Raw genomic sequence first — 112132 nt, 5'->3', positions numbered from 1 at the left:
GCCACCACGCCTCGAACAGCACCTCGAAGCCCGGCAGGTCGAGCGTGGCGAAGCTGTCCTTCACCGAGGCGCCCGGGCCCGCGTCGATGTGGTCGAGGACGTCGGCCGCCGTCGCCGCCGGCGAGAGCGTGACGGCGTCGGGGTAGAGGGGCGGGGTCCTGACGGGGTTGGTCCAGGCGCGGTCGGTGAACGTGCCCGGCCTGCCGTGGGCGCGGCACATCGCGTCGCACCACTGCGCGTTGTCGTGGGCGGCCACGGCCTGCCAGTCGCTCATCGTCTTCCTTTCGTACGGCGGGTGGGCGGCGCGGTGAGCGGGTCCTCCGGCCAGGGATGCCGGGGGTAGCGGCCACGCATCTCCGCGCGTACGGAACGGTAGCCGTCCCGCCAGAACGAGGCCAGGTCCGCCGTCACCGCCAGCGGCCGGCCCGCCGGGGAGAGCAGGTGCACCAGCACCGGCACGCCCGCGATGCGCGGCGTCTCCTGCCAGCCGAACAGCTCCTGCAGCTTCACCGCCAGCACCGGCTGCCCGCTCTCGTCGGAGTAGTCCAGCCGGACGCTGGAGCCGCTGGGCACCTCGATGCGCTCGGGAGCCGTCACGTCGAGGCGCTCGCTCCACGGGATCAGCCGTCGCAGCGCGGTCGCGACGTCGATGCGTTCCAGGTCGGCGCGGCGGCGGGCCCTGGACAGCTCCGGCTCCAGCCACTGGTCGGCCAGGCCGGCGAGGTCGTCCATCGGCGGCCAGGGGGCGCCGATCGCGCGGTGGCAGAAGGCCAGGCGGTCACGCAGCTCCCTGGCGGGTCTCGTCCAGGTCAGGACGTCTTCCGTGCGCAGGCCGTACAGGATGGCCGGGCGGACGTCGGCGTCCTTGAGCGGGGCGGACGACAGCTCGATCGCGCCCAGGCGCTCCACCCTGCGGGCCGACACGTCGCCGCGGCGCTCGCCCGGCGGGACCCGCCAGGTGACCTCGTCCTCGGTCGTGGTGCCCGCCGCCGCCCGCGCGGTGGCCTCGTCGATGACGACGGCCTGCCTGACGCGGGCCGAGGCCGAGCCGGTGGGACGGTCGGCGATCGCGACGGCCAGCCATTCGGCGGTACGGAGCTTGGAGTTCTCGGCGAGCTGGGCCTGGGTGCCCGAGGCCATGAGGTAGCCGCCGCCGCGCCTGCGCGCCACCCGCTCGGGGAACGCCAGCGCCACCGCCATCCCCGCCAGCGCGTCACCGGACAGACGCCGGTCACCGGGCGGGTGCCGGTCACCGGGCGGCCCGGGGTCGCCCGGTTCCGTGCCGCCGGGGCGCTGGGTGCCGGTGGCGGGCGGTTTCCGCTCGGCGGGGCCGGCCTGGGCCGCCGTACGGCGCAGGCGGGCGGCCTCCTGGCGCCAGCGGGCGGCGAAGCCGGTGCCGCCGCGGCGGGCCGCGCGCCAGACCTCCACCAGGTCGTCGGGCGACTCGCGGGGCAGCTGCTCCGACAGCAACGCCACCACGTCGGCCGCCTCGGGCCCGAGGTCCAGCAGGACCCTGGCCAGGCGCGGGTGCACCCCGGCCAGTGCCATCCGCCGCCCGCGCCCGGTCACCCTGCCGCCGTCGAGCGCGCCGAGGAGCTCCAGGGTGCGGGTGGCGGCCGACATCGCGGCCGGCGGCGGCGGGTCCAGCAGGGCCAGGCCCGCGGCGTCCGGGACGCCCCAGCAGGCGGCCTGCAGCGCGAAGCCCGTCAGGTCGGCGAGCGCGATCTCCGGGCGGGCGTGCTCGGCCAGCCGCTCGTGGTCGGCCGCCGCCCAGCAGCGGTAGACGGTGCCGGGGGCCTCGCGGCCCGCCCGGCCGGCGCGCTGGGCGGCCGACGCCTTCGAGACCCTGACCGTGGTGAGGGAGCCGAGGCCGCGGGCGTGGTCGGTACGCGGCTCGCGGGCCAGCCCGGCGTCCACCACCACGCGCACGCCGGGCACGGTCAGGCTCGACTCGGCGACCGACGTGGCCAGCACCACCCGGCGGGCCGCGCCCGGGGTCAGCACGGCGTCCTGGACGTGCGGCGGGGCCTGGCCGTGCACCTGGAGCACGTGCGCCACGTCGCCCGCCAGCATCGCGGCCACCCGGCCGATCTCGGCCACGCCGGGCAGGAAGCAGAGCACGTCGCCGTCCCGTTCGGCGAGCGCCCTGCGCACCACCGAGGCCACATGCGACAGCAGGGCGGGATCGACGCGCAGGCCGTGCGGCGGGGCGACCGGGCGCGGCGGCGGGGCCCAGATCGTCTCCACCGGGTGGGTGGCGCCGGTGGCCGCGACGACGGGGCCGCCGATCAGCGCGGACCACGGGCCCGCGTCGGCGGTGGCGGAGGTGGCCAGCAGGCGCAGGTCGGGGCGGAGCGTGTCGCGTACGTCGAGCAGGAAGGCCAGGGCCGTGTCGGCGTCGAGGTGGCGTTCGTGGCACTCGTCGAGCACGACCGCGTCGACCCCGGCCAGCTCCTGGTCGCGCTGGAGCCGCTGGAGCAGCACGCCGGTCGTGACGACCTCGACCATGGGGTTCGCGCCGGTGTGGCGTTCGCCCCTGATCGTGTAGCTGACGCCCATGCGGCGGGCCGCCGCGCGCACGGCCAGGCGGCGCGGCTCGGCCACCAGCACCCGCAGGCCCGCCTCGGCCAGGGCCAGGGGGACCACCGTGGTCTTGCCGGTGCCGGGCGGCGCGGTCAGGACCGCGCTGCCGTGGCGGTCGAGGGTGGCGAGCAGGCCGGGCAGGACGTGCCTGATGGGCAGCCCGTCGTCAGACCGGGGCATGGGCTTCGACACCGCTCGGCCGCCCGGCCGGGGCGTCCGCGGCGACTCGCTGGTCGCGGGCGGCCTGGGCCTCGTGGAGGGCCGCGGCGGACAGGACCGCGTCGAGCAGCCCCGGGAAGCGGGTCTCCAGGTCGGCGCGGCGCAGGCTCATGTACTTCAGCCTGCCCTCCTGCTTGGTGAGGACCACGCCGGCCTCGCGCAGCGTGCGGTAGTGGTGCGAGGCGGTCGACTTGTGCACGCCGAGGTCGTCGCCCGCGGTGGTGCAGTTCATCTCGCCGGCGACGGACAGGCGGAGGGCGATCTGCAGGCGCACGGGGTCGGACAGCGCGCGCAGGACCTCGGTGAGCTCGATGTCCTCCGTGGCGGGGTGCGGCAGCAGACGCATGGTCAAACCCTACCTCCGGCTAATTGTTTGACATCGGTCCAACTATACGTCAGTTTGATGGGCATCAAACATTCTGGCTGGAGGGCTGCATTGAGTTCACGGCTGTATCCGATGGCCGCCGGGAATTTCGCGATCGGCACGGGCATGTTCGTGACCGCGGGGCTGCTGCCGCCCATCTCCGCCGACCTGGGGGTCTCCCGGTCGGCGGCGGGGCAGCTCATGACGGTGTTCGCGCTGGCGTACGCGGTGTTGTCGCCGCTGCTGGCCGCGCTGACCGTGCGCATGTCGCGCAGGACGCTGTTGCTGGTGGCCATGGGCGTGTTCGTGACGGGGAACGTGCTGACCGCGCTGGCGCCGACGTACGCGCTGGTCCTCGTCACCCGGGTGGTCGCGGCGGCGGGGGCGGCCATGTTCACGCCCACCTCGTCGGCCGTGGCGAACGCGCTGACCCCGCCCGAGCGGCGCGGGCGCGCGCTGGCGCTGGTCATGGGCGGGCTGAGCGTGGCCTCGGCCGTCGGGGTGCCGCTCGGGACCTGGCTGGGCGAGGCCGCCGGGTGGCGGGCCACGTTGTGGATGGTCACCGGGCTCGGCGTGGTCGGGCTCGTCGGCGTGGCGGCCCTGGTGCCCGAGGTGCGGATCGCGGCCTCGGGACGGCTGCGGGAGAGGTTCGAGCCGTTGCGCGAGCGGCGGGTGCTGGCGGTGATGGTCACGCAACTGCTGTTCTTCGCGGCCGGGTTCAGCGCCTACACCTACATCGGGTCGCTGTTCGACCTGCCGCTGCCGGCGCTGCTGTGGGCCTGGGGGCTCGGCGGCATCGTGGGGAACGCGGTGGGCGGGCGGCTCACCGACGCGTACGGGCCGCGCCGGATGATCCTCATCGGGCTGGCCGCGGGTGTCGTCTTCCTCGCGCTGATCCCCGTGGCGAACCTGGCGCTGCCCGTCGCGCTCGTGTGGGGCTTCCTGTGGGGCGCGGTCGGTTGGCTGGTCGCGCCCGCCCAGCAGTTCAGGACCGTCACCGCCGTGCCGGGCAACGTGTCGATCGGGCTGGGGCTGCTGTCGTCGGCCCAGTACGCCGGGCTGTTCGTGGCGGGGGTGGCCGGCGGGGCGGCGCTGGAGGCGTACGGCCGGACGGGGGTGGTCGTGCTCTCCGCCGGCCTCGGCCTGATCGGCCTGCTGTTCACCCTGGCCACCTACCGCCCGGCGGCCACCGCCCCCTCCTCCGGCCCGCTCGAGAACCGCGCCCCGGCCTGACCCCTTCGAAGCCGGCTCTCGGCTGGTCGGGCTGTGGGGTGTGAATTAGTGGGAAATTTCGGGAGTCGTCGTGCGGAGTCGTTGCCAGAATGGCGGATGTGTTGAATGACCCCGACGCCCGAGACGAGCCCGCGCCCCCGGAGAGCGACCCGCGTGACGAGCCGGCGCCCTTCGGCACCGTCGTCGCGCTGACGGCCGCCTCGGCGGTGGCGGTCATGGTGCTGGCCGCCCTGCTGTCCCATCCGCCGAACCTGAAGTTCCTGCTGTTCGGCCCGATCGTCCTCGTGGTGTTCGAGGTGGCCGTCCACGAGGTGTGGTGGAAACGGTGGTGGGGCGCGATCCCGGGCGCGGTGATCGGCCTGGCCGCCTACTTCGAGGGCCGGGCCGCGCTGGCCGACATCGTGGGGGACGGATGGGCGCATCCCCTCGCGTACGTCACCGCCTGGGCCCTCTTCGCCGTCGTCTTCGCCTGGTGCAGCCGCTACCCCCGCCGCTTCTGAGGGGAGCGAGGGGGCCGTCGCCGGTCGCGTTGAGCACCGGCCGGGCGGCGGCTCCGTAAGTGGTGACGCGCCCTCAGGCATGGAGCGGGTGACTCGGTCGTCGTTTGGGCGCAAAGCCGTGAAAGGCTCATATCCATGGATCGGCGACGCGGCATCCCGCAACTACTAAGCTACTTGTCGGGAATGACGTGGCACTCGACGCAGGCCGCAAGAGAGACGATGATTGATGATAACGCATCTCAGACTCGAGAATTTCAAGGCTTGGGAAGACAGCGGTAATGTCGAGTTCGGTCCGATAACAGCCCTCTTCGGCAGCAACTCTTCGGGAAAGACCAGTTTTCTGCAGAGCCTGCTCCTGCTCAAGCAGACCGCCGAGTCGTCGGACAGAGGCCGCGTCTTCGATCTGGGTGGCGGGCCGGCTTCACTCGTGAGCCTGGGAACCTTCAACGACATCACGTTCCAGCACGATTCCGAGCGCACGGTCGGCATCGAGATCGGGTGGCGCGAGAGCCGGGTGTTCGAGATCCAGAACACCGAGACGAAAAAGAGAAGCCCGATCGCGGCGAGCCGGGACCTCAGTCTGCACGCGCGGGTCCGGGAGGTGCGATCATTTCCGGTGGTGCAGCAGATCGAGTACGGCATGGGCCGGCTGAGTTTTTCTCTGACACGCAGCAGGAGTGGCAAAGACGAATACGTGCTCAGCTCCAACGACTACCACTTCAAGCGCGTCACGGGCAGGCCGTGGCCATTGCCCGCGCCGGGGAAGTTCTACAGTTTCCCTGACCAGGTGCGGGCGTACTTCCAGAACGCGGCCTTCCTGTCCGACCTGGAGCTGCAGTTCGAGAAGCTGTGCGGCCGCATTTATTATCTGGGCCCCCTGCGGCAGGATCCGGCGCGTCAATACATCTGGTCGGGTGGGCGACCTGTCGATGTCGGGAGGAGGGGCGAACTGGCGGTGGAGGCGCTGATCGCCTCGCAGGCCGACGGAAGGACCAACGCACGCGGTTTCGCGGTCCGGAAGGACGGTCTGCGCCGTACCAGGCTGATCAGCGTGGAGGAGCACGTCGCAGCCTGGCTGCAGGAACTCGGGCTGATTCACTCCTTCGCCGTCGAGCCGGTCGACGACAGGGGGACCCTGTACCGCGTGCAGGTGAGGCGCTCGCCTGCCAGCACGCCGGTCCTGCTCACGGATGTCGGCTTCGGAGTCAGCCAGGTGCTGCCGGTGCTGGTCCTGCTGGCGTACGCGCCTGAGGGGTCGACGGTGCTCCTTGAGCAACCGGAGATTCATCTGCACCCCGCCGTGCAGAGTGGATTGGCGGACGTGGTCATCGAGGCAGCGAAAGTCCGCAACATCCAGGTCGTGGTCGAAAGCCATTCCGAGCATTTCCTCATGCGCTTGCAGCGCCGTATCGCCGAGCGGGAGATCGGCAGAGGGGTGACCTTGGAGCCGGATGACTGCCTGCTCTACTTCTGCCGGACGGAAGGCGCCGCCTCCAGGGTGGACAGGCTGGTGCTGGACCCCTTCGGAAACATCACCAACTGGCCGGATGATTTCTTCGGCAACCAGTTCGAGGAGGCTTCTGCCATGAACCGGGCGGCACGCAGGCGAGCGATTGACGAGAAGTCGGATTGAACCATCCCGCGCGTGTCGTGATCGACACCAACGTACTGATCGTGGCGAACGGGAAAGCCCATCACGTGGGTTCCGCCTGTGTGGAGTCGGCCATCGCGCTGCTGGAGCACACGGAGAGCCGCGGGATCGTCGTGCTCGACAGCTCCTGGCTCATCTTCGAGGAGTACGAGAGATACTGCTCCTTCAAAGGACAGCCGGGGGTCGGAGACCGCTTCTTCCTTCATCTGCATCATCGGCAGGCAGACCGCCGTCACGTGCACAGGGTTGACATAACTCCGGACGGTCGCGGCTCGTTCGAGGAGGTCCCGGAGGGCTTGCGGGCGTTCGACCCGTCTGATCACAAGTTCGTGGCGACGGTCGTGGCAGACGGGCGTCAGGCGGTCGTGGTGAACTGCGCGGACTCGGACTGGCGTGAAGCGGAACAGGAGCTGAAGCAGAACGGGATCACCGTGGTCGAGTTATGCGGTGACTGCCGAGCCTCCCGGGACCGGTGATGCCTCAGCGATGGCGAGGGCGGAGCCTGCGCCATCGCTGTCTGCTGAGCCTTCGGCGCAGGCGCATGGCCCGGTGATGAGGCCGGTGGCGGCCGGCCGAGCGGATGTGGCGAGGATCTCGACGAGCCGTCCGCGCCTTCCGGGGTCAGGCCGAGCCGGCTGGTGCTGCTGAAGGGATTGAGCGGCCGGCACGTCGCAGCCGGGTGGCGGTCAGGCAGAGCAGGGTGACGGCGGCGAGGGCGAAGGCGGCGTTGCCGGCCAGGTCGATCTCCGGCGCGACCGGTACGGCCGGCGGTTGCGGGAAGCCGTGCCAGGCGTACGTGAGCACCCCGCCCGCCGCCAGCGCGAAGCGTTGCCCCGGGCCCCAGCCCGGCCGGCGGGACCAGCGGGTGACGAGCACGGCGGCGACGGCGTACACGGCGAGGTAGATCGCCAGGACGAGCCAGGCGCCGAGCGCGTCGAGGGCCAGCGTGGCCGCCCAGAAGGCGCCCGCCGCCACCAGCGAGAACCCGAGCGTCACCCACGGCCCCGGCGCCCGCCCCGGGGACTCGGCGAGGCTGCCGGAGGCCGGAAGCGGCGATCCGCCAGGGGCGGAGGCCGGAAGCGGCGATCCGTCAGGGGCGGAGGCCGGAAGCGGCGACCTGCTGTCAAAGGCGGATGCCGGGAGGGACGGTCTGGTGGCCGGGGGGCGGATGCGCAGGGCGAGGAGGATCAGCAGGGCGGCCGGAAGAAGCACGGCGGCGAGCTGGATGGCGAGCTGGGTGACGGAGGGCTGGTGCGCGGCCGGGTCCACCAGGGCGCTGCCCACGGCTCCCAGCACGAACAGCACCCCGGCCACCACCAGGCCGGGCAGGCGCAGCCACGGCTCGGTGGCCCTGGCCGGCGTCGTCGCCTCCATGACGGCGATGGGCACGCAGATGCTGCCCACGGCGTGTACGCCGCCCAGCACGAAGGCCGTCCACCAGGCGCTGACGCCGATCCCGGGGAGCCAGGCGTACTGGGTCAGGTCCATCCCGGCGTACCCCGGGTTGAAGAGGGAGCGGGTCACCAGGCCCTCCTCCAGCAGGGCGTAGGCGACGGCGAGCAGCACGATGCCCGGCCAGCCCACGCCCCGGCGCCGGGCCAGCTCGCGGATGAGCAGCGCGCCGCCGCCGTACAGCGGGGCCAGGGTGATGAGCGCGAACAGCATGGTGACGGGCAGGTTGCCCAGCAGGAACTCACCGATCAGCGGTGACAGCAGGAAGAGCCCGATCGCGGGCGCGATGCGTTTTCCCATGTCCCCAGCCTCGTGGCGAGGTGACGGCGCCGGTAGTGACGTTCGTCAGAGCCAGCCCTTGCTCTCGGCGGTGCGGGCGGCCTCGGCGCGGTTGCGGGCGCCGAGCTTGCCGATGGCGGAGGAGAGATAGTTGCGTACGGTGCCGTCCGACAGGTAGAGGCGGCGGGCGATGTCGGCGATGGTGCCGCCCTCGGTGGCGGCGCGCAGCACGTCGCGTTCGCGGCTCGTGAGCGGGTTCGTCCCGGCGGAGAGGCTGGCGGCGGCCAGCTTGCGGTCGAAGACCCGCCCTCCGGCGTGCACCCGCCGCACGGCGTCGGCCAGCTCGCCGGCCCTGGCGTCCTTGACCACGTAACCGGCGACGCCGGCGTCCATGGCGCGCCGCAGGTACCCGGGGCGGCCGAACGTGGTCAGGATGATCACCCGTACGCCCGGCAGCCCGGCCGCCACCGTGAGGCCGTCGCGGCCGGGCATCTCGATGTCGAGCAGCACGACGTCCGGCCGCAGCGCGGAGACCGCGCCGGCCACCTCGTCGCCGCGGCTCACCTGGCCGACGACCTCGAGGTCCGGCTCCAGGGCGAGCAGCGCCGCCAGCGCCTCGCGCACGAGATGCTGGTCGTCGGCCAGCAGGACCCGGATCACGCCGCACCCGCCGCCAGGTGGCTCCGGATGCTCAGGGGGAGTCGGTTCATGTCTCACCTGCTGTCGGCGGGGTACGCGGGTGTTCAGGGGGGAGCCGGTTCATGGCTCGCCTGTCACGGGTACGCGGGCGCGGAGCAGGAAGCCGCCGTCGCCGGTGGGGCCGGCGTGGAGGGCGCCGCCGGCGAGGCGGACGCGTTCTTCGAGGCCGCGCAGGCCGTTCCCGCCCGTGGCGGTCGCCGCCGCGCCGCGTCCGTCGTCGCGCACCTCGGCGTACGCGTGCCCGTCCGCCACCCCCAGCCGGATGCGGCAGTGGCGGGCGCCGCTGTGCCGTACGACGTTCGTCGCCCCTTCGCGCACCACCCACGCCAGCACCGGTTCGAGGTCGGCGGGCAGCGGCGCGGCCGTCACCTCCAGCCGCACGCCCGCCGCGGACAGGGCGCGCCGCGCGCCGTCCAGCTCGCCGGGCAGCGACAGGTCGCGGTAGCCCGCGATGGCCTCCCGCACGTCGGACAGCGCCTGCCGGGACAGCTCCTCCACCTCGTCCATCTCGGCTCTGGCCCGGTCGGGGTCGGCGGTGACGAGCCGGCCGGCGAGCTGGCTCTTCACCGTCATCACGGCCAGGCTGTGGCCGAGGATGTCGTGCAGGTCGCGGGCGAAGCGCAGCCGCTCGTTGTCCACGGCCAGCCGCTCCACCTCGGCGTTGGCCCGGCTCAGGGCCGCGTTGGCGGCGTTCAGCCGGAGGAAGGCGCGGATGGCGGCGGTGAACACGGCGGTCTGCAGGGGGATCCACCACACCTCGGCGAGCGGGCTGCCGAGCAGGGGCAGCGCGAGCGCGATGCCGCCGATGGTGAGCGCGGCCGTGCCGAGCAGCGCCCGGTCGGGCAGCGCCGTGGCGGCCGCGGTGATGAGGAAGTACGACGTCGCGAACACCCACATCTCGCCCAGGAGCGGCGCCATGGCGGCCGTGACGGCGTAGAGCGCGGCCAGGGCGAAGGGGGTGGCGTTGCGGTGCGGCGGGTCCAGGGCCGTCCACACGACCCGCAGGTAGAGCAGGGCGAAACAGGCCACCCCGGCGACCACGAGCACCGCCGGGACGACGGGAGGGGACTCGGCCAGGAACTCGGCCACCGGCCACACCAGGACGACGAGATAGACGGAGGTCCGCAGCCGGCCCTTCATGTGCGTCACCTTATCCGGGCGCTCACCGGCTGAACCCTGACGAATGTCACGACTCAGGGCGGCAGCCGTGGACGAGCCGGCGTCTCGTGATCACGCGCCGCGCGAGCCGGCGTCGTGACCGCGCGCCGCACAGGACGGAGTCGTTGACGTCATCCGGGCAGGGGACGGCCGGTCGGCCCGCAGGCGGACGACGTGCGGCGGCGCGGCGGCCTACGGTCGGCCGCATGCTGAACGACCAGGTGACCTTCCGCCGCCTCACAGCGGGCACGCTGCTGATCGTGGCCCCCCTCCTCCAGGCCGTCGCCGTGGTCGTCGACCCCGGCACCTGGGGCGACGACCGGGAGGCGGTCAGCTTCGGCGCCGATCCGGCGCTCGCCCAGACCCAGTCCGTGCTCTACCACTGGAGCTGGATGCTGATGGCCGTGGCGGTCATCGGCCTGATGCACCTGACCAGGCGCCGGGCCACCGTGCTCGGCCACGTGTCGGGCGTGCTCACGGTGATCGGCTACCTCCAGCTCTCCGGGCTGCTGCTGACCGACCCGGTGGAGTGGTGGCTGGGCCAGCGCTACGCGCCGGAGGAGGCGCAGCGCATCCTCGACGAGATGATGAACCTGCCCGGGGTGGTCTTCGGGTTCCAGCTCCCGTGGATGTTCCTCGGCTTCATCGGGCTGCCGCTGCTGACGGTGGCGGTGTGGCGGGCGGGGTTCGTCGGGTGGTGGGTGCCGCTGCTGGTGGCGGCCGGCTATCTGGGCGGGTTCCTGGTGCCGTACGGGCCGGGCACGGTGCCGTTCTGGACCGCGCCCGTCGCCGCCCTGGGCTGGACCGGGCTGAAGATCCTGCGCATGGGCGACGACGCGTGGGCGTCCTGTTACCGGGCCGCCGCCGTCAGCCCTGTGCCGGAATCCAGCCCGCGGTGACCGCGAGGATGATGAAGAGGCCGAGGATGATCCGGTAGACGACGAAGATCGTGAACCGGTGGGTGCTGATGTAACGCAGGAACCAGGCCACCGCCGCGTAGCCGACGACGAACGAGATCACCGTGGCCAGGATCGTCGGGCCCCAGTCGGGCGCGCGGCCCTCGCCGATCTCGAAGATCTCCAGCAGGCCCGAGGCCAGGACGGCCGGGATGGCCAGCAGGAACGAGTATTTCGCGGCGTCCTCGCGGCGGTAGTCGAGCAGCAGGCCGGCGGTCACGGTGCCGCCCGAGCGGGACACGCCGGGGACCAGGGCCAGCGACTGGGCGAAGCCGTAGACGATGGCGTGGGTGAAGCTGAGGTGCTTCTCCAGGGTGAGCTTGTTGCGGGCGGTGTGGTCGGCGTACCAGAGGATGAGCGCGAAGACGATCAGCGTGGTGCCCACCAGGCGCAGGTCGCGGAAGGGCGACTCGATCTGCTCCTTCAGCGCCAGGCCGAGCACGCCGATGGGGAGCGTGCCGACGATGATGTACCACCCCATGCGGGCCGCCCAGTGGCCGCGCAGCTCCTTGACGAACAGGGAGCGGGTCCAGGTCGAAAGGATCTCCCAGAGCTCCTTGCGGAAGTAGATGAGCACGGCCGTCTCGGTGCCGAGCTGGATCACGGCCGTGAACGCCGCCCCCGGGTCCGGCCAGCCGACCAGGGCGGGGATCACCCGGATGTGGGCGCTGGAGGAGATCGGCAGGAACTCCGTGAGCCCCTGGATCAACCCCAGAACCACCGCTTCTAGCCAGCCGATCACGACTACACCTCTCGAGCACGCGCGGGAGTGACGAGGGTGAGGCTAGCGGAAAACGCGGGCCCGGCAGGTGTCGTCGCAATGCGGTGAGCTGGGCAAGTGCCCCGGCGGGCGGCATGTCGGGCGTTTCGGGCGCGGCTCTGAGCTGCCCGGTTGGGCCGGCCGTAACCCGTGGTACACCTCCCGGCCATCCGGCGCGAGCCGGCTTTCTACTGGCCCTTCCAGACGTGGGCGTTGGCGCGGGCGAAGCCGGCGAAGTCGCGGGCCGGGCGGCCGAGCGCCTGCCGCACGCCGTCCGCCAGGCGGGCGTTGCGGCCGTCCAGGACCTCGCCGAACAGCGCCACCAGGCCGTGCGCCTCCTCCTCGGTCACGCCCGCCGCGACCGCGCCGGCCACGTACTCCTCGGGCGTCACCCGCACGAACGAGATCGGCCGGCCGGTCGCCTCCGACAGCTCCGCCGCCACGTCGGCGAAGGTCAGCAGCCGCGGCCCGGTCAGCTCGTACACCTTGCCGGTGTGCCCCTCCTCGGTCAGGGCCGCCACGGCGATCTCGGCGATGTCCTCCACGTCCACGAACGGCTCGGGCATGTCGGCGACGGGCAGCGCGATGACGCCCTCGACCACGGGGCCGAGCAGGAAGTCCTCGCTGAAGTTCTGCATGAAGAAGGCGCAGCGCACGACGGTCCACTCGGCGCCCGACTCCTGGACGGTGCGCTCGCCGGCCTCCGCCTCCGGCTCGCCCCTGCCGGACAGCAGGACCAGCCGGCGCACGCCCTTGCGCACGGCCAGCTCGGTGAACGCCTTGACGTCGTCGTACGCGCCGGGGAAGGCGAGGTCGGGGTAGTAGGACACGTACGCGGCCGTGACGCCATCGAGGGCGGCCTCCCAGGTCGCGCGGTCCTTCCAGTCGAAGGCGGGGGAGGCGGAGCGGGACCCGACGCGCACGGGCAGGCCGAGAGTGGTGAGCCGGTCGGCGATGCGGCGGCCGGTCTTGCCCGTGCCGCCCAGGATCAGAATCGTCATGCGTCTAGTAAGCCTCCTGACCGGTAAGACTCTCCATGGTTGAGAAGCGCAATCCCATATGCGATCGTCTAGCCATGGACCAGCTCGCGGCGCTACTCGACGGCCCGAGGGCGCGTGGCGCCTTCCTGCTCCGCTCGATCCTGGATCCGCCCTGGTCGCTGCGCGTCCAGGACGAGGCGCCGCTGTCGGTGATCGCGCAGGTGCGGGGCCACTCGTGGATCGTCTACGACGGGGCCGAGCCCGTACGCCTGGAGCCCGGGCAGGTGGGCATCGCCCGGGGGCCGGAGCCGTACGTGATGGCCGACGACCCCGCCACCGAGCCGCAGATCGTCATCCACCCCGGCCAGCTCTGCACCACGCTCGACGGCGAGTCGGTCTACGAGGCGATGGACCTGGGCATCCGCACCTGGGGCAACGACCGCGACGGTGAGACCGTGCTGCTCACCGGGACGTACAACATGGAGGGCGAGGTCAGCCGGCGGCTGCTCGAAGCGCTGCCGAGGCTGATCGTGCAGCCGGGCGGGCCGATCATCACGCTGCTCGGCGCGGAGATCGTCAAGGACGAGCCCGGCCAGGAGGCGGTTCTCGACCGCCTGCTCGACCTGCTGCTCATCGCGGTGCTGCGGGCCCACTTCGCCACCGGCGAGGCGCCCGCCTGGTACCGCGCGATGAGCGACCCCGTGGTGGGCAAGGCCATGCGCATGATGCACAACAACCCCGCCCACCCGTGGACGGTCGCCGCCCTGGCCGCCGAGGTGGGCGTCTCCAGGGCCGCGCTGGCCAGGCGCTTCACCGAGCTGGTCGGCGAGCCGCCGATGGCCTTCCTCACCGACTGGCGCCTGGCCCTGGCCGCCGACCTGCTGCGCGAGCCCGACGCCACGGTCGGCTCGGTGGCCAGGAAGGTCGGCTACGGCAGCCCGTTCGCGCTCAGCGCCGCGTTCAAGCGGGTGCGCGGCATCAGCCCGCAGGAGCATCGGGCGGCCGTTCATTGAGACCCCTGCTCCTGCTCGACGTGGACGGCGTGCTCAACCCGATGGGCCGCCCCACGCCCGACTTCCGGCGCTACCGCTGCACGATCGGCGCCGAGGTCTACACCGTGCACCTCAACCCCCGGCACGGCCGCCGCCTGCTCGACCTGGCCATCACCACCGGCTCCGAGCTGGTCTGGGCCACCACCTGGGAGCACCACGCCAACGAGTGGATCGCTCCCAGGATCGGGCTGCCCGCGCTGCCCGTCATCACGATGGGTCCCGTCGTGTCGAGCGAGCACGGGGAGATGTTCAAGACGCCGCACGTGGCGGCGTACGCGGGGCGGCGGCCGTTCGTCTGGTTCGACGACCAGGTGTGGGCGGAGGACGAGGAGTATCTCAGGGTGCGTCAGGGTCTGAGCGATTTCCTGCTCGTCCACGTCGACCCGGTGCGGGGACTGACCAGCCGACATCTGGGCATGGCACATGAATGGCTGACCCTTACAGGGTTTTCTCAGGGTTCCTGACGGGAGTCTTGCGGCCACGCTGTCCGTTTCCCTCATAGGTCGCGAAAACCACACGGAGGAACAGCATGTACCGCTCTCGTGAGCACCGGATCATCGCAGGCGTCTGCGGCGGTCTCGCCGACAAGATGGGCCTGCCGCCCACCCTCGTACGGATCCTCTGGCTGCTGCTGTCGCTCATCCCGGGACCGCTCTGGATCGTCTACGTCGTGATGTGGATCATCATCCCCACCCAGCCCAAGGGCTACCCCACCGCGTAACCGCGGGTGGGCCGGAACGCCGGCCCCTGCCCGTCTCCGGGGTGGGCCGTGCACGCCCACCCTCCCGAGGGCTCCTGTCCGAAGGCCCGGACGCGGGCAGCTAACCCCTCGACGCCCCGGGCCCCCGAATGACGTCACGGCCTGACGATCCCGAGAGCCTTGAGGATGAGGTGGACATCGGTGGACGGGTCGCGCAGAAGGACGTCGCAGTTGGCCGCATGGCCGGAGACGCCCTGGTCGGCCGCCGGGGCGCAGCGGCCGCTCGGGCAGGCTGCGACGAGACGCTGAGCCAGGCTGACCGCCCGTTCCTGCCTGCCCTCCTTGATCAACTCCTCGAAATGGCGGGGCTCGACGAGCTTTCCGAAGTCCCCGAACTCCTTCACCCGTCGCAGTTTCGCCGGGATCACCGTACGGTCGCCACCGAGCGGGCCGGGCGGTCCTGACGCGAAGTGCAGCCAGAGCCACAACTCGAAATGCGGATGGGAGAAGGCGACGTTGACACCGCTCTGCCGGGCGAGGCGGAACGCCTCGTAGACGTCCTCGTTCTCGTCGCGGTCGAAGACCACCCAGAACTCGGTGTTCCTGATCCCCTTCGTGGTCTTCTTGAAGCGCAGGGCCTCGCGCACAGCCGGAACGGGCTTGTAGCCGTTGAACTGCTGCCCCTCGGTGACCTTGCGCGGAGTGAGCTGGATCTGGAAGTCGTGCTCGGCTCCGTAGCGGTGATTGAGGTGGTGAAAGTAGCTGCGTTCTGTCTGTCCTTCGCAGACGATGAACATAACCTTGTTCTTTCTGCGCTCGCCCGGCCCTGGACGCGGGGCCGAGGTTCCGCCGGGTGCACCGCGCTTGGGCATCAGGCGTGCCCCTCCGTCCCGTATTCGATGAGCGTCTCGGCGATCTCGCCGACGGTCAGGGTCGGGACGCCTCCGTAGGCGCCCGCGAGGTAGTTGCGGTCGAGGGCTTCGGTCTTGCGGGGACGGGCATCGGTCAAGGGGTAGATTCTGGAGATCCCGGCCGGACTCTTGACGGTGATGCGCACCTGATCGCGTTCGAGGGGCTGGATGATGTGCGCACGACCCAGCAGGCTCACGTCATGGAGCGTGCATACGAGTTGGGCGTTGTGCGCGTTGGCCACCGGGTCGGCGAACAACCGGAGGACATCCGCGGCGAACAGCGGGTGCAGGCTGGTGTCGAGTTCGTCGACCAGGAGGACCGCCCCCCGGTCGAGAGCGGTGAGGACGGGGCCCACGAACGCGAACCAGGAGCGTGTCCCCATGGACTCCTGCCGCTCGTAGCTCAACGGGACCGGCCCCGCAGGGCCGTTGTGGAGGAGCCGGAGCTCGCCGGACAGGCTGTCGACCTCGGTCCCGACGATGCCGAGATCGGCGACCTTGAGCAGGTCGATGATCCGGGCGCGCTGTCGCGGGTCGTCCAGCATCTTGCGCGTGAAGCTCTGACGTTCCTCGAAGTCCCGGCCGGGGCTGATCCACCAGAGGTTGTGCCTGAACCAGTCATGGATCGGCTTGAGGTGCGGATGGTTGAAAGCGGCGGCCACCGTGAGGAACAGGGCGTTGGGGCGGGTCTGGGAGACCAGGCTCTCCTTCGGCCCTTTCAGCCCTTCGCCCGGGAAGGAGAACGGATCGCCGGAATCGGCGTCGCGTTCGAACCAGACCTGCCGGCGGGCCTGGCCGCCAGGGTAGGCGTGCAACCATTCGGCCTCTACCTGCTCGTCGGACAATTCGAAGCCGTAGACATAGCGGTCACCGTCCAGAACGATGTCCACCTCGAAGAGAGAGGCGTCCGCGCGGGCCGCCGCGTCGAGCTCGTACGGCTCACGGGGGATCTTGTCGAGGGCGGACCAGCCGTGCACGCTGTGCAACACGGCCTGCCGCATCCAGCGGACGGCATGCAGGACGTTCGACTTCCCCGACGCGTTCGACCCGTAGATCGCGGTGGTCGGCAGGTAGGCCAGCTCGGGGTCCTCGGCCAGGCCGGCGGGACGACGCGTTCCCTGGTTGAACTTGCTCGCGGCCAGCCAGACCTCGAACTCGTCACGGAACGACCTGTGGTTGGATCCTCTGAACCGAAGTAGCACGACGAGCCCCCAGACTGATCGACCAATCCATCTTAAGGCCAACTGTGCAGATTTTCTACGCGTATGAGCTTCTGGCGGATGCCAGGTGATCGCCTTGGCCTTGTCGTCGGTGCGGGCGGCCGGGGTGGGGGGACGCCCCGGACGGGTGGGTGGATAAGGCGGCATATCCTCGAAGCATGAGGGCAAGGCCGCTGACGCTCATCCAGGATGAGCTCGTCGACTACGACAAGGCGATGGAGCGCATGACCGACCTGGTCGGGCAGCGCCAACGGGACGAGCGGCCGGACACGCTCTGGCTGCTCAGCCACCCGTCCGTCTACACCATCGGGCGCCGCACCCCGCTCTCCCACCTGCCCGACCCCACGCGTGGCATCCCCGTCGTCGAGACGGGCCGGGGTGGCCAGCTCACCTACCACGGTCCCGGCCAGCTCGTCGGCTACCTGATCGTCAAGCTGGACGAGGGCGAGGGGATCGTCGACTACGTGCGCGAGGTGGAGCTGCGGCTGGTGGAGGCGCTGGGCAAGCTGGGGCTGCCGGCCGAGCGGCGCGACACGCCGCCCGGGTCCGAGCTGCTCACCGGGGTCTGGACCGCCGAGACCGGGCGCAAGATCATCTCCATCGGGATGCGGCAGAGCCGGGGGGTGACCAGCCACGGGTTCGCGCTCAACGTCGACGGTGACCTGACGCCGTGGAACTGGGCCGTGGCCTGCGGGATGCCCGACGTGGACATGACCTCGCTCAAGCGCGAGCTGGGAGACGCCTCGATGGCGGAGGTGCGCGAGGTGGTCGCGGAGGCGTTCGAAGCGGCGCCCTGACGGTCGGCGTGGTGTTCGAAGCGGTGCCCTGGCGGTCGGCGTGGTGTTCGAAGCGGCGCCCTGACGGTCGGCGTGGTGTTCGACGTGGTGCCCTGGCGGTCGACGTGGTGCCCTGACGTTCGCAGTCATTGACGGGATGGAATCTTGTGGTTTCGGCCCGTTCGTTGGGTTGGATAGGCAATGATCCGATCTGGTCGCACGCCCCACGGGGGGATCGACTGAAGATTGGAGCATTGTGCGAAGGAAGTTCTCTTTGCTCGCCGCCGCCTTAGTGGCGATGGCGACACTGTCGTCCGTCTCGACGGCCAACGCGGAGACGCGGGAGGCCGTCACGGGCGGCATCGCATGGGCGCCCTGTGAAGAGGAGCCCAGCGCCGAGTGCGGCAAGCTGACCGTGCCGATCGACTGGTCCAAGCCCGACGGGCCCACCGTCGACATCGCCGTGGCCCGGCGCAAGGCCACCGACCCCGCGGCGCGGATCGGCTCCCTGGTGATCAACCCGGGCGGTCCCGGCGGGTCGGGGGTCGAGGCCGTCTACGGGGCGCCCGGCTCGTACACCGAGGAGCTGCAGCGGCGGTTCGACATCGTCGGCTTCGACCCTCGGGGTGTGGGTCGCAGCAACCCGCTGATCTGCTCGGCCTCGGTCTACAACCAGATGCCGCACACCGTGATGAGGAGCCAGGCCGACTTCGACGCCTGGAACGCCTTCACCAAGAAGCTGCACCAGGACTGCCGGGAGCGCACCGGCCCGCTGTACGACCACGTCGACTCCGTGGACGTCGCCAGGGACATGGACGCCCTGCGCGCCGCGCTCGGTGAGGAGAAGCTCACCTACTACGGCATCTCGTACGGCACCCTGATGGGCCAGATGTACGCCGAGCTGTTCCCGGACCGCGTCAGGGCCCTGGCCCTCGACAGCAACATGGACCACAGCCTCGGCGTCGCGGGCTTCCTCACCACCGAGGCGATCGCCGTCGAGGACGCGTTCGACCAGTTCGTCGGCTGGTGCGAGCAGGACCCGAGCTGCGTCCTGCACGGCAAGGACATCCGCGCGATCTGGAAGGACCTGCTGGCCAAGGCGCGGCGCGGCGAGCTCGTCTACCCGAGCACCGGCCAGAAGATGACCGAGCTGCAGGTCATCTACAACGCCGCGCTGGGCAACGAGGGGCCCGACTGGCGCACGCTCAGCCAGACGATCAACTGGCTGGCCGGCGGGGAGCCGCCGGACTGGGTGCCGCCGCTGCCCGGCCGCGGGCCCGTGGAGGGTGACGTCGCCTACCTGCCGACGGCCATCCTCTGCCAGGACTACAACCTCAAGGTGCGCAACTACGCCGAGTACGCCGCGCTGATGGCCGTCAACAGCAAGTTGGCGCCGGACACGCGGTATCACCCGTACCCGACGGACGATATGCCCATCTGCATGAACTACCCGACCACCAACCCGCCGCACCGGCTCAAGTACACCGGCGACGCCCCGCTGCTGCTCGGCAACTCGCTGCACGACCCGGCCACGCCGTGGATCTGGTCGGCGAACGCCGCCCGCCAGCTCGGGCCGAAGGCCGTGCTGCTCACGTACGAGGGCTGGGGCCACCGCATCTACGGCAAGGACAAGTGCCAGACGGACATCATCGACGAGTACCTGATCTCGGTGAAGGTTCCGCCGCACGGCACCCGCTGCGCCGTGGGCACGCCCGAGGAGAACACGCTCAAGCGTGACTCCCAGTCGCACAAGTGGCCGACGGACCGCCTCAGCTGGGGCGGCCCGGTGACCGCGCTGCGCTGAGGCCGGACCATCGGGTACGGGCCCCGCGCCGGGACCCGTACCCGTGACGGTCAGGCGGCCGGGACCTCGTCGATCGTGCGGCGGGGCCCGGTGAACCAGTGCCGGGCCGACAGGACCCACCACAGGGCGATCCCGATCAGCACCACGCCCACCGCGATGGGCGCGTAGTTGACCGACGTCCAGGTGAAGTCCTCGTTGCCCGGCACGCCGGCCGGCGAGAACGGCATCACGAAGTAGACCGAGACGATGACGATCTCGACGCAGGCGATCCAGCACAGCGCCTTGTACTTCCGGCCCAGCGTCCAGGGGCCGGGCACGAACGCGTCGCCCATCCGCAGCCGGAGCCAGATGGGGATGAGGAAGGCCAGGTAGAGGCCGATGACCGCGATCGAGACGACGGCGTAGAAGGCGACCGGCGTGGTCAGGCCGGCGGGGGCGTAGAGGGCCGGCAGGGTGATCAGCGCGGCCGCGACGCAGCCGGCGATGATCGCGTTGACCGGGGTGCGGTTGCGGTCCACCTTCGACCACAGCCGCCAGCCGGGCACCGCCCCGTCACGCGAGAACGCGTACGTCATCCGCGACATCGACGTCACGCAGCTCATGCCGCAGAAGAACTGGCCGATCGTGGAGATCGCGAAGATGGCGGTGGCGAGCGGGGAGGACAGCGCGGTCTCGAAGATCGCGCCGACGAAGCCGCCCTGCTTGTTGATCTCGTCCACGTTCGTGGCGGCGAACAGGAACGACAGCAGCAGGATCCAGCCGCCGATGGCCGAGTAGAAGATCGACTGCCACAGGCCGCGCGCCGCGCTCCTGGCCGCGCCCTGGGTCTCCTCCGAGACGTGCGCGCAGGCGTCGAAGCCGGTGATCGTGTACTGGGTGAGCAGGAAGCCGAGCGGGAGCACGTACAGCCAGAAGGGCAGCCCGTCGGAGCCGTCGCCGAAGCCCGAGTTGTTGTTCGTGCCGCCGAAGACGAAGCCGAGCGACTGGTGCTCGGACGGGGCGAAGACCAGGATGGCGACCACGATCGCGGCGCCCGCCACGTGCCACCAGACCGAGACGTTCTGCAGCAGCGAGATCAGCCGGTGGCTGTAGACGTTGATCAGGGCGTGCAGCGCCAGCACGATCACGAACAGCAGGAACGCCTGCGGGAGCGTGCCCTCCCAGGCGCCGCCGGTCAGCCGGTTGAGGGTGATGTTGAGGAACGTCGCGCAGCCGTAGTCGACGGACGCGGTGACGGCGATGAGGCCGATCAGGTTGAGCCAGCCGGTGAACCAGCCGTGGATCGGCTTGCCCAGCTTGGCGGCCCACCAGTAGATGCCGCCCGCCGTCGGGTACGCGGAGACCAGCTCCGACATGCAGAACCCGATGATCAGGATGAACACGGAGATCAGCGGCCAGCCCCAGGAGATGGCGATGGGGCCGCCGTTGTTCCAGGCCTGTCCGAAGGTGGTGAAGCAGCCGGCGAGGATGGAGATGATCGAGAAGGAGATGGCGAAGTTGGAGAAGCCGCTCCAGGTGCGGGCCAGCTCCTGCTTGTAACCGAGCTCGGCGAGTCGTTTGGAATCCTCTTCGGGTCCAGCGGTCATTGAGGTCTCCCTGGGGGGCGCGGAGGACGCTCTCTCTTTTGGTCTACGTCTAGACCATTTCTGCCCAGGGGACAAGGCGTTACCGGCGGGTTTCGATGCCGTCAGGCGGGAGGGTGGTCCCCACCGGGACGGAGGAGACCACCGTGAACGCGAGGGACCGCCGCGCCGACCGCCGACCGCCGGACCGCCGGACCGCCGCGCCGGCCGCCGGACCGCCGGACCGCCGGACCGGCGGTCGCCGCAGGCGCATGCTGCCGGGTCGGTGGGGGCCGGCGGCGCCGGTGGCCGGGTCAGTTGCCGAAGGCGTCCATGGCGGCCTGGCAGAACGCCTTGAGGTCGTCCGGCTTGCGGCTGGTGACCAGCGTGTTCGGGCCTTCGGTGTCGACCACGACCTCCTTGTCCACCCAGGTCGCGCCGGCGTTGCGCAGGTCGGTCTGGAGGCTGGGCCAGGACGTCAGCGTACGTCCGCGTACGACGTCCGCCTCGACCAGCGTCCACGGCGCGTGGCAGATGGCGGCCACCGGCTTGCCCGAGTCGAAGAAGGCGCGGGCGAAGCGCACGGCCTGCGGCACCGTACGCAGGAAGTCGGGGTTGGCCACGCCGCCGGGCAGGACGAGGCCGTCGAAGGAGGCCGGGTCGGCGTCGTCCACCGTGTCGTCGACGGCGAACCGGTCCGCCTTGTCCAGGTGGTTGAACCCCTGGACCTGGCCGGGGGCGGTCGAGACCAGCCGGGGCGTGCCGCCCGCCTGCTTGACCGCCTTCCACGGCTCCGTGAGCTCCACCTGCTCGACTCCTTCTGGAGCGACCAGGAAAGCGATGGTCTTGCCGTCCAGCATGGGAACTCTCCCCCTTGGTCCGCGTTTTCCACCCCTCTAACCGCTGGGTGCCGATGTATGCGCGTTTACCCCTGGGGGGTATATAGTGCAGATGGAAGGATCAAGAGTGAGGAGTGAGCCGATGACTGTCGCGACGTATCAGGTCGAGGGCATGACCTGCGGTCACTGCGTCAGCGCCGTGACCGCCGAGGTGGGCAAGGTCGCCGGGGTGAGCGGGGTCGAGGTCGATCTGGCGGCCGGGGCCGTGACCGTGACGAGCGCGGCGCCGATCGACGCCGCGCTGATCGACGCCGCCGTGGTCGAGGCCGGATATGAGCCGGTGGGCCGGGTCACGCCGGCCGGTGAGGCCGCCCCGGCCGGGGGGATCGGGCCGGCCGACGGGATCGAGTTGTTGCCGCAGGCGGGCGGGTCGTCCTGCTGCGGCTCGGGCGCCTGCCACTGACAGCGGCGGCGGCCGCCTTCCGCAGGCGGCGGCAGCCGCCTTCCGCGCCCGCCGCCCGGGCGCCGGGGAGGGCCGCCGCCCGGGCGCCGGGGAGGGCCGCCGCCCGGGCGCCGGGGAGGGCCGCCGCCCGGGCGCCGGGGAGGGCCGCCGGCGGAGGTGTCAGAGGGGGTTGAGGCGGGCCCTGAGCAGGCAGAACTCGTTGCCTTCCGGGTCGACGAGCACGTGCCAGGGCTCCTGCCCGGTCTGGCCGACGTCGGCGGGCCTGGCCCCGATGGACAGGAGGCGTTCGAGCTCGGCGGCCTGGTCGCGGTCGGTGGGGTTGACGTCGATGTGCAGCCGGAGGTTGCCGGTCCTCGGCTCGTCGCTGCGGCTGAGGATGATCGTCGGCTGCGGGCCGCCGAACCCCTCGCGGGGGCCGATCTCGATGCCGTCCTCTTCGCGGTCGAGCTCGACGAAGTCCAGGACCTCGCACCAGAACCGCGCCAGCGCCTCGGGGTCCCGGCACTGGAGCACCAGCTCACTGATACGGCATGCCATCGATGAAACCTACTCTCCGCGTGAGGACCTGCCGGGGGCGCACGGATCTCGCGGGCTCCCGGCAGTGAGAACACTTTCGCGACCGTACCGGGCGGGGCGAGCGGAGGGCGAATCAGTTCCCCGCCCCCCCCCCCCCGCCCCGCCGGCCCCGCCGACCCCACCGGCCGGGGTGGCCGGGGCGGAAGGCCGCTGGTCACCAGGGCAGGGGGCCGTGGGCGGCGAAGTAGCCGCCGGTGGGGCCGTCGGGGCCGACCTGTGCCATCCGTACGATGATCTCCGCGCCCTCCTCGACCGTCTGCGTGCCGGTGTGGTGGTTCAGGTCCGTCGCCGTGTAGCCGGGCTCCACCGCGTTGATCCGCATCTCGGGGAACGCCTTGGCGTACTGCACGGTGATCATGTTCACCGCCGCCTTGGAGGCCGGATAGGCCACCCCGGGGTAGGCGTACGCCGGCGTGCCCTCGGTGGTGGCGACGGTCAGGGAGGCCAGCCCGCTGCTGACGTTCACCACGACGGGCGCGGCCGAGCGCCGCAGCAGCGGCAGGAACGCGTGCGTGACGCGGACCAGGCCGAACACGTTCGTCTCGAAGATCGTGCGCAGGTCGTCGGCGGTCACGTCGGCCGCGCCGATCACGCCGCCGCCGGCCGTGCGTCCCTCGACGCCGGCGTTGTTGACCAGCACGTCCAGCCCGCCGTCCGCCTCGACGGCCTTCGCCGCGGCGGCCACGGAGGCGTCGTCGGTCACGTCGAGGAGGAGCAGCCGCGCGCCCAGCCGCTCGGCGGCGGCCCGGCCGCGGCCTTCGTCGCGGCTGCCGAGGTAGACGGTGTGGCCCGCCGCGATGAGCCGGCGGGCGGTCTCGAAGCCGAGGCCCTTGTTCGCCCCGGTGATCAGTGTCGTCGTCATGACCCCAGCCTGCGGCGACCCGGCGGGCTCAGCCATTCGTCCCGTCTTCCTGGGACCACCAGTGCCAGGTAGGTTCCGGGCGGGAGAGGCACACTGGAGGCATGCGAGAGTTCGGGCAGGCGGTGCGGCGGTTCCGCGACCGCGCGCGGCCGGAGGCGGCCGGGCTGCCCGCCGGCGGGCACCGGCGCGCGGCCGGGCTGCGCCGCGAGGAGCTGGCGATGCTGGCCGGGATCTCGGTCGACTACGTCACCAGGCTCGAACAGGGCCGGGCCACCAACCCGTCGCCCCAGATCGTCGAGGCGCTGGCGCGGGCGTTGCGGCTGGCGCCGGAGGAGCGGGCCTACCTGTTCCGGCTGGCCGGGCTGGTGCCGCCGGGGCCGGAGACGGTGCCGGCGTACATCACGCCGAGCGTGCAGCGGCTGCTCGACCGGCTGACCGGCGCGGCCGTCGGCGTCTATGACGCGGCCTGGACGCTGCTGCTGGCCAACCCGCTCTACGCGGCGCTGCAGGGCGACCCGTCGGGCTGGCGCGGCAACGAGCGCAACGGCGTGTGGCGCAACTTCGTCGGCCCCTGCGGCCGGGTCAGACAGACGCCGGAGGAGCGGCGCAGGTTCGAGGCCTCGCTGGTCTCCGACCTGCGCGCGACCGCCGGGCGCTATCCCGACGACCCGCGGCTGCGGCGGCTGATCGAGGAGCTGCGGGCCGCGAGCGAGCGGTTCGCCGAGTTGTGGGACGCCGGCGCCGTCGGGCAGCAGGAGGCCGGCCGCAAGACCATCGACCATCCGGTGGTGGGGCCTGTGACGCTCGACTGCGACGTGCTCAGCGTGGCGGGCAGCGACCTGCGCATCATGATCTACACGGCCGAGCCCGGCACGGAGGACGCCGAACGGCTAGCCCTGCTCGGCGTCCTCGGCACGCAGGCGATGGCGGGATGACAGCCACGCGGCGTGGGCGGCCAGGCAGGCGACGGCGCCCACGGCGTACCAGAGCAGGTCGGGCGGGTTGAACGTGCTGCCCAGCACCGGCCGCAGGACCTCGGGGATGGTGCCGAGCTGGGCGAACTCGATGATCCAGCTCAGCCCGCACGACACCGCCGCGGCGGCCCGGGGCCGCAGCCTCGGTAGCGCGAACACCGCCACGGCGTAGATCATGGCGGTGTAGAGCGCGTCGCCCGCGTATTTCGGCACGGGGCCGTCCCACAGGGCCCGCACCCCGAGCCCGCACACGACGATGACGACGGCGGTGAGAGCGGTGAGCGTACGGGGCACCAGGTCACCGTAGTGCCATAAGCGCTGAAAATTTACACCGCCTCAGGAAACGAAGATGAAACAATTTTCCGCCACTCGTTGACATGCGGACTCCGTATGGTGTGCCTTTCTCTACACAGGAACCCCCCGCCTGAAGGTGAGGCACTTATGAGGAGATGGTTCGCACGCCTGGCTGCGCTGGGCGTCGCGCTATTAGTGGCCGGTCAAGGCACCACGGCCGCCCTGGCGCAGGACCCCGCGGCGGGGAAGAAGATCATGCGCATCGGTGCGACGCAGGCCATGGACTCGATGAACCCCTTCCTCGCGGTCCGCGTGGTCTCCACGTCGATCCACCGCTGGATGTACGGCTTCCTCACGGTCCCCGACTCCAAGACGCTGCAGCCCAGCCCCGACCTGGCCGAGTCGTGGACCACGTCCGAGGACGGCCTCACGTGGACCTTCAAGATCCGCGCCGCCAAGTGGTCCGACGGCAAGCCGATCACGGCCGAGGACGCGGCCTGGACGTTCAACAAGATCATGACCGACGAGGCCGCCAAGACCGCCAACGGCCCCGCGGTGGAGAACTTCGAGAGCGTCACCGCCAACGGCCAGGACCTGGTGATCAAGCTCAAGTCGCCGCAGGCGTCGATGCTGGAGAACCCGATCCCGATCATGCCCAAGCACGCTTGGGAGTCGGTCACCGACATGACCAACTACGACGCCGAGAAGTACCCGACGGTCAGCAGCGGCCCGTACTTCGCCGTCGAGCACAAGAAGGACCAGTACGTCAAGCTGCAGGCCAACCCCGGCTACTGGCGGGGCAAGCCCAAGGTCGACGAGCTGCAGGTCATCTTCTACGACAACCCGCAGGCCGCGATCGCCGGACTGAAGAAGGGTGACATCGACCTGCTGGGCCGGATGACCCCGCAGGAGTTCGAGGCCATCCAGAACGACCCGAACATCGAGGCGTGGAACACCCAGGGCCGCCGGGCGGCGTACCTGCAGATCAACCACGGCGCCACCACCACCGACGACAAGCCCACCGGCGACGGCCACCCGGCGCTGAAGGACCTCAAGGTGCGCCAGGCCCTGCACCACGCCATCGACAAGCAGAAGCTCGTCGACGAGGTGCAGAACGGCCTGGCCAAGCCCGCCGACGGCTCGATCGTGCCGCCGATGTACAAGGACTTCTTCTGGGAGGCCACCGGCGAGGAGAAGGTCACCTACGACCCGGCCAAGGCCAACCAGATCCTCGACGACGCGGGCTACAAGAAGGGCTCCGACGGCGTCCGTACGATGCCCGACGGCGACCGCAAGCTGGAGTTCCGCTTCACCATCCACACCGAGACGCCGATCGAGGACAAGCTCGCCGAGTACCTGACCGCCTTCTTCAAGGAGGTCGGCATCACGCTGACCACGGTCAAGCTGGACTCCAGCAAGTTCACCGAGGAGACCGGCATCACCGGCAACTTCGACATCGCCATCAGCGGCTGGTCGGTCAACCCCGACCCTGAGGAGGTCATGGCGACCCACCTGTGCAGCCGCAGGCCGGCGCCGGGCGGCGAGGGCGGCGGCACCGAGTCGTTCTTCTGCGACGACACCTTCGAGAAGCTCTACCAGGAGCAGCTCAAGGAGCTCGACCGGCCCAAGCGCATCGACCTGCTCAAGCAGATGCAGGAGCGCCTCTACACGCAGGCCCCGATCATCGCGATCTACTACACCAACGACCTTGAGGGCTACCGCAAGGACCGGATCACCAGCATCACCCCGATCCCCGAGGACAAGGGCCTGCTCTACGGCGGCAGCAGCTACTGGCCGTTCTACACCGTGGACGTCAAGGCCACGGCGGCCAGTGGCGGCGGCGCCGGCGGCGGCTCCAACACCGGCCTCATCGCCGGCGTCGTGGGCGGCGTGGTGGTCATCGGACTGGCGGCCTTCCTCCTGACCAGGCGGCGCAAGAGCACCGCAGACGAACGCGAATGACGACTCCGCTCGAAGCAGCAGAGCCCGCCGCCGCCCAGGCGGCGGGCCCTGGTGAGGAGCGCCCCACCGGTCGCGGCGTGCTGCGGTACGCGCTGTCGAAGCTCGGTGGGGCGCTGTTCGGCATCGCCATGGTGCTCGTCGGCACGTTCTTCGTGTTCCGGCTGCTGCCCGGCGACCCGGTGCGGAACATGGCCCAGGGCCGCAACATGACCCCGGACCAGCTCGACGCCGAGCGCCGGCGGCTCGGCCTGGACAAGCCGCTGATCGACCAGTTCATCGACTTCGTCGGTGACACGCTCAGGCTCGACCTCGGCATGTCGTACGAGTACAAGCGCCCCGTCATCGACCTCATCGGCGAGCGGCTGGGGCCGACGCTGCTGCTGGCCGGCACCGGCCTGGTGATCGCGGTCAGCCTCGGCATCTGGCAGGGCACGCGGGCCGGGTGGCGGCACGGCAGCCGGTTCGACCGGTTCTCCACCGGGGCGTCCCTGCTGCTCTGGTCGGTGCCGACGTTCTGGCTCGGGCTGCTGCTCATGATGGTGTTCGGCGTCGGCATCGGGCCGATCCCGGGCATCCTGCCGTTCCGGGGCATCGAGAGCGTCGACGCGCCCGACGGCTTCGCGTACGTGCTGGACGTGGCCTCCCACATGGTGCTGCCCTGCCTGACGCTGGTGGCCGTGGTCTACGCGCAGTACCTCCTGGTCATGCGCTCGTCGCTGATCGAGGAGGTCAGCCAGGACTACGTCACGGTGGCCCGCGCCAAGGGGCTGCGCGACGACGAGGTGCGCCGCCGCCACGCCGTGCCCAACGCCCTGCTGCCCACGGTGACGCTGGTCTTCATGCGCGTCGGCTTCGTGGTCGGCGGCGCGGTCACCGTCGAGACGATCTACACCTGGCCCGGGCTGGGGCAGTTGTTCTACGCGGCGATCAGCGTGCCGGACTTCACGCTCATGCAGGGCACCTTCCTGCTGATCACGGTGGCCGTGATCGTCATGAACACGCTGGCCGACGTGGTCTACCACATACTCGACCCGAGGGTGAGGTCGGCGTGACCAGTGTCTCCACGGCCCGCAGGCGGCTGGCGCTGAGCCGCTTCTGGGCCGAGTTCCGTCACCACCGCGGCGGCGTGATCGGCCTGGTCGTGCTCGTCGCCGCGGTGCTGCTCGCGCTGGTGGCGCCGCTGTTCATCAGCGAGAACGTGACCAGCGTCATCGAGGGCGTCGGGGAGAAATGGGCGCCGCCGAGCCTGAGCGAGCCGTTCGGCACCGACGAGTCGGGCCGCTCGATCCTGCTGATGGTCTGGTGGGGCTCGCGCACGTCGCTGCTCATCGGCTTCCTCGCCGCGCTGCTCAGCATCGTCATCGGCCTGGTGGTCGGCGTGGCCGCCGGGCACTTCCGCGGCTGGCCGGGCGCCGCCCTGATGCGGGTCACCGACTGGTTCCTGGTGCTGCCCTCGCTGGTCACGGCGCTGGTGCTGGCGGCCGTGCTGGGCGGCAGCACGTTCACGATCATCATGGCCATCGGCATCACGACCTGGCCGGCCACCGCCCGCCTGATCAGGGCCCAGACACTGGCCGTCGAGGCCAGGCCCTACATCGAGCGCTCCAAGGCGCTCGGGGCCGGGCACTGGCACATCACCACCCGGCACGTGCTGCCGAACGTGGCGCCGCTGCTGCTGGCCAGCACCACGCTGGAGGTGGCCAGCGCGATCGTCACCGAGTCCACGCTGGCCTTCCTCGGGGCCAGCTCGAACAAGACCTCGTGGGGGACCATGCTGCGCGCCTCCTACGACTTCGGCGCCGCCAACGAGGGCGCCTGGTGGTACATCCTCATCCCCGGCCTGGCCATCCTCGTCGTCGTCATGGCGTTCACCCTCGTCGGACGCGCCCTGGAGGCCGTGCTCAACCCCCGGCTGAGGAGGGCCGCGTGAGCGAGACGACACAGCAGGCACGGCAGCCCGGGACTCCCGGCGCGGGGCTGCTCGAACTCGACGACGTGTCCGTGACGTACCGCATCGCGGCGGGCGAGGTGCCCGCCGTGCGCGGGGTGTCGCTGACGCTCGGCTCCGGATCGGCGCTCGGCATCGCCGGCGAGTCGGGGTCGGGCAAGTCGACGCTGGCCATGGCGCTCCTGCGGCTGCTGCCGAAGGACGCCCGCATCGGCGGCCGCATCCTGCTCGACGGCGAGGACGTGCTCGCCATGAAGTGGGGCCGCCTGCGCGCCGTGCGCTGGGCCGGGGCCTCGATCGTCTTCCAGGGCGCGCAGCACGGGCTCAACCCCGTGCGCAGGATCGGCGACCAGATCGCCGAGCCGCTGCTCGTGCACGACCTGGCCAGGCCCGAGGCCGCCCGCAAGCGCGTCGCCGAACTGCTCGACCAGGTCGGCCTGCCCGCCTGGCGGGCCCGCAGCTACCCGCACGAGCTATCCGGCGGGCAGCGGCAGCGCGTGATGATCGCGATGGCGCTGGCCTGCGCGCCCAAGCTGATCATCGCCGACGAGCCGACCACCGCGCTCGACGTGATGGTGCAGGCCCAGGTGCTGACCCTGATCAAGGAGCTGGTGGCCGAGCACGGCATCTCGCTGATCATGATCTCGCACGACCTGTCGGTGCTCGCCGACGTCTGCGACCGGCTCGCCGTCATGTACGCCGGCCGCGTCATCGAGCACGGCCCGTCAGCCGAGGTGTTCCACGCCGCCCGCCACCCCTACAGCCGGGCGCTGGCCGCGGCGTTCCCCACCGTGGGCGACCCGGCCTCGCGGATGGCGCCCAGGGGCCTGGGCGGCGACCCGCCCGACCCGATGCGGCTGCCCGGCGGCTGCTCGTTCCACCCGCGCTGCCCCGTCGCCCTCGACGGCTGCGCGTCGCTGGACGTCGAGCTGTGGCCGGCCGGGCCGGACCGTACGGCGGCCTGCGTGCACGTCAGGGAGAAGGAGGAAGCCTCGTGACCGAGACGCAGACCACCGCCGAGGCGGTCGCGACCACCGGGCGCGCCCTGCTGGAGGCCCGCGACCTGCACGTCCAGTTCTCCTCCCGGGGGCGGCGCGCCCGCGCCGTGGACGGCGTGAACCTGGCCGTCGGCGCGGGCGAGATCGTCGCCCTGGTCGGCGAGTCCGGCTGCGGCAAGACCACCCTCGCCCGCACGCTGCTCGGCCTCGAACGCCCCACCTCCGGCGAGGTGCGCTACGGCGGCGCGCCCCTGAGCTACTCCTCCCGGGCGCTGAAGGACTACCGCAGGCAGGTGCAGCTCGTCCTCCAGGACCCGATGGGCTCGCTCAACCCCCGGCACACCGTGTACGAGGCCGTCGCCGAGGGGCCCCGCATCCACGGCCTGCCCGACGAGCGCGAGATCGTGACCACCGCCCTGTCCCGGGCCGGGCTGCGGCCGCCCGACCGGTTCTTCCTGCGTTACCCGCACGAGCTGTCCGGCGGGCAGCGGCAGCGCGTGGTGATCGCGGGCGCGCTGGCGCTCGACCCGAAGGTGCTGATCGCCGACGAGCCGGTGGCCTCGCTGGACGCCTCCGTACGCGGCGAGATCCTGGCCCTGCTGTTGCGGCTGCGCTCGGAGCTGGGGCTGTCGGCGCTGGTCGTCACCCACGACCTGGGCCTGGCCTGGAACATCGCCGACCGGGTGGCCGTGATGTACCTGGGCAGGATCGTCGAGTCGGGGCCGGTGGAGCAGGTGCTGACGGCGCCGCGCCATCCGTACACGCAGGCCCTGATGTCGGTGCTGCCCGAGTCGCCCGAGCGGGTGGTGCTGACCGGCGAGCCGCCGGACCCGACCAGGATCCCCGGCGGGTGCCGCTTCCACGCCCGCTGCCAGGTGCTCGCCTCGGGGCAGGCGGCCGAGGCCGGGGTGGACGCGCGGTGCCGGGGCGAGCTGCTCGACATCCTGCCCGCCGTGCCCGAGGCGCAGACCGCCTGCCACTACGCCGCGACCACCACCTGACGCGCGCCGGCCGCCCGGCTCGTGGCGGCTCCCGGCTCGTGGTGGCCCGCGCGCGCGGCGGTCGTGGGGTGCGGCGGTCCTACGGCGTGGCGGTCGTGGGGTGCGGCGGTCAGCCGAGGTCGGCGTCGTGGACCAGGATGGCCGCCTGGACCCGGTTGGCCAGGCCCAGCTTGGCCAGCACCCGGCTGACGTGCGCCTTCACCGTCGCCTCCGTGAGGCGCAGCTCGCGGCCGATCTCGGCGTTGGACAGGCCGCGGGCCAGCGCCCTGATCACGTCCTCCTCCCGGTCGGTGAGCGCGGTGAGCTGCTTGCGGGCCAGGTCCGCGCGGGAGGGGGCGCGGTGGGCGTAGGAGGCGATCAGGCGCCTGGTGACGGACGGGGAGAGCATGGCCTGGCCGCCCGCGACCGTGCGGACGGCCGCGGCCAGCTCTCTCGGCGGGGTGTCCTTGAGCAGGAAGCCGACCGCGCCCATGCGCAGGGCCTCGTGGACGTACTCGTCCAGGTCGAACGTGGTCAGCATGATCAGCTTGGGCGCGTCCGGCGCCGCCAGGATGCGGGCGGCGGCGGCCAGGCCGTCGGTGCCCGGCATGCGGACGTCCATCAGCACGACCTCGGGCCGCAGCCGCCGCACCGCCGCCACGGCCTCCTCGCCGTCACGGGCCTCCCCGGCGATCGCGATGTCGCCGGCCGCCTCCAGGATCAGCCGCAGCCCGGAGCGTACGAGCTCCTCGTCGTCCACGACGAGCACCCTGATCACGCCGCAACCCCGGCGACCACGCGGAACCCGATCATGCGGAACCCGATCACGCGGGGCCTCCTGACGTTCGTGATGAATCCGGTCATGCGGGGATCCTGGCGCTGACGACGAAGCCGCCGCTCTCGTCGGCCGTGGTGCGCAGCGTGCCGCCGAGCAGCTCCACCCGCTCCCGCAGTCCCACCAGGCCCCAGCCCGCGCCGGGCAGCGCCTCGCGCGCCGCGTGCGGTGCCTCGCGCGGCCCGTGGGGCGCCTGGTTGCGCACCTCCACCTCCAGCTCGCCGTCGCCGTAGCGCAGGCGCACGTCGGTGCCGGCGTCTCCCGCGTGCTTGTGCACGTTGGTGAGCGCCTCCTGGATCACCCGGTACGCCGTCCGCTCCACGGTCTCCTCCACCGGCCGCGGCTCGCCCTCGTCGTGCCTGGTCACCGCGATGCCCAGGGCGCGGGTCTGGTCGAGCAGCCGGTCGAGGTCGCCGAGCGTGGGCTGCGGCCGGTGGCCGGCGTCGATCCCCCCGGGACGGGGCGCGCGCAGCACACCGAGCACGTCGCGCAGGTTGGCCAGCGCCTCCCTGCCGATCTCGCCGATCATGGCGGCGGCCCGCGCGCTCTCCTCGTCGGCCGTGCGCACCTCCAGCGCCCCCGCGTGCAGCACCATGAGCGAGACCCGGTGGGCGACGACGTCGTGCATCTCCCGGGCGATCCTGGCCCGCTCCTGGATCCTGGCCTGCTCGGCCCGCATGACCTGCTCGCGTTCGAGCCGCTCCGCGCGCTCCCTGGCCGCCGCCAGCACCTCGCTCCTGGCCCGCGTCCACAACCCGACGGCCACCGGCAGCCCGATCACACCCAGCGCCATGAACAGCGCGTTGCCCAGGGTCGCGGTCAGCATCTCCTGGAGGCCGTCGCGCGCCTCGCCGATCACCGCGGAGAGCCCGCACACCGCCAGGCAGCCGCCGAGGTAGGCGGCCAGGCCACGGGTCCTGTCGAGGGTGCGGCCCGCGAAGTAGGAGGCCACCATCAGCGGCGGCCACATCACCAGCCAGGCGTAGGCGATCGCGGCGACGGCGGCCAGCGGCCACCAGGAGCGCCGCGCGTGCCAGGCGGCCACCCCCGCCGCGGCGGCGATGGCGAGCATCAACGGCAGCGGCAGGCCCGACGGCACCCCCATCTGCCCGGTCAGGACGAACAGCGACACCGCGAAGACGCCCGCGCCGAGCAGGACGAAACGCATGGCCACAGCCTATGGGGGCGGGCCGGGAGGGCTTTACGACGAAAGTAGGGGGAGCCGGTCGACGATCGCCGCGTACGCTCCCCGGCCCGGGACCGGCAGCGTGGTCCCCATGCAGACAACCAACCGCCGGGCCCCGCACAAGACCGCCCGGGTGACCTTCGCAGGGACCTCGGCCGTCGCGGCCCTCGCCGCCGTGTCCACGGCCCTGACCACCCTGGCCGCCGCCCCGGCCCAGGCGTCCGCCCCGGCCCAGGTCTCCGCCCCCGCCCAGGCGCAGCGGGGCGAGCTGCCCGCGCCGACCGGGTCCCGGCCCGTCGGCTTCGCGAGCCTCCACCTGGTGGACGAGGACCGCCGCGACCCGTGGAACCCGGAGGCGGACCGGCGGGAGCTCATGGTCTCGCTCTGGTACCCGGCCGAGAAGGCGACCGGCCGGGCGGCGCCGTACCTCACCGAGGAGGAGTCCCGGGCGGTGCTCAAGAACTACGAGGTGGACCCGGAGGCGCTCGTGGGGGTCAGGACGCACGCCCGCGCCGGCGCCCCCGCCGCCGCCGGCCGGCGGCCCCTGGTCGTCATGTCGCCGGGGTTCAGCTTCCCGCGCCACACGCTGACCTCGCTGGCCGAGGACTTCGCGAGCAGGGGCTACCTGGTCGCGGCCGTGGAGCACACGTACGAGTCGGTCGCCACCACCTTCCCCGACGGCCGCACCACCTCCTGCCTGGCCTGCGTGAAGGGCCAGGACCACGCGAAGGTCGCCGGGAGCCGGGTCAAGGACGTGAGCTTCGTGCTCGACGAGCTGCTCGGCGGCCGGTGGGGCGAGCGGATCGACCGGTCGCGCATCGCCATGGTCGGCCACTCGATCGGCGGGTACGCCGCCTCCCAGGCCGTGATCGCCGACCGCCGGATCAAAGCCGGCGCCAACCTGGACGGCACCTACCGGCTCACCAAGCCGGTCAAGCGGCCGTTCCTGCTGATCGGCGCGGCCGACTCGCACACCCCCGGCGGCACCGACGAGAGCTGGAAGGCGGCCTGGCGGAAGCTGACCGGCTGGAAGCGGTGGGTCACCGTGAAGGGCGCGGACCACTCGTCGTTCGTCGACTACGCCGTGCTCAGGTCGCAGCTCGGCCTGCCCTCGCAGAAGCTGGACGGCGCCCGCGCCCTGGAGATCACCCGGGCCCACCTGGCGGGCTTCCTCGACCGGCACCTGCTGGGCAAGCACACCGAGGTCAAGGACTATCCCGAGGTCAGCGTGCACGACCCGGGAAAGTGACGCCGCCCGGCGGCACGGCCCGCCCCTGGAAAGCCGAGCCGCGCCTGCCGTGCGGCTCGGCCCCCGGGAAGACCTGAGCCGCGCCTGCCGTGCGGTCCGGCCCGCCCTGTGAAGACCTGAGCCGCGCCCTGCGGGCTCAGAACGCGCTGATGGTGGCCGGGGCGCGCTCGGTCCTGCTCAGCGTGCGGATGACCGCCGTGGGCCCGTGGCGGTGCACGGCCAGGCGGGCCAGCAGCTCGACCACCGGATCGATCACGCACGCGGGCAGCTCGGGCGTCCCCACGCCCACGCTGGCCGCCAGGTCGTCGGAGTGCACGACCAACTCCACGAGTCTGGTGAGCAGGAAGTCGTCCAGCCGCAGCGACCAGCCGGCCCACGGCAGGTGCACAACCCGGTCGGCGGGCTCGGAGGCCAGCGCCGCGTTCTGCATCTCCAGCAGTGCCTGAGCCCGCTCGACCAGCACCGCGGGGCCGGCCGCCGCGGCCGCCTCGCCGCCGCGCCGCACGCTGAGGTTGCTCTCGTGGTCGAGGCCCGCCTGCACCCAAGGCGAGCGCGAGTAGTGCTCAAGAAGCGTGACCGGCTCTCCGACCTGACCGTTCGGCGCGAGCACGTCACCGACCCTGACGAGCTGGTGCGCCAGGTGCCCGGCCAGCCCCGCGACGCTGAACTCCATCAGAGCGCTCGGCTTGTCCCACGACGCCGCCACGGCCGGGTCGTTCAGGAGCGACACCGCCGATGCCGCCGCCAGCAGATAGGACCGCCTGCTTTCCCCCATGTGTCGCCCTTTCCCGGGTTCAGGTGATGGTGATTCGCGAATTCTCCATGCAGGTAACAGTCCTCATCCGCATTGTCATCCTGCCCGGCGGAAACGGATGCGTCAGGCCAGCGCCCGCCTGATCGCCGTCCGCACGAACGCCCGGGCCAGCCGGCCCCGCCTGAACCGGCTCAGCACCGGCGCCGGGGTGTCGTACCGGCGGGCGCGGATGTCGGCCACCACCGTCTCCGGCGCGTCCAGCTCGGCCAGCACGTCCAGCGCCTCCCGCTTGCTGATCAGCCGCCCGTCCCGCAGGGTGACCGTGGCCCTGGCGACCGTCAGCATGCCCAGGTCCACCCAGACGTCCTGCAGCCAGCGCCGCCGCCCCTGGGCCTTGACCAGCCAGTAGTCACGCAGGTCCGTGCGGACGAACCGGGTCAGCTCCGCGTCGGACACCGGCGGCAGCAGCCCGGCGGGCGGCGGGCCGTACAGCACGCGGGGCTTGTCGTGCAGCTCGCGCCGGGTGACCGCGGTGACGGGGCGGCGGAAGATGTGCCCGTGCGCCCAGGTGATGTGCTCGGCCGCGAGGTCGTCGAGCTCCTGCCTGGCCAGGTAGGAGCAGTGCAGCCGCTCGGCCAGCGGCAGCCGGAGCCTGCGGTGCACGGCCTTGATGCGCCGCCAGTGCTCCATGGTCGGGGCGGAGTCGAGCACCGCGATCAGGTCGAGGTCGCTGCGCTCCGGCTGGTAGTCGCCGGCCGCGAGCGAGCCGTGCGCCCAGAGCGCGACGAGGGGAACGGCAGGTTCGACGCCCTCGAGGAAGTGGTCGAGAAGGCGTTCCGTCGCTGCGTGCATGATGAAAACTATGATCGATTCACGCCCGGCTGGAAAGGTAGCGCTGATCACAGCCACCGGTCACGGCGACGGAACCACCAGGGTGCCGGCAGCCGTTCAGGGGGTGCTGAACAGGGCGCTCACCGATTCGCCGTCGTGGATCCGGCGCATGGCCTCGGCCAGCGCGGGCGCGATCGACAACACGGTCAGCTTGTCGCTCGGCTTGGGCGGCGGCACCGTGTTGGTGCAGACGATCTCCTCGACCTCGGGCAGCGCGCTCAGCCGCTCGATCGCGCCCCCGGCGAACAGGCCGTGCGTGCAGGCCACCCGGATCGAGCGCACGTTCCGCTCGCGCAGCCGGTCGAGCAGCTCGATGACCGTGCTGCCCTTGGCGATCTCGTCGTCGAGGACGATCACGTCCTTGCCCGACACCTCGCCGATCACCGAGCTGATCACCACGCGGTCGTCGCTGAAGCGCTGCTTGGCGCCCATGGCCACGCCGGTGCCGAGCATGCGGGCGAAGTGGGCGGCCTCCTTGGCGTTGCCCAGGTCGGGGGAGACGACGACCGTGTTGGACAGGTCGTAGCGGCGGAAGTGCGCGGCCAGCTCGCGCAGCGCGTGCAGGTGGTCCACGGGGACGCTGAAGAAGCCGTGCACCTGCGGCGAGTGCAGCGTCATGGCCAGCACCCTGCTGGCGCCCGCGGCCACCATCAGGTCGGCGACCAGCCGCGCCCCGATCGAGATGCGCGGCGCGTCTTTCTTGTCACTTCGGGCATAGGCGTAATGAGGCATCACCACGGTCGTCCTGGCCGCGGAGGCGCCGCGGGCGGCGTCGAGCATGAGCAGCCGCTCGACCAGGTTCTCCTGGACGGGCGGCACGAGCGGCTGGATGAGGAACACGTCGCGCTCCCGGCAGTTGGCCTGGAGCTGCACTTCGAGCACGTCGTTGGCGAAGCGGTGGACTTGGACGGGGTGCAGGGGAGTGCCCAGGTGGGCGCAGATCTCCTCGGCCAGTTCAGGGTGAGCGCTGCCGCTGAAAACGGTGATGTCTCGCACGATTCCGTAATGGTAGCCAGGAGCGGCGGCGTTCCACGAGAGCGACTCCGGCTCGCCGGGGTCACAAGACAGACTCGGGGGTGAGCGCGTCCAGGCCGGGCAGCACGCGCCAGGCCAGGGCGAGGGCGTCGGGCGCGGGCGGGTAGCGCGGGTGCGGCACGGCGATGACGCGCATGCCCGCCGCGTGCGCCGAGCGCAGCCCGTTGCTGGAGTCCTCGACCGCCACGCAGCCGCGCGGATCGACCTCCATGCGCCGGGCCGCCTCCAGGTAGCCGTCGGGGGCGGGCTTGCCGCGCGCCACCTCCTCGGTGGAGACGGTCGCCGCGAAGCACTCCTCCAGCCCGGCGGCCGCCAGCACCACGTCGATCAGCCGCCGCGGGGAGGAGCTGGCCAGCCCCAGCGTGACCTGCTCCGACAACCGCCGCACCGCCGCCACTGCCCCCGGCATCAGCGGCACCTCCTCCCGGTAGCGCCCGGCCATCCGCTCGACGACCCCGCGGGCGATCTCCTCGGGAGCCAGGCGCACGCCCAGCTCGTGCAGGTACGCGGCCCACTCGCCGGTGCTCATGCCCATCAGCCTGGACTGCGTGTCGGCCTGCCAGGCGCCCCCGTGCTCGGCGACGAACGCCCGGCGCACCTCTTCCCAGACCGGCTCGGAGTCCACCAGCACACCATCGAGGTCGAACACGCACGCTTCCATGAATCCCCCGCGGACGATCGGCGATCAGCTCAGGACCAGCCAACCACATGCACTTGTCAGAGGTTCATCCTATTTAGGGGGTTTATTGGGCTATTTGTCGGAAACTCCGGGCATGCGGCTGAGCATGGCAGACCTTCCGTTTCACGACAGGGACGACTTCGATGACGCCGATCGCGGCTTCATCGCCAAGCTCAGCCCGGCAGTGATCGCGACCCTGGACGGCCGGGTCGTGTGGGACAACGACTCCTACGACTTCCTCCAGGAGGACTGCCCGGACACCGCCCATCCCGGCCTCTGGCGGCAGGGCCAGTTGTGCGCGAAACAGGGCCTGTACGAGGTCACCGACGGCATCTACCAGGTACGCGGCCTGGACCTGTCGAACATGACGCTGGCCGAGGGGGAGCGCGGCGTCGTCGTCATCGACCCGCTGATCTCCACCGAGTGCGCCGCCGCCGCGCTCCGGCTGTACCGCGCCCACCGCGGCGACCGCCCCGTCACCGGCGTGATCTACACCCACGCGCACGCCGACCACTTCGGCGGCGTGCGCGGCGTCACCCGCGGCGACGTGCCGATCCTGGCCCCGGCCGGCTTCATGGAGCACGCGGTCGCCGAGAACGTCTACGCCGGACCTGCCATGGTCCGCCGCGCCGTCTACATGTACGGCCCCGCCCTGCCCCGCTCCGCCGACGGCCAGATCGGCGCCGGACTCGGCATGACCGCCTCCACCGGCACCATGTCGCTCATCCCGCCCACCGCCGAGATCGCCCGCACCGGCCAGGAGGAGACGATCGACGGCGTGCGGATGGTCTTCCAGCTCACGCCGGGCGCCGAGGCCCCCGCCGAGATGAACGTGTTCTTCCCCGGCCACCGGGCCCTGTGCCTGGCCGAGAACGCCACCCACAACCAGCACACGATCCTGCCCCTGCGCGGGTCGGCCGTGCGCGACGCCCGCGCCTGGGCCCGCTACCTGACCGAGGCCATCACCCTGTTCGCCGCGGAGAGCGACGTGGCCTTCGCCTCGCACCACTGGCCCACCTGGGGCCGCGAGCGCATCGAGCACTTCCTGACCCGCCAGCGCGACCTGTACGCCTACCTGCACGACCAGACCGTGCGCCTGCTCAACAAGGGCCTGACGGGGCCCGAGATCGCCGAGATCGTGCGCCTGCCGCCCGACCTGGAGCAGGTCTGGCACACGCACGGCTACTCCGGCTCCATCAGCCACAACGTCAAGGCCATCTACCAGCGCTACCTGGGCTGGTTCGACGGCAACCCCGCCCACCTGTGGGAGCACCCGCCGAGGGAGAGCGCCGTCCGGTACGTCGAGTGCCTCGGCGGCGGCGCGGCCGTGGTCGCCTTCGCCAGGCGCTACATCGACGAGAACGACCTGCGCTTCGCCGCCCAGCTCCTCAACCACGCCGTCTTCGCCGACGAGGGCAACAAGGAGGCCCGCGACCTGCTGGCCGAGGTCTACACCCGGCTCGGGCACGGCGCGGAGAACGCCACCTGGCGCAACTGCTACCTCATGGGGGCGATGGAGCTGGCCGACGGCATCGTGCCCGCCACCGTGGACCCCGCCTCGCGCGACTTCTTCAACGCGCTGACCGTGGAGCAGATCTTCGACTCGATCGCCGTCCGCGTGGACGGGCCGCGCGCCTGGCACGAGCGGCTGGCCATCGACTGGCACCTGACCGACCTGGGGGAGCGTTACCGTACGACGCTGGCCAACGGCGTGTTCGTGCAGCAGCCCGCGCCGCGCGACGGGGCCGCCGCGGACCTGACGCTGCGGCTGACCAAGGCCCAGCTCGTCGGCCTGCTGGCGGGCAGGGGCGTGGAGGGCGTGCAGCGCGAGGGCGACACGACGGTGCTGCAACGGCTGGTGGCGGTGCTGGACCGGCCCGCGCCCGACTTCGCCATCGTGACGGCCTGACCGTACGCCGTCGTGGCGGCCCTGAGCCTCACCGTCCGGGGGCTCACTTCGCGCGGTGCCGCTCGGCCTCGGCGTGCAGCGCCTTGCAGGCCAGCGCCAGCAGCGTCACCACGACCGCCGCGAGCCCCGGCCCGACCAGCAGCGGCACGCTGAGCCCGCCCGCGTGCCAGGCCGCCGCCAGGACCGCCGCCGACGTCAGCACCGCCACCCCGAACATCGCCCCCCACAACGGCAGCACGTGCAGGTAGGCGAAGAGCAGCGGAAAGGCCAGCCACACGAACGACGGCGCCGCCACGGCCGGCACGATCCACGCCACGGTCACCACGCCCAGCCACACCCGCTCCCCGACGGGCCGGCCCAGGAAGACGAGCGGGCCGGCGGCGTACAGCAGGCCGAGCAGCGCGCCCTCCAGGGCCACGGCCGGGCGGCCCTCGCGCAGCGCGCCGGTCACGGCGATCGCGAGCAGCCCGCAGGCCGTGACGTGCACCGCCCACCTCAGCATCCGCAGCGGAACGTCCATGGTCACTCACCGAGCGTAACCTGACGGACACCCCCGCCGCTCAGGTACGCGGCCTCGTGACCGCCGTGATCAGGAAGTACAGCAGCCCGGCCAGCACGAGCGCGATGACCACGCCGATGTTCGCCGACCCGAAGGTGCCGCCCCTCAGCTCCTCGCTCATCAGGAAGCCGACGACCCGGGCGATGTTCTCGTCGGCCGAGGTGATCAGCCCGAGCCCCACGGCCGAGGCCACCACCAGCGACACCAGTCCGGCCCCGTTGACCGCGGGCGCGCCCGCCCGCAGCAGCCGCTCGTCGTACGCCCTGCCGCCGGCCCGCAGCCGCCACATGTCCACCAGGAAGATCGCCACCCAGGCGGCCATCACCACGCCCACGATGGCCAGGAACGCCTGGAAGGTGGCCAGGAAGCTGGTGGAGACGAACAGCAGGTAGTAGCCGCCGAGCACCATGAGCAGCCCGTCGATCAGCACCGCGTGGTGCCGCCTGACCGGCACGCCCAGGGCCAGCATCGACAGCCCGGACGAGTAGATGTCCATGATCGCCCCGGCCAGGAAGCCGCCGATGGCGGTCAGCAGGTACGGCAGCAGGAACCACGTCGGCAGCGCCGCGGCCAGCGCCGCCACCGGGTTGGCGCCCGCCGCCTCGGCCACCTGCGCGTCGCCGCCCGCCAGCAGCACGCCGAACACGAGCAGCACCAGTGGCGGCAGCGCGCCCCCGAGCGTCGTCCACAGGGCCACCGAGCGGGGCCGGGAGCCCGCCGGCAGGTAGCGCGAGTAGTCGGCGCCGCAGTTGACCCAGCCCAGGCCGAGCAGGGTCATGGCGAAGATGACCCCGCCGGCCCAGCCGCCGGGCCCGGCCGTGGTCTCCAGCGAGACGCCGAGCCTGGGGGCCATCAGGACCAGGTAGACGACGGTCAGCACGACGAACACGTACGTCAGGTAGCGCTGCACGACCATGATCATCGCGTGCCCGTACACGCCGACCGCGATCACCGCGACGGCCGCCACCGCGAAGCAGACGGCGGTGGTCGTCGTCGTGGGCACGCCGGGCGCGACCCGCTTGAGGATCTCCGCGCCGGCCTGTGCCGCGAGCGTGACGAGCACGATCTCCCACCCCACGTTCGACACGTAGGAGAAGAGCGTGGGCAGCTTGTTGCCCTGGTAGCCGAAGGGCGCCCGGCCCAGCGTCATCGTCGGCACGCCGGAGCGCGCGCCGCCGATCGCGACCAGGCCCACGAGCAGGAACGACAGCACGTACCCGAGCGCGCCGGTGAGGATGGCGGGCACCACGCCGAGCCCGAGCCCGACGACGTAGACGCCGAAGGCCACGCCGAACAGGGACAGGTTGGCGCCGGCCCAGGGCCAGAACAGGTCTCGCGGCCGGCCGTGCCGCTCGCTTTCGGGAACCGCGTTGATGCCGTTCCGCTCGACCGCCGTCGTGCTCATGATCGGCACGTTACCCGGCTTTTGCCGCGAAACGAAGACTCGCTGGATGGGGGCAAAGAAAGCCTTGACGGGCGATATTTCGTGATCGGCAGGGGAACCAGAAGCCCGTGGAGGGGGCGGCCGGGGAGCACGGCACGCGGCGGCGGGCGCTGGCCGTGTGCCTGGTCGCCGCGTTCATGACGGGGCTCGACGTGAGCATCGTCAACGTCGCCCTGCCCTCGATCCGCGAGGGCCTGCACGCCACGGACGACGGGTTGCAGTGGACGCTGTCCGGCTACGCGCTCACCTTCGGCCTCCTCCTGGTCCCCGCCGGGCGGCTGGGCGACGCCAGGAGCCGCCGGACGGTCTTCCTGTGGGCGGTGGCGCTGTTCACGCTCTCCAGCGCGTTCTGCGGCTTCGCCTGGAACATGCACGTGCTCATCGTGGCCCGCCTGGTCCAGGGCATGGCGGCCGGCATGCTGAACCCGCAGGTCTCGGGCCTGATCCAGCAGATGTTCCAGGGGTACGAGCGGGCCCGCGCCTTCGGCGCGCTCGGCGCCACCATCGGCGTGTCCACGGCCGCCGGGCCGCTCATCGGCGGCGCGCTGGTGACCGTGTTCGGGGCCGATTTCGGCTGGCGGTGGGTGTTCCTGGTGAACCTGCCCATCGGGGCCGTGCTGCTGCCGCTGGCCTGGCGGTTGCTGCCGCGCCCGCAACTCGTCCACCGCAGGCCCCCGAGCATGGACCCGGTGGGCGTGCTGCTGCTCGGGATCGGCGTGGCGGCGCTGCTGCTGCCGTTCATCCAGCGGCACCAGTGGGAGAGCCCGGCCAAGTGGCTGCTCGTGCCGGGCGCGCTGGCGGTGCTGGCGGGGTTCGTGCTCTGGGAGCGGTTCTACCGCCACGAGCCGCTGGTCGACCTGACGTTGTTCCGCAAGCGCTCCTACAGCCTGGGCTCGGCCATCGCGCTGTTCTACTTCGCCGGCTTCACCGGCATCTTCTTCATCTTCACGCTCTACCTCCAGAGCGGCCACGGCTACAGCGCGCTGCTGGCGGGCCTGGCGATCACGCCGTTCGCGCTCGGCTCGGCCTCGGCCGCCCTGCTCGGCGGGCGCCTCGTCTCGCGCATGGGCCGGCGCCTGGTCGCCATCGGGCTGACCATGGTGATCGCCGGGCTGCTGGCCACCATGGGCGCCACCGCGCTCGTGCCCGGACCGGCGGCGGGGCTGGCGACCGCGCTGCCGCTGCTGGTCGCGGGCATGGGCAGCGGCCTGGTCATCGCGCCCAACCAGGCCATCACGCTGTCGGAGGTGCCGCCGGAGGGCGGGGGCAGCGCGGCCGGGGTGCTGCAGACCGGGCAGCGGCTGGGCTCGGCCATCGGCATCGCGGCGGCGGGCACGACCTTCTTCGGCTCGCTGGCCGAGGGCTGGGCGACGGCCTTCGAGCACGGCCTGGTCGTGGTCGTCTCCTCGGTCTGCATCGCCCTGGCCGCCGCCCTGTACGACCTCGTGCGCACCCGCCGCGCCGGCCGGCCGGGACCCGCTCCTCCCGCCCGGGAGTGACGCCCCCGGGCGGCCGCCGGGCGGCCTGCGGGCGGCTCCGGGCGGGCCTAGACTCGGCGGCATGCACCTGCGCGAGCTCTCCGAGGAGATCGAGGCCATCTCGCAGCGCTACGCGGCCTCGGTGGGCATCGAGCGTGACGAGACCTGGTTCCTGCTCAAGCTCCAGGAGGAGGTCGGCGAGCTGACCCAGGCGTTCCTCATGCTCACCGGCAGGGCCAGGAAGAAGGGCCGCACCGAGCAGGAGCTCGACGCGGGCTTCCGCGAAGAGCTGGCCGACGTGGTGTGCCACGTGCTGCTCATGGCCCGCCACCACGGGGTCGACCTGGAGACGGAGATCGCGCGCAAGTGGCTGACCTGGGCCCGCCCCGAGGAGACGGGCCCAGGGCCCGGCTAGGGCGCGACGGTGATGCGGTCGGTGGCCGGCGGCGCGACCGGGCTGTTCCCGCCGAGGTGCGCGGCGAAGGCGTCGATGTCCAGCGGCCCGCTCCACAGGTCCGTGCCGTCCAGGAAGGCGGGGAACGCGTCACCGCCGCCCACCAGGAAGTTGTTGGCCGAGACCCGGATCGCCTGCGTGTCCGTCACCGGCACGCCGTCGATCTTCATGTCGGAGACCTTCGAGCCCCAGGCGGCGCTGCGGCTGTAGGTGTAGGTGAAGTTCGCCGACGGCTGCAGGATCTTGGGGAACGCCTGGTTGTTGGGCCCGCCGGGGAACTGCTGCTCCAGCACCGTCTTGAGCTGGGCGCCGGTCAGCGTGACGACCTGCACCAGGTTGTTGAACGGCTGCACGACGAACGCCTCGCCGTACGTGACGACGCCGTCGCCCTCGTTCGCGGGCGAGGAGGCGTACGTCAGGGAGGCCCGTACACCGCCGGGGTTCATCAGCGCGATCTGCGCGTTGCCGCCGGTCCTGGCGGCGGCGAGCTGGGCGTCGGCGATGAGGTTGCCGAGCGGGGACTCCCCGGAGGGCGCGGCCGTGTTCGTGATGTCGGCGGTGATGGTGCCGATCGCCTTGTTCGCGACGGACGCGACCCGCTCCTTCCACGTCTGCACGAACGCCGAGATCTCGGGGTCGGCGGCGACCGTACGGGTCACGACGTGGTTGTCGGCCACCACGGAGGCGCGGTCGATGTCGCGCGTCCTGACATTGACCCTCATGTCGATCTGCGTGATGACCCGCCCGAACGAGCCGCCCTGCGAGTAGAGGCGGTCGTTGCCCGCCGGGTCCTTGACCTGGCACAGGTACGCCTGGTGCGAGTGGCCGCTCAGCACCATGTCGATCTCGGCGTCCACCTGCGTGGCGATGCGGTTGCCCGCCCCCGGCACGGCGGCGCAGGCGTCGGGCGACTGGCCGGCGTTCACCTGGTCGCCCTCGTGCACGAGCACGACCTGGGCCTTGACGCCCACCAGTTTGAGCAGCTTGGAGGCCACGTTCGCGGCCTTGACCTCGTCGACGAACTTGAGGTCCTTGATGCCCTCGCTGCCGACGATGTTCGGGGTGGTCTTCGTGACCAGCCCGATGAAGCCGATCGGCACGCCGTTCATCCACTTGACGCTGACCGGCGGCAGCGCGGGCACGCCCCAGTCGGCCAGCACCTTCTTGACCTCGGGCGACTTCGAGCCGCCGAGGGCCGCGAGCGCGTCGGTCTTCTCGTGCGGGTTCTTGAACAGCACGTTCGCGCCCACGTAGTCGAACTTCGCGCCCTTCCACGGGCCGGCGGGCGAGCAGCCGTCCACCGGGTGGCAGCCGCCGTCCATGATCCGCCGCAGCTCGGCGTACCCCTCGTCGAACTCGTGGTTGCCCACCGCGGCCACCTTGAGCCCCAGCTTGTCGAGGAACTCGATCGAGGGCTCGTCGTGGTAGGCGGCCGAGATCAGCGGGGTGGCGCCGATGAGGTCGCCCTGGGCCACCGCGATGGTGTTCCCGTCGGTCAGGGCCTTCATGTGCGTGGCCACGTAGGCCGCGCCGCCCGCGTCGACCGTGTGGCCGTGCTCGTCCACCATGCGGCCGGACGAGCCTGTCGGGGGTTCGAGGTTGCCGTGGAAGTCATTGAGCGAGAGCAGCCGGACGGGAACCGTCCTGGCGGCCTTGCTCGCGTCCGCCGGGAGGGTGGCGAGCAGGACCGCGCCCGAGGCGACGGCTCCGGCCAGTGCCACCCGGAGGAAGGAACGAGACGACGTCATGGCCACAGACGTTACGGGTGGAACCTATGCAGTCGATGTCGCAAAGGTAACGAACTGCACGGCTGATCCATGGCGTCTTTTGCCAGGGGGACGCCTAGAGTTCGTTCTGTGAACGCGCGCGTGGAGATCAGGGAACGGCTGGATGACCAGGAGATCACCAAGGTGCTCGCCTTGGTCGAGGCGGCGACGGAGGCCGACGGCGTCCGCCCGCTGAACGAGCACGTGATGCTCCACCTGCGTTACGGCGGCGATCCGCAGGCCCGTTCCCTGCTGCTGTGGTCGGAGACGGACCTGGCGGGCTACGCGCACGTCGATCCCACCGACGAGGTGGAGGGGCCGAGCGTGGAGCTGGTCATCCACCCGGCCTTCCGGCGGCGCGGGCACGGCGCGCGCCTGCTCGGCGCGGTCATGGACCTGACGGACGGCAGGCCGCGCCTGTGGGCCCACGGCGACCACGCGGGCGCGGGCGCGCTGGCGGCCACCTTCGGCTTCGACCGCGTGCGCTCGCTGTGGCAGATGCGCCGCTCGCTGTACGCCCCGCTGGCCGCCTCCACGCTGCCGCCGGGGGTGAGCCTGCGCACGTTCGTGCCCGGGCAGGACGAGGAGGCCTGGCTCAAGGTCAACGCCGCCGCCTTCGCCCACCACCCGGAGCAGGGCGCCTGGACGATGGACGACCTGCGGCGGCGCGAGCAGGAGCCCTGGTTCGACCCGGCCGGCTTCTTCCTGGCCTTCCGCGGCGACCGGCTGGCCGGCTTCCACTGGACGAAGATCCACGGCTCCTCCGAGCACGGCCACGAGCCGCTGGGAGAGGTGTACGTCGTCGGCGTCGACCCCTCCCAGCAGGGCACCGGCCTGGGCAAGGCCCTCACCCTGGCCGGCCTGGGCCACCTGCGCTCCCGCGGCCTCGCCCAGGCGATGCTGTACGTGGACGAGAGCAACACGGCGGCGATCCGGCTGTACGAGTCGCTCGGGTTCAACCGGTGGGACGTGGACGTGATGTACGCCCCCGGCGGCTGACGAGGGGACGGGCCCGGCTCGCTCCACGACGCTGGGGAGACGAGCCGCCGGATCGGCTGCCCTTGATGCCCTTGATGCCCTTGAGGTCGTTCTCTCCTGGAGGCCGGCCTCTCGCGGACGACCGGCCCCTGGGGAACGGCCGCCTTCTCCCGGAGGGCCGGCTTCTTCGATGGCGTGGGCGCGGCCGACGGCGTTGTCGGCCGCGTGCCCTCAGAGGCGCCCCCGGTCAGCTCTCCACGAGGGCGTGCAGGATGAAGTACGACACGGCCGCGACCAGCGCGGCGGCCGGGATGGTGAGGATCCACGCGGTCACGATGTTGCCCGCGACCCCCCACCGCACGGCGCTGAGCCGCTTGGTGGCCCCCACACCCATGATCGCCGAGGTGATCGTGTGCGTGGTGGAGATGGGCGCCCCGAACCCGATGGCGGCCCCGTACAGGACGGTCGCCGCCGCCGACTCCGCGGCGAAGCCCTGGGGCGGGTCCAGGGCGATGATGCGCCGGCCCAGCGTGCGCATGATGCGCCAGCCGCCGGCGTACGTGCCGAGCGAGATCGCCCCGGCGGCGGCCAGGATGACCCACTGCGGGATGGGGTCCGTCGGCTGGGCGAACCCGCCGACCGTGAGCGCCAGGAAGATCACGCCCATCGTCTTCTGCGCGTCCTGCAGCCCGTGCCCGAGCGCCATGGCGGCGGCCGAGACGGTCTGCGCGTAGCGGAAGCCGCGGTTGGTCCGGCCCGGCTGGCTGTTGCGGAAGATCCAATATATTGCGATCATGACCGCCGCGGCGAGGCTGAACCCGACCAGCGGCGACAGGATCATCGGGATGACGACCTTCTCCAGCACGCCGTCCCAGTGCACCACGCTGGCCGAGGCCAGGGCGGAGCCCACCAGGCCGCCGATGAGGGCGTGGCTGGAGGAGGAGGGCAGGCCGAAATACCAGGTGATCATGTTCCAGGTGATCGCGCCGATGAGTCCCGCGGCCACGATGACGAGGCCGTGAGAGCCGTTGGGCGCGTCGATGATGCCCTTGCCGACCGTCTGCGCGACCTGGGTGCCCAGATGGGCGCCGATGAAGTTCATGGCCGCGGCCATGAACAGCGCGGCCCTGGGGGTCAGGGCCCTGGTCGAGACGGAGGTCGCGATGGCGTTCGCCGCGTCGTGGAACCCGTTGGTGTAGTCGAAGACAAGGGCGATGACGACCACGCCGATGACGAGGGCGAGCGTGAGGTCCACAGCTGGGCCTAGCTTTCCTTGACCGCGATCGACTCGACGGTGTTGGCCACGTGCTCGAAGGCGTCGGCCGCCTCTTCGAGCGCGTCGACGACCTCCTTCATCTTCATGACGGTGAGGGCGTCGTACTCACCGCTGAACAGCTTGGCCAGCAGCCTCCTGTAGACCTGGTCGCCCTGGTTCTCCAGGCGGTTGACCTCGATCCAGTACTCGTTGAGGTTCTTCATCGAGCGCAGGCGCGGCATGGCCTCGGCGGTCAGCTCGGCCGCCCGCTCCAGCACCTCCACCTGGCGCACGACGTCCTTGGGGAGGTGGTCGAGCTGGTACAGCACGATGAGGTCGGAGGCCGCCTCCATGGCGTCCATCACGTCGTCGAGGTTCGAGGCCAGCCGGTAGATGTCCTCGCGGTCGAACGGAGTGATGAAGCTCTCATTGAGCCGGTTCATGATCGCATGGGTGCGTTCGTCGCCGGCGTGCTCGCAGGCGCGCATCTTCTCGGCCAGGGCCTCCCTGTCCGAGCCGTCGCTGATGATCTCGACCAGCAGCCGGGATGCCGTGACCAGGTTGTTCGCCGAGTCGGCGAACAGGTCGTAGTAGCTGTCCTCACGTGGCGTGAGACGCAGGCGCACGTCGTTCTCCAGATGTGCGGGGATGGTCCGTGGAAGAGGGTATGGCTTACCAGGCGAAATGCGAACTTCATGTCCCCTTCGCCTTCTCGCTACCCGGCGTATGTTGTGCAACACCGCCGTTCCGCGTAGTTTTAGGCCCTTTTGCAGCTCGCGCCGCGATTCGGGCCGCTCAGAACCCCTCGCGAACGGGCTCCGAACGGGGCACGTTCACCTACATGTTCCCCTGATGTTCATCTGTTGTTCATCTAAGTTAGATCTTGGTGCGGTGGAAGTTCCGGTACGACCGCGACGGCGTGGGCCCGCGCTGCCCCTGGTAGCGGGAGCCGTACTTGGCGGACCCGTACGGGTGCTCGGCCGGCGAGCTGAGCCTGAACACGCACAACTGCCCGATCTTCATCCCCGGCCACAACTTGATCGGCAACGTCGCCACGTTCGACAACTCCAGCGTCACGTGCCCGCTGAACCCCGGATCGATGAACCCGGCCGTCGAATGCGTCAGCAACCCCAGCCGGCCCAGCGAGCTCTTCCCCTCCAACCGCGAGGCCAGGTCGTCGGGCAGGGTGACGACCTCGTACGTGGAGGCCAGCACGAACTCTCCCGGATGCAGGATGAACGGATCGTCACCGCTGGGCTCCACCATCCGCGTCAGATCCGGCTGCTCCTCCGCCGGGTCGATGTGCGGATACCGATGGTTCTCGAAGACCCGGAAGAAACGGTCGAGCCGCACATCGATGCTGGAGGGCTGGATCATGTCCCGGTCGAACGGATCCAGAGCCAGCCGCCCGGCTTCGATCTCGGCGAGGATGTCACGGTCAGATAGCAACACGGTGAGCAACCTACCGGGCGGAAACAAAGAGTGCGGGGCTGGGATTGCTGTTGTGGGCCAAGTTTCCGCTACAGTGGGGGACGCAACCTTCCGGGTGTGCGCGGGTGTAGTTCAATGGCAGAACATCAGCTTCCCAAGCTGACAGCGCGGGTTCGATTCCCGTCACCCGCTCTCATGATGAAAGCCCAGGTGGATCGATGGATTCGGTGCCTGGGCTTTGATCTTGTCTAGAGTTGTTGATCTCCGCGTGCCATTAGCGTGCCATGAGGCGGAGAGGTGTCCTTGGTCGAGCACTGCTGCGAGTCGATGGTTCGCCAGGTGACTTGGAAGTGTGATCAGCATCCGGACCCGTCCGACTGCCCAGACATGCTCATCAGGTTCAACGAGCAGTTCGTCGAGTACGGCTTGCTCATCCACGATGGCGGCAGCTCCTCCATCATCATCTCGTTCTGTCCCTGGTGCGGGACACGCCTTCCCGAATCTCAGCGGGACCGGTGGTTCGATGCGCTGGATGCACTGGGGATCGATCCGGGGGATGACGAGATACCGGTCGAATATCAAGATGGACGCTGGCTGCAGTCCTGATCTCGCACGGCGCGAAGCGGGTCGCATTCACCTTACCGCCGTCAGGGCGGCCGGGCCGTCGTCGTCACAGTGGAGCGTTCCACGTAGGCCAGGCGCACGCGGACCGTGCCCGCGTCGAGGTCGAGGTCCGCTCGGGTCAGTGCGGTGATCCCGCCCCTACAGGAAGCGTACGAGCTGGTGGAGGAACCATCTGACTGCGCCACAGACAGCCCCTCCACCAGCACCAAGACGTGACGCAATGGCAGCCCTGAACTCGCCATCCGCCGCGCCCGCCTACCGAGCCTCACCATTGAGGAGGGCAATCCAGACGTCTTGCGCCTCCTTGGACCGCCAGCGATACGTCTCGTGAATCTGCTGCACCACTCCATCGAGACGCGTAGTCCGACGGATGTAGACAAGGCCACCCTCGCGACACCGTTCGTAGATGACGTCCTCGCACTCGCAGGTGAACTCGATCACGCGCGGCGGACCCTGCTCGCGGACCACCTCCCGCCAGACCAGGCGCATGCAGTTTGGCCGAGGCGGACCCACGTGAGGTGCAGAGCAGCCGACGTAGACGTTCACAGCAGCGCACCCGCCCGTCCGGTCCCGCTGCACCGCCAGCAGTCATCGCGGTGTCGGTCATCAGGAGCGGCATCGCCTGAGTTGTTCTCGGCCACCACCACGGCCCGGCGGAGGCTGATGTACTTCCAGCCTCGTCCTGAGCAGGAGTTACACGGCGCAGTCATGCAACGAGGATCGCCCGAGGACTTGTCACGTCTCGATCGCTCGCGAGTACCGTCTGTAATCGACTCGTCTCTTTTCGTCTCCTCTTAGTCTCGTCCGAGCCCGTCTCTGTCGCTAACCTGGGCCTATATGGCACCCCAGCCCGAGGCGCGGATCATGACGGACCAGCCGATCCTGTTGAAGACTCTTCTGACGCAACGCCATTGGCAGACCTACAGCACGTTCTGTAAGGAGTACGACAAGGCGGCCAAGAAGGTGGACCCGTCGTTGCAGGGCGGTTGGCCGAGCCGGGCACAGCTCCACCGATGGCTGAACGGGGAGCTCAAGGGCTTGCCGTACTCGGGCCACTGCCGCGTCTTGGAAGCGATGTTCCCGGGCAGGTCGGCACATGAGCTGTTCGCCACGACCGCCGTCGAGATCCCCGCACAGAGAACAGATCCGGAGCCAGCCAGAAGCGCCGGCCCCGACACCGCCGCCTGCGCCATGCCGCAGATGGCCGATGTAACCGCGGTCTTCAGTAGCCGCTCGGCCTTCTCCTCCGCATACCCGGCATCATCGATGTTCGACGACGCGAAGGAGATCAACGCAGCAGGCTTGTCGCTCAACATCCTCTGCCAGAGCTATCCCGATCATCAGCTCAAGCGTCTGCTCGACTCAGGCACGCGCATCCGCTGCCTCTTCCTCGACCCGAAGGGCCAGTCGATCCGCGCCCGCGAAGCGGAAGAGGGCTACACCGACAGCACCCTGACGACCCTAACGGCGCTCAACATCAGCATGCTGACCAGGCTGCGCGATCGGCTCGACACCACGTCGGCCCAGCGCCTTGAACTCCACGTCTACGACGAGACGATCCGATTCAACTTGATCATCGTGGACCGGGCGTTGTGCGTGGTCCAGCCGTACCTGCCACAGGCACGCGGAGTCGATTCACCTACGTTTGTGATCACAGACAACACCGCCGCAGAGGGGTGTTCCCCATCTTCGACCAGGTGTTTAGGGACATGTGGGAGCGGAGCAAACCTGTATGACCATCGACGCCCGGACTCTTCTCCCGATCGCCGAGCGCGCCGTGTCGATCGCCAGCGAGATCATCCGTACCAAGGCTCCCGGCGTTGTCACGGCCAAGGGAGACCGGGACATGGCGACGGAGGTGGACTACGCCGTTGAGCATGCTGTTCGGGAGTTCCTGTCCCGTGAGAGTCCTGAGATTGGATTCCTGGGTGAGGAGGGAGGCGTCAGCCACCTGGGCGACGGCCTGATGTGGGCGCTGGACCCCGTGGACGGAACGGCCAACTTCCTGCACGGCATCCCGCTCTGTGGCGTCTCCCTGGGACTGGTCGACAAGGACACACCCACACTCGGCATCATTGACCTGCCGTTCCTCAACCTCCGCTACTCGGCGGCTGAAGGGGCCGGCGCTGCCGTCAACGGTTCGGACATCCGGGTGAGCGATGCCCCCGAGTTGCAGACCGCGATCGTGGCGATCGGCGACTACGCCGTAGGGGAGAACGCCGACGAACGCAACCGGCCACGGATCGCCCTGACCCAAGAACTCGCCGCTCGTGTCCAGCGCATCCGGATGTTCGGCTCAGCCGCGATCGATCTCGCGTGGGTGGCGCACGGCAGGATCGACGCCACCATCATGCTCAGCAACAACCCCTGGGACACCGCAGCAGGAGTCATCATCGCCCGAGAAGCGGGAGCAACCGTGATCGACCTCGACGGCAGCCCGCACAGCATGACCGCCCAAGCGACCATCGCCGCAAGCCCCAAGCTGGTGGCCGACCTCGTGGAACTCATCGCCGAAACCCGCAAGGCCGGGGTGCTCGACCGGAACATTGCCGAATAGCTCTTGTAGGTATCAAGGCGGCGGCGCGGCGCGCCGCCGTACCTCCGGCCCTCCGCCCGCCCGCCGTCCGGGCGTGCGGCCTGGGGGCCGGTCCCGGACGGCGGCGGGACACCGGGCCGGGCGCCGCACGCCGGCCCCGCCGTACCGACCGAACGTTCCGGGCGCGGTTGCCACGCCGCCTCCTGGCATCTTCCGCGACAATCAGCACCGTGATCGATCATTACCGCAACCTCTTCGACCGGCACCAGTGGTTAGAGCACGCGCTCTGCTGGACTGTTGTGCAACCCCTGGACGAAGAGATCACAATGGACGACCTCCTGCGGCTGCTGAACGGAGGCCGCGATCCCCAACAACGCACCATGGAATATCCCACGGAAGAGGCCTATACGGAGGACCAGCCGGTGCTCTTCGCCTTCGAGGGCGAAGGAACCCACGGCTTCCTGGAGTTCAGCTACGGCTACGCCACACCCGATCACATCGTGGCCGAACTCAGCAAGACGTCACGGGTATGGATGACGACCTGGCACACCTTCGGGGGATACACGATCCTCAACGCAGCCGACGGCGAGATCAAGGCACGAATGGGCTACTTCATCTTCGCCGAGCACCGCATCCAGCAGGGCGACCCCAACATCCTGGCCGATTTCCTGCCCATGCTCGACAGCCTCCACTCGGAGGACTACCGCGGCAAGCTCAGCGCGGCATTCGCCTTCATCGAGGCAGCCACCGGCATGCGCCTTGAAAGCGAATGGCTGGAGGTAGAAGAGGCACCCGTCATCATCCTCGACAACTGGAATGAGGAGTCAACTCCGCCGACCGGACATAGCGCCGGTGACCCTTGAACCCATGCCTCCGGCGGGGGCGCTCCGGCTCCGGGATGATCCCCGTGCCGGGGTTGAGGTCCGTAGGTGGCTGAGGTGGGAGCCGGGATGACCAGGCAGGGCTGGTGCACGCAGTGCGGCGACAAAACCGCAGGTCACGGGCTGCTTACCCTGCCATCAGTGATGGCTATAGGGGTGGTTCTGGCACGGCTCCCCAGTAAAAGGTGGAATCTGCCAACAGTTTCTGGGTCAGCGTTATCCCGGTGAGGCGCTCGGCGAGCAGGAAGGCCGGCCCTTCGTAGAGATAGGGTAACCCGGGGTAGAGCCTGTCGATCTCCGCCATGGTGTCCACGAGTTCGTCCGGTGTCTCCATCATGTATCCCTCTTGTGCCCAGAAGCCGAATCTGATCTCTCCGTCCTCGAACCAGTAGAAGTAGTCCAAGCCCTTGATGCTGAGCGCGAACTGGGAGACGAGGCGGGTGCCCTTGGACAGCGAAGGAAGCACGTCTTCTTCGCGGGTGCCAAGCGAGCCAGATTCGACGATGAACGACCATTCGCCGATGGAGGCGATGCCGATCGGGTCGCCGGGGAACGGGAACTTGTCGGGGTTGCCGGGGAATGGGCCGGGCGTGAAGTCCTCCCATCGACCGCCAAGGCGAGCGATTGCCTGCTCGGGTGCGTCACGGACGTAGATGAAGCTGTAGCCATACTCGGTGTACTCTCCGCAGAGCCAGGAGACGTCAAGGGGATGCGTAGTCATGGCGCCATGCTGCCAGCCGCCACCGACAGTCGCAGACTCCCGGCAGTTCGAGGCTGCAGTTGCCCGCTTGGGACGACCCCAGGCATTCGTCGGGCACCGCCTGCGCAAGGCAGCCATGGCATTAACTCCTGGTGATCGTCATGCCATTAGCGTGCCATTAACCCCGGCAACGAGGGGTCAACCACGGACACTCACGACCACACCGGCAACCGTGCTGACCAGGCAATCCGTGGTCAGGGACCGGCGGTCACAGCAATTCCCAAGCTGACAGCGCGGGTTCGATTCTCGTCACCCGCTCCATCATCTCTCAGGTAAGTATCTCGGGCAGCAACCTGAACGCTGACACATGCCGAGGGCGAATGAGCGTGAAGTCCCGTCGGTCTATCGTCGCGATCTGTGTGATGCCCAGACGCTCGGCAATGGCGACCACGGACACGTCAGCAGGGTCGAGTCGAGCATCCTTGTGGAGCCGGACGAGTTCGGCCATCCGCCGCACATCCACAGGAAGCAGCTCAACCAGCTCGAACTCTTCGATCACGAGATCAAGAAACTGGGCGTGTACAGCAGGCCCCATGTGCCTGTTGATCGTCCAGCCGGCTTCAATCAAGATTGTCGATGGAAGGAGCAGCGGCCCCTTCAGACACTCAAGAAGCCGTACACATGAGACATGGTGCCTGTCATCTCGATCGACGACAGCGATCAACGGGCCGGTGTCCAGAAGTGTGGCGGTCACACCGACCGATTGAACCGCTCCGCCAGCAGATCTTCGACCCGTTCTGACAGATCTCCTTCGCCTGATGCGCCGATCCCGGCGATCGACAGCCGACGATGCCGAACCGGCTCAGACGGCTCCTCGTCGGCCGCCTCAGCCAATTCCGGATCCGTCTTGACCAAGCGCAGCAGCCGACGTGCCTGGTCGGGCGACAGCCGGTCCACCAGATGGTGAAGCTCCTCATGCGCATGTTCAGCGCTCATGCCCACGAGTCTACGCAAGCAGTTCCGCTGGCGGCAGCAGCACCACCCCCAAGGGTCGGCGTACGACCGTAATCATCACCTTCAGGCTCGCAGGAGCCTTTCGACATCTAGGTTTCGTGCCAGATGCGTGCCAGAACGGGCGGGAAGCCGCGGTCACTCACGGCTATTCACGAGCAGCAGATACCCTCCGGCCTGCACCATCGTTTCCCAGCTCAGCGCGGCAAGATCAGTAGCCGGTTCCCAAGCTGACAGCGCGGGTTCGATTCCCGTCACCCGCTCTCTCCTCTTTCCCTGCCTCTCACTGCGTGGCCTTCCGCCTCTCTTGGCGCGCTTCGCGCGGTGGTGTGCTCCAGACAGTGCTTCCCACGGGGCTCCGCCCCCTTCGACCTCCGACACCCTGCCTCGCTGCGCTCGCCTTCGTGCCCACCCCTTGCCCATCTACCGGCTGGGCCGTCGATACCCGCCCCCGAGAGGAGCGCCATTCCCGGGACGGGCCACGCCTCCCGCCTACGACGGTGCAGCCGCGTGGTGTCCAGCTCGCTGCGTAAACTGTCGGCTCGTGTCCTGTGTGTGAACGTCATCGTGCACACGGACGGTTTCCCGTTCGACTGAAGGACTGAGCCGTGCCCGACCGACCTGAGATTGTCTGCATCTGCGGCTCTACCCGGTTCGTGGACGAGATGCGTGCGGCCAACCGTGATCTGACCTTCGCCGGTGTCATCGTCGTCGCGCCAGGCGAAGCAGACGAGTCGATCACCAGCGAGCAGAAGAGCGCGCTGGACGCCCTCCACCTGCGCAAGATCGACCTGGCTGACCGGGTTCTGGTCGTCAACCCCGGCGGGTATATCGGCGAATCCACGAGCAGGGAGATCGAATATGCCCGCGCCACCGGCAAGCCGATCTCGTTCACCGATCCCGTCTGACCAGTAGACGCTTCGTGGCAGAGCGGAGTCACGGGGCGAGCCGGCCGCCGTACCGGGCCCTCCACCCCGCCGTCCGGGCGTGCGGCCTGGGCCAGCCCCGACTTGTGATGGGACACTGGCGTGGGCACCGCACCCCGCGCTTACGTACGAACCGAACACGACGGCCGAGGGCGGCGCGTCGCAGATCCGGTGGGCACTGTTCAACGCCGCAGATGCGGATCACGCTCGTGCGGCACCGGTTGTATGGTGGCCGCCACGGACGCGGAGTATGCGGCTGCGGATGCGTCCTTGGCGATCCCCGCGATGCGGCCGACCCCATGCAGGTCTGAGGATCGACGGGTCAGGCCAGGCCAGGCGAGGAGTGGCGTGGCGTGGTGGGTCAGCTTGCGGCGCGGTCGGGGAGGGGGCGGCGGCGTAGGGCCGGGTCGGTGAGGGGGGCGGGGCTCCAGAGGCCGACAGGGTGGTAGACGTTGGTGCCGGGCGGCACGAGCTCGTCGATCCGGTCGAGGACGGTGTCGTCGAGCACCAGCGAGGCGCCGTTCAGCAACCCCTCCAGCTGCTCCATCGTGCGGGGGCCGAGGATGACCGAGGTGACCGCCGGGTGTGCGGCGGCGAAGGCGATGGCCAGTGCCGGCAGGGTGCAGCCGAGCTCGTCCGCGAGCTTCACCAGCTCCTCGACGATGTCCAGCTTGGCGGCGTTGACCGGGATGGACGGGTCGAAGCGTTCCGGCGCCAGCGCGGCGCGGCCCTGCGAGAGGTCGATCTGCTGTCCCTTGCGGTACCGGCCGGTCAGGAAGCCCCAGCCCAGCGGGCTGTAGGTGAGCACGCCCATGCCGAGCCGCTGCGCGGTGGGCAGGACGTCGCCCTCGATGCCTCGGGCCAGGATGTTGTACGGCGGCTGCTCCGTACGGAACCGGTACAGCCCGCGCTGCCGGGCCACATGGTAAGCCTCGACCGTCTCATGCGCAGGGAAGGCGGAGCTGCCGAAGGCGCGGATCTTGCCCTGGCGCACCAGGTCGGTCAGCGCGGAGAGGGTCTCCTCGATGTCGGTCCGGTGGTCGGGGCGGTGGATCTGGTAGAGGTCGATCCAGTCGGTGCGCAGCCGCTTGAGACTCGCCTCGACCGCACGCATGATCCACCGCCGCGAGTTGCCGCCACGGTTGGGCCCCTCACCCATCGGGAAGTGCACCTTGGTCGACAGCACCACGTCGTCCCGCCGGCCCCGCAGCGCCTTGCCGACGATCTCCTCGGACTCGCCCGCCGAGTACATGTCTGCGGTGTCGACGAAGTTGATCCCCCGGTCGAGGGCGGCGTGGATGATGCGGACGCTGTCGTCGTGGTCGGGGTTGCCGGCCGAGCCGAACATCATGGTGCCGAGGCAGTGGGTGCTGACCTCGATGCCGGTGCCGCCGAGGATGCGATATCTCATACCGCGGAACCGTAGAATCTAGAGCCGACTCTAGGTCAAGCTGGCCGCATGTCGGGATTGAGCATCGGCCAGGTCGCCGAACGCACCGGGCTCAGCGTGCACACGCTCCGGTTCTACGAGCGCGAGGGGCTGCTGCCCCAGCCGGTACGCCGGGGCGCCGCCGGGCACCGGATCTACGACGAGGGCGACGTCGACTGGCTCGGCGTGTGCATCCGGCTCCGGGCCTCCGGCATGCCCCTGACCGACATCCGGCGCTACACCGAGCTCGTCAGGGCGGGCCAGGGCAACGAGGCGGAACGGCTGGAGGTGCTGCGCGAACATCGCGAACGGGTGCTCGCCCAGATGCGGGAACTCGACGAGTGCCTCAGCCTGATCACCCACAAGGTGGCCCTCTACGAGAGCCGCCTGGGCCTGCGCGACCACGTCCCGGACTGCACGCCCTGAGCTCGCCGGGCGGCGGGGCGGACGCGCGCAGGGCGGCCGGCGGACGCCGTGCTGCCTCTCATCTCCGTGATCAGGCCAGGGTGACGACGCCTCTCGCCGTCGAGAACTGCGGCCAGGTCACGTCCCACGGTGAAGGGAAACCCTCCGAGCGCTCGCTTCGTGTAACTCTGAGGGCGCTCACAGCTATCTCACCCTGTGTACGGCTCGTCGTGTGCACTTGAGGAGCGCCCATGCCCGAGTTCCGGTTCAACTCTCCTCCTGGCTGGCCGGTTCCGCCCCGCGGATGGAAGCCGCCACAGGGATGGCAGCCCGATCCGTCATGGCCGAAGGCTCCCGCCGGGTGGGAGTTCTGGATTGCTGAGGAAACGCCGGCAGGATCGGCTCCGAATGCGTCACAACTGCCGGAACGCAAGAGCGGCGGGCTGTTCGGGGGAAAGAAGCGGCTCGAAGAGGAGAACGCCCAACTACGCCAATGGGTGGAGCGCCTTGGCGGCATGGATGCCATGCGTATCGCGGCGATGACCGAGGCCCTGCACGTAGAGCACGCAGGGCTGAAAGTCGCCATTGACGACGCCACCCGGCGCCTGCGCGAGACGGAGCGACGGGTCGTGCAGACCGAGGAGACGGTGCTGCTCCAGGAGGTGGGTGTCTACGAGTACCGGCACCCGCTGAACGACGCGGTGACCTACAAAGACCGGCTCGCGAGCGTGAGATACGCGACCTGCTCCAGAAGATCGCCGGCCAGCACCTCCTGGAGTATCGCGACACGGCCGAAGCCCTGGAATGGCGGCAGTCTATTGGAGCGATGCAAACCTCCCCGTGAACGTAGCTCCAGCGGAGCCGTCGTTCGTTCGGCCGGTTCACCGGCGGGATGATCTGGTGGCGAGGGGACGCGTGTCGCTGTTCACGTGCTGATCGATCACGCGTCGTCGGCCGGGCTGAGCCGCACGCTCCCCGCTCGGAGAATGCCGAGGAGGGGCGCTCTGATGCCGATTCTGCTCGCGCCGCTATGAATCGCCTCGCGTAGGAACGGGAACAGCGTTGGAACGCCCACGTTCTCGGCGAAGGATGTCTGGGCGTCTTCGCCGAGCTTCAGATCCGGATGGGCCTCCGCTGCGGAGTTTTGTGCTGCCCCCTTTTCTGGGGTGGCTTCGAAGACGGCTACGGCATCCGCGATGAGCACTCCTTGGGGAGTTTTCACGGTCAGCCGGCCGCGTACCAAGAATCGGTGACCGTTGGTCTGGTGCAGAACGCGGAGGGTGTGGGAGGTCTCCTCCGGCGGGACTTCTTTTTCGCCCGGAACCGAGTTCCATCGCCTGCTGGAGCATTCGTAGAAGAAGACGTTCTTGAGTTGCAGCGCGGCCGTCGGGTCCAGTGGCTCATCGTGCTGCTCAAGGCTCATCGTACGGCGACCCTGTAGTCCGTTGCGGTCGCAGTGTCCCAGGGCGGCGACGCACTTGCGGCCGACTGGATTGCGTCTTCGGCCTCAGTCAGTTCAATGGTGGCCTGGTATGTGGCGACGACGGTGCAGGTTCGGACGCGGCGCCAGCGTAGCTCCGACGATTTGGTCCTGAGGTGCAGGCTGCAGTTCAGAGCGGAGTCGATGTCGGCCATTTCGTTGCGGCTGGGCCGATTGACACCGTCATCCTTGCCCAGCTGTCTGAGCCAGGCGTTCACTTCTGTCCAAAGCCACACCTGGGTGCGTCCGGCTGTTCCCTCTGGAGCCGGGAACGGAGCGGTCTCGCCAGACCGGCGCTGCCCGGTGGCCCATTGATGAGCGTTCTGCCGGGTTGCTCCGGCCCGCTCGGCTATTTCTGTTATTCCCACCAGGTCTCGGTGGAGGTGGAGGAGGCGAATATCGGGCACCCGCTGGTAGACGGCTCGTGCCGCGTTCATCGCCGCGTCGAGAGCGTCTTCTCCCTCGGCGGCGACATCAAGAAGATCTACGCCTCCGCCGCGGAACAGCATGGCATCGAGCTCCTGCTCAAGAACCGTGACGGCCGCGGCATCGTCGACCGACGCCCCCTCGACCACGAAGCGGAACTCGTACTCCATCGCCCCTCCTCCCGGTGCTCCGAGCTTCTCAGTGCTGTTGACGCCCGTCGACAGGCGAGCCCATTATTCCCGATCCATCCCGTCAATGCTCTGCGAGGGCCATCGGAGTCCTTAGGACACAGCTGAGCAGCCGAGTTGATCCTTCGAGCCGCCGTGCCGGCGTTGCGTGGTGTGCTTGCGACAGGGATTGTGGTGCATTTGTTCTCGCATGGGCAGTAGAGCCGAAATCCGTGGCCCTCGTCACGAAGCACCCATCCCATGTCCACCCAGCGCTTGAGGACCTTACGAACATCCTTGTCAGTGTGTTCGGACGGATCAGCCGGCCTTCCCGCCATCACCCGCCTTCTCCGCTCGGAGAGGTCAGTTTGCCACGCCTTTGCCTTCTGGCGGATCCAGGTTTAGTCAGTGCATGCCTTTGGCTATTGCGGGGGTGGTCTTGCCGGGCTGGAGGTGATCGTGGGCTCGCGGTTCCGTTCCTTGACCTGGACCCGCCGAGGTGGAATCAGTGTCGGGGCGGATGAATGGGCGCGGCTGAAGCCGCGCCCATTATTAGTCGGTTTCGCCGGTAAATTGGCGTTTGATGCTGGGGTGTAGTTATTACCGGTCAGTCAGCGGTGCGGGGGCGGCGGTGGCGTTGCTGGCGGAGGGAGATCTGGTTGCCGTCCGGATCCACCGCCTCGATGCGGACGCCGAACGGGTAGTCCTCCGGTTCGGGGCGGTCGAACGTCACGCCTCGCCGGCGGAACACCTCGAAATCCTTCCTCAGGTCATCCGACTCCAGGACGAGCGAGGCGGAGGCGGCGCCCGGCTGCTGCTCGACGGGCTGTCCCTGCGCGTGTGACCAGAGGATGATCTCGACCGGGTCGCCGGGGACGCCCACGGTGAGGAAGCGTCCTTCCGGGCCCGGGTAGTCGATGCGCTTCTCCAGGCCGAGTCCTTCGGCGTAGAACCGCAGCGCGCGGTCCTGGTCGGTGACGGGGATCGTCACGTACATGATGTTCGTCAGCATCCTGGTCTCCCCAATGTTGTCAATGTCGTACGGCCGTGGGCGTTCGTGGCCGTCGCACATATGACGGGTGTGGGTCGCTGGAGGTAACGAGAGGTGAGCGCTGCTCGTTCTGGTCCGCTCATGCCGGATGCCGGATGCCGGATGCCGAGGGCTTGGGGGCGTGGGGTCAGAGTCTGCCGCGAATATACGTGCGGATGAACGAGACGGCGAAGCCGGCGGAGAGCGTGGCCAGGGCCGTCATGATCTCGAGTTCGCCATGAACGCCGCGTAGATCGCCAGCACGAGAGAGACGGCTGCGCCTGCCAGGACGAGGGCGACTCCGGTCGCGGTCCGGTCGCGGTCCGGCGCGAACCGTTGTCTTCCGCGGGGGGAAGGCGCGCGATCGTCGGTCGTGATTCGCTCGCCGGTGGGGGTCAGCTCACCGCGCGCTTCACCAGCGCGCTGATGCGGGCCTCGACCTCGGCCGTCACCTCGGTCAGTGCGAAGGCGGCGGCCCACATCGTGTCGTCGTCGAGGTTCGCCTGGTCGCTGAAGCCCAGCGTGGCGTAGCGCGTCTTGAACTTGGCCGCGCTCTGGAAGTGGCAGACGATCTTGCCGTTCAGTGCGTAGGCGGGCATGCCGTACCAGAGCCTGGGTGCGAGGGTCGGGGCGGTGGCGGTGATGACGGCGTGGACGCGTTCGGCCATGACGCGGTCCGAGTCCTGCATCTCGGCGATCTTGGCGAGGACGTCGCGCAGCTCCTGCGCCGCCTTGTCCGCACGCGAGCCGCGGCGCGCCGCCTTCTTCTGGTCCTGGGCGTGCTCCTTCATCGCGGCGCGCTCCTCGGCCGTGAATCCCTGGTAGGTGTCGCTCATGGTAAGTCTCCTGATGAGATGAACTGCCGGATGAAATGGACTGCTTGAGGATCTCGGGTGGGGTTTCGTGGTCCCCGGGGTCGTTCCGGCGGGTGCCGCCAGTGCCCGGCGAGCGGGCGAGCCGGGGTCAGGCGGACGCGGCTTCCCAGACGAAGCCGTCCGGGTCGGTGAACGGTCCGGCGGCGCCGGCGATCACGATGCGGTGCGAGCCGGCGCCCTCCTGGGGCATGCCGGTGTCCTTGGCGAGGGCACGGCGCGGATAGAGGGCCAGGGTGACGGCCGATGAGGGGGTGTCGAACTCGACGTACTTGCCGCCGAAGCTCTTGGCCACGGCCAGGCCGCGCTCGACGTAGAAGCGCTTGCTGGCCTTGACGTCCGCCACTCCCAGCAGGAGCGCGACCTGGTCGATGCGCGGGGCGGCGGGGCCGGTGTCCTTCTTCCTGGAGGTGGCGATCTTGCAGATGGTCCCGTCCGGGGCGCTTACGACGGCGCCGTAGCCCCAGAACCCCTTCGTGGCCGGCTTCAGCGTCGTGGCGCCGGCGTCGAGGGCGTCCACGTCGCCGGGCTGGGACGCAACGAGTGACAGCGCGAACCCGCGGAAGCCGGTCGCCGGCGCGTCCGAGGCGCGTACGCGCACATAAGGGCCCAGACCGAAGGCGGCGTAGAAGGCGGTCATGGCGGCGGGGTCGGGGGTTTCCAGGGTGACGGAGGCCAGGGAGGTCATGTCAGGTCCTTTCACGTGAGGGGATGGGGGTGGTCAGCGGTCCTGGATGAGCCCGAGGACGTTGCCGTCGGGGTCGGTGACGGTGGCCACCATGCGGCCGCCGCCGACCTCGTGCGCGGCCTCCTTCACGGTGCCGCCGGCGGCGGTGACCTCGGCCACCTTCGCCTCGATGTCCGCCACGTGCCAGTAGGCGACGGGCGAGGTCATGCCCTGCGGCCCGCCGTCCGGCACCAGCCCGATGTGCTGGCCCTCGGCGTCGAAGCCGACGTAGTAGGGCGAGTCGGTCTGCGGCTCCATGCCCAGCAGGGCCGCGTACACGGCCTTGGCCTTGGCCAGGTCGGACACGGGGTGCAGCACGGTCTTGATTCCCTGGGTGGAAGAGCCGGACATCGTCACTCCTGCGGTGGTCGGGGGTCTCGGCGACCCGCTCTTGTTTGATGGGTCAAGCTTCGCGTCCTGCCCCATCGGCCCACATCCGTGGCGACCACGGATTCGCACCACGGATTCGCACCACGGATTCGCACCACGGATTCGCACCACGGATTCGCACCACGGAGCCGCACCACGGACCACCGCCACCGAGATCCGTACGGAGGCCACACCGTGGTCGTTCCGGATGGGGAAACGGAAGGAATGCGGCACACTGTCACAGTGGTGACAGGAGTGGATGTATCGCCTCGGGAAGCCGAGGTGTTGGAGCTGGTCGGCGCCCATCTCAGCAACGCTGAGATCGCCGCGAAGATGTGCATCTCGGTGCGTACCGTGGAAAGTCACGTCTCCTCGCTGCTGCGCAAGCTGGAGGCGCCGGATCGGCGGGCGCTGGCCCAGCGCGCGCCCGCGTCACCCGGCTCCGGCCGCCCGGGCCATCCAGAAAATCCGGCGGATCCCGCAGCTCCGGCTCACCGGGCGCCGCTGCTGCCGGCCCCGCTGACCTCGTTCGTCGGCCGGGCGGGTGAGCGGGCGGAGCTGGCCGCGCTGCTCAAGGAGCACCGCCAGGTCACCGCGGTCGGCCCCGGCGGCGTGGGCAAGACCCGGCTGGCGCTGGCCGTGGCCGCCGACGTGGCGGGCGAGCACGCCGACGGGGTGTGGTTCGTCGACCTGGTCCCGGTCACCGACGACGGCCTGATCGCCACTGCCGTCGCCGGGGCGCTCGGCCTCGGCGAGCAGCCCGGCCGTGACATGACCGAGTCGGTGGCCGTCGCGCTGGCCGACCGGCACGCGCTGCTGGTGCTGGACAACTGCGAGCACGTGGCGGACGGGGTGGCGCTGTTCCTGGAGCGGCTGCTGGCGGCGTGCCCCCGGGTGACGGTGCTGGCGACCAGCCGGGCGCGGCTGATGGTGCCGTTCGAGCGGGTGTATCCGGTGCCGCCGCTGTCGCTGCCCGCCGACGGCGAGTCCGACGCGGTCGCGCTGTTCATGGAACGGGCGGCGGCGGTGGGCCGGACGCCCGAGCCCGCGCTGCGCGACCGGATCGCCTCCATCTGCGAGCGGCTGGACGGGATGGCGCTGGCGATCGAGCTGGCCGCCGCCCGCTATCCCACGCTCGGGCTGGACGGCATCAACGCCGCCCTGTCCCACCCGCTGCGCATGCTGACAGGCGGCTCCCGCGCCGACGAGCGGCACCGTTCGGTGCGCGGGGCGCTGGACTGGAGCCACGCCCTGCTGGAACCGGCCGACCGGGAGCTGCTGCGCCGGGTGTCGGTGTTCGTGGCGCCGTTCACCGCGGCCGCCGCCGCCGAGGTGACCGGGTCGGAGGAGGGCATCGTCACCGAGGGGCTGGCCCGGCTGGCCGAGCAGAGCCTGCTGATGGTGACGGCGTCCGCCGGCGGGACGCGGTACCGGGCGCTGGAGACCATCCGCCAGTACGGCGCCGAGCGGCTGGCCGAGGCCGGCGAGCTGGCCGGCGCCCGCTCGGCTCACCTGCGCTGGTGCCTGGCCAGGGCCGCCGAGCTGACGGCGGTGCGGCAGGACTGGCGGGCCCGGTTCGACGCGGTGGCGGACGACCTGCGTGCCGCCCTGGCGTGGGCGGCCGACCAGCCGGAACGGCGCGCGGACGCGTACCGGCTCGCCCGGCTCATGGCGGAGCTGACCTTCACCCGGCACCTGGTCGGCGAGTCGCAGGGGCGCTACGAGCAGGCCGCCGCGCTCGCCGACGACCCCGCCGCCGGCGCGGAGATGTTGCGGCACGCCGCGGCGGTGGCCGGCTGCCGGATGCAGGGCGATGACATGTACCGACTGCGGCAGGCCGCCGCAGAGGCCGCCCGCCGGGCCGGCGACACCGCCGGCGCCGCCCGTGACCTGGCGACCGCCGCCGCCGACGCCTACCGGTTCTCCGGCAAGTTCGTACGTGACCTGCCGCGCGAGGAGGCGGCCACGCTCATCGCCCGGGCCCGCGAGCTGGCCGGGGACGACCCCGCCGGGCAGGCCGCGGTGACGCTGGCCGAGGCCGGGCGGGCGCTCACCGAGATCGGCGCCGCCCCCGGCGCGGACGGCGCCGCCCCCGGCGCGGACGGCGCCGCGCTCCCGGCGACGATCACCCGCGCCGAGCGTGCGGTGGAGCTCGCCCACCGCACGGGCGACCCGCTCGCCGAGTCCGCCGCGCTCGACATGCTCACCTGCGCCCAGAGCTGGGCCGGCGACGCGTTCGCCGCCGCGGCCACCGCCCGCCGCCGGATCACGCTGCTCTCGGCCGCGCCCGACACCCCCGCCGGCACCCACGAGCTGATCGAGGCGCTGGGCGAGGTCACCGAGGCCGGCCTCGGCACCGGCGACCTGCCCGGCGCGCGCCGGTGGGCCCGGCGGCTGGCGGATCATCCGCTGCTGGCGGAGGTCGGCCACCGCGCCACCGGCTGGCTCCTCGTGGCCGACGCGCTGGCGGGCGACATCGAGGAGACGCTCACCGGCAGCATCCGGTTCCTGGACGCCTGGCAGCGGGCCGACGGCCCCGCCAGGTCCGTCCTCGGCCCGCCGGCCGCCGCGGTGGCGATGATCCACGGGCTGCGCGGCGACGAGGACGCGTGGCGGGAGTGGAGCGCGCTGCTGCGGCAGCTCGACCCCTCGCCCGGCAACACCCGCGGCTACGGGGCGGTCTTCGACGCGATGCTCCTGCTTCATCGCGGGCAGGCGCGGGAGGCGCTGGAACGTACGGCGCCCGAGCCCGGCGAGGTGTGGCAGTGGGTGACCTGGATCTGGCTGCACTGGTACGTGGCCCTGCGCGCCGAGGCCGCCGTGCTCGCCGGAAGCCCCGGCGCCGCCGGCCGCCTGGCCGAGGCCCGGACCGTCGTGGCGGGCAACCCGGTCGCCACCGCCCTGGTCGAGCGGGCCCAGGCGCTGCTCGACGGCGACGGGGAGCGGCTGGTGGCCACGGCCGCCGCGTTCGAGGCGGCCGGCTGCCGCTACCAGGCGGCGCGCACCCTGGTGCTCGCCGGCGGCGAGCACGCCACGCGCGGCACGGTCGCCCTGACCCGTCTCGGCTTCACACCCCTCGGGACGGAGTGATCAGGCGGCCTCGGGAGGCAGCTCGCCCACGCGGGCGACCTGGTGCGCGCCGGCGGCCGAGCAGCGCCAGACGGCGACGCCGCCCAGCAACTCGGCGCGCAGGCCCCGATCGTGGACCGGGCACACGGGCCAGGCCCGCCAGAGCATCTCCACGATCACTTCCTGCGCGGCGTCGGCGACGGTCGCGAGCGCCTCTTGGGCGTCGCGTCCTTCAGCGGGCTCGATGCCGTTGCCCTGGAAGGCGCCCCGGAACTCCACCCGGGCCGGGCCGTCGGGGTCCCAGTCGGGGATGGTCAGGCGGAGCGTGCCGGTGACCTTCGTGGCGCGGGCGTCCCGCTCCACGACGGCGAGCGCCTGCTCCAACGTCGTCCACAGGGCCGGTTCGAGGGCGAAGGCCGGCCTGCCGGGGTGGCGGTCCTGCTCGTGCGTGGGCATGGTGCAGTGTCGCGTGGCGGCCGGATGGCGGGCAACGGGAAATCAGCCGTCCCCGGCGGCGGGCAGGGTCCTGCCCAGGCGGGCGAGCGGGGACAGGGCCATGAACAGGGGTGACAGCGCCAGCGCGACGGCGGCCAGCAGCAGGCCCGTACGCAGCCCCAGCGCCCCCGCGACGTAGCCGCCGAGCAGCGAGCCGAGCGGGGTCAGGCCCATGCCGGCGAAGTTGAGGGTCGCGACGACCCGGCCCTGGATCGGGAGGGGGGTCAGCGCCTGGCGCACGGTCACGACGGTGACGTCGACCACCTGGCTGAAGACGCCGAAGAGGAAGTTGACCGCCATGAGCGCGGCGATCGTGGCCGCCGAGGAGCCGTGCAGGGCGGGCACGCACAGCATCACGCCGTCGGCGAGCACCGCGCCGGACACCAGGACGACGCCGTAGCCGTACCGTCCGGGCAGCCGGGCCGACAGCAGGGAGCCCACCAGCGCGCCCGGGCCCATCGCCGCCAGCACCAGCCCGACCGCCGAACCCGGCAGGCCCAGGGTGCGCGGCAGGAAGAGCAGATAGACCGTCATCAGGGCGGCGAAGGAGAACTGGAAGAGGGCCGAGGAGATCGCCACGGCCCGCAACGAGGAATCGCGGACGACGAAGCGCAGGCCCTCGCCGATCTGCCGCCACATGTGCCTCCGCCCGCCGGCGGCGGGCGCGGGCAGCGGCTCGGTACGGCGGATCCGCCGGATCGACAGGAACGACAGCGTGTAGAAGAGCACGCTCGCCACGACGGCGATCGGGGCGGTGAGCAGCGACACCAGCGAGCCGCCGAGCGCGGGGCCGGCGATCTGCGTGGCGGACCTGCTGCTCTCCAGCGCGCTGTTGCCCCGGACGAGCTGGTCACGCCGGACGAGCCGGACGAGCAGGGCCTGGTAGGCCACGTCGAAGTACACGGTGAGCGACCCGACCAGGAAGGCCACCACGACGAGCAGCGGCATGCCGAGCAGGCCGAGGAGGTAGGCGGCGGGCACGACGGCCAGCGCCGCGGCCCGGCCGAAGTCGGTCGCCACCATCACGTCGCGGGCGCGCCGGCGGTCGACCCAGGCGCCGGCGTACAGGGAGAGCAGCAGGATCGGGGCCTGCTGCACGGCGCGCAGCAGGCCGACCTGCTCGGTGCCGGCGCTGAGCGCCACCACGGCGATGAGCGGCAGGACGACCTGGCCGGCCTGGGCGCCCAGCTGGGAGGCGGTGTGGCCGGCCCAGAGGCGGCGGAAGTCGGGGTCCCGGCGAAGGAGCGGGGCGGGCGCGGTCATCGGCGGCCTCGCTTGGGCGGGCGCACGAACGCGGCAGGGGACGCCGGGGTGTCAGCAGGGGAGGAGGGCGCGGGGCGGGCCGGGGATGCGGCTGGGGGCGCGCACGCGGCGAAGGGAACGAGCGGCACGGGGATGTCCTCGGGGAGGCTGGGAGCGGTGACCGTCCGGCCCGGAAACGGGCAGGACGAAGCGCTGTGCCGCAGTTCTGATGCGGCACGCGATGACAGGTCGCAAGACCTACGGCGTCAGCGCGTGCCGGGTTGCCCGGGCATCCTCAGCTCCCTCTTGGAGATCATCCTCGCGACCGAGGCTAACCGGCGGCCCGGGCGGCGGACAAGGCGATTACCGGCCGCCCGGGCCGGACGCGGGGGCGAGAGGGTGGGAAGGGCGCGTTCTAGCCGAGGAAGGCCACGTGGAAGCTGGTGTTCGACAGCGCCGTGAAGACGCAGGGCTGGGTGCCGAAGACGTTCTGGCAGGGCCCGGAGCCCCAGGACGTGACGTCTCCGTCGGGGGTCAGGCGCACGGTCGATCCGAAGGGCACCGTGAACAGGCAGTGCCAGACGGAGCAGGCGCCGATCGGCCATCCGTTGGCCTGGACGCTCACGGAGCCGTAGAAGCCGCGCAGGTTCAGCTCCACGGCGACGTCCGCGGAGGCGCGCGCCGCGCCGGCGGGGAGCAGGGCTGCGGTGATCGGGGCCGCGGCGATCAGCGCGGATGCGGCGAACGATGCCGCTCGCCGCCGTATCCGCCGTATCCGCCGTATCCGCAGCGTGCGCGGCATTCGCCGCTGGCCGGGCCGGTCGTGAGCGGGAGTCGATGCTGTCATTGGCGTGGACCCTCCGTGCATGACGTGTCGGTGATCAGGGGGGAGGGGGCGGCTCCGGGTGCCGGCCGCCGATACGCCGACGGTGAGGCGTCATGCCCCGGCCCGCAACGGCTGCCGGATCATTCCGTACAAGCCCGTACAGGACGGCTGTAACCAATTGTGATCGATCGGCGACATACAGGTTGCGCCGGTCGACGGCGCGCGTGGCCGTACGACCACAGGGAGGCCGTGTGTCCGAGTCCGCCGACGCCGATCCGGGCCGTCCTGATCCGGGCCGTCCTGATCCGGGCGGGATCGCCACCCGTCAGGAGTTCGCGCGCGAGCTCTCGTCGCTGCGCGAGCGGGCCGGTCTGACCGTGAGGCAGGTGGCGGCCAAGGCCGGCGCGTACGGCGCGCACAGCACCCTCGGCGACTGGTTCGCCGGCCGCGGGCTGCCGTCCACGTCATCGCGTGACCTGCTGTTACGGGTGCTGGACGTGTGCGGGGTGGCCGATGCGGCGGAGGCCGACGCGTGGCTGGCCGCCTGGCGGCGGGTACGGCGGGCTCCCGGCCGCCGCGCCGCCGGCCCCGAGCCGTACCGGGGGCTGGCCGCCTTCCAGCCGGAGGACGCGGGCTGGTTCTTCGGCCGGCGCGCGCTGACCGACCGGCTGCTGGAGCAGGTGGCCGGGATGCGGGCGGCGGGCGGAGGCGTGCGGCTGGTGGTGGGGCCGTCCGGGTCGGGCAAGTCCTCCCTGCTGCGGGCCGGCGTGGTCGCGGCCCTCCGCGACGGCGCGCTGCCCGGTTCCGCGCACTGGCCGGTGGTCGTGACCGTCCCCGGCGCGCGGCCGCTGGCCGAGCTGGCCGCCCGGCTGGCGGCACTGACCGGCGTGCCGGCGGGCGAGATCGCCGCGGCGGTCCGCGAGGATCCCGGGGCCGCCGCCCGGTACGCCGGCGGGGCCGGCGACCGGCCGCTGGTGCTGGTGGTGGACCAGTTCGAGGAGGTGTTCACCGAGTGCGCGGACGAGGCGGAGCGGCGCGCCTTCATCGCCGCCGTGCGTGCCGTGGCGGCGCCGCCCGGGGGCGCGCTCGTGCTGCTGGGGCTGCGTGCCGACTTCTACGCGGCGGCGTTGCGGCATCCTGAGCTGGCCGCGCTCGCCCAGGACGGCCAGCTCACCGTCGGCCCGATGGAGGAGGCCGACCTGCGCGAGGTCATCGTGGAGCCGGCCAGGCGCGCCGGCGTCGAGATCGAGGACGGCCTGGTCGAGCTGCTGCTGCGGCAGGTCGCCCCGCCCGGCGGCGTCGCGGCGGACGGCGGGGCGCACGAGGTCGGCGTGCTCCCGCTGCTGTCGCACGCCCTGTACGCCACCTGGCGCCAGGGCCAGGGCCGGAGCATGACCGTGGCCGCCTACCACGCGGTGGGCGGCATCGAGGGCGCGGTGGCGGCCAGCGCGGACGCCGTCCACGACGGGCTCACCGGCCGCCGCCGCGAGCTGACCCGCCGCCTCTTCCTGCACCTGGTGCACGTCGCGCCCGACGCCGCCGACACCCGGCGCAGGGCCACCGTGGCCGAGCTGCTCGACGGTTGCGACGGCGAGGAGGCGGCCGAGATGGAGGAGGTCCTCGACCGGTTCGTCGCGCGGCGGCTCATCACCGCGGGCGCCGACACCGTCGAGATCAGCCATGAGGCCCTGTTGCGCGCCTGGCCGCTGCTGCGCTCCTGGGTGGACGCCGACCGCGCCGGGCTGGTCGTCGCGCGCCGGCTCGCCGCCGACGCCTCGGCCTGGGTGCGCCTGCACCGCGACCCCGACGCGCTGTATCGCGGCGGGCGCCTGGTCGCGGCGCAGGAGTGGGCCGCCGGCTACGGCGGGCGGCTGCCGGCGGACGCGCGGGAGTTCCTGGAGGCGAGCGTGCGCCAGTCCCGGCGGCGGACCCGCCGGTTGCACCAGGCCGTCGCCACGCTCGCGGCCCTGCTGGTGCTGGCCCTGGTCGCGTCCGTCGTGGCGGTACGCGCGCAGCGGGCCGCCGCCGACGCCGAGCGCACCGCCACGTACCAGCGCGACCAGGCGCTCTCGCGGAAGGCGGCCACGGACTCCGGCGCGCTGCGCGCCACCGACCCGGGCCTGGCCGCGCAGCTCGCCCTGGCCGCCTACCGGTTGTCCCCCACCCCCGAGGCCAGGGGCGGCCTGCTCAGCGCGGTGGCCGGAATGCCGGCGACGCTGCTGACCGGGCATGAGAACGCCGTCTACGGGGCCGCGTTCCAGCGCGGCGGGCGGCTGCTGGCCACGGTGAGCACCGACGGGACGACGCGCCTGTGGGACGTGGGCCGCCCGCACCGTCCGCGGCCGCTGGCGGTGCTCCGCGGCCACCTCGGGCCGGTGCCGGCGGTGGCGCTCGCGCCCGGCGGAGGCGTCCTGGCCACGGCCGGTGACGATCGCACGGCCCGGCTGTGGGACGTGGCCGACCCGCGCGCGCCCCGCCCGCTGGCCGTGCTGACCGGCCACACCCTGGGCATCCGGCACGCGTCGTTCAGCCGGGACGGCCGCACCCTGGTGACGGCGGGCTATGACGGCGTCCCCAGGCTGTGGGACGTGTCCTCCCCCTCGCGCCCGCGCCTGGCCGCCGAGCTGCCCGTCGAGCCCGGCACGATGACCGCGGCGGTCTTCGCGCCCGCCGCGGACGTCCTGGCCACCGCCGGGCCAGGGAGCACCGCGCGGCTGTGGGACGTCGCCGATCCACGCCGCCCCCGGCGCCTGGCGGACCTCGCGGGCCACACGGACGCGATCCTGGCCGCGCGGTTCGGCCCGGACGGCCGCACGCTCGCCACCGCGGGCTTCGACAACACGGTACGGCTGTGGGACGTCACCCGCCCCCGGGAGCCGAAGCCGATCGCCACCCTCACCGGGCACACCAACGGCGTGGCGGCGCTGGCGTTCAGCCCGGACGGCCGGCGGCTCGCCAGCGGCGGCTACGACCTGACCGTGCGGCTGTGGGACCTCCGGCGGCCCGCGAGCACCCCCCTGACCCTGACCGGGCACGCCGACACGGTCCTCGCCACCGAGTTCCGGCCCGACGGGGAGACGCTCGCCACCACCTCCAGAGACGGCAGCATCCGGCTGTGGGACCTGCGGGCGCCGCTGGTCGGGGGACACGACGGCATCGTCTACACGGTCGCCATCAGCCCGGACGGCCGCACCCTGGTCGCGGGGGCCGGCCGGACGGCGCGGCTGTGGAGCCTGGCCCCCGGGCGCCCGCCCGCGCCGGGGCCCGTCCTGGAGGGCCACACCGACGGCGTCGTCCGGGCGGCGTGGCGGCCGGACGGCAAGGTGGTCGCCACCGCCAGCCTCGACTTCACCGTCCGGCTCTGGCAGGCCGGCGACGGCGGGCGCGCCGGCCCGCTCGCCACCATCAAGGCCCACACCGACAACGTGTACTCGGCGGCCTTCGACCCGTCCGGGCGGGTCCTGGCCACCGTGGGCGCCGATCGCGCCCTGCGCACGTGGGACGTCGCCGATCCGCGCCACCCGCGGCCGCTGGCGACGGTCACCGGGCACGACGACACGGTCCTCGCGGTGGCCTTCTCGCCCGACGGCCGCACCCTGGCCACCGGCGGCGCCGACCGCGCCGTACGGCTCTGGAACGTCGCCGACCCCCGCCGGCCGGCCGTCACCGCCGCGCTGACCGGCCACCGCAACACCGTCAACGACGTGTCGTTCAGCCCGGACGGCCGCCGGCTGGCCTCGGCGGGGGCCGACGGCGTGGTCCTGCTCCACGACGTCGCCGCCGGGCCCGCACGGCGGCCGCCCGTGCCGCTGACCGGCCACACCAGCGCCGTCGCCGCCGTGACCTTCCACCCGGAAGGCCGGCTGCTGGCCTCCGCGAGCTTCGACCGCACGGTGCTCCTGTGGGATCTGGCGCGGGCCGGCCGGCCGGACGCCGCGGTCACGCTGAGCGGCCACACCGACCGGGTGCAGGCCGCCGCGTTCGGCCCGGACGGCCGCACGCTGGCCACCGGCGGCGTCGACGCGACCGTCCGGCTCTGGGAGACCGACGCCGGCCGCGCCGCCCGGCAGGCCTGCGCGCTCGCCCACCCGGTGATCAGCCCGGCGGAATGGGCCCGCCGCATGCCCGGCCTGCCCTACCGCCCTCCCTGCCCATGACCGGGGGCCGGCGGTACCCCGCCCGTGACCGGGGCCGGCGGCCCCCGGCCCGCCTCAGGGCTCGACGAGGCCGACCGTGAACGCGTAGTCGTCCAGGGTGAACTGCGTGATGCCCGAGATGCGCAGGGCCTGCACCCGGACCGTGTAGGCGCCGGGGCCCAGGGAGGGCGAGAAACGTTCGAGGGCGTGCGCCTCCTCGGCGCCGTCGGGGCTGTCGAACCTGTAGTCCGTGCCCGCGACCGGGTTCAGCTCGGTGGTCGTCCCGGCGGAGTTGACGACGACGATACGCACGGAACACCAGGCGCCGGCCGAGCCCGCGCAGACGGACTCGGCGGTGAAGCGGGCATCGAGGAACCGGGTCGTCCCCGCGGGCACGGTGACGTTGACCGACGCCGTCGGGATGTTCCCCCAGGAGCCGATGGTCTGGGCGGTCCAGGGGCTGCTCTCGCCGGTGAAGTACTGTGCGCCGGTCTGCGTGCCTGTCTGCGAGGTGGCCACGGCCTGGGCCGCCGTGACCGTCAGCGCGAGAGCTCCGGACAGCGCCGCCGCGGCGGACACGACCTTGACGAGTCTGGACAACGGGTTCCCCTCTCTGCCCGCGAAGCCATGCGCTCCGCGACGGGTGGTTGCCGGAACCACGCTGACGAGACGGGGGTGGCCGGTGAAGCCCTGGCCGGAACATCCGTACAAACCCGTACAGGCGCCGGGGCGTGCCGGGTGGTCAGGGGGACGGGTCGGCGGTGATGCGGGTCCCGATGTCCTCGCCCAGGCAGATCGCCCGCATGACGCCCCTGGCGGCGACGTCGAAGACGTGCATGAGCAGGCCCTGCTCGTTGGCGAGCACGAACGCGCTCTCGTCCATGACCCGGACGCCGGCCGCCAGCGCCTCCCGGTAGGTGAGGTCGGTGTAGCGCTGGGCGCCGGGGTTGCGGTTGGGGTCGCTGTCGTAGACCCCGTCGACGCCGCGCTTGGCCACCAGCAGCGCGTCGGCGTCGAGCTCCAGGGCCCGCTGGACGGCGGGGTAGTCGGTGGTGACGTAGGGCTGGCCGATGCCGCCGGCCAGCAGCACGATCAGGTCGCGGCGCAGGTGGCGGTCGGCGCGGAGCCTGATGAACGGCTCGGCCACGCTCTGGATGGGGAACGCGGTCATGACCCGCACGTCGGCGCCGGAGCGCGCGGTCAGCACGCCGCGCAGCATCAGCGCGTTCATGACCGTGCCCAGCATGCCGATGTTGTCGGCCTCGGCCCGGCCGATGCCCCAGCCCTGCGCCATCGTCCCGCGGAAGTAGTTGCCGCCCCCGATGACGACGGCGATCTGCACGCCCAGCTGGTGGACCGAGAGGATCTCGTCGGCCAGCTGGGCCAGGCTCGCCGGGTCGGTGCCCCACTCGCCGTCGCCCGCCAGCGCCTCGCCGCTGAGCTTGACCACGACCCGTGAGTAACGACGCATCCCGCCCCCTTCCAGCGACCTGCTCAAGGATAGGGGGAGGGACGACGAAGATCCGTCGCCCGCCCTGCCCGCCCGCCCGCCGCCCCTGCTGACCCGCGCGGGCGCCCGCCGCCCGCCCGCCGGCCGCGGGCCGGATCTTGTGTTTCAGGGGAAGTCACGCTGGGTAAGGACGACCTGAATTTCTGAGCTGCCTGGTTTCAGGAGCCACAGATGTCCCGTGTCACGCTCACGCCTGCCGCCCGCCAAGCACTGCGCGCCGGGGAAGTGGTCTTCTTCGACTGGCACGTGACGGGGCTGTGCTGCGCCGACGCGGGGGAGTTCTCGGTGCGGGCGCTGCGCCGCTCCCGGCTGCCCAGGCGCGCGCGCACGCTCGGGCCGACCGGGCTGGTCTACGCCCATCCGACCGCCTGGCTGCACCTCGCCGAGCTGCCCGTCACGATCGACTGCCGCCCGCTGTGGCGCTGGCGGCGCTTCGTCTCCGATCTCCCGCCGGACGCCGGTCTGCGCTGCTGCCTGGGGCGCCCCATCTATGGCCCTTCACATGGAGGTGAGCGGTGAAGCTGCGTTCGATCATCATCTGGACGGCGGTGGCCGTCGTCGGAGCCGTGGGGTGGGGGGTGCTCGCCCTCTCCCGCGGCGAGAACGTCAACGCTGTGTGGCTGCTGTGCGCCGCGCTCGGCTCGTACGCGATCGCCTACCGCTTCTACGCCCGCTTCATCGTGCGCAAGGTGCTGCGCGCCGACGACCGCAGGGCCACCCCGGCCGAGCGGCTCGACAACGGCATCGACTACCAGCCGACCGACCGGCGCATCCTGTTCGGCCACCACTTCGCCGCCATCGCGGGGGCCGGCCCGCTGGTCGGGCCCGTGCTGGCCGCGCAGATGGGCTACCTGCCCGGCACCATCTGGATCATCGCGGGGGTGATCTTCGCCGGGGCCGTGCAGGACATGGTGGTGCTCTTCTTCTCCATGCGGCGCAACGGCAGGAGCCTCGGGCAGATGGCCCGCGAGGAGATCGGCCCCGTCGGCGGCGCGGCGGCGCTCATCGCGGTCTTCGCCATCATGATCATCCTGCTGGCCGTGCTGGCGCTGGTCGTGGTCAACGCCCTGGCGCAGTCGCCGTGGGGCGTCTTCTCGATCGCGATGACGATCCCGATCGCCCTGTTCATGGGGTTCTACCTGCGGGTGATCCGGCCGGGCAGGGTCGTCGAGACGACGGTGATCGGGGTGGCGCTGCTGCTGCTGTCGATCGTGGCGGGCGGCTGGGTGCAGGAGTCGAGCTGGGCGCCGATCTTCACGCTCAGCCCGTCGGCGCTGGCGCTGTGGCTGATCGCGTACGGGTTCGTCGCCGCCGTCCTGCCCGTGTGGATGCTGCTCGCGCCGCGCGACTACCTGTCGACGTTCATGAAGATCGGCACCATCGTGCTGATCGCGGTCGGCATCGCCGTCACCATGCCGCCGCTGCAGACCAGGGCCTTCACCGACTTCGCCTTCAACGGGGAGGGGCCGGTCTTCGCCGGGTCGCTGTTCCCGTTCGTCTTCATCATCATCGCCTGCGGCGCGCTGTCCGGCTTCCACTCGCTGATCTCCTCGGGCACCACCCCCAAGATGATCCAGAAGGAGAGCCAGGTACGCATGATCGGCTACGGCTCCATGCTCATGGAGTCGTTCGTGGCGGTCATGGCCATCACGGCGGCCTGCGTGCTGAGCCCCGGGCTCTACTTCGCGATGAACTCCCCGGCGGGCGTCGTCGGAGCCACCGTGCAGAGCGCCGCCGAGGCGGTCACGAACATGGGCTTCGTCATCACCCCCGAGCAGTTGCAGGCCGCGGCGGCGGCCGTGCAGGAGGAGACGCTCATCGCGCGCACCGGCGGGGCGCCCACGCTGGCCGTGGGCATCTCGCAGATCTTCTCCGGGTTCCTCGGCGGGGCGGGGCTGCAGGCGTTCTGGTACCACTTCGCGATCATGTTCGAGGCGCTGTTCATCCTCACCACGGTCGACGCGGGCACCCGGGTGGGGCGGTTCATGCTCCAGGACACGCTGGGCAACCTGTGGAAGCCGATCTCCCGGGTGAGCTGGTGGCCGGGGCTGTTCGCCACCAGCGCCGTGGTCGTGGCGGCCTGGGGCTACTTCCTCTACCAGGGCGTCAACGACCCGCTCGGCGGCATCAACCAGCTCTTCCCGCTGTTCGGCATCGCCAACCAGCTTTTGGCGGCGGTGGCGCTCACCGTGGCCACGACGCTGCTGATCAAGAGCGGGCGGCTCAAGTGGGCGTGGGTGACGGGCGTGCCGCTGGCCTGGGACGTCGCCGTCACGCTCACGGCCAGCTACCAGAAGGTGTTCTCGCCCGACCCCACGCTCGGCTTCTTCGCCCAGCGCGACCGCTACCAGGCCGCGCTGGACCAGGGGCAGCTGCTGGCGCCGGCCAAGTCGGCCGACGCCATGCGGCAGATCGTGATCAACTCCACCGTCGACGGGATCCTGGCGGCGCTGTTCGCGATCCTGATCATCGTGGTGATCCTCGACGCCGCCCGCGTGTGGATCAAGGCGATCAGGTCGCGCGAGCCGCTGCCCGACACGGAGGCGCCGTTCGTGGAGTCGAAGCTGCACGCCCCCGCCGGGCTCATCGCCACCCGGGAGGAGAAGGAGCTGATGGCCCGGACTTCCTCAGGGGGTTAGCCACTGCTCGGTGGGCCAGCCCTCGCGCCGCCAGGCGCTGTCCCAGAACATCCACTCGTACGCCGCCGCCCTGCCGTACGCCCGGTCCATGGCCTCCCGGGTACCGGCGTCGGCGGCGGCGGCGAGCCGGTCGGCGATGGCCTTGGCCCGCTCGACGGAGGCCGCGAAGTCGGGGTCGGCGTAGGTGGAGATCCACTTGCCGTACGGGTGGCCGTCGGTGCCGCCGGCCCGCTCCAGCAGCGCCGTGCCGACGTCCTGGTAGATCCAGAAGCACGGCAGCACCGCCGCCGCGATCACCGGGTAGGGCGCGCTCAGCGCCGTCGCCTGGAGGAAGGACGAGTACGCCAGGCAGGTCGGCGAGGTGGGCAGGCCGGCCGCGTCGGCGCCGAGCTCCTCGACGTAACCGGCGTGCAGCTGGCGCTCGGCCGCCAGCGCGGTGTGCGCGCTGCTGGCCCAGAACGCCGCCTCGTCCGGGTCGTCGGCCCGGACGGAGGCCGTGGCCAGCGCCTTGGAGAACGCCTCCAGGTAGCGGGCGTCCTGCACCATGTAGAACCCGAACCGGTCGGCGTCGAGGGTGCCGTCGCCGAGGGCCAGGACGAAGGGGTGCTCGTGAATGGCCTTCATCAGGTCGGCCGTGCGCAGCCAAATGTCGTCACAGAACATCGTGCCTCTTTCGGAAGTCGCCGGGGGCGTGGGGTCACCGCGGTGGGTCACCAGGTCGGTCACTGCGGTCGGTCACTGCGGTGGGTCACTGCGGTGGGTCATCGCGATCGGTCACCACGGTCGGTCGTCGAGTCGTGAACCGGGGTCGTGAGCCGAGGTCGTGAGCCGGGGTCGTGAGCCGCTGGGAGGCGGCGGTGGTCACCAGATGGCGTGGAAGTGGTGGACGGGGCCGTGGCCGTGGCCGACGCGCAGGCCGTCGGCCGCGCGCAGCGCCCCCGTCAGGTAGTCCTTGGCCGCGCGCACCGCGCCCGCCCAGTCGTCGTGCCGGGGCCGCAGCGCCGCGATGGCCGACGACAGCGTGCAGCCGGTGCCGTGGGTGTTGCGGGTGTGCACGCGGGGCGCGCTCAGCTCGATCGTGCCCTCGGGCGTGGCCAGGACGTCCACGCTCGTGTCGCCGTTCAGGTGGCCGCCCTTGAGCAGCACCTGCCGCGCGCCCAGCGCCCGCAGCCGCCCGGCCTGCGCGTGCATCTCCGCCAGGCTCGCGGCCGGCTCCTCGCCGAGCAGGTCGGCCGCCTCCGGCAGGTTGGGGGTGATCAGGTCGGCGCGGGGCAGCAGCGTCCGGCGCAGCTCGGCCACGGCGTCGGCGGGCAGCAGGCGGTCGCCGCTCTTGGCCACCATGACGGGGTCGAGCACGACGTAGGGCGGCCGGTAGGTGTCGATCGCCCCGGCCACCACCTTGATCAGCTCCGCGTCGCCCAGCATGCCGATCTTCACGGCGTCGGCGGGCACGTCGGTCAGCAGCGTGTCGAGCTGCTCGGCCACGAACGCGGCGGGCACCTCGTGGATGCCGGTCACCCCCGTCGTGGTCTGCGCGACCAGCGCGGTGATCACCGTCATGCCGTACGCGCCGAGCGCGGAGAAGGTCTTCAGGTCCGCCTGGACGCCGGCGCCGCCGCTGGGGTCGGTGCCCGCGATGGACAGCACCTTGGGAACGCCGGTCGAAGGGGCGGCATGCGAGGAGGCGCCGGTCGAGGAAGCGCCGGTCGAGGAAGCGCCGGTCGAGGAGGCGCCGGTCGAGGGGCCATCGGTCGGCGGGACAGTGGTCGGGGGAACAGCGCTCAAGGCCGTGACGTCCCTTCGCTAGTGCGAACTAGATCAGGTTCGACGGGTGTGATCTCAGCCCGGCCGCCCGGGCACCCCGCGTCACCGGCCACTGTAACAGGCGCCTCAGGCGCGCGGTTCGGCAGGGAAGCCCGTCCAGCGCAGCTCCGGCGGCAGGTGGCTCATGTCGTTGGCGAAGAGCACGGACGGCGGGCGGCCGGGGGCGTACCGGATGGCGGTCAGGGCGGCGTTGGCGAAGTTGAGGCCGAACCAGCGCCAGGCGGGGGCGTGGTGCGCGGCCGCGACGAGCCGGCCGATCAGGAAGTTGTGGGTCACGACCAGCTCGTGCCGGGTCTCCTCCGCCGGTCCGGTGAACAGGTCGAGGGCCTCCTGGGCGAGCTTCGGGCCGCGTTCGAGCTCCTCGCCGGAGCATTCGCCGAGCCAGGCGAGGTAGACGTCGGCGTACTCGGGGGGCAGCTCCTCCCTGGCGGGCACGTACGGCACGTAGTCCCCGGCGGCCTCGCTGACCCGCGGGACGACGCCGTCGAGGCGGCCGGCGACCAGGCGGGCGGTCTCGGCCGCGCGGGGGAGCGGGCCGTGGTGCACGGCCGACAGGGGCACCGCGCGCAGGCGTTCGCCGAGCAGCTCGGCCTGGCGGCGGCCGGCCTCCGTCAGGCCGCTCTCGTCCGGGGTGGCCTCGCCGTGGCGCGCCAGGTACAGGTAACGGATCACGCGGGAGCCCTCCGGTAGTTGACCACACGTTCGAGTGTGGGCATGGTAGGGCAGATGGCCGCTGATGAGACGCGCGACGGGGTCGCCCTGACCAACCTCGACGGGCCGCTGTTCGACGGCGCCGGGGCCACCAAGCGCGACCTGGTCGACTATCTCGACGCCGTGCGCGACCGGATCATCCCCGTGCTGCGCGACCGCCCGCTCTCGGTGCTCCGCGTGCGGCCGGGGCAGCAGCCGTTCATGCAGAAGAACCTGCCGAAATACGCGCCCGGCTGGGTGCGCTCGGTGTCGCTGTGGGCGGAGGCGTCGCGCCGGCAGGTGACGTACGCGCTGTGCGACGACAGGAAGACGCTGTTGTGGTTCGCGAACCAGCGGGCCGTGGAGTACCACCCGGCGCTCTACGCCGGCGACCACCCCACTCACCTGGTCCTCGACCTCGACCCGCCCGAGCACGACGACTCCTTCCCGCTGGCCGTGCGCGGCGCGTTCCTGGTCCGGCAGGCCCTCGCGGAGGCCGGGCTGGCGGGCGCGGTCAAGACCAGCGGGGCCAAGGGCGTGCACGTGTTCGTGCCCGTGGTCCCCGGCACCGCGACGGACGACCTGGCGGCGGCCACCCGGGCGGTGGCCGCCCGCGCGGAGCGGCTGGACCCGGCGCTGGCCACCACGGCGTTCATCCGCGAGGACCGCGCGGGCAAGGTGTTCCTCGACTCCACGCGGGCGGGCGGCGCCACGGTGGTGGCCGCCTACAGCCCGCGCATCCGCCCGGGGGTGCCCGTGTCGTTCCCGGTGGCCTGGGACGACCTCGACCGGGTGTCGCCCGGGGACTTCACCCTGCGTACGGCGCCGGGGCTGCTGGAGGGGGCCGACCCGTGGGCCGCGCACATGCCCGCGCCGCAGCGGCTGCCCGCCGACCTCGTCGAGGAGGGGCACACGATCCCGGTCGCCCGCGTGCAGGCGATGCACGAGGGCAAGAGACGCGCCCGCGCCCGCCGCGAGGAGTGAGCGCGTCCGCGCCCGCCGCGAGGAGTGAGCGCGTCCGCGCCCGCCGCGAGGAGTGACCGCGCCCGCGTGGCGGCTGGTGATAGGGGCGGTCAGGGCGGTCGCCGGGAGATGTCCGGAAATTGCCACCATAGTGGGTCTTCCCGGTGATCCTGTGCCGGGTTACCTTCGGGCAGCGGCGGATCGGGGGTTCGTGACCGCCGCGATGCTCACCGTCCTGGGGGACCTCTATGCGAAGAATCGTCATAGCGCTGATCACCGCACTCGCCTTACCCCTGGCCATGGCCGCGCCGGCCCACGCGGGCGGCCTCGACGACGCGTTCGCCGCGCTGCTCGTCAAGAAGGTCAAGGGGGCCAACGCCAAGAAGCACCTCCAAGCATTCCAGGCCATCGCCGACGCCAACGGCGGCAACCGGGCCGCGGGCACGCCCGGCTACGACGCCTCCGTGGACTATGTCGTGGGCAAGCTGCGCAAGGCCGGGTACCAGGTCACCCGCCAGCCGATCAACTACGTCGAGAGCTGGTCGGAGAACTCGCCGCCGGTCCTCGACGTCACCGCGCCCACGCCGAAGTCGTACGTGGCGGGCGAGGACTTCCTCACCTTCCAGCCCTCCCCGCCCGGTGACGTGACCGCGCAGGTCCAGGGCGTGGACCTGACGCTGCCGCCGGCCCCCGCGCCCAGCTCGACCAGCGGTTGCGAGGCGGCCGACTTCGCCGGGTTCGTGGCCGGCCGGATCGCGCTGATCCAGCGCGGCACCTGCCCCTTCGTGCAGAAGGTGGAGAACGCGGCGGCCGCCGGCGCCTCCGGGCTCATCATCTTCAACGAGGGCCAGCCGGGCCGTACGGACGCCTACCCCCTCGACATCGGCGAGTGGCGGGCCGGCATCCCGATGGTCTTCGCCGACTTCGCCGTGGGCAACGAGCTGGCCGCCACGCCCGGCGCCACCGTCCGGCTCAAGGTCGACGCCAACCTGGTGCTCGGCACCAACGACAACGTGATCGCCGAGTCCCGCTTCGGCGACCCGCGCAACGTCGTCATGGTGGGCGCCCACCTCGACAGCGTCACCGAGGGGCCCGGCATCAACGACAACGGCTCGGGCAGCGCGGCCATCCTGGAGGTCGCCGAGGAGATGGGCGGCTTCTTCCCGGTCAAGAACAAGGTGCGCTTCGCCTTCTGGGCCGCCGAGGAGATCGGCCTGCTCGGCTCCGACCAGTACGTGGCCGCCCTGTCGGAGGCGCAGCGCGACCGCATCAGGGTCTACCTGAACTTCGACATGATCGCCTCGCCGAACTACGCCTACAAGCTCTACGACGGCGACGACTCCGACGCCACCGGCTCGCCCGCCGGCCCGCCCGGCTCGGCGCAGATCGAGAAGCAGTTCGAGCGCTTCTTCGGCGCCCGCTCGCTGCCGACCGTGGGCACCGACTTCGACGGCCGCTCCGACTACGGGCCGTTCATCGAGGTCGGCATCCCGTCGGGCGGCATCTTCACCGGCGCGGAGGGCATCAAGACGCCGGAGGAGGCGGCGCTGTTCGGCGGCACCGCCGGCGTGGCCTACGACCCGTGCTACCACCTGGCGTGCGACACGATGGCCAACATCGACGAGACGGCGCTCGACGTCGACGCCGACGCGATCGCCGACTCCGTCGCCCGCTTCGCCGTCAACCTGCGCGGCATCCCGCCCAGGACGGCGCCGCAGCAGGCCGCCGCGCTGTCGGCGGAGGGCACCGGCTGACGGTTCCCCCTGATCGTCGATCCCCTCCGGCGGGCGGCCCTCCCCGTTCCGCCGGAGCCGGGACCGGCGGCAGGCGGCCGGGTGGACGGCGCGCGTCACGGTACCCGCCGCCCGGCCGCCTCGCTTTCCGTTTCGGCCTCGCTTCGCGTTCAGCTCGCCGGGGTGGGGTAGCTGACCGGGCCGCGGCGGCCCTGCTCGTCCACCGCGCGCACCCCGAACTGGAAGTTGTCCTTCGACAACCCCTCCGCACGGCTCCATGAGGGTGCGCCGGGCCGGCCCCGCTCCGGGACCGGCCCGGGAAGGGTTACCGGGTGATCGTCACGTCGTCGACGCCCGCCTCGACCAGGGAGGCTCCGGAGGCGTCGGCCGCGTCGACGAGGATGCGGACCGTCTGCCCGGCGAACGCGCTCAGGTTCGCGGTGGCGGTGGCCCAGGCGCCGTTGCGGTTGGCGGCGGCGCCCTGCTGGTTCAGCACCGTGAGCGTGGTGGCGCCCACGACGCGGACCCGGAGGTAGTCGGCGCTGGAGGCGTTGGAGCCGTGCGCCAGGTACCACGACAGCGACAGGTTCAGGGTGCCCGCCGGCAGCGTGATCGGCGGCGACTGGATCGAGGTGACGCCGCCGTCGATGTCGTGGTCGCCCGCCGCGGCGCCCGCCAGCCTGCCCGTGACCAGGTCGTTCGTGCCGCTGACCGTGGTGCCGAGCTGCTTGGCCCCGCTGGAGGCCGTGGCCTCGGGGTCGCCCCGCTCCCACAGCCCGGTGGTGGCGGTGTCGGTGCCCGCCGGATCGGCCGTCCAGCCGCCCGCGGCCTCGAACGTGTCCTGCCACACCACGACCGGCGGCGCGGCGGTGCCGATCGTCCACACCGCGTACGCGATGGCGTCGGCGTTCCTGTCCAGCGCCGTGTCGTTGATGTTGGTGGTCGTGTCGCAGGCGCGGTGGTAGCAGACGTCGAACGCCTGCCCGGCGGTGCCGCCCCACAGGGCGGCCTGGGCGGTGCTCTTGATGCCCTCCGCGCCGGTGAACGTGCCGCCCGACGGGATGCCGACGGCGATGAACGGCCCGTAGTCGGAGCGGCCGTCGAAGTCGGTGCCCCGGGTCGGCACGCCGATCGAGGTGAAGTAGTCCTGGAGGGTGCGCTCCAGCGCCGCCGACCCGGCCGGCCCCGGCCCGGCGCCGGTCCCGTCCGAGTTGTCCCCGTCGTAGATGAAATATCCGGCGTTCGGGGAGCCGACCATGTCGAAGTTCAGGTACGCCTTGATCCGCGCCCGCTCGGCGGCCGGCAGGTTGTCGACGTAGTACCGCGACCCGCGCAGCCCCAGCTCCTCCGCGCCCCACCAGGCGAAGCGCAGGTGCTTGGCCGGGCGCAGCGCCTGCCGCGACACCTCCAGCGCGGTCTCCAGGACGGCCGCGCTGCCCGAGCCGTTGTCGTTGATGCCGGGCCCGGCCGCCACGCTGTCGAGGTGCGCCCCGACCATGAGGACGTCGTCGGGGTTCCCGCCCGGCCAGTCCGCGATGACGTTGTAGCCGGTCGCGCCGTTGTAGGTGAACGACTGCAGGGTGGTGGTGAATCCCGCGGCGTCGAGCCGCGATCTGACGTAGTTCGCCGAGGCCAGGTAGCCGGGCCGGCCGTGGGCGCGGTTGCCGCCGTTGGCGTTGGCGATCGACTGGAACTGGGTCAGGTGGGCTTTGACGTTGGCCAGCGGGAGGTCGGGGGCCGCCACGGCGGCGGCCCGGGCGGGCGAGGCCAGGAGGGGCAGGCAGAGTGTGACGATCGCCGCGACGATGGTGGATCTCATGCCGTTTGTCCAGGTCGAACGACTGGATAAGAGCATGGCGGCGCCTCCATCCGAGGTCGAGGGTGGAAGATCCCGAGATGGTGCTCTCTGGAACGTAACCCCACAAATCGCCTTCGCCTAGGGCTCCCCTCCCACCGTTGTGCGGCCGGGCCGAGGGCTCCCTCCTGCCGTCGCCCGGCCGGCCCTTCGCGCGGTGCGGCCCGCTTACGAGAGGGCGGGGGAGTCCTCGTGGCTGCGCAGGGCCGTGACCATCCGCTCCGGCCGGTCGGCGAAGAACCGGATCGAGGTGACCTCGGCGCGGCGGCCCAGCGGGCGGACGACGGTGACCGGCTCGGTCAGCTCGACCGTCACGTTGGTCTGCGAGGAGATCGCCACGGTGAGCCGGCCGTCCTCGACCGCGATCAGGTGCTCCTCGTTGCGGGAGCCACCGGTCCGTACGGCGGCGATGAGGTCGCGGGGCACCCGCAGGTCCAGGTAGACGCCGTACCGGATGCGCAGTTCCTCGCCGGTCACGACGTGGGGCCGGGTGGCGCAGGCCGCCGCCGTCATGGCCACGTACGCCAGGCCGTACAGGTCGGCGACCAGCACCCCGTACCTGAGCCAGCCGGGCACCCCGAGCGCGACCAGCAGCAGGTCCAGGACCACCGTCTCGACCGCCATCGCGAAGGTCATCAGCGTCCACATGAACGTCTGCTCCTTCGTGTACGTCCCGACGGTCGCGCCTGGGGGCACCCCGTGCCTGCGGCGGACGATCCACCGCCCGATGGCCGCCAGCCCCTTGATCTCGAACCCCACGACCCGCAGCGCCACCCTGACCATCGAGACCCCTTCCGTGTCACGTCCGCTCCCATGAGAAACGCTGACGTCGCGTCAAGGTCAAGCCGCTCCCGCCCCGGCCCTCCGGCCGGCCGCGCCATGCCGGTTTCCACCGATGCGGAAATTTCGCGAATTGGAGTGAACCTGCTCCCGGGGTCGGGGCGTACAACCTGTCGGAGAACGGCACGCATCGACACCGAGAAATCCCGCACGACCTGCGCCAAGGCGAGAATCGAGCGTGCCTCGCCGCGCTGACCGGATGCCACGGGGATGGCGATGGAATTTCAGGGACGGAGCGACGGCCTGGCCCTGCGGCCGCGCGATCACCTGGGGGAGGGGCCAGCCGCTCGCCGCCGTCGTCGGGGACTGGGCCGACGTGGCCGTGTTCGCCGCAACCGGCCGAAGCATGATTTACCGGATAAATCTAGCTAGACGGCATAACGGGCAAACTTCCTGCCTGCGGCCCCTGGCGCTGGCTAGAGTGATAATCATCCATATCGGCGAACCGAGCGTGATATTTCCTCATATCCGCAGCGCGAGGAGCCGCATCCTTGTGAATCACCGAGTAACGGACGAGGCCATGGTCCGAGCCCTCTACCGCGAATACGGCGCCCCGCTGATGGCCTTCGCCATCCGGCTGACGGGCGGTGATCGCCGCTGGGCCGAGGACGTCGTGCAGGAGACCCTCGTACGCGCCTGGCGCAACCTCCACGACCTCCGCACCGAGTCCGGCTCGCTGATGCCCTGGCTCGCCACCGTCGCCCGCCGCGTCGTCATCGACAACCGGCGGCGCTCCGGCTCGCGCCCCCTCGACACGGTCGAGGACATCTCCGACCGCGCCCAGCCCGTGGCGGCCGAGGACGAGCGGCTGTTACGGGAGATCGTCGTCACCGACGCGATGATGTCGCTGTCCCCCGCGCACCGGCAGGTGCTCACCGAGACGTTCCTGCTGGACCGCACCGTCCAGCAGGCGGCGGAGACCATCGGCGTGCCCGTCGGCACGGTGAAGTCCCGCGTGTACTACGCCATGCGCGCCTTACGGGTCGCGCTGGAGGAAAGGGGGGTGACGCTGCCGTGACCAAGGTGCGTCACGATGACAGGGGGGTGACGCCATGACAGAGGTACACCACGAAGACGTGGCCGCCTACGCGCTCGGCCTGCTCGGCGAGGACGAGCGGGCCGCTTTCGAGCGCCATCTGGACGGCTGCGAGCTCTGCGCCGCCGAGGTCGGGTCGTTCGCCGCCATGGGCGAGCTGATCAAGGGTGTGCACCCCGACGACCTCCTGCCCAGCCCGCCGGACCCGCAGGTCGAGTCCCTCCTGGTGCGCCGCGCCGCCGCCGAGCGCCGCCGCCGGCGGCTCCATCGCGGCCTCATGTCCGCCGCCGCCTGCCTGGTCGTCGCGGCCGGCGTCTTCCTCGCCGTCAACTCCATGACCGGCGCGCCCAACCCCGACAGCATCCACGGCCCCGCCCGCCACCTGCTCATGACCGGCCGCACCTACTCCGTCACCGACCCCGCCACCGGCGTGACCGGGGTCGTCGGCCTGGAGGACAAGGGCTGGGGCACCCACGTCGCGCTGGAGCTCAAGGGCGTCAAGGGGCCGCTGCAGTGCCGGCTCACCGCCTTCGGCGACGACGGGCGCTCCGAGGTCGTGGCGAGCTGGGGCGTGCCGGAGAAGGGCTACGGCGTGCCCGGCTCCCCCGACCCGCTCGTCCTGCACGGCGGCACCAGCCTGCCCCAGTCCGAGCTGAACCACTTCACCATCCAGACCGTCGACGGCAGGACCCTGGCCACCGTCACGGTCTGACCCCGGCTCACGGAAGGGGCCGCGCCAGGCGCCGATGCGTGCGGCGTCAGACACGCGCGCGCGGTGTCAGACGGTGGTGCGGGAGGGGCCGCGTCGGATGCGCGGCGCGGTGTCAGACGGCGGCGCGCGGACCGGTGAAGTGGGTCGTGAACCAGTCCCTCGCGTGTCCGGCCACGGCGTCCAGCGCGCCGGGCTCCTCGAACAGGTGGGTGGCGCCGGGCACCACCGTGATCCGGCTGTCCGCGCTCAGCCGCCGCTGCGCCTCCTCGTTCAGCTCCACCACCACGGGGTCCCGGCCGCCCACGATGAGCAGGGTCGGCGCGCGCACCGCGGCCAGCCGGGGGCCGGCCAGGTCGGGGCGGCCGCCGCGCGAGACCACCGCGGTGATCTCGTTGTCCGGCTCGGCCGCCGCCCACAGGGCCGCCGCCGCGCCGGTGCTGGCCCCGAAGTACCCGATCGGCAGGCCCTTGGCCGCGGGCTGCCCGCGTACCCACGCGGTGCGTTCGAGCAGCCGCTCGGCCAGGAGCGGGATGTCGAAGACGTTCGCCCGGTCGGCCTCCTCACTCGGGGTGAGCAGGTCGAACAGCAGCGTCCCCAGCCCCGCCTCGTTGAGCGCGCCGGCCACGTAACGGTTGCGCGGGCTGTGCCGGCTGCTGCCGCTGCCGTGCACGAACACCACGAGCCCCTGAGCGGCGTCAGGAACGATCAGATCGCCGGACATACGCCACAGCTACCCCATTGCCGCGGGCTCTATCCGCGGCGCGAATGGGCAGGTCACAGGGGCAGGAAAGAGACGGCACGGGGGCAGGGGCGGTGACCATGGAGACCGAGGGCGGGCGCAGGCCGGCGGCGGCCGGCTCCCCGCTGGAGCGCGTCGTCTCGGGCGGGATGGCGGCGCTCGCGCGGGTGCGGAGCATGGGGGTCGGGCGCTGGCTGCGCATGGAGCGGGAGGCGCTGGCCCAGACGATCAAGGTGACGGGGGCGTGCGCGGTGGGCTGGTGGCTGGCCGCGTACGTGCTCAAGGTGGACCTGCCGGTGCTCGTGCCCATCGGCGTGCTGCTGACGGTCTCCGCGACCGCGTACAGCACCCTGGTGCGGGGCGGGCAGCAGATCCTGGCCGTCGTCGTGGGCGTGGGGGCGGCCACCGCGCTCATCTGGCTGATCGGCGCGAACGCGGCCACGCTGGCCGTGCTGGTGGTGGCGGGCCTGGTCCTGACCCGGCTGCTGAACCTGCCCGAGCAGAACGTGCAGATCCCGATCACGGCGCTGCTGGTGTTCGCTCTGGGCAGCACGTACGGCTTCGCCCGCCTGGCCGACGTGCTCCTCGGCGCGGGCATCGGCATCGCGGCGAACCTGCTGGTCATGCCGCCCCGCTTCGTGGACAAGGCGGGCAGGGAGCTGTGCGGCCTCTGCTCCGAGCTGGCCGACCTGGCCGAGGACATGGCCGAGGGGCTGCGGGGGGAGTGGGACAGGGAGATGGCCGGCGAGTGGCTGGAGCGGGCGCGGGGCCTGTCGCAGCGGCTGGAGGACACCGAGCAGGCCGCCGAGCAGGCGGAGGAGTCCGTACGGCTGTCGCCCCGCCGCCGCCGCTACGACCGCCGCCTGCGCCAGGTCGCCGAGGCCGCGACCTGCCTCGACCATGCCTGCCACCAGCTCAGGAGCATCGCCAGGGGCCTGACGGACCTCATCGCGGGAGCCCGCGGCCTGCCCGGCGAGCGCGGCGCCGACCTGCCGGAACCCCTGGCCGACCAGCTCTCCGCGCTGTCGCGGGTCTTCCGCGACTTCGGCATGCTGCAGGTCGGCCACGGCCGGCGGGAGGACATGGAGGACCTGTGCGCCGCGCTGGACGACGGGGAGCGGCAGCAGCGCCGGCTGGCCTCGGAGTTCTGGCAGACCCGGCACGCGGAGCTGCGGTCGTTGCAGGGCGCGCTGCTGGACGGGTGCGCCCGCATCCGCCACGAGTTCGACCCCGACACCGGCCCCCACCGCGCCGCCTTCCCCCGCCACGAGTGACGCGAGCGGCGACCACGGCCTGTGCGGCTTCCGGAGCGCCACGGCGACCACGGGCAGCCGCGAAAGCGCCTGGGCGAACGACCGCGCCCGATCGGCCCCCTCCCCGAGCTGCGCCCCACCCGAGACGCCAGTATGGCCGCCCGCATGGCACGATCATCGGCATGATCGACGCTGAGACCGGCTGGTACTTCATGCACGCCTCGATCAAGGGCGTGGTGGTCGTCGACGGGACGGTGCTGCTCTGCAGGAACCCCCGGAACAAGTGGGAGCTTCCCGGCGGCTGGCCGGACAAAGAGGACGACACACTGGCCGAGGTGGTGCGCCGCGAGGTCATGGAGGAGAGCGGCCTCGACGTGACCCCCGGCCCGGTCGTGGGCGCGGAGATCTTCCACATCAAGGGCGCGGGCAAGGTGCTCATCGTGGCCCTGCTCGCCACGGTGAACGGCGGGGTGACCGGGGAGGTGTCACTGCGGACCAGCGACGAGCACAGCGATCTGCGCTTCTTCCCCGCGGACCGGCTGCCCGCGGACCTGGAGGAGGGCTACGCGCCGCTGATCGAGGCCGCGGTGGCCGCCGCGCGGGAATGAGTCCTGGCATACTGCACGGATGTCCGATTTCGCGGAGTTCCGGGTGAAGGGCCGGGAGGCGCTGCTGACCGGGCGCGCCACGTACGACAGGGTCATGGTGGAGGGCGCCAGGCGCTGGGGCGCCGCGGCCGTGCTGCGCCCCGAGGGGGAGGTCGTGGAGCGCATGGCGGAGCTGGCGGCCACAGTGCCCGCCGCCGGGCACTGGGTGCACGGCGCGCCGGCCCTGCACGTCACGCTCAGGTCGCTGGAGCCCTACCGGACGCGCATCCCGCCGGACGACCCGCTGCGCCGCTCCTACGGTGACGCGCTGGCCGAGGCGGCCGACGGGCTGCCGCCCGCCCGGGTTCGGCTGTCGGGCGTGAGCCCGCATCACGGCGGCGTGCTGGTGGGGGCCCATCCGGAGGACGACGCCCTGACCGCGCTGCGCAAGCGGTTCGTGCACGGGCTGGAGTCGCGCGGCGTGCGGGACCTGGAGCACGGCCGCGTACGCGACCGCTGGTACGTCAGCCTGGTCCACTTCGCGGCCCCGCTCACGAACCCGGCGGAGATCGTCGAGTGGTGCGACGCCCACGCCGGCGCCGACTTCGGCATGGCCGTGCTGCCCACGGCGGAGATCGTGCAGTTCGTCCACACCGGCACGGGCATCAGAGTCGACTCCCTGGAGATCGCCCCTCTCACGGGCTGAGCCGCCGGAAGGCCGGGCCCGTGACGGGCTCGGCCTCCGGCCCCCGGCAATCCCGGCCCCGGCAATCCCGGCCCCGGCAATCCCGGCCCGTCACGCGGTGTTCAGCTCGTCAGCAGCAGCGCCGTGACGAACTGGAGCAGGTGCCAGGCCACGTAGGCGCTGAGCGAGCAGAACGCCCACTCCTTGCCCCGGTTGATGCGCGCGATCCACCGCAGCTCCTCCGCCGGCTCCCGCCGCGCCCGCAGGCTCCTGCTGACGAAGTACGCCGCCACCAGCCACCCCGCCCCCGAGGCCATGAGCAGCGCGAGCGAGAGCGCGGCCAGCACCGGCGGGTGGACGCCCTCATCGACGGGCGGGAGCTGGCGGACCCAGGCGGCGAGCACGCCGGCGAGCAGGGTGACGGTGATCCGCCGGTCCTTGCGCGCCTGTCGCTTGAGCCACTGAAGGTCTCGACGCAGATGGTTCTTGAGCATCCGGATCACCTCCGTTGATCGAGCTGGTATCACCAGCTAACGGAAAGATCCAGAAAAGATCTGCGACCTCAATCCCGAGAATTCACGACTTTTATCGGCGTTTCAGGTAATACCCGGAGTTCCTCCGCCACCTGCCTGGCCTCGAAAATGTCCCCCACCTCTTCGAGCGTCCGCACGGCCTCCCGCAGATAACCCAGCGCCGCGTTCCGCCGCCCCAATCGGGCCGAGATCAGGCCCAGGGCCCGCAGCGCGCACCCCAGGTCCCGCCGCGTCCCGCAGGCCAGGTGCACGTCCCTGGCCTGCCGGGCGTGCTCCAGCGCCTCCTCGGCCCTGTCCAGGTCCAGCAGCACCATGGCCAGCGTGGTGAGCGCCGCCGCCCACCGGTCGCGGGTGCCGCTCTCGTGCTGCAGCTCGACGGTCTCCCTGGCCGGCCCCACCGCCTGCGCCGACCGGCCCGCCGTGTGCAGCGCCTGCGCCATCGACAGCAGCGCGCTGGCCCGGTTGTCGCGCAGCGCCTCCCTGATCGCCAGCGACGACTTGGCCGCCCGCAGCGCCGGCTCGTGCTGCCCGAGCGACAGGTACGTGTACGCCAGCGTCTCCTGCACGTCCGCCTCGATCCGCCGGTTGCCCAGGCCCTGCACGATGTCCAGGGCTTCGAGCGCGTACACGAAGGCCTCCTGCGGATGCCCCTGGCGCCGCCGCACCCGGGCCAGCCGGTTGAGCATGCGGGCCTCGACGGGCTCGTCGTGGATCACCCGGCTGATGGCCAGCGCCTGGCTCAGGTAGTCGTCGGCGCGCACGTAGTCCGACAGCCGCCAGTGCACCAGCCCGATGTCGCCGAGGGTCTCGGCCTTGCCCTGCTCGTGGTGGAGCTCGACCTGTACGGCGAGAGCCTGCTCGTAGTGGGCCAGGGCGTCGTCGTACCGGGAGCCGTTGCGCGCGATTCGGCCCAGGGCGCACAGGGCCCGGCCGCAGCCGTACTGGTCGCCGGTCGCCGTGTAGCCGGCCAGCGCCCGCTCCGCGTCCCGCTGCGCGTCGTGCGGCAGCCGCAGCAGGTCGTAGATCTCGGCCAGGCACAGCAGCGTCTCGGCCTCGGCGTGCTCGTCGCCCAGCTCGTGGCAGATCGACAGGGCCTCCAGGCCCTCCTCCAGCGCGGCGTTCGGGTCGCCCAGGTTGCGCTGCACGGTGGCCAGGATGATCAGGCTCTGCGCGGTGCCGCGCCGGTCGCCGAGCCGCTCCCGCACGTCCAGGGCCTGCCGGGCGTGCTGCAGCGCCGGCTCGTACCGCTCCTGGGACAGGTGCAGCCGCGCCAGCGTGTGCAGGCAGCTCGCCACCCCGGCCAGGTCGCCGATCTCCTTGTGGACGTCGAGCGCCTCCGCCGCGTAGTGCAGCGCGTCCTCGTTGTTGCCGGCGATGCCGTGCACGCCGGCCAGGTCGTTCAGCGCCCGCGCCCGCCCCACGCGGTCGCCCAGCTCGGCGTAGTCGGCCAGCGCCTCCCCGATGAACCTGGCCGCCAGCGTGGACGGCCCGATGTCGCGGTGGATGGAGCCCAGGCGGCTGCGCATGAGCGCGATGGCCCGCCGGTTGCCGACCTGCATGGCCGAGGTCAGCCCGGCCTGCTGCACCTCCAGGTTGTTCTCGTAGTAGCGCAGCCGCCGGAACGGCTCGAACACCGCCTCCGCCAGCCGCCAGGCCATCCCGTGCGCGCCGCTCTCGCCGGCCAGCCGCACCGCCGAGACCAGCGAGCGCCGCTCGGCCTCGAACCACTCGCGCGGCGTGCCCGGATCGGTGGCCACCGCCAGGTAGTGGTCGAGCAGGCGCGCCCTGGCCTCCCGCACGCCCGCCTCCGCGTGCCTGCCCAGCTCCCTGGCCAGCCGCTTGACCAGGTCGTGCACCCGGTAGCGCGGCCCCGGCAGCGGCTCCACCAGGTACGCCCGGTGCAGCCCCTCCACCGCGACCACCGCCTCGCGCACCGGCACGCCGAGCGCCGCGGCCAGCACCTCGGGCGTGAAGTCCCGGCCAGGCAGCAGCCCGACGTGCCGGAAGGCGCGCCGCTGCGAGGGGCTCAGCGACTCGTACGCCAGGTCCAGCGCCGACCTGAACGCCTCCTCCGGGTCGCCCACCAGCACCCGGTCGGGACGGCGCAGCTCCTGCACCCGCCGCTGCACGCTGAGCCCGGGGTTCTCGGCCAGCTTGGCCGCCGAGATCCGCAGCGCGAACGGATGGTACGAGCACACCCGTGCCAGCTCGGCCAGCGCGTCCCGGTCGGCCGCCCGCGCCGACCCCTCGCCCAGCACCGACACCAGCAGCGCCACCGCGTTGCCCGGGTCGAGCACCGGCAGGTCCATGAGGTCGGCGTGCCCGGTGGCGCGCAGCGGCGCCATCCGCGTCCGGCTGGTGACCAGCACCACGCAGTCCTTGCTGCCGGGCAGCAGCGTGCGCACCTGGGCCGGGTCGGCGGCGTTGTCGAGGATGAGCAGCAGCCGGCGCCCGGCGATCCTGCTGCGGTAGAGCAGCATCAGCTCGGCCTCGTCGGCGGCCGGCATGTGCTCGCGGACGCCCAGCGAGCGCAGGATCTGCCCGAGCGCCTCGGAGGGCGTCATGGGCGGCTGGCTGGGCGACTGGCCGCGCAGGTCGATCACGATCTGCCCGTCGGGGAACCGGCCGGCGTGCAGGTGCGCCCAGCGCGTGACCAGCGTGGTCTTGCCGACGCCCGGCAGCCCCTGCACGACCATCGTGTTCGTCCGCCGGGGCCGCTCCAGCCAGGCGGTGAGCAGGTCGAGGCTGTGCTGCCGCCCGGTGAAGTCCGGCACGTCGGCGGGGAGCTGGCGCGGGATGGGCAGCTCGCCCACGGGCAGGGGCCCGGCCTGCCCGTTCGGCCCGTTCGGGCCGTTCGTCCTGGTGAGGAACGGGGTCACCCGCCCCTTCCACGGGGCCGACAGATGCTCCCAGCTCCCGGCGGCGCCGCGCAGCGCGGACGGGTCGGCGATACGCAGCCGCCGGTACCCGGGACGCACCAGCCAGCCCCGCTGCGTCCACTGCGTGAGCCGGCGCTGCACCACGTCCGGGGAACTGCCCACCAGGTCGGCCAGCGTCTCCATGGACAGCGGCGGCGCGGACTCCGAGCCCAGCCCGTACCGCTCGTCCAGGTGCAGCAGCCAGACGGCCAGCCGGGCGGCGACGGGGGCGCGGGCCAGGGCCTCGTGCCTGCGGGCGGTCACGTTCCTGGCGAACAGCTCCTGCACCAGGGCGGTCGCCACGGCCGGGCCGGCGGCGGCGTGCTCGCGCAGCCGGCCCAGGTCGATGGGCCAGGCCCGCACCTCGGTCAGCGCGTCCACCTTGACCCGGTCGGCGGGGCTCCAGAAGGCCAGCTCGCCCACCAGGTCGCCGCCGCCCCGCAGGTCGTGCACCACCTCGCGCTCCCCGGCGGGCGTGTATTCGCGGGCGTAGCCGTGGTCGATGAGGTAGACGTCGTGGGCGGGCCGCAACGGCGAGCAGATCGTCTCGTTGCGGCGGTAGACGCGCGGGCGGGAGCCCTCGTCCACCAGGGATCTGAACAGACTCAACCCGACACCATCCCTCTAGGACGGCGCTGTCCTCGACATGACAGATTCCGAACAGCTCGCGCGGCGACCTGTCACAACAGTGGACTGCAGGGACAACCCCGCTGTCAATCGCACCAGCCGTCAGTCGGAGCGGCCGCCGGGCGGACAGGCCGCCGGGCGGACGGGCCGGGGGGGTGGGCCGGGGTGGATGGGCCGGGTGGATGGGCCGGGTGGCGCTCAGACGTTGGCGGCGTCGGCGCGGTCGGGCACGAAGCGGTAGCCGACGTTGCGCACGGTGCCGATCAGCGATTCGTACTCGGTGCCCAGCTTGGCGCGCAGCCGGCGGACGTGCACGTCGACCGTGCGGGTGCCGCCGAAGTAGTCGTAGCCCCACACCTCCTGAAGGAGCTGGGCGCGGGTGAAGACCCTGCCGGGGTGCTGGGCGAGGTATTTGAGCAGCTCGAACTCCTTGAACGTGAGGTCGAGCACCCGGCCGCGCAGCCGCGCGGTGTAGGTGGCCTCGTCGATCGACAGGTCGCCGCTGCGGATCTCGTCGGGCACGTCCTCGGTCGCGGCCTGCGAGATGCGGCCCGTGGCCATGCGCAGCCGCGCCTCCACCTCGGCGGGCCCGGCGCTGTCGAGGAGCACGTCGTCCACGCCCCACTCGGCGGTCATCGCGGCCAGCCCGCCCTCGGTCACGATCACCAGCAAAGGGCAGTCGATGCCGGTGGTGCGGATCAGCCGGCACAGGCTCTTGGCCTGGACGAGCTCCTTGCGGGCGTCGACCAGGACCGCGTCGGCGGGTGGCGCGTCGATGAGCGCGGACGCCTCCGCCGGGGCGACACGGACCGAGTGGAGCAGCAACCCCAGCGCCGGAAGCACCTCGGAGGACGGCTCGAGGGCGTTGGTCAGCAGGAGCAGGTTGCTCATTACGGCCTCCTCAAACACGCAAGGACCCGGGGGCTACGTCGCCCAGGTCCTGTGAGTGAGGATATCCCACGAGTAAGTCGCGTCCATTGCGCGTCCACCAGGTGAACTGCGCGTCTCATGGAACAACCTCGTTAAGGGCAACGCACAATAGGGTGAAACGGATTGTGAGGCAAGGCATGGCCACGGGAAAGATACGTTATTGGGCTGCGGCCAAGGCTGCGGCCGGTGTCGCGGAAGAACCGTTCGACGCGGCCACTCTTGGTGAACTAATGACGAAAATCACACAAAACCGCGCGGAACTCGCCCGAGTCGTGCGGCGCTGCTCGTTCCTCGTGGACGGCTCTCCGGTGGGCAAGCGGCCCCATGCCGAGGTGGTGCTCGCCGACGGCGTGGTCGTCGAGGTCCTGCCGCCGTTCGCGGGCGGATGAGCGACCGGCGGGCGGCTCATGAACGCGCGGCGGGCGGCTCGTGGGCGCGCGGCGGGCGGCCGGTCGGCGGCCGATGAGGGCCGGTGGTGGTGGGTGGCGGGCGCGCCGGGTGAATGGCCGCATTGTGGGGGAATGAGTGATGCCAGTCGGTAGTCTCTTGACCCCCGCCTGAGACAGGGAGCTCCATGCGCAAGCTGATCATGTTCCTGATCGTGCTCGTCGTTCTCCTTGTCGCGGTCGACCGCGTCGCGGTGGCCGGCGTGGAGCGGGATCTCGCCAACAGGATCGCGGCGTCGGCCAACCTCTCGGGCACGCCGACGGTGACGATCGAGGGCGTCCCCTTTCTCACTCAGGCCCTCTCCGGCCGGTATCCGGAGGTGCGGTTCGATCTCGGCACGTTCACCTACGGGGACGTGCCGGTCAGGAACCTGCGGGGCGCCGCCTACGACGTGACGGCCCCCCTGGCCGACGTCATCCAGAACCGGCCGAACATCCGGGCCGGCCGGGTCACCGTCCGGGGCACCCTCACCAGGGCGACGATCGACAAATACGCCCCGGACGGCGTCAAGATCGGCGGCAACGGGCGGCGGCTCACGGCGTCGGGCGAGGTCACGATGGGGGTCAACAAGGTGAGGTTCGACGCCGAGCTGCAGGTCGAGATCGCCGACGGCGGGATCAGGATCCGCGCGGAGCGGGTCGAGGGCCTGCCCGACCAGGTGGCCGGGCTGATCTCCTACACCATCCCGTTCCAGGGCAAGCTGCCCTTCGACGTGAAGGTGACCGGCGTCAGGAGCGTGCCCGAAGGGCTGGAGTTCTCCGCCGAAGCGTCTGACGTGCCGCTGCGCGGATGATTCTTCGTGGACGAGTCTGAACCGCCGCGCCCCGCCGTACGTGATGAGGGGCGTGAGAGAGCGGAGCGGGCGGACCCGTCGGCACGGCGGCGCGGCACTCACGGAGCCGGCGAAGGCGGCCCCGTGACGGCAGCGGGCACCGCCGACGAGGAACTCGTGAAGACGCTTTTCGACGAGCACGCCGGGCCGCTCTACGGCTACGTGCTGCGGCTGACCGGCGACTCCGGCAGGGCCGAGGACGTCGTGCAGGAGACGCTGCTGCGGGCCTGGCGTCACCCCGACGCCATGTCCGGCCGGCCCATCCGCGCCTGGCTGTTCACGGTGGCCCGCAATCTCGTCGTCGACCAGCATCGTGCGAAGAAGGCCCGGCCGCCGGAGACCGGCGACGAGGCGCTGGCGGTCCTGCCCGCCGACGACGAGCTGGAGCGGGCGGTCGAGTCGTGGGCCGTCGCCGAGGCGCTGGCCGCGCTGCGGCAGGAGCACCGCGAGGTGCTGCTGGAGGTCTACTACCGGGGGCGATCGGTGAAGGAGGCGTCGGAGACGCTGGGCATACCGCCGGGCACGGTCAAGTCCCGTACGTACTACGCGTTGCGCGCGCTCAAGCTCGCGCTGGAGGAGCGGGGGCTGGCGCCGTGATGACCTGCGAGGAGGTGCGGATCGCGCTGGGCGCGCACGCCCTGGGCGCGCTGGACGAGGAAGAGGCGCTGGAGGTCGACCACCACCTGGCGACCTGCGAGGCGTGCGGCGCCGAGCTGGCCGAGCTGGCGGGCGTGACCGCGTTCCTGGGCAAGGTGTCCGAACGCGACGTGCGGCTGGTGGCCAGCCCGCCGCGCCAGGTCCTCGACCGGCTGCTGAACGAGCGCGTCAAGCGCACCAGGCGGGGCCGCGCCCTGCTGGCGGTGGCCTCGGCGGCGGCGGTCCTGGTGGTGGGCGGCACGGTGTGGACGGCGACGCGGACCGGGGGCGAGACGGCGGCCCAGGCCCCGGCGGCGTCCCAGCAGGACGCGCCCCAGGTGATGCGCGAGCAGGGCGGCGAGTCGGCGGAGCTGACCCGGCCGGAGCCGATGCGCACCGGCCCGGAGGCCAGGGACTTCGCCCCGTCGAAGAGCCCGGCGGCGGAGGGGTCGCCGGCCGAGAGCCCCAGGGCGCAGGCCGAGCCGCCGCCGTCGAAGCGCAAGGCGGCCGAGGGGCGCGAGTTCACCGGCGCGAACAAGGCCGCCGGCTACCGCGCCAGGGTGCTGACCTGGCCCGCCGACCCCGGCACCGAGCTGGGCGTGCGGGTCACGGGCGTGCCGCCGGACACGGCGTGCCGCCTCGTCGTCGTCGGCCGCGACGGGCGCAGGGAGCCCACGGAGAGCTGGGTCGTCAGCCGCGACGACTACCAGGACAAGGCGGTCTTCCGCCGCCGGACGTCGATGCCTTTGGACGAGATCGACCGGTTCGAGATCGTGGACCGGTCGGGCCGCACGCTCGTCAAGGTGCCCGTGGCCGACCGCGGCTGACACGGCGAGCCCCGACGGCCGGCACCGCGAGCCTTCGGCGGCCGGCACCGCGAGCCCCCGCGGCGGGCGCAGGAAGCATTCGGCCGCGGGCGTGGTTGCACCTGGCGACGACGGGTCGGACGAGCGCGACGGAGGGACGGTCGGCGTGGGCGGTGAGCGGTTGTCGGCGGCGGAGCTGGGGGCGGGGCTGGGGGAGCGGGCCACGCTGGTGCAGTTCTCCACCGCGTTCTGCCAGCCGTGCCGGGCCACCCGGCGCGTCCTCGCCGACGTGAGCGCGCTCGTGCCGGGCGTCGGCCACGTGGAGATCGACGCGGAGTCCCGGCTCGACCTCGTCAACAGGCTGGGCATCACCGGCACGCCCACCGTCCTCGTGCTCGACGCGGCGGGGAGCATCGTCAAGAGGGCCACCGGACTGCCGCGCAAGGCCGAGGTGCTGGTCGCCCTGGCGGCGGCCGTACCGCCGTCCTGACTGTGAGCCGTCTCACAAGTCGTCTCACCAACCGGACGAGATGTGACAGACGACGAGACGCCGAGTAGTGTCGTCGCCATGAACCCATCGACAGAGCTGCTGACGAAGCGGCGCGCGGTCGACTTCTGCCGCGTCGCCACTGCGCTCTGTCGCGCTGCCTGAGGACGATCTCGCGCGGATTTCGGATCCGCCCCAATCGACCCTTCAGGAGCATCCCGCGATGCGTGCCGATCCCGGAATGCCGCGTTTCCGCGCGGCCGTCACCTCCCTGGCCCCTGCCTGCGCCCATGCCGCCGTCCCCGTGACGGCCGGCTCGTGGCCGCGTGCCGGCCGGGCGGTGCTCCCCGTGTCCGCAGCGGTCCGGCGCCCGCCGTTCGCGATGCTCTTCAAGGCGCTCGTCACGGGCGGTCGCAAGGAGCTCGCCGTCCTCCTCAACGCAGCCTTCGGATTCTGCCATGGCTGCGCGATGTACCTGCTCATTCGCCGACTACTGCCCGCCGCCAACATGGAGGTATCCCAATGAGCCGCTCCGCCGCCCTGGTGGACGCCGACTGGGTCGAGGCCAACCTCGACACCCCCGGAGTCGTCCTCGTCGAGGTCGACGAAGACGTCAGCGCCTACGACAAGGGCCACATCCGTGGCGCCGTGAAGGTCGACTGGCGCCAGGACCTTCAGGACCCGGTGCGCCGCGACTTCGTGGACAAGACCGGCTTCGAGGCCCTGCTGTCCGACCGAGGCATTTCCAACGATGACACCGTCGTGCTCTACGGCGGCAACAACAACTGGTTCGCGGCCTACGCGTACTGGTACTTCAAGCTTTACGGGCACGACAACGTCAAGCTGCTCGACGGCGGGCGCAAGAAGTGGGAGCTCGACTCGCGCGAGCTGGTCAAGGACGTCCCGCAGCGGGCCAGGACCACCTACGTCGCCAAGGAGCAGGACACCAAGATCCGCGCCTTCCGCGACGACGTGGTGGCCGCGATCGGCAAGCTCAACCTGGTCGACGTGCGCTCGCCCGACGAGTTCACCGGCAAGCTGCTCGCGCCGGCCCACCTCCCGCAGGAGCAGGCCCAGCGCGGCGGCCACGTGCCGACCGCCCGCAACATCCCGTGGTCCAAGGCGGCCAACGACGACGGCACCTTCAAGACCGACGACGACCTGCGCAACCTCTACCAGGAGGCCGGCGTCGACTTCGGCAAGGACACCATCGCCTACTGCCGCATCGGCGAGCGCTCCGCGCACACGTGGTTCGTGCTGCACGAGCTGCTCGGCCAGGACAACGTGAAGAACTACGACGGTTCGTGGACCGAGTACGGCTCGCTCGTGGGCGTGCCGATCGAGCTGGGGGAGGCCCGCTGATGAGCACCGCTGCACAGGGTTGCGGAGCGCCGGAGCAGACCGTCGCGCTCCCGGCCGGCATCGACCTGTCCAACCAGGCCGTGATCCAGGGCGTCGTGACCGGCGCCGGCACCGCCTACGCCCGGCTGCTCGACCACTCCGGTGAGTTCACCGGCGAGGTCGTGGTCTCCGACGACGGCATCTTCCGCTTCTTCGCCGCGCCCGGCGACTGGACCGTCCGCATCATCGCGGGCGGCGGCGTCACCCGCGACGTCCAGGTGGAGGCCAAGCTGGGCGAGGTCGCCCAGCTCGCGGTGGCCGTCTGAGCCCCGCGCCCGCACCTCGGCCCGCGTCCCTCCGGGGCGCGGGCCTTCCGCGTCTCCTGGCCCGGTTTCTGGATGAAAGTCCGGATCCGGGTGCAACCGGTCCGGAGGCGGCGGTGTTGTACTGGACGTGAGTGAATTCGACTGTCTCGACCCGGTGCGAAAAGCGCTGCTCGACGACCTCGACGAGGGGTTCGCCGAGCTGTACGGCGCCTACCGCGGCCTGGTCTTCTCCGCCGCGCTACGGTTGAGCGGGCGCTGGGCCGACGCCGAGGACCTCACCGCGGAGGCGTTCCTGCGGGCCTACCGCGCGCTGGCCGGCTACGAGCGCCGGCGCATCGCCGAGCTGCAGCCGCGCGCCTGGCTCATGACGATCCTCATGAACATCTGGCGCAACTGCGCCCGCGCCAAGTCCCGCAAGCCGCCGCCCGACCTGCGCGAGGAGCCGGTCGACGACGTCGATCCCGGCGAGGACGTCGAGGACGCCGCGGTGCGCCGCGAGACCGGGCAGGAGCTGGCCGAGCTGCTGAGCCTGCTGCCGGAGGAGCAGCGCGCCGCGGTCGTGCTGCGGCACGTCGTGGACCTGCCGGTCAGCGAGATCGCCACCGTGCTGAAGATCCCGCAGGGCACGGTCAAGTCGCACGTGTCGCGGGGGTTGAAGCGGCTACGAACACTGGGAGGTGCCCGATGACACAGGATCCGCTGCTCACCGGACTCGCGGCACTGGCCGCGGAGCCGCCGGAGGCGCTGCTCGACCGGATCGCGGCCCGCTGGGTACGCGTGCCGGCGCCGATCGGGGAGCTCGCGGTCGCCTTCACCGACCACGGGGTGGCCTACGTGCACGCGGGAGAGGGGTTCGCCGAGGCGTACCGGAAGCGGTTCGGCCGGCCGCTGCTGCCCGCGGCGCGCCCGCCCGCCGGGCTGCTGCCCGCCCTGCGCACCGGCCGCACCGCCGGGCTGCCGCTGGACCTGCGCGGCATGAGCGACTTCCAGCGCGACGTGCTGGAGGCGGCGCGGACCATCCCCCGGGGCGAGGTGCGCCCCTACTCGTGGATCGCGGCCCGCGTCGGGCGGCCCAGGGCCGTGCGCGCCGTGGGGACGGCGCTGGGCCGCAACCCGGTGCCGCTGCTCGTCCCGTGCCACCGGGTGACCAGGTCGGACGGTGCGGTGGGCGACTACGTCTTCGGCGCGGCGGCCAAGGAGCGGCTGCTGCTGGCCGAGGGGGTGGACCTGGACCGGGTGCGGGCGCTGGCGGACGAGCGGGTGTTCTATCTGGCCAGCGACACGACCGGCGTGGTGTGCTTCCCGACCTGCCACAACGCCCGCCGCATCACGCCCGTGCACCGGCACGGCTTCCGCAGCCTCGCTCAGGCCAGGGCGGCCGGCTACCGGCCCTGCCGCACCTGCCGCCCCGCCCAGGACGTCGCCGTCTGACCGCCGCCCCGCACGTCACCGGCCCGGACCCGGCCGGGGAGGGCGGTGCCGCACGTCGTCGGGTCCGTGGTCAGGGCTTGGTGGGGTAGCGCATGAGGAGGGTGGCGCGGACGACGTCGGGCCCGTGCGCCCGATAGCCGTGGGGCACGTCGGAGACCCACGAGATGTGGTCGCCGGGCCCCGCGGTGAGCGGCTCCTTGATGGGCCCGGCGCTGAGCGTCCCGGTGAAGACCGTGACGTGCTCGCTGACCCCCTCGTGGTGGGCGGGGGAGGTCTGGGTGAGGCCGGGCGGGATGCGTACGCGGTAGAGCTCGTAGGTGACCTGGTCGTCCTCGAAGACCTCCAGCAGCTCGGCCTCGATCGCGGTCCCGCGCATGATCTGCGGCTCGGGCGGGGAGTCGAAGATCGCCCCGATCGGCACCCCGAGCTGCGCCGTGATCGCCCACAGCGTCTCCAGCGTCGGGTTGCGGGAGCCGGTCTCGACCCCCGACAGCGTGGCCTTGCCGATGCCGGCGCGCTTGGCGAGCTCGGAGAGCGAGACGCCGCGCGCCTGCCGCAGCCGCCGCAGCCGGTCTCCCACCACGCGCGGATCTGCATCGATTGCGGGCTGCGGCTCCATATTGTCATGGTGCCGCACCCACCGCGCTTCGGCGCGGGACGGCCGGAATTTCCCGGCGGATAATCCTGCAGATAATCCCTTTGTCACCACGGGGTCCGCACGCGAAGCCCGATCGCCGCTTCAATGATCTTGACGCCGCAGAGTGTTCGGGAGTGGCGGCTGCGTTACCAGGGACATAACGCTACGATTCCACAGGTGTCCGGTTCGACAGGTGTGACGGCGCCCCCGCGACCTGGGCCTACGCCGGCTCAGGAGATGCCGTCGCCGTACTCGCTGCCCCTGCACGCACTACGCCTGGCGGGCAAGTGCGCCCTGCCGCTGATCTGCTGGTTCGCCGTCGGCGAGCTGGCGCGCTTCGTGCTGCTCTACGCCGCCGTCGAAGTGGCGTACGGGGACTACCGGCAGGTGCGGCTCGTCGCCGTCATGACGCTGCTCACGGTCATCATCCTGGTCGCGATGACCGTCACCACCGGCATGCTGTACACCCTGCGCGGCGCGCTCTGGGAGATCAGGGCCAGGGCCGACGACGGCGTGGGGGACGAGCGCTTCTTCCGGACCCTCGACCGGGTGGCCCCGGCCTTCGCGGTGCTCTACCTGGCGTGGGGCTTCCACGTGGAGGACGCCAGGGACGTCTACCAGATGGACATATCCCACCACATCTACGACCAGACGGAGGCCTCCTGGTTCGGTGAGCAGTCCGACGTCGGCAGGGGGCTCACCGACCTGGACTGGCGGGTGTCGCTCGGCGCCATGGTCGCGACGTTCCTGCTGAAGCTGCTGTTCGCGAAGATGGTCGAGCGGGGCAAGGGCGGCTTCTACGGCTTCGCCGCCGCCTTCTCCGAGTTCGCGTTCGTCTTCTACGGGCTGAACGCCACCGTCGCCTTCGCCGACGCGCGCTCGGAGTGGGTGGAGCACCGCAACGTGGTCGCGGGGACCGAGGAGTTCTTCGCCGAGGCCCAGAAGAGCGTGCCGGTCTGGGACGCCGTCACCGGCTGGTTCGCCGACGCGTGGCCGTTCTTCATCGACGCCGTCGCGGTGCCCCTGGCCTGGCTCGCCGTGGCCATGCTGGTCTTCGGCGCCTACTCCGACGACACCCGCGCGCTGGTCAAGGGCACCAAGCTGGAGAAGGGCGTGGACCGCCTCGAAGGCAGCCACGACCTCACGAAGAAGTCGTTCGACCAGGTCACCGGCGGGTTCCGGGACCGCTGGGTGCCGCTGGCCAACTCGCTGCGGATGGTGTTCAACGCGGGCGCGCCGCTGTTCGGCATGATGTGCCTGTGCTACGTGGGCGTGCAGATCGGCGGCCAGTACGCCGAGCGCGGGCTGCGCCACCTCATCGGCAGCGAGCAGGAGTGGGTGTGGACCTACCAGGGGCCGCCGCTGCACTTCGTGTTCAAGATGGCCGTCAACGTGCTCACGATGGCCCTGCTGGCGGCCACGTACGACATCGCCGCCACCCGGGCCAGGGTCGGCGGCCGGTCGCTCAACGACGCCTGAACCGCAGCACGTCGACGTCCTTCTCCATCTTCTCCACGGCCTCCCGGTCGAACAGGGCGTCCGTGGGCGTGTCGGAGCGGTAGGTGCTCGGGCGGAAGCTCAGCTCGACCTCGTTCGCCACGGCGGCGGGCACGATGGCCAGGCCCTCGATCCGGTACTCCCTGCCCACCACCAGCTTGTCCGTCTGATCCCCGACCGGCTGCGCCTCCACCGTCCAGGTGCGCCCCGCGGCGTCCGTCAGCTTCATCTCGCCGGGCGGGGCGGTCATGGTGGCGCTGTTCTCGTCCAGCACCTTCTTCGTGATGTCGATCCGCAGCCAGGTCACCCCCTCGCGGTGCCTGCTGCCCTCGGGGGCCTGGGTGGGCTCGACCGTGGCCCGGTACTCGATGCCGTGCGCCCGCCCCGCCCCGCCCAGGGCGACCACGGTCTCCCTGGTCTCCTTGGTGGTGGTCTTCTCGTAGAAGAGGTAGCCGTCGTAGCTCTGGGCGGCGGTGGTGAGCAGCGACGCCACGATCGCGCCCGCCGCCACCAGCGCCGTACGGCGTCGCTTGGGCCGCGAGGAGCCCCGCTCCCCGCGCGCCGCACCGGCGGCCTCGGACTCACCGGCCGCCTCGGGCCGGTCGGCCACCCCGGGATCGCCGGACGCGTCGGGCGCCTCGAACCCGGGGGGCGCCTCGAATCCGGGGAACTCCTCGGGGCCGGGGGACCGCCGGGCGGCGAACGCGGGGGCGTTCCGCAGCGGCCCCGCCGAAGGGTGGACGGCCGGGATGGGCTGGGTGGCGCCGCCGGCCGGCTCGCGCGGCGCGGGCGGCCAGACCTGCTGGTCGGAGGGAGCCGGCCGCGCCCGCCGGGCGGACGGACCGTGACCCGGCGACCATGCTCCCTGGGGCCGCGTTCCCTGGGCCGGCGTGCCCTGGGGGAATGGCGTGCCCTGGGGATGGGGAGCGTCCTGCGGATACGGCGTCCCCTGCCGGGGCTGGGGCTGGGGCTGGGGACGGGGCGGTTCCGGGTGCCCGTAGGGGGAGCCCTGCTGGTGCCGGGGCAGCCCGTGCGAGGGCGTGTGCGGCCCGCGCTCCTGCTCCTGCTCGAACGGCCGCGACGCACGCCGACGCCGCCCCCGCCGGGGAAGCGCGGGCCCAGCCTCGTGCTCGGCCCCGTGCTCGGTCCCGTGCTCGGCGGCGTGCTCGACCCCGGGCGCGGCGTGGGAACCGGGCCGCCAGTCCCCGCCGTGGCCGGAGACCTGTCCTGGAGGCGCGCCCAGGCCGGGAGGAGGGACCGGGCTGGGCGGAGGCGGCGGGTCGTCATCCGGCCGGTACCCGGTGTCCGGCCGGGTGTCGGGGTCCGGGCGGTAGTCGGTGTCGGGGCGGTAGTCGGTCTCTGACCGGTAGCCGGTCTCCGGGCCGGGGGCGGTCTCGGGGCGGTGCTCGACGCGGGGTGAGAACCAGTCGCGCTCGTCGTTCGTGCTCATGGCCCGATCACTTCTTCACCGAGTAGACGTCCTGAGCCGAGGCGGCGAGCCTGCGCGCGCCCGCCTCGTCCAATCCGAGATCCACCTCGACCTCAGGCAGGTACGCCTCCGAGATGCCCGCCGGCGGCAGCCCGATCACGACGCTCGCCCCGGCCAGCGCGGAGACCGGCACCTCGAACACGAACCGCCCGCTGACCCAGATGTCGGGCTGCACCCAGGCGCGGGCCAGCGTGACGGCCCGGTCCACCCGGTCGGTGGCGGCGAACTTCTTGCCGTCGGCCGTCACCAGCGTGGCCGGCCCGAGGTGGTAGGGCTTGAGGCTGGACTTGGCGGAGGCGTTGACGATGAGGAACAGGTGGTCGGTCCCGATGGTGTCGGTGTGGCTCTCGATCGACCTGGCCGCCGAGAACGAGTCCACCCGCACGGTGAACCGGCGCGCGTCCACGTCCTCGCCCACGCTCCCGCCGTACCTGAGCGCGTCCGAGGCCTCGCCCTCGCTCATGTCGAAGGTCTGGAGCCCGATCGCGCCGCCCACCAGCACCAGCCCGGCGACCGCGTTCAGCAGCCGGCTCCCGGCGCCCGGCCGCCGTCCGGCCCGTCTGCCGCGCCCGCGCGGCGGCCCGGCGACCGCGGCGGCCTGCTCGGTGGCGGTCACGCCGCGGCGCCCTTCTCGACCGGCAGCGTCACCCGCGCCTTGATCTCGGGCAGGAACCTGCGGGAGGACACCTCCTTGGAGATCATCTGCCACCTCGGCACGTCGCTGTAGAAGTCGGGCTGGAGCTCGTAGGAGGCGACGTCGAGGGTGATCTTCTCCGGCGGCTGCTGGCCCTCGGCGAGCCGGTAGCGCAGGACGACCTGGGCGCGCACCCCGGGATGGAGCTGCTGCGTCTCGCCGCCCTTGGCCAGGGCGTAGGCGAACGGGCCGGCGCCCTCGCCGAACGCGGGAGTGATCTTGATCAGGGAGCCGGCGAAGGACGTCGTGGCGAACGCCTGCTCGATCTTCTGCGCGGGCAGGCCGACGGGGACGGTCGCGTCCGCCTGGTTGGTGACGTCGAAGAGCAGCTCCACGAACCGCTTCTCCTCTTCGAACTCGTTCGCGGGAGGCTCCACCGTCAGCCGGGACTCCACGAATGTGGTGGAGTACAGGCCCTGATCGAGCACGGCGCCCGGACCCAGCGGGTCCGGCGCCTCGGGAGCCTCGTTCAGCCCGCCCAGCAGAGCGGTGATCCCGAGGGCGGTCATCGACACCAGGGCGACCACGGGCACCGCTACCGGGCGTCTGGGCTTGTCAGTGCTGCCGCCGGCGGATTCCGTCATGGGTACGAATGGTAATAGGTCTCGTCTGTCCCATCTGCCGCAAAGCTCCCATCGGGCCGGTTGAATTGGCGAGAAACCCTGCCGCTGCGGCACTTGTAACTCATACGCTGTCACGGAGCGGAAAGGGCTGGCCCTACTCCTCATGACATATCCGCGGCCGGAGGGTCACGTGACGGACGTGCATCCCGAGCATGCCCAGCTCCAGGCTGACCGCATCTACCTGGGCTGGCAGTACATCCTGCTGCATCCCGACCCCGGCCCGCCACCCAAACGACCCTCGCCCGTCGAGGAGCCGGGCGGCAGGGGCGGCGAGCCCACCACCGCCGAGACCGAGCTGCTGCGCCGCGAGCGGCTCCAGGAGGACATGCTCAACCGGCCGGTCCGGCTCGTCCGCCTGGTCATGCTCATCCTCACCGTGCTGATCGTCGCGATCGCCCTGTCCGGCTACCTCGACTGGTCCTTCGCGCTGGTCGGGCTCGTCGCCGCCGGCGGCGTGGCGGGCATCTGCAGCTACGCGCTGCTGCAGGGCGACCGGGCGGTGAAGTACCGGGTGCTGGAGCAGCGGGCCAGGGACGAGCGCCGCCGCCGGGAACGCGACAAGGAGCTGTTCCAGGCCCAGGAGGAGCACGCCCAGCGCTACCGCGAGTGGCAGGAGTCGAAGGAGCGGTACGACAGGCAGCTCACCTGGTACGCCGTCGCCGTGCCCGACGAGATCGACCGCGTGGACGTGGCGGGCGGCACCTTACCCGGCTGGTCGGCGCTGATCACGCTGCTCGGGGCCACCCGCCTCTACAGCGGCGGCCACCTGACGGTGCTGGACCTGTCCGAGGGCGCGGTCGCCAAGGATCTCATCGAGCTGGCCCGCAAGGGCGGCGACGACCCGCTGGTCTGGGTGCTGCCCGTCGACCTGCCCAAGCTCGACCTGGGCGCCACGCTCAAGCCGGAGGCGTTCGCGGACGTGCTGGCGCACGTGGTGAGCGTCAGCGAGGAGCACCGCAGCACCCGCGACCTCAGCTTCGACAACGCGATCCTGGAGCGGGTGCTGGAGGTGCTCGGCGAGAACGCCACCATCAGCCAGGTCACCGCCGCGCTCCGGGCGCTGGCTCAGGTGGGCGACCCGCGCGACGACCTGCGGTTCGGGCTGATCACCGCGACCCAGCTCGAACGCATCGGCACGCTGTTCGGGCGCGGGGTCAGCGACCGGGTGGTGATCGAGCGGGCCTGGGCGCTGGAGTCGCAGCTGCGCAAGCTGGAGACGCTGGGCACGCAGGCCGTCCGGCTGCCGCCCGCCCGGCTGCGCGTGGTGAGCATGGACCGGCAGGCCGGCGTGTTCGGCAACCGGGTGCTCGGCACGTACGTGGCCACCGCGCTGACCCACATCCTGCGCCAGTCGCCCGCCTCCGACCGGCCCTGGTACCACACGATCATCGTGGCGGGGGCGGACAAGCTCAGGGGCGACGTGCTGGACCGGCTGATGGACGCGTGCGAGACGTCGCGCACCGGGCTGGTGCTGACGTACCGGTCGCTGACCCCGACCGTGCGGGAGCGGCTGGGCAGGGGACACGCCGCGGTCGCGTTCATGCGCCTGGGCAACGCCGAGGACGCCCGGGTCGCCAGCGAGCACGTCGGCACCGAGCACCGGCTGGAGCTGGCCCAGCTCACCGAGACGATCAGCGACTCGCTGCCGGGCCTCGACGGCGGCTACACCTCCACGATCTCCCAGCTCGACGACGAGCGCGAGCGGCCCGAGGGCGACCACGCCGACCTGGCGGAGGACATCACCGAGTCCACCGAATGGGGCAGGACCGCCGACAAGATCTCGGAGAAGGAGCGCGTGCTGCAGCGCTCGCGCGAGTTCCTCGTCGAGCCGCACCGGCTCCAGCAGCTCCCCACCACGTCCGTGATCGTCACGGACGCCACCGCCGAAGGGAGGCGCGTACGCCTGGCCGACGCGAACCCGGCCATCCTCACCTTCCCCAAGACCACGCTCGGCGAGCTGGAGGACGTGCGCGACGCCGTGCTCGCGCTCGACCCGGACGCCAGGGACGGAAGCGGCAACGGCGAGCCGCCGCCGAACCTCGGGCCACCACCGCCACGCCTGGACTGGCGCAAGGGCAGGCAATGACATGGTCAATGTCAAGGTGACGAGCTGACGGTTGGCGGAATTTAACAAAGAACCGTCTGTGGGGGATTGAAATGCAGCCGAGTGTGACGCTGAGCGGGCCCTGGTATCGAATTCAGTCGATCGCAGCACCCTCGCGAAGCTCGTCGGCCGAATGGGATTTCGTCACCGTGCTTCCCGCGGTGCTGTCGGCGGCGCAGCGCGATCGGCCGTTCGTCATCGGCTGGCTGTCGCGAGGCTCGGGGGCGCCCCTCGAGCTCATCACCAACGCGGGGCCGCTGTCGCCGCCGCGCCAGCCGCGCAGGGCGACCGACGCGCCCGACGACCCGAGCGGGCCGCAGCCGCTGCTGTTTCCCGGCGGGGCGCGCGGGACGCGGCTCGACGAGGGCTATCCGGCCGACCTGGCGGACCTGGTGTGGGCGCCGTGCCCCGGCCGGCAGGCGCCGCCGCTGGGCGGCAGGGGCCGCGAGTTCGACCCCGACGAGCTGAGACGGCCGACGCTGTTCGAGTCGACGCTGGTGACGCTGATGTCGCGGCCGTTCGCCTGGCTGGTGGTGGCCCAGCCGACCGACCTGCTCGACGCCGAGGTGGCGCACCTGCGCACCCAGCTCAACGTGCTGCGGCAGTACGGCGACTCCTCCGAGCGCTCCCGCTTCGACGCCGAACGGGCCGAGCGCCGCATGCAGGAGCTGGACGCCTTCCGCGAGGCGGGGCTCTGGAACGTCCGCGTGCTGGCCGGCGCGGGCACCGCCGACGAGCTGCGGCAGATCGCGCCCGTGCTCGTCGGGTCCGTGGAGATGAGCCACCACCCGTACCGGCTGCGCAGCTCGCACGGCGCCGCCTACCCCTTGTCGGAGGCCCTGGCCGTCACCATGCAGGACCCGGCCGACGGCGCCGCCGCCCCGTTCGCCGCCACCGCGGGGGCGCTGGCCGCGCTGGCCGGGCTGCCCCGGCGCGAGGTGCCCGGCCTGCGCGTGCTGGAGTCGGGCTTCTTCGACGTGACCTCCGAGTCCGGCGAGGGGGCCGACGGGGGCGAGCTGGAGCTGGGCGAGATCCTCGACGGGCAGGACCGGGGGGTCGGCTCGTTCCGGGTGCCGCTGACGACGCTCAACCGGCACGCGTTCGTCACCGGGGCGACCGGCTCGGGCAAGTCGCAGACCGTACGGCACCTGCTGGAGCAGCTCAGCAGGACCGGCATCCCGTGGCTGGCCATCGAGCCGGCCAAGTCGGAGTACGCCGCCATGGCCGGCCGCGTCGAGAACGACGTCACGGTGATCAACCCGTCGGCGCCCGACGGCGTGCCGTTCAGCGTCAACCCGCTCGAACCCGAGCCCGGCTACCCCGTCCAGGCGCACATCGACATGGTCAGGGCGCTGTTCATGGCCGCGTTCGACGCCGAGGAGCCGTTCCCGCAGATCATGTCGCTGGCCCTGCAGCGCGTCTACGAGGCCACCGGCTGGGACGTCGTCACCGGCGGCGCCGTGCCGGGTTCGAACGTCCCGCCCACCGTCCCCACCCTCGAACAGCTCCAGCAGCACGCCATGGACGTCATCAAGGAGATCGGCTACGGCCGCGAGGTCCAGGCCGACGTCGAGGGCTTCATCTCGCTGCGGCTGCGCTCGCTGCGCGTGGGCTCGGCCGGCCGCTTCTTCGAGGGCGGCCATCCCGCCGACATCGGCGGGCTGCTGGAACGCGACGTCGTGCTGGCCATCGAGGACGTGGCCAACGACGAGGACAAGGCGTTCCTCATGGGCACCCTGATCATCCGGATCGTCGAGCACCTGCGCATGCGCGCCAGGAAGGAGCGCTCGGCCGGGCTGCGGCACGTCATCGTGATCGAGGAGGCGCACCGGCTGCTGCGCGACCGCGGGCACGGCCGGGCCTCCACGCACGCCGTGGAGCTGCTGGCCGGGCTGCTCGCCGAGATCAGGGCGTACGGCGAGGGCATCGTGGTGGCCGAGCAGATCCCCACCAAGCTCGTCTCCGACGTGGTCAAGAACACCGCGCTGAAGGTCGTGCACCGCCTGCCGGCCGAGGACGACAGGAACCTCGTCGGCGCCGCCATGAACCTCAGCGACGAGCAGTCCCGCCACGTGGTCTCGCTCCAGCCGGGCTGCGCCGCCGTCTTCGCCGACGGGATGGACCGGCCGCTGCGGGTGCGCGTACCGCTGGGGGAGGCCAGGGAGAAGGCGCTGCCCGGCCCGCCGCCGCCCATCCGGGGCCGCAGGTCGGCGGCGTGCGGGGCGCAGTGCCGCACCGGGCAGGCGTGCACGCTCATGGAGCTGCGCGAGGCCGACGTGCTCGGCGGCGCGGCCGAGTGGGCGTGGCTGCGCATCTGGTGCGACACGGTCGTGCTGGCCTACGTCGGCAACCGGCCGCTGCCCGGCGTGCCGCGCGCCCTGTCGGCCGCCTGGGCGGAGCTGCCCGCGCGGCGCAGGGAGTGCCTGCTCGCCACGCTGATCGAGCGCTCGGTGCAGCGCCGCGCGTGGTCGCTGCGCACCTGGTTCGACCCGGCGCTGCTGACGGAGAAGGCCGCCGGCACCGCCGGCCGGCTGCTCGCCGGCACCGAGGGCGGCGGGGACCGGCCGGGGGCCTCCTGGGTCATCCCGCAGGTGCGCTGGCTGCACGAGGTGGACCGGCTCTTCCCGTACGGCCGGCCCGCCCCGGACCTGCGCAGCCCCGCCCCGCCCATGGAGTACGCCCTCTTCCGCCCCCAGAGCGGCGCCGACCCCGCCCAGACCGAGCTGCTCGGCCACCGGGCCAAGGCGCTGCGCCACCACCCGCTGTCGATGGAGGTGGACCACAACCGGGCGCTGGCCTGGCGGGTGATCCTCGGCGACGACGAGCACGAGGCCGTGCAGCGCGACATCATGACCGTCGCGATCGGCGTCGAGGCGGCGGCCAGGATCAGGCACGTGGGACAGACGATGGGGGCGGGCTGGCTGGAGAGCGTGTTGTCGTGGCCGCGCCGCTTCGTGCTGCCGTTCGAGAGCGGCGGCGCGCCGGAGATGGCCTTCGCCGAACCGCCGGGCTCCTGAGCCCGCCGAGGCTGAGCCGGAGCCCGGGCCGAGCCCGTCCGGGCCGAGCCCGCACAGGGCGTGGGACCCGTGGGACCGGTGGGCCGGGAGGCGGGAAGCGCCCCGTTTTCGCGTGCGTCACCAGACTATGGGCCAACGCCGACTAGGATCCATGCACATGACCCAGCTTCCTCTGCGGGCCCAGCTCGCCAGTGCCCTGGGCCGCAGCGCCGCCACGCTGTCCAGGATGACCGGGCGTGGTGACGGCTCGGTGATCGGCGGGCGGGTCGGCCTGCTCCTCGAGCCTGACCTCCTGCGCCAGCTGGCCCGGGACCGCAAGCTGGCCCTGGTGAGCGCGACCAACGGCAAGACCACCACGACGAGGCTGATCACCTCGGCGCTGCTGGAGCTCGGCGAGGTGGCCACCAACGCCTTCGGGGCCAACATGCCCGCCGGCCACGTCTCCGCGCTCTCCCAGCACAAGCGCGCCCCCTACGGCGTGCTGGAGGTGGACGAGAAATACCTGCCCGAGGTGCTCAACACCACCGGCGCGAGCGTCGTCTGCCTGATGAACCTCAGCCGCGACCAGATGGACCGCGCCGCCGAGATCTGGCTGCTGGCCCAGAAGTGGCGCAGGGCCCTGGAGGGCAAGCCCACCCACGTCATCGCCAACTGTGACGACCCGCTCGTCACCTGGGGCGCCTCCACGGCCGCCAAGGTGACCTGGGTGGCCGGCGGGCAGCGGTGGAAGGAAGACTCCTGGTGCTGCCCCGAGTGCGGCGGCCCGCTCGACCGCAAGGACGCCGACTGGGCGTGCCGCGAGTGCACGTTCCACCGGCCGGAGCCGCAGTGGGTGGTCGACGGCGACGCGGCGATCGACCCGCGCGGGCAGCGGTGGCTGCTCGACATCCAGCTCCCGGGCCAGGCCAACCGCTCCAACGCGGTGATGGCGCTGGCGGTCGCGAACGCGTTCGGGGTGCCGGTGGAGCGGGCGCTGCCCCGGCTGCGCGAGGTCACCTCGGTCGCGGGCCGCTACACCACCGTCGAGCGTGACGGCCGGTTCGCGCGGCTGCTGCTGTCGAAGAACCCGGCGGGCTGGCTGGAGGCGTTCGACGTGGCCGACCCGCAGCTCCCGATCATCCTGTCGGTCAACGCGCAGGGCCCCGACGGCCGCGACACCTCCTGGCTGTGGGACGTCGACTACCGCATCCTGCGCGGGCGTCCCGTCTTCGTCACCGGCGAGCGCCGCCTCGACCTGGCGCTCCGGCTCGACGTGGCCGACGTGCCGTTCACGCTGTGCGAGACGTTCGCCGAGGCGCTGGCCATGCAGCCACCGGGGCGGGTCGACGTGATCGCCAACTACACCGCCTTCCAGCAGATCCGATCGGAGTTCGGCCGTGCCGTCTGACAGTGCCCTTCGCATCGTCTGGATCTACCCCGACCTGCTGAGCACCTACGGCGACCAGGGCAACGTGCTGGTGCTGGAGCAGCGCGCGCAGCGGCGGGGGATCCTCACGGAGACGATCCACGTACGCTCGGCCGACCCGATCCCCGAGACCGGCGACATCTACCTGATCGGCGGCGGCGAGGACCGCCCGCAGATCCTGGCCGCCCAGCGCCTGCGCAGGGACGGCGGCCTGCACCGCGCCATCGCGCGCGGCGCGGCCATGCTCGCGGTGTGCGCCGGCTACCAGATCATGGGC

The 112132-nt window shown here is 71.7% G+C and carries 112 protein-coding genes, 1 tRNA gene and 1 riboswitch (2 of these 114 only partly in view); of the genes, 58 read left to right on the top strand and 55 right to left on the bottom strand.

Features of this window, described 5'->3' with window-relative positions:
• The 3 genes in view from IO39_RS20155 to IO39_RS20145 are tightly spaced (each overlapping or abutting the next) and all read right to left on the bottom strand, a layout consistent with a single transcriptional unit that may run on beyond the window.
• Positions 1–274, bottom strand: partial view of a hypothetical protein gene (locus tag IO39_RS20155; protein WP_043625190.1) — the beginning only. Its footprint begins 362 nt before the window's first position; only the first 274 of its 636 coding nucleotides appear in the window; its start codon is at positions 272–274; its stop codon lies beyond the left edge, outside the window.
• Positions 271–2763, bottom strand: a complete 2493-nt coding sequence (gene hrpB / locus IO39_RS20150; RefSeq protein ID WP_043625187.1) for an ATP-dependent helicase HrpB — start codon at positions 2761–2763, stop codon at positions 271–273. Before hrpB ends, IO39_RS20155 begins: the two co-directional genes overlap by 4 nt.
• Entirely contained in the window at positions 2750–3148 is a 399-nt protein-coding gene (locus IO39_RS20145; protein ID WP_063765316.1) for an ArsR/SmtB family transcription factor, read from the bottom strand. Before IO39_RS20145 ends, hrpB begins: the two co-directional genes overlap by 14 nt.
• A gap of 90 nt (positions 3149–3238) precedes the next feature.
• On the opposite strand from IO39_RS20145, the gene IO39_RS20140 reads away from it, so the two are divergent.
• From IO39_RS20140 to IO39_RS20125, 4 genes are all read left to right on the top strand, one after another.
• Positions 3239–4399 carry an MFS transporter gene (locus IO39_RS20140; RefSeq protein WP_063765310.1) on the top strand — a complete coding sequence of 387 codons (1161 nt, stop codon included), beginning with the start codon at positions 3239–3241 and terminating at the stop codon, positions 4397–4399.
• A gap of 98 nt (positions 4400–4497) precedes the next feature.
• On the top strand, positions 4498–4899 hold the full coding sequence (locus tag IO39_RS20135; RefSeq protein ID WP_157548644.1) for a hypothetical protein: 402 nt from the start codon (positions 4498–4500) through the stop codon (positions 4897–4899).
• A 226-nt stretch (positions 4900–5125) separates the two neighbouring features.
• Positions 5126–6532, top strand: coding sequence for an AAA family ATPase (locus tag IO39_RS20130; protein ID WP_043625178.1), 1407 nt, complete (start codon positions 5126–5128; stop codon positions 6530–6532).
• 17 nt (positions 6533–6549) lie between these two features.
• Positions 6550–7026 (top strand): hypothetical protein, encoded by a 477-nt coding sequence (locus IO39_RS20125; RefSeq protein WP_043625175.1) that lies wholly within the window; start codon positions 6550–6552, stop codon positions 7024–7026.
• Between the two features lie 145 nt (positions 7027–7171).
• Here IO39_RS20125 and IO39_RS20120 read toward each other — a convergent pair whose 3' ends face one another.
• From IO39_RS20120 to IO39_RS20110, 3 genes are all read right to left on the bottom strand, one after another.
• Entirely contained in the window at positions 7172–8302 is a 1131-nt protein-coding gene (locus tag IO39_RS20120) for an AF_0692 family protein (protein WP_052423101.1), read from the bottom strand.
• A gap of 45 nt (positions 8303–8347) precedes the next feature.
• Positions 8348–8941: a response regulator transcription factor gene (locus tag IO39_RS20115; protein WP_043625172.1), complete on the bottom strand. Its 594-nt coding sequence runs from the start codon at positions 8939–8941 to the stop codon at positions 8348–8350.
• 99 nt (positions 8942–9040) lie between these two features.
• Positions 9041–10120 (bottom strand): sensor histidine kinase, encoded by a 1080-nt coding sequence (locus IO39_RS20110; RefSeq protein ID WP_052423100.1) that lies wholly within the window; start codon positions 10118–10120, stop codon positions 9041–9043.
• 224 nt (positions 10121–10344) lie between these two features.
• Between IO39_RS20110 and IO39_RS20105 the strand changes: the two genes are divergently transcribed.
• The gene (locus IO39_RS20105; RefSeq protein ID WP_043625168.1) at positions 10345–11037 is read left to right on the top strand and encodes a hypothetical protein; all 693 of its coding nucleotides are present in this window, start codon (positions 10345–10347) and stop codon (positions 11035–11037) included.
• Here IO39_RS20105 and IO39_RS20100 read toward each other — a convergent pair.
• Together IO39_RS20100 and IO39_RS20095 are read right to left on the bottom strand one after the other, a co-directional pair.
• A complete protein-coding gene (locus IO39_RS20100; RefSeq protein WP_063765309.1) occupies positions 11006–11836 on the bottom strand; it encodes an undecaprenyl-diphosphate phosphatase in 831 nt (276 codons plus the stop codon). The two genes, IO39_RS20105 and IO39_RS20100, sit on opposite strands and share 32 nt — an antisense overlap.
• 206 nt (positions 11837–12042) lie before the next feature.
• A complete protein-coding gene (locus IO39_RS20095; RefSeq protein WP_043625166.1) occupies positions 12043–12855 on the bottom strand; it encodes an NmrA family NAD(P)-binding protein in 813 nt (270 codons plus the stop codon).
• Between the two features lie 74 nt (positions 12856–12929).
• On the opposite strand from IO39_RS20095, the gene IO39_RS20090 reads away from it, so the two are divergent.
• From IO39_RS20090 to IO39_RS20080, 3 genes are all read left to right on the top strand, one after another.
• Entirely contained in the window at positions 12930–13847 is a 918-nt protein-coding gene (locus IO39_RS20090) for an AraC family transcriptional regulator (protein ID WP_043625164.1), read from the top strand.
• Positions 13844–14350: an HAD domain-containing protein gene (locus IO39_RS20085; protein ID WP_043625160.1), complete on the top strand. Its 507-nt coding sequence runs from the start codon at positions 13844–13846 to the stop codon at positions 14348–14350. The genes IO39_RS20090 and IO39_RS20085 overlap by 4 nt, the downstream gene beginning before the upstream one ends.
• A gap of 65 nt (positions 14351–14415) precedes the next feature.
• Positions 14416–14607: a PspC domain-containing protein gene (locus tag IO39_RS20080; RefSeq protein ID WP_043625157.1), complete on the top strand. Its 192-nt coding sequence runs from the start codon at positions 14416–14418 to the stop codon at positions 14605–14607.
• A gap of 134 nt (positions 14608–14741) precedes the next feature.
• Here the strand turns inward: IO39_RS20080 and IO39_RS20075 are convergent, their stop codons facing one another.
• Both IO39_RS20075 and IO39_RS20070 read right to left on the bottom strand, forming a co-directional pair.
• Complete coding sequence (locus IO39_RS20075; protein WP_043625154.1) at positions 14742–15383, bottom strand: RloB family protein; 642 nt, start codon at positions 15381–15383, stop codon at positions 14742–14744.
• Between the two features lie 74 nt (positions 15384–15457).
• Positions 15458–16699, bottom strand: coding sequence for an AAA family ATPase (locus IO39_RS20070; RefSeq protein WP_043625151.1), 1242 nt, complete (start codon positions 16697–16699; stop codon positions 15458–15460).
• Positions 16700–16875: 176 nt separating this feature from the next.
• Here IO39_RS20070 and lipB point away from each other — a divergent pair, with 176 nt between their 5' ends.
• Complete coding sequence (lipB, locus tag IO39_RS20065) at positions 16876–17514, top strand: lipoyl(octanoyl) transferase LipB (protein ID WP_052423099.1); 639 nt, start codon at positions 16876–16878, stop codon at positions 17512–17514.
• A gap of 277 nt (positions 17515–17791) precedes the next feature.
• Positions 17792–19297 (top strand): alpha/beta fold hydrolase, encoded by a 1506-nt coding sequence (locus IO39_RS20060; protein ID WP_052423098.1) that lies wholly within the window; start codon positions 17792–17794, stop codon positions 19295–19297.
• Between the two features lie 50 nt (positions 19298–19347).
• Here the strand turns inward: IO39_RS20060 and IO39_RS20055 are convergent, their stop codons facing one another.
• Together IO39_RS20055 and IO39_RS20050 are read right to left on the bottom strand one after the other, a co-directional pair.
• A complete protein-coding gene (locus IO39_RS20055) occupies positions 19348–20883 on the bottom strand; it encodes an amino acid permease (RefSeq protein ID WP_043625149.1) in 1536 nt (511 codons plus the stop codon).
• 290 nt (positions 20884–21173) lie between these two features.
• Complete coding sequence (locus IO39_RS20050) at positions 21174–21719, bottom strand: type 1 glutamine amidotransferase domain-containing protein (RefSeq protein WP_043625146.1); 546 nt, start codon at positions 21717–21719, stop codon at positions 21174–21176.
• A 121-nt stretch (positions 21720–21840) separates the two neighbouring features.
• Between IO39_RS20050 and IO39_RS59420 the strand changes: the two genes are divergently transcribed.
• The gene (locus tag IO39_RS59420; protein WP_043625143.1) at positions 21841–22161 is read left to right on the top strand and encodes a cation transporter; all 321 of its coding nucleotides are present in this window, start codon (positions 21841–21843) and stop codon (positions 22159–22161) included.
• Positions 22162–22320: 159 nt separating this feature from the next.
• Here IO39_RS59420 and IO39_RS20040 read toward each other — a convergent pair whose 3' ends face one another.
• Entirely contained in the window at positions 22321–22698 is a 378-nt protein-coding gene (locus IO39_RS20040; protein ID WP_043625139.1) for a VOC family protein, read from the bottom strand.
• 193 nt (positions 22699–22891) lie between these two features.
• Positions 22892–23599 carry an SDR family NAD(P)-dependent oxidoreductase gene (locus IO39_RS20035; protein ID WP_043625136.1) on the bottom strand — a complete coding sequence of 236 codons (708 nt, stop codon included), beginning with the start codon at positions 23597–23599 and terminating at the stop codon, positions 22892–22894.
• A gap of 101 nt (positions 23600–23700) precedes the next feature.
• On the opposite strand from IO39_RS20035, the gene IO39_RS20030 reads away from it, so the two are divergent.
• On the top strand, positions 23701–24534 hold the full coding sequence (locus IO39_RS20030; RefSeq protein WP_043625133.1) for a helix-turn-helix transcriptional regulator: 834 nt from the start codon (positions 23701–23703) through the stop codon (positions 24532–24534).
• Here the strand turns inward: IO39_RS20030 and IO39_RS20025 are convergent.
• Positions 24490–24867: a ribosomal maturation YjgA family protein gene (locus IO39_RS20025; RefSeq protein ID WP_063765308.1), complete on the bottom strand. Its 378-nt coding sequence runs from the start codon at positions 24865–24867 to the stop codon at positions 24490–24492. The two genes, IO39_RS20030 and IO39_RS20025, sit on opposite strands and share 45 nt — an antisense overlap.
• Positions 24868–25014: 147 nt before the next feature.
• On the opposite strand from IO39_RS20025, the gene IO39_RS20020 reads away from it, so the two are divergent.
• From IO39_RS20020 to IO39_RS20000, 5 genes are read left to right on the top strand one after another with little or no spacing between them, the layout of a single operon-like run.
• Positions 25015–26829, top strand: a complete 1815-nt coding sequence (locus IO39_RS20020; RefSeq protein ID WP_043625130.1) for an ABC transporter substrate-binding protein — start codon at positions 25015–25017, stop codon at positions 26827–26829.
• Positions 26826–27881, top strand: a complete 1056-nt coding sequence (locus IO39_RS20015) for an ABC transporter permease (RefSeq protein WP_043625127.1) — start codon at positions 26826–26828, stop codon at positions 27879–27881. The genes IO39_RS20020 and IO39_RS20015 overlap by 4 nt, the downstream gene beginning before the upstream one ends.
• Positions 27878–28759 (top strand): ABC transporter permease, encoded by an 882-nt coding sequence (locus IO39_RS20010; protein ID WP_043625124.1) that lies wholly within the window; start codon positions 27878–27880, stop codon positions 28757–28759. Before IO39_RS20015 ends, IO39_RS20010 begins: the two co-directional genes overlap by 4 nt.
• Before the next feature lie 47 nt (positions 28760–28806).
• On the top strand, positions 28807–29775 hold the full coding sequence (locus IO39_RS20005; protein ID WP_043625395.1) for an ABC transporter ATP-binding protein: 969 nt from the start codon (positions 28807–28809) through the stop codon (positions 29773–29775).
• A complete protein-coding gene (locus tag IO39_RS20000; protein ID WP_052423096.1) occupies positions 29772–30776 on the top strand; it encodes an ABC transporter ATP-binding protein in 1005 nt (334 codons plus the stop codon). Before IO39_RS20005 ends, IO39_RS20000 begins: the two co-directional genes overlap by 4 nt.
• Before the next feature lie 109 nt (positions 30777–30885).
• Here IO39_RS20000 and IO39_RS19995 read toward each other — a convergent pair whose 3' ends face one another.
• Entirely contained in the window at positions 30886–31533 is a 648-nt protein-coding gene (locus IO39_RS19995) for a response regulator (protein ID WP_043625121.1), read from the bottom strand.
• An 82-nt stretch (positions 31534–31615) separates the two neighbouring features.
• Positions 31616–32758 carry a sensor histidine kinase gene (locus IO39_RS19990; RefSeq protein WP_043625116.1) on the bottom strand — a complete coding sequence of 381 codons (1143 nt, stop codon included), beginning with the start codon at positions 32756–32758 and terminating at the stop codon, positions 31616–31618.
• A 109-nt stretch (positions 32759–32867) separates the two neighbouring features.
• Here IO39_RS19990 and IO39_RS19985 point away from each other — a divergent pair, with 109 nt between their 5' ends.
• Positions 32868–34025: an alpha/beta hydrolase family protein gene (locus IO39_RS19985; protein ID WP_063765314.1), complete on the top strand. Its 1158-nt coding sequence runs from the start codon at positions 32868–32870 to the stop codon at positions 34023–34025.
• 136 nt (positions 34026–34161) lie between these two features.
• On the opposite strand, the gene IO39_RS19980 is transcribed toward IO39_RS19985, so the two are convergent.
• The 4 genes from IO39_RS19980 to IO39_RS19965 all read right to left on the bottom strand — a co-directional run bounded on the left by IO39_RS19980 (position 34162) and on the right by IO39_RS19965 (position 37354).
• Positions 34162–34800, bottom strand: a complete 639-nt coding sequence (locus tag IO39_RS19980; RefSeq protein ID WP_043625113.1) for a maleylpyruvate isomerase N-terminal domain-containing protein — start codon at positions 34798–34800, stop codon at positions 34162–34164.
• A gap of 102 nt (positions 34801–34902) precedes the next feature.
• Positions 34903–35631: a nucleotidyltransferase domain-containing protein gene (locus IO39_RS19975; RefSeq protein ID WP_043625111.1), complete on the bottom strand. Its 729-nt coding sequence runs from the start codon at positions 35629–35631 to the stop codon at positions 34903–34905.
• A 96-nt stretch (positions 35632–35727) separates the two neighbouring features.
• Positions 35728–36666, bottom strand: a complete 939-nt coding sequence (locus IO39_RS19970) for a ribose-phosphate diphosphokinase (RefSeq protein ID WP_043625109.1) — start codon at positions 36664–36666, stop codon at positions 35728–35730.
• Between the two features lie 61 nt (positions 36667–36727).
• Complete coding sequence (locus IO39_RS19965) at positions 36728–37354, bottom strand: HAD family hydrolase (protein WP_211267073.1); 627 nt, start codon at positions 37352–37354, stop codon at positions 36728–36730.
• Between the two features lie 136 nt (positions 37355–37490).
• Between IO39_RS19965 and IO39_RS19960 the strand changes: the two genes are divergently transcribed.
• Positions 37491–39293: an alkyl/aryl-sulfatase gene (locus IO39_RS19960; RefSeq protein WP_043625386.1), complete on the top strand. Its 1803-nt coding sequence runs from the start codon at positions 37491–37493 to the stop codon at positions 39291–39293.
• A 43-nt stretch (positions 39294–39336) separates the two neighbouring features.
• Here the strand turns inward: IO39_RS19960 and IO39_RS19955 are convergent, their stop codons facing one another.
• A complete protein-coding gene (locus IO39_RS19955) occupies positions 39337–39819 on the bottom strand; it encodes a hypothetical protein (protein ID WP_157548641.1) in 483 nt (160 codons plus the stop codon).
• Positions 39820–39853: 34 nt separating this feature from the next.
• Positions 39854–41257, bottom strand: coding sequence for a purine-cytosine permease family protein (locus tag IO39_RS19950; RefSeq protein WP_043625380.1), 1404 nt, complete (start codon positions 41255–41257; stop codon positions 39854–39856).
• A 107-nt stretch (positions 41258–41364) separates the two neighbouring features.
• On the opposite strand from IO39_RS19950, the gene IO39_RS19945 reads away from it, so the two are divergent.
• Complete coding sequence (locus IO39_RS19945) at positions 41365–42795, top strand: MFS transporter (RefSeq protein ID WP_043625105.1); 1431 nt, start codon at positions 41365–41367, stop codon at positions 42793–42795.
• A 61-nt stretch (positions 42796–42856) separates the two neighbouring features.
• Positions 42857–43189 carry a nucleoside triphosphate pyrophosphohydrolase family protein gene (locus IO39_RS19940; RefSeq protein WP_043625103.1) on the top strand — a complete coding sequence of 111 codons (333 nt, stop codon included), beginning with the start codon at positions 42857–42859 and terminating at the stop codon, positions 43187–43189.
• Here IO39_RS19940 and IO39_RS19935 read toward each other — a convergent pair.
• On the bottom strand, positions 43186–44976 hold the full coding sequence (locus IO39_RS19935) for a bifunctional metallophosphatase/5'-nucleotidase (RefSeq protein ID WP_043625101.1): 1791 nt from the start codon (positions 44974–44976) through the stop codon (positions 43186–43188). The two genes, IO39_RS19940 and IO39_RS19935, sit on opposite strands and share 4 nt — an antisense overlap.
• Before the next feature lie 108 nt (positions 44977–45084).
• Here IO39_RS19935 and mshD point away from each other — a divergent pair, with 108 nt between their 5' ends.
• Positions 45085–45993, top strand: a complete 909-nt coding sequence (gene mshD / locus IO39_RS19930; protein ID WP_043625099.1) for a mycothiol synthase — start codon at positions 45085–45087, stop codon at positions 45991–45993.
• 226 nt (positions 45994–46219) lie between these two features.
• Here mshD and IO39_RS19925 read toward each other — a convergent pair whose 3' ends face one another.
• The 3 genes from IO39_RS19925 to dcd form a co-directional block, all read right to left on the bottom strand.
• The gene (locus tag IO39_RS19925; protein ID WP_043625096.1) at positions 46220–47227 is read right to left on the bottom strand and encodes an inorganic phosphate transporter; all 1008 of its coding nucleotides are present in this window, start codon (positions 47225–47227) and stop codon (positions 46220–46222) included.
• Between the two features lie 8 nt (positions 47228–47235).
• On the bottom strand, positions 47236–47853 hold the full coding sequence (locus tag IO39_RS19920; RefSeq protein ID WP_043625094.1) for a DUF47 domain-containing protein: 618 nt from the start codon (positions 47851–47853) through the stop codon (positions 47236–47238).
• Between the two features lie 250 nt (positions 47854–48103).
• Positions 48104–48679: a dCTP deaminase gene (dcd, locus tag IO39_RS19915; RefSeq protein ID WP_043625379.1), complete on the bottom strand. Its 576-nt coding sequence runs from the start codon at positions 48677–48679 to the stop codon at positions 48104–48106.
• 100 nt (positions 48680–48779) lie between these two features.
• On the opposite strand from dcd, the gene IO39_RS19910 reads away from it, so the two are divergent.
• From IO39_RS19910 to IO39_RS19880, 5 genes are all read left to right on the top strand, one after another.
• Positions 48780–48850 (top strand) — tRNA-Gly (locus IO39_RS19910).
• A 105-nt stretch (positions 48851–48955) separates the two neighbouring features.
• Positions 48956–49264, top strand: a complete 309-nt coding sequence (locus IO39_RS19905; protein ID WP_245642076.1) for a DUF6980 family protein — start codon at positions 48956–48958, stop codon at positions 49262–49264.
• A gap of 855 nt (positions 49265–50119) precedes the next feature.
• Positions 50120–51157, top strand: a complete 1038-nt coding sequence (locus IO39_RS57825; RefSeq protein WP_245642074.1) for a DUF5919 domain-containing protein — start codon at positions 50120–50122, stop codon at positions 51155–51157.
• Positions 51060–51839 carry an inositol monophosphatase family protein gene (locus IO39_RS19885; RefSeq protein ID WP_245642072.1) on the top strand — a complete coding sequence of 260 codons (780 nt, stop codon included), beginning with the start codon at positions 51060–51062 and terminating at the stop codon, positions 51837–51839. The genes IO39_RS57825 and IO39_RS19885 overlap by 98 nt, the downstream gene beginning before the upstream one ends.
• Positions 51840–52048: 209 nt before the next feature.
• Positions 52049–52681, top strand: a complete 633-nt coding sequence (locus tag IO39_RS19880; RefSeq protein ID WP_052423091.1) for a hypothetical protein — start codon at positions 52049–52051, stop codon at positions 52679–52681.
• Between the two features lie 166 nt (positions 52682–52847).
• On the opposite strand, the gene IO39_RS19875 is transcribed toward IO39_RS19880, so the two are convergent.
• The 3 genes from IO39_RS19875 to IO39_RS54575 all read right to left on the bottom strand — a co-directional run bounded on the left by IO39_RS19875 (position 52848) and on the right by IO39_RS54575 (position 54395).
• Positions 52848–53420 (bottom strand): DUF6461 domain-containing protein, encoded by a 573-nt coding sequence (locus IO39_RS19875; protein WP_052423090.1) that lies wholly within the window; start codon positions 53418–53420, stop codon positions 52848–52850.
• Positions 53421–53727: 307 nt separating this feature from the next.
• The gene (locus IO39_RS51880; RefSeq protein ID WP_043625083.1) at positions 53728–54153 is read right to left on the bottom strand and encodes a type II toxin-antitoxin system VapC family toxin; all 426 of its coding nucleotides are present in this window, start codon (positions 54151–54153) and stop codon (positions 53728–53730) included.
• Positions 54150–54395 (bottom strand): hypothetical protein, encoded by a 246-nt coding sequence (locus tag IO39_RS54575; RefSeq protein ID WP_157548638.1) that lies wholly within the window; start codon positions 54393–54395, stop codon positions 54150–54152. The genes IO39_RS51880 and IO39_RS54575 overlap by 4 nt, the downstream gene beginning before the upstream one ends.
• Positions 54396–55018: 623 nt before the next feature.
• Here IO39_RS54575 and IO39_RS19865 point away from each other — a divergent pair.
• Positions 55019–55318: a hypothetical protein gene (locus IO39_RS19865; protein ID WP_043625081.1), complete on the top strand. Its 300-nt coding sequence runs from the start codon at positions 55019–55021 to the stop codon at positions 55316–55318.
• Positions 55319–55697: 379 nt separating this feature from the next.
• On the opposite strand, the gene IO39_RS19860 is transcribed toward IO39_RS19865, so the two are convergent.
• Complete coding sequence (locus IO39_RS19860; RefSeq protein WP_043625078.1) at positions 55698–56747, bottom strand: aldo/keto reductase; 1050 nt, start codon at positions 56745–56747, stop codon at positions 55698–55700.
• 48 nt (positions 56748–56795) lie between these two features.
• Between IO39_RS19860 and IO39_RS19855 the strand changes: the two genes are divergently transcribed.
• Together IO39_RS19855 and IO39_RS54570 are read left to right on the top strand one after the other, a co-directional pair.
• A complete protein-coding gene (locus IO39_RS19855) occupies positions 56796–57191 on the top strand; it encodes a MerR family transcriptional regulator (RefSeq protein ID WP_043625075.1) in 396 nt (131 codons plus the stop codon).
• A 230-nt stretch (positions 57192–57421) separates the two neighbouring features.
• Positions 57422–58066, top strand: coding sequence for a hypothetical protein (locus IO39_RS54570; RefSeq protein ID WP_157548635.1), 645 nt, complete (start codon positions 57422–57424; stop codon positions 58064–58066).
• 44 nt (positions 58067–58110) lie between these two features.
• Here IO39_RS54570 and IO39_RS19845 read toward each other — a convergent pair whose 3' ends face one another.
• The 6 genes from IO39_RS19845 to IO39_RS19820 form a co-directional block, all read right to left on the bottom strand.
• Complete coding sequence (locus IO39_RS19845; protein WP_043625069.1) at positions 58111–58593, bottom strand: hypothetical protein; 483 nt, start codon at positions 58591–58593, stop codon at positions 58111–58113.
• Complete coding sequence (locus IO39_RS54565) at positions 58590–59246, bottom strand: hypothetical protein (protein WP_052423088.1); 657 nt, start codon at positions 59244–59246, stop codon at positions 58590–58592. The genes IO39_RS19845 and IO39_RS54565 overlap by 4 nt, the downstream gene beginning before the upstream one ends.
• Before the next feature lie 604 nt (positions 59247–59850).
• Positions 59851–60255 carry a VOC family protein gene (locus IO39_RS19835; RefSeq protein ID WP_043625066.1) on the bottom strand — a complete coding sequence of 135 codons (405 nt, stop codon included), beginning with the start codon at positions 60253–60255 and terminating at the stop codon, positions 59851–59853.
• A 413-nt stretch (positions 60256–60668) separates the two neighbouring features.
• Positions 60669–61109, bottom strand: a complete 441-nt coding sequence (locus tag IO39_RS19830) for an iron chaperone (RefSeq protein WP_043625063.1) — start codon at positions 61107–61109, stop codon at positions 60669–60671.
• 127 nt (positions 61110–61236) lie between these two features.
• Positions 61237–61833, bottom strand: coding sequence for a VOC family protein (locus tag IO39_RS19825; RefSeq protein WP_043625061.1), 597 nt, complete (start codon positions 61831–61833; stop codon positions 61237–61239).
• A gap of 33 nt (positions 61834–61866) precedes the next feature.
• On the bottom strand, positions 61867–62223 hold the full coding sequence (locus IO39_RS19820; protein ID WP_043625059.1) for a VOC family protein: 357 nt from the start codon (positions 62221–62223) through the stop codon (positions 61867–61869).
• 243 nt (positions 62224–62466) lie between these two features.
• On the opposite strand from IO39_RS19820, the gene IO39_RS19815 reads away from it, so the two are divergent.
• The gene (locus tag IO39_RS19815; RefSeq protein ID WP_052423087.1) at positions 62467–65331 is read left to right on the top strand and encodes a LuxR C-terminal-related transcriptional regulator; all 2865 of its coding nucleotides are present in this window, start codon (positions 62467–62469) and stop codon (positions 65329–65331) included.
• Here the strand turns inward: IO39_RS19815 and IO39_RS50780 are convergent, their stop codons facing one another.
• The 3 genes from IO39_RS50780 to IO39_RS19800 form a co-directional block, all read right to left on the bottom strand.
• Entirely contained in the window at positions 65332–65766 is a 435-nt protein-coding gene (locus tag IO39_RS50780; protein WP_052423086.1) for a hypothetical protein, read from the bottom strand. It abuts the gene before it with no gap.
• 42 nt (positions 65767–65808) lie between these two features.
• Complete coding sequence (locus tag IO39_RS19805) at positions 65809–67068, bottom strand: MFS transporter (RefSeq protein ID WP_043625050.1); 1260 nt, start codon at positions 67066–67068, stop codon at positions 65809–65811.
• 394 nt (positions 67069–67462) lie between these two features.
• Positions 67463–67894 (bottom strand): hypothetical protein, encoded by a 432-nt coding sequence (locus tag IO39_RS19800; protein WP_157548632.1) that lies wholly within the window; start codon positions 67892–67894, stop codon positions 67463–67465.
• 230 nt (positions 67895–68124) lie between these two features.
• Between IO39_RS19800 and IO39_RS19795 the strand changes: the two genes are divergently transcribed.
• A complete protein-coding gene (locus IO39_RS19795; RefSeq protein ID WP_052423085.1) occupies positions 68125–72030 on the top strand; it encodes an nSTAND1 domain-containing NTPase in 3906 nt (1301 codons plus the stop codon).
• 54 nt (positions 72031–72084) lie between these two features.
• Here IO39_RS19795 and IO39_RS19790 read toward each other — a convergent pair whose 3' ends face one another.
• Positions 72085–72609, bottom strand: a complete 525-nt coding sequence (locus IO39_RS19790) for a hypothetical protein (protein WP_043625045.1) — start codon at positions 72607–72609, stop codon at positions 72085–72087.
• Positions 72610–72751: 142 nt separating this feature from the next.
• Positions 72752–73480 carry a UMP kinase gene (pyrH, locus tag IO39_RS19785; RefSeq protein WP_043625043.1) on the bottom strand — a complete coding sequence of 243 codons (729 nt, stop codon included), beginning with the start codon at positions 73478–73480 and terminating at the stop codon, positions 72752–72754.
• Positions 73481–73690: 210 nt separating this feature from the next.
• Between pyrH and IO39_RS19780 the strand changes: the two genes are divergently transcribed.
• Both IO39_RS19780 and IO39_RS19775 read left to right on the top strand, forming a co-directional pair.
• Complete coding sequence (locus IO39_RS19780; RefSeq protein ID WP_043625041.1) at positions 73691–74038, top strand: hypothetical protein; 348 nt, start codon at positions 73691–73693, stop codon at positions 74036–74038.
• A complete protein-coding gene (locus IO39_RS19775) occupies positions 74035–76158 on the top strand; it encodes a carbon starvation CstA family protein (protein ID WP_043625038.1) in 2124 nt (707 codons plus the stop codon). Before IO39_RS19780 ends, IO39_RS19775 begins: the two co-directional genes overlap by 4 nt.
• Here IO39_RS19775 and IO39_RS19770 read toward each other — a convergent pair.
• Both IO39_RS19770 and thiD read right to left on the bottom strand, forming a co-directional pair.
• On the bottom strand, positions 76147–76821 hold the full coding sequence (locus tag IO39_RS19770; RefSeq protein WP_043625358.1) for a TenA family protein: 675 nt from the start codon (positions 76819–76821) through the stop codon (positions 76147–76149). The two genes, IO39_RS19775 and IO39_RS19770, sit on opposite strands and share 12 nt — an antisense overlap.
• Positions 76822–77019: 198 nt before the next feature.
• Positions 77020–77805 (bottom strand): bifunctional hydroxymethylpyrimidine kinase/phosphomethylpyrimidine kinase, encoded by a 786-nt coding sequence (gene thiD / locus IO39_RS19765; protein ID WP_043625033.1) that lies wholly within the window; start codon positions 77803–77805, stop codon positions 77020–77022.
• On the opposite strand from thiD, the gene IO39_RS57820 reads away from it, so the two are divergent.
• On the top strand, positions 77795–77965 hold the full coding sequence (locus tag IO39_RS57820; protein ID WP_245642069.1) for a hypothetical protein: 171 nt from the start codon (positions 77795–77797) through the stop codon (positions 77963–77965). The two genes, thiD and IO39_RS57820, sit on opposite strands and share 11 nt — an antisense overlap.
• Positions 77937–78032: riboswitch (TPP riboswitch) on the bottom strand. It overlaps the preceding gene by 29 nt.
• 16 nt (positions 78033–78048) lie before the next feature.
• Here the strand turns inward: IO39_RS57820 and IO39_RS19760 are convergent.
• Entirely contained in the window at positions 78049–78654 is a 606-nt protein-coding gene (locus IO39_RS19760; RefSeq protein WP_043625030.1) for a histidine phosphatase family protein, read from the bottom strand.
• A 54-nt stretch (positions 78655–78708) separates the two neighbouring features.
• Between IO39_RS19760 and IO39_RS19755 the strand changes: the two genes are divergently transcribed.
• The gene (locus tag IO39_RS19755; protein WP_211267072.1) at positions 78709–79656 is read left to right on the top strand and encodes a DNA polymerase domain-containing protein; all 948 of its coding nucleotides are present in this window, start codon (positions 78709–78711) and stop codon (positions 79654–79656) included.
• Between the two features lie 227 nt (positions 79657–79883).
• The gene (locus IO39_RS19750) at positions 79884–81389 is read left to right on the top strand and encodes a M28 family metallopeptidase (protein WP_043625026.1); all 1506 of its coding nucleotides are present in this window, start codon (positions 79884–79886) and stop codon (positions 81387–81389) included.
• A gap of 304 nt (positions 81390–81693) precedes the next feature.
• On the opposite strand, the gene IO39_RS19745 is transcribed toward IO39_RS19750, so the two are convergent.
• The gene (locus IO39_RS19745) at positions 81694–83187 is read right to left on the bottom strand and encodes a M20/M25/M40 family metallo-hydrolase (RefSeq protein ID WP_043625023.1); all 1494 of its coding nucleotides are present in this window, start codon (positions 83185–83187) and stop codon (positions 81694–81696) included.
• A gap of 204 nt (positions 83188–83391) precedes the next feature.
• Entirely contained in the window at positions 83392–84006 is a 615-nt protein-coding gene (locus IO39_RS19740) for a hypothetical protein (protein WP_052423084.1), read from the bottom strand.
• Positions 84007–84556: 550 nt separating this feature from the next.
• On the opposite strand from IO39_RS19740, the gene IO39_RS19735 reads away from it, so the two are divergent.
• The gene (locus tag IO39_RS19735; RefSeq protein WP_245642068.1) at positions 84557–85081 is read left to right on the top strand and encodes a sigma-70 family RNA polymerase sigma factor; all 525 of its coding nucleotides are present in this window, start codon (positions 84557–84559) and stop codon (positions 85079–85081) included.
• 34 nt (positions 85082–85115) lie between these two features.
• The gene (locus tag IO39_RS50775; RefSeq protein WP_052423083.1) at positions 85116–85811 is read left to right on the top strand and encodes a zf-HC2 domain-containing protein; all 696 of its coding nucleotides are present in this window, start codon (positions 85116–85118) and stop codon (positions 85809–85811) included.
• A 112-nt stretch (positions 85812–85923) separates the two neighbouring features.
• Here the strand turns inward: IO39_RS50775 and IO39_RS19725 are convergent, their stop codons facing one another.
• Positions 85924–86532, bottom strand: a complete 609-nt coding sequence (locus IO39_RS19725; RefSeq protein ID WP_052423082.1) for a dienelactone hydrolase family protein — start codon at positions 86530–86532, stop codon at positions 85924–85926.
• Positions 86533–86630: 98 nt separating this feature from the next.
• Here IO39_RS19725 and IO39_RS19720 point away from each other — a divergent pair, with 98 nt between their 5' ends.
• From IO39_RS19720 to IO39_RS19710, 3 genes are all read left to right on the top strand, one after another.
• Complete coding sequence (locus tag IO39_RS19720) at positions 86631–87824, top strand: FUSC family protein (RefSeq protein ID WP_043625018.1); 1194 nt, start codon at positions 86631–86633, stop codon at positions 87822–87824.
• A 161-nt stretch (positions 87825–87985) separates the two neighbouring features.
• Entirely contained in the window at positions 87986–88411 is a 426-nt protein-coding gene (locus IO39_RS19715; RefSeq protein WP_052423081.1) for an NUDIX domain-containing protein, read from the top strand.
• A gap of 19 nt (positions 88412–88430) precedes the next feature.
• Complete coding sequence (locus tag IO39_RS19710; RefSeq protein WP_043625016.1) at positions 88431–89096, top strand: hypothetical protein; 666 nt, start codon at positions 88431–88433, stop codon at positions 89094–89096.
• 101 nt (positions 89097–89197) lie between these two features.
• On the opposite strand, the gene IO39_RS19705 is transcribed toward IO39_RS19710, so the two are convergent.
• The 3 genes from IO39_RS19705 to IO39_RS19695 all read right to left on the bottom strand — a co-directional run bounded on the left by IO39_RS19705 (position 89198) and on the right by IO39_RS19695 (position 94044).
• Positions 89198–89569 carry a hypothetical protein gene (locus IO39_RS19705; protein WP_157548626.1) on the bottom strand — a complete coding sequence of 124 codons (372 nt, stop codon included), beginning with the start codon at positions 89567–89569 and terminating at the stop codon, positions 89198–89200.
• A 68-nt stretch (positions 89570–89637) separates the two neighbouring features.
• Positions 89638–93135 carry a tetratricopeptide repeat protein gene (locus IO39_RS19700; protein ID WP_084773127.1) on the bottom strand — a complete coding sequence of 1166 codons (3498 nt, stop codon included), beginning with the start codon at positions 93133–93135 and terminating at the stop codon, positions 89638–89640.
• Positions 93136–93351: 216 nt separating this feature from the next.
• The gene (locus IO39_RS19695; RefSeq protein WP_043625008.1) at positions 93352–94044 is read right to left on the bottom strand and encodes a response regulator transcription factor; all 693 of its coding nucleotides are present in this window, start codon (positions 94042–94044) and stop codon (positions 93352–93354) included.
• 176 nt (positions 94045–94220) lie between these two features.
• On the opposite strand from IO39_RS19695, the gene IO39_RS19690 reads away from it, so the two are divergent.
• From IO39_RS19690 to IO39_RS19645, 11 genes are all read left to right on the top strand, one after another.
• Positions 94221–94472, top strand: a complete 252-nt coding sequence (locus tag IO39_RS19690) for a MoaD/ThiS family protein (RefSeq protein ID WP_043625343.1) — start codon at positions 94221–94223, stop codon at positions 94470–94472.
• A gap of 185 nt (positions 94473–94657) precedes the next feature.
• A complete protein-coding gene (locus tag IO39_RS19685) occupies positions 94658–95323 on the top strand; it encodes an LmeA family phospholipid-binding protein (RefSeq protein ID WP_043625006.1) in 666 nt (221 codons plus the stop codon).
• A gap of 123 nt (positions 95324–95446) precedes the next feature.
• Positions 95447–95959 carry a sigma-70 family RNA polymerase sigma factor gene (locus IO39_RS19680; protein WP_043625003.1) on the top strand — a complete coding sequence of 171 codons (513 nt, stop codon included), beginning with the start codon at positions 95447–95449 and terminating at the stop codon, positions 95957–95959.
• Positions 95959–96825 (top strand): anti-sigma factor family protein, encoded by an 867-nt coding sequence (locus IO39_RS19675; RefSeq protein WP_043625002.1) that lies wholly within the window; start codon positions 95959–95961, stop codon positions 96823–96825. Before IO39_RS19680 ends, IO39_RS19675 begins: the two co-directional genes overlap by 1 nt.
• Before the next feature lie 91 nt (positions 96826–96916).
• Complete coding sequence (locus IO39_RS19670) at positions 96917–97294, top strand: thioredoxin fold domain-containing protein (RefSeq protein WP_084773125.1); 378 nt, start codon at positions 96917–96919, stop codon at positions 97292–97294.
• A 78-nt stretch (positions 97295–97372) separates the two neighbouring features.
• A complete protein-coding gene (locus IO39_RS59650) occupies positions 97373–97456 on the top strand; it encodes a putative leader peptide (protein ID WP_350668905.1) in 84 nt (27 codons plus the stop codon).
• A gap of 58 nt (positions 97457–97514) precedes the next feature.
• Positions 97515–97817, top strand: a complete 303-nt coding sequence (locus tag IO39_RS19665) for a hypothetical protein (protein ID WP_157548621.1) — start codon at positions 97515–97517, stop codon at positions 97815–97817.
• Positions 97814–98653, top strand: a complete 840-nt coding sequence (locus IO39_RS19660; RefSeq protein ID WP_043624992.1) for a sulfurtransferase — start codon at positions 97814–97816, stop codon at positions 98651–98653. Before IO39_RS19665 ends, IO39_RS19660 begins: the two co-directional genes overlap by 4 nt.
• Positions 98653–98958, top strand: a complete 306-nt coding sequence (locus IO39_RS19655) for a DUF1416 domain-containing protein (RefSeq protein ID WP_043624988.1) — start codon at positions 98653–98655, stop codon at positions 98956–98958. The genes IO39_RS19660 and IO39_RS19655 overlap by 1 nt, the downstream gene beginning before the upstream one ends.
• A gap of 127 nt (positions 98959–99085) precedes the next feature.
• Positions 99086–99646, top strand: a complete 561-nt coding sequence (locus IO39_RS19650; protein ID WP_052423080.1) for an RNA polymerase sigma factor — start codon at positions 99086–99088, stop codon at positions 99644–99646.
• Positions 99643–100389, top strand: coding sequence for a methylated-DNA--[protein]-cysteine S-methyltransferase (locus tag IO39_RS19645; RefSeq protein WP_043624981.1), 747 nt, complete (start codon positions 99643–99645; stop codon positions 100387–100389). The genes IO39_RS19650 and IO39_RS19645 overlap by 4 nt, the downstream gene beginning before the upstream one ends.
• A 70-nt stretch (positions 100390–100459) precedes the next feature.
• On the opposite strand, the gene IO39_RS19640 is transcribed toward IO39_RS19645, so the two are convergent.
• The gene (locus tag IO39_RS19640; protein ID WP_043624977.1) at positions 100460–101008 is read right to left on the bottom strand and encodes a helix-turn-helix domain-containing protein; all 549 of its coding nucleotides are present in this window, start codon (positions 101006–101008) and stop codon (positions 100460–100462) included.
• 255 nt (positions 101009–101263) lie between these two features.
• Between IO39_RS19640 and IO39_RS19635 the strand changes: the two genes are divergently transcribed.
• Positions 101264–102505 carry a hypothetical protein gene (locus tag IO39_RS19635; RefSeq protein WP_043624974.1) on the top strand — a complete coding sequence of 414 codons (1242 nt, stop codon included), beginning with the start codon at positions 101264–101266 and terminating at the stop codon, positions 102503–102505.
• Here the strand turns inward: IO39_RS19635 and IO39_RS19630 are convergent.
• The 3 genes from IO39_RS19630 to IO39_RS19620 are packed head-to-tail and all read right to left on the bottom strand — an operon-like array spanning position 102492 to position 105290.
• Complete coding sequence (locus IO39_RS19630; protein ID WP_043624971.1) at positions 102492–103973, bottom strand: hypothetical protein; 1482 nt, start codon at positions 103971–103973, stop codon at positions 102492–102494. The two genes, IO39_RS19635 and IO39_RS19630, sit on opposite strands and share 14 nt — an antisense overlap.
• A 7-nt stretch (positions 103974–103980) precedes the next feature.
• On the bottom strand, positions 103981–104628 hold the full coding sequence (locus IO39_RS19625) for a hypothetical protein (RefSeq protein ID WP_043624967.1): 648 nt from the start codon (positions 104626–104628) through the stop codon (positions 103981–103983).
• On the bottom strand, positions 104625–105290 hold the full coding sequence (locus IO39_RS19620; protein WP_157548618.1) for a hypothetical protein: 666 nt from the start codon (positions 105288–105290) through the stop codon (positions 104625–104627). Before IO39_RS19620 ends, IO39_RS19625 begins: the two co-directional genes overlap by 4 nt.
• A gap of 169 nt (positions 105291–105459) precedes the next feature.
• On the opposite strand from IO39_RS19620, the gene IO39_RS19615 reads away from it, so the two are divergent.
• The 4 genes from IO39_RS19615 to IO39_RS19600 form a co-directional block, all read left to right on the top strand.
• The gene (locus IO39_RS19615; protein ID WP_043624960.1) at positions 105460–107415 is read left to right on the top strand and encodes a hypothetical protein; all 1956 of its coding nucleotides are present in this window, start codon (positions 105460–105462) and stop codon (positions 107413–107415) included.
• A gap of 167 nt (positions 107416–107582) precedes the next feature.
• Positions 107583–110450 (top strand): ATP-binding protein, encoded by a 2868-nt coding sequence (locus IO39_RS19610; RefSeq protein WP_245642066.1) that lies wholly within the window; start codon positions 107583–107585, stop codon positions 110448–110450.
• A gap of 157 nt (positions 110451–110607) precedes the next feature.
• Positions 110608–111837, top strand: coding sequence for a Mur ligase family protein (locus tag IO39_RS19605; RefSeq protein ID WP_043624954.1), 1230 nt, complete (start codon positions 110608–110610; stop codon positions 111835–111837).
• Positions 111827–112132 carry the start of a type 1 glutamine amidotransferase gene (locus IO39_RS19600; protein ID WP_043624951.1) on the top strand. Its footprint extends 408 nt past the window's final position, so only the first 306 of its 714 coding nucleotides appear in the window; it begins with the start codon at positions 111827–111829; its stop codon lies off the right edge, out of view. Before IO39_RS19605 ends, IO39_RS19600 begins: the two co-directional genes overlap by 11 nt.

The organism is Nonomuraea candida (assembly GCF_000725485.1).
GTDB lineage: Bacteria > Actinomycetota > Actinomycetes > Streptosporangiales > Streptosporangiaceae > Nonomuraea > Nonomuraea candida.
This window is presented reverse-complemented; position numbering and strand designations above follow the sequence as displayed.

Coding starts and splice junctions, on each gene's coding strand:
- hrpB (WP_043625187.1), bottom strand. CDS start 2,763: ATGCCCCGGTCTGACGACGGGCTGCCCATCAGGCACGTCCTGCCCGGC.
- IO39_RS20145 (WP_063765316.1), bottom strand. CDS start 3,148: ATGCGTCTGCTGCCGCACCCCGCCACGGAGGACATCGAGCTCACCGAG.
- IO39_RS20130 (WP_043625178.1), top strand. CDS start 5,126: ATGATAACGCATCTCAGACTCGAGAATTTCAAGGCTTGGGAAGACAGC.
- IO39_RS20120 (WP_052423101.1), bottom strand. CDS start 8,302: ATGGGAAAACGCATCGCGCCCGCGATCGGGCTCTTCCTGCTGTCACCG.
- IO39_RS20110 (WP_052423100.1), bottom strand. CDS start 10,120: ATGAAGGGCCGGCTGCGGACCTCCGTCTATCTCGTCGTCCTGGTGTGG.
- IO39_RS20105 (WP_043625168.1), top strand. CDS start 10,345: ATGCTGAACGACCAGGTGACCTTCCGCCGCCTCACAGCGGGCACGCTG.
- IO39_RS20095 (WP_043625166.1), bottom strand. CDS start 12,855: ATGACGATTCTGATCCTGGGCGGCACGGGCAAGACCGGCCGCCGCATC.
- IO39_RS20090 (WP_043625164.1), top strand. CDS start 12,930: ATGGACCAGCTCGCGGCGCTACTCGACGGCCCGAGGGCGCGTGGCGCC.
- IO39_RS20080 (WP_043625157.1), top strand. CDS start 14,416: ATGTACCGCTCTCGTGAGCACCGGATCATCGCAGGCGTCTGCGGCGGT.
- IO39_RS20075 (WP_043625154.1), bottom strand. CDS start 15,383: ATGTTCATCGTCTGCGAAGGACAGACAGAACGCAGCTACTTTCACCAC.
- lipB (WP_052423099.1), top strand. CDS start 16,876: ATGAGGGCAAGGCCGCTGACGCTCATCCAGGATGAGCTCGTCGACTAC.
- IO39_RS20060 (WP_052423098.1), top strand. CDS start 17,792: ATGGCGACACTGTCGTCCGTCTCGACGGCCAACGCGGAGACGCGGGAG.
- IO39_RS20055 (WP_043625149.1), bottom strand. CDS start 20,883: ATGACCGCTGGACCCGAAGAGGATTCCAAACGACTCGCCGAGCTCGGT.
- IO39_RS20050 (WP_043625146.1), bottom strand. CDS start 21,719: ATGCTGGACGGCAAGACCATCGCTTTCCTGGTCGCTCCAGAAGGAGTC.
- IO39_RS59420 (WP_043625143.1), top strand. CDS start 21,841: ATGACTGTCGCGACGTATCAGGTCGAGGGCATGACCTGCGGTCACTGC.
- IO39_RS20040 (WP_043625139.1), bottom strand. CDS start 22,698: ATGGCATGCCGTATCAGTGAGCTGGTGCTCCAGTGCCGGGACCCCGAG.
- IO39_RS20035 (WP_043625136.1), bottom strand. CDS start 23,599: ATGACGACGACACTGATCACCGGGGCGAACAAGGGCCTCGGCTTCGAG.
- IO39_RS20030 (WP_043625133.1), top strand. CDS start 23,701: ATGCGAGAGTTCGGGCAGGCGGTGCGGCGGTTCCGCGACCGCGCGCGG.
- IO39_RS20020 (WP_043625130.1), top strand. CDS start 25,015: ATGAGGAGATGGTTCGCACGCCTGGCTGCGCTGGGCGTCGCGCTATTA.
- IO39_RS20015 (WP_043625127.1), top strand. CDS start 26,826: ATGACGACTCCGCTCGAAGCAGCAGAGCCCGCCGCCGCCCAGGCGGCG.
- IO39_RS19990 (WP_043625116.1), bottom strand. CDS start 32,758: ATGCGTTTCGTCCTGCTCGGCGCGGGCGTCTTCGCGGTGTCGCTGTTC.
- IO39_RS19985 (WP_063765314.1), top strand. CDS start 32,868: ATGCAGACAACCAACCGCCGGGCCCCGCACAAGACCGCCCGGGTGACC.
- IO39_RS19980 (WP_043625113.1), bottom strand. CDS start 34,800: ATGGGGGAAAGCAGGCGGTCCTATCTGCTGGCGGCGGCATCGGCGGTG.
- IO39_RS19975 (WP_043625111.1), bottom strand. CDS start 35,631: ATGCACGCAGCGACGGAACGCCTTCTCGACCACTTCCTCGAGGGCGTC.
- IO39_RS19960 (WP_043625386.1), top strand. CDS start 37,491: ATGGCAGACCTTCCGTTTCACGACAGGGACGACTTCGATGACGCCGAT.
- IO39_RS19950 (WP_043625380.1), bottom strand. CDS start 41,257: ATGAGCACGACGGCGGTCGAGCGGAACGGCATCAACGCGGTTCCCGAA.
- IO39_RS19940 (WP_043625103.1), top strand. CDS start 42,857: ATGCACCTGCGCGAGCTCTCCGAGGAGATCGAGGCCATCTCGCAGCGC.
- IO39_RS19935 (WP_043625101.1), bottom strand. CDS start 44,976: ATGACGTCGTCTCGTTCCTTCCTCCGGGTGGCACTGGCCGGAGCCGTC.
- IO39_RS57825 (WP_245642074.1), top strand. CDS start 50,120: ATGGCACCCCAGCCCGAGGCGCGGATCATGACGGACCAGCCGATCCTG.
- IO39_RS19875 (WP_052423090.1), bottom strand. CDS start 53,420: ATGACTACGCATCCCCTTGACGTCTCCTGGCTCTGCGGAGAGTACACC.
- IO39_RS54575 (WP_157548638.1), bottom strand. CDS start 54,395: ATGAGCGCTGAACATGCGCATGAGGAGCTTCACCATCTGGTGGACCGG.
- IO39_RS19860 (WP_043625078.1), bottom strand. CDS start 56,747: ATGAGATATCGCATCCTCGGCGGCACCGGCATCGAGGTCAGCACCCAC.
- IO39_RS19855 (WP_043625075.1), top strand. CDS start 56,796: ATGTCGGGATTGAGCATCGGCCAGGTCGCCGAACGCACCGGGCTCAGC.
- IO39_RS54570 (WP_157548635.1), top strand. CDS start 57,422: ATGCCCGAGTTCCGGTTCAACTCTCCTCCTGGCTGGCCGGTTCCGCCC.
- IO39_RS19845 (WP_043625069.1), bottom strand. CDS start 58,593: ATGAGCCTTGAGCAGCACGATGAGCCACTGGACCCGACGGCCGCGCTG.
- IO39_RS54565 (WP_052423088.1), bottom strand. CDS start 59,246: ATGGAGTACGAGTTCCGCTTCGTGGTCGAGGGGGCGTCGGTCGACGAT.
- IO39_RS19835 (WP_043625066.1), bottom strand. CDS start 60,255: ATGCTGACGAACATCATGTACGTGACGATCCCCGTCACCGACCAGGAC.
- IO39_RS19830 (WP_043625063.1), bottom strand. CDS start 61,109: ATGAGCGACACCTACCAGGGATTCACGGCCGAGGAGCGCGCCGCGATG.
- IO39_RS19825 (WP_043625061.1), bottom strand. CDS start 61,833: ATGACCTCCCTGGCCTCCGTCACCCTGGAAACCCCCGACCCCGCCGCC.
- IO39_RS19820 (WP_043625059.1), bottom strand. CDS start 62,223: ATGTCCGGCTCTTCCACCCAGGGAATCAAGACCGTGCTGCACCCCGTG.
- IO39_RS19815 (WP_052423087.1), top strand. CDS start 62,467: ATGCGGCACACTGTCACAGTGGTGACAGGAGTGGATGTATCGCCTCGG.
- IO39_RS50780 (WP_052423086.1), bottom strand. CDS start 65,766: ATGCCCACGCACGAGCAGGACCGCCACCCCGGCAGGCCGGCCTTCGCC.
- IO39_RS19805 (WP_043625050.1), bottom strand. CDS start 67,068: ATGACCGCGCCCGCCCCGCTCCTTCGCCGGGACCCCGACTTCCGCCGC.
- IO39_RS19800 (WP_157548632.1), bottom strand. CDS start 67,894: ATGACAGCATCGACTCCCGCTCACGACCGGCCCGGCCAGCGGCGAATG.
- pyrH (WP_043625043.1), bottom strand. CDS start 73,480: ATGCGTCGTTACTCACGGGTCGTGGTCAAGCTCAGCGGCGAGGCGCTG.
- IO39_RS19780 (WP_043625041.1), top strand. CDS start 73,691: ATGTCCCGTGTCACGCTCACGCCTGCCGCCCGCCAAGCACTGCGCGCC.
- IO39_RS19770 (WP_043625358.1), bottom strand. CDS start 76,821: ATGTTCTGTGACGACATTTGGCTGCGCACGGCCGACCTGATGAAGGCC.
- IO39_RS57820 (WP_245642069.1), top strand. CDS start 77,795: ATGGACAGCACCTTGGGAACGCCGGTCGAAGGGGCGGCATGCGAGGAG.
- IO39_RS19755 (WP_211267072.1), top strand. CDS start 78,709: ATGGCCGCTGATGAGACGCGCGACGGGGTCGCCCTGACCAACCTCGAC.
- IO39_RS19750 (WP_043625026.1), top strand. CDS start 79,884: ATGCGAAGAATCGTCATAGCGCTGATCACCGCACTCGCCTTACCCCTG.
- IO39_RS19745 (WP_043625023.1), bottom strand. CDS start 83,187: ATGAGATCCACCATCGTCGCGGCGATCGTCACACTCTGCCTGCCCCTC.
- IO39_RS19740 (WP_052423084.1), bottom strand. CDS start 84,006: ATGGTCAGGGTGGCGCTGCGGGTCGTGGGGTTCGAGATCAAGGGGCTG.
- IO39_RS50775 (WP_052423083.1), top strand. CDS start 85,116: ATGACAGAGGTACACCACGAAGACGTGGCCGCCTACGCGCTCGGCCTG.
- IO39_RS19725 (WP_052423082.1), bottom strand. CDS start 86,532: ATGTCCGGCGATCTGATCGTTCCTGACGCCGCTCAGGGGCTCGTGGTG.
- IO39_RS19720 (WP_043625018.1), top strand. CDS start 86,631: ATGGAGACCGAGGGCGGGCGCAGGCCGGCGGCGGCCGGCTCCCCGCTG.
- IO39_RS19715 (WP_052423081.1), top strand. CDS start 87,986: ATGATCGACGCTGAGACCGGCTGGTACTTCATGCACGCCTCGATCAAG.
- IO39_RS19710 (WP_043625016.1), top strand. CDS start 88,431: ATGTCCGATTTCGCGGAGTTCCGGGTGAAGGGCCGGGAGGCGCTGCTG.
- IO39_RS19705 (WP_157548626.1), bottom strand. CDS start 89,569: ATGCTCAAGAACCATCTGCGTCGAGACCTTCAGTGGCTCAAGCGACAG.
- IO39_RS19695 (WP_043625008.1), bottom strand. CDS start 94,044: ATGAGCAACCTGCTCCTGCTGACCAACGCCCTCGAGCCGTCCTCCGAG.
- IO39_RS19690 (WP_043625343.1), top strand. CDS start 94,221: ATGGCCACGGGAAAGATACGTTATTGGGCTGCGGCCAAGGCTGCGGCC.
- IO39_RS19685 (WP_043625006.1), top strand. CDS start 94,658: ATGCGCAAGCTGATCATGTTCCTGATCGTGCTCGTCGTTCTCCTTGTC.
- IO39_RS19675 (WP_043625002.1), top strand. CDS start 95,959: ATGACCTGCGAGGAGGTGCGGATCGCGCTGGGCGCGCACGCCCTGGGC.
- IO39_RS59650 (WP_350668905.1), top strand. CDS start 97,373: ATGAACCCATCGACAGAGCTGCTGACGAAGCGGCGCGCGGTCGACTTC.
- IO39_RS19665 (WP_157548621.1), top strand. CDS start 97,515: ATGCGTGCCGATCCCGGAATGCCGCGTTTCCGCGCGGCCGTCACCTCC.
- IO39_RS19660 (WP_043624992.1), top strand. CDS start 97,814: ATGAGCCGCTCCGCCGCCCTGGTGGACGCCGACTGGGTCGAGGCCAAC.
- IO39_RS19655 (WP_043624988.1), top strand. CDS start 98,653: ATGAGCACCGCTGCACAGGGTTGCGGAGCGCCGGAGCAGACCGTCGCG.
- IO39_RS19645 (WP_043624981.1), top strand. CDS start 99,643: ATGACACAGGATCCGCTGCTCACCGGACTCGCGGCACTGGCCGCGGAG.
- IO39_RS19640 (WP_043624977.1), bottom strand. CDS start 101,008: ATGGAGCCGCAGCCCGCAATCGATGCAGATCCGCGCGTGGTGGGAGAC.
- IO39_RS19635 (WP_043624974.1), top strand. CDS start 101,264: ATGCCGTCGCCGTACTCGCTGCCCCTGCACGCACTACGCCTGGCGGGC.
- IO39_RS19630 (WP_043624971.1), bottom strand. CDS start 103,973: ATGAGCACGAACGACGAGCGCGACTGGTTCTCACCCCGCGTCGAGCAC.
- IO39_RS19620 (WP_157548618.1), bottom strand. CDS start 105,290: ATGACGGAATCCGCCGGCGGCAGCACTGACAAGCCCAGACGCCCGGTA.
- IO39_RS19605 (WP_043624954.1), top strand. CDS start 110,608: ATGACCCAGCTTCCTCTGCGGGCCCAGCTCGCCAGTGCCCTGGGCCGC.